General features: G+C 58.2%; 117 protein-coding genes, 4 tRNA genes and 2 rRNA genes (2 of these 123 cut by a window edge). 43 read left to right on the top strand and 80 right to left on the bottom strand.

Translation table 11 applies throughout. From position 1 onward, the window contains the following. The 4 genes from rlmH to AB3G35_RS05875 all read right to left on the bottom strand — a co-directional run. Positions 1–198: the 5' end (the start) of a 23S rRNA (pseudouridine(1915)-N(3))-methyltransferase RlmH gene (rlmH, locus tag AB3G35_RS05890; protein WP_003444191.1), read on the bottom strand. The gene continues 270 nt to the left of window position 1, outside the view; 198 of the gene's 468 nt are visible here — the first part of the coding sequence; it begins with the start codon at positions 196–198; the stop codon falls past the left edge of the window. A 9-nt stretch (positions 199–207) separates the two neighbouring features. After that, positions 208–702 carry a ribosome silencing factor gene (rsfS, locus tag AB3G35_RS05885; protein ID WP_016779261.1) on the bottom strand — a complete coding sequence of 165 codons (495 nt, stop codon included), beginning with the start codon at positions 700–702 and terminating at the stop codon, positions 208–210. A gap of 72 nt (positions 703–774) precedes the next feature. Continuing rightward, on the bottom strand, positions 775–1,497 hold the full coding sequence (gene nadD, locus AB3G35_RS05880; protein ID WP_083369754.1) for a nicotinate-nucleotide adenylyltransferase: 723 nt from the start codon (positions 1,495–1,497) through the stop codon (positions 775–777). After that, positions 1,466–2,737, bottom strand: a complete 1,272-nt coding sequence (locus tag AB3G35_RS05875) for a glutamate-5-semialdehyde dehydrogenase (protein WP_029611204.1) — start codon at positions 2,735–2,737, stop codon at positions 1,466–1,468. Before AB3G35_RS05875 ends, nadD begins: the two co-directional genes overlap by 32 nt. 176 nt (positions 2,738–2,913) lie before the next feature. Between AB3G35_RS05875 and AB3G35_RS05870 the strand changes: the two genes are divergently transcribed. Next, complete coding sequence (locus AB3G35_RS05870) at positions 2,914–3,582, top strand: DNA-3-methyladenine glycosylase (protein ID WP_106116384.1); 669 nt, start codon at positions 2,914–2,916, stop codon at positions 3,580–3,582. 160 nt (positions 3,583–3,742) lie between these two features. Beyond that, on the top strand, positions 3,743–5,059 hold the full coding sequence (locus AB3G35_RS05865; protein WP_083369753.1) for a bifunctional DedA family/phosphatase PAP2 family protein: 1,317 nt from the start codon (positions 3,743–3,745) through the stop codon (positions 5,057–5,059). A gap of 2 nt (positions 5,060–5,061) precedes the next feature. Here AB3G35_RS05865 and AB3G35_RS05860 read toward each other — a convergent pair whose 3' ends face one another. From AB3G35_RS05860 to AB3G35_RS05850, 3 genes are read right to left on the bottom strand one after another with little or no spacing between them, the layout of a single operon-like run. Further along, complete coding sequence (locus tag AB3G35_RS05860; protein WP_016779256.1) at positions 5,062–5,652, bottom strand: LON peptidase substrate-binding domain-containing protein; 591 nt, start codon at positions 5,650–5,652, stop codon at positions 5,062–5,064. A 10-nt stretch (positions 5,653–5,662) separates the two neighbouring features. Next, a complete protein-coding gene (locus tag AB3G35_RS05855; RefSeq protein ID WP_369782726.1) occupies positions 5,663–6,373 on the bottom strand; it encodes an LrgB family protein in 711 nt (236 codons plus the stop codon). A 2-nt stretch (positions 6,374–6,375) separates the two neighbouring features. Continuing rightward, entirely contained in the window at positions 6,376–6,738 is a 363-nt protein-coding gene (locus tag AB3G35_RS05850; protein ID WP_016779254.1) for a CidA/LrgA family protein, read from the bottom strand. Between the two features lie 166 nt (positions 6,739–6,904). On the opposite strand from AB3G35_RS05850, the gene AB3G35_RS05845 reads away from it, so the two are divergent. Then, positions 6,905–8,587 carry a C13 family peptidase gene (locus AB3G35_RS05845; RefSeq protein WP_169844818.1) on the top strand — a complete coding sequence of 561 codons (1,683 nt, stop codon included), beginning with the start codon at positions 6,905–6,907 and terminating at the stop codon, positions 8,585–8,587. 49 nt (positions 8,588–8,636) lie between these two features. Beyond that, on the top strand, positions 8,637–9,278 hold the full coding sequence (locus AB3G35_RS05840) for an oxidoreductase (protein WP_086795780.1): 642 nt from the start codon (positions 8,637–8,639) through the stop codon (positions 9,276–9,278). 16 nt (positions 9,279–9,294) lie between these two features. Here AB3G35_RS05840 and AB3G35_RS05835 read toward each other — a convergent pair whose 3' ends face one another. The 4 genes from AB3G35_RS05835 to AB3G35_RS05820 all read right to left on the bottom strand — a co-directional run bounded on the left by AB3G35_RS05835 (position 9,295) and on the right by AB3G35_RS05820 (position 13,631). Continuing rightward, the gene (locus tag AB3G35_RS05835; protein ID WP_029611202.1) at positions 9,295–9,582 is read right to left on the bottom strand and encodes a YceK/YidQ family lipoprotein; all 288 of its coding nucleotides are present in this window, start codon (positions 9,580–9,582) and stop codon (positions 9,295–9,297) included. Then, a complete protein-coding gene (gene ubiX, locus AB3G35_RS05830; protein WP_016779250.1) occupies positions 9,575–10,204 on the bottom strand; it encodes a flavin prenyltransferase UbiX in 630 nt (209 codons plus the stop codon). The genes AB3G35_RS05835 and ubiX overlap by 8 nt, the downstream gene beginning before the upstream one ends. Beyond that, entirely contained in the window at positions 10,201–11,550 is a 1,350-nt protein-coding gene (mpl, locus tag AB3G35_RS05825) for a UDP-N-acetylmuramate:L-alanyl-gamma-D-glutamyl-meso-diaminopimelate ligase (RefSeq protein WP_086795779.1), read from the bottom strand. The genes ubiX and mpl overlap by 4 nt, the downstream gene beginning before the upstream one ends. Before the next feature lie 194 nt (positions 11,551–11,744). Continuing rightward, positions 11,745–13,631: a sigma-54-dependent Fis family transcriptional regulator gene (locus AB3G35_RS05820; protein WP_315245495.1), complete on the bottom strand. Its 1,887-nt coding sequence runs from the start codon at positions 13,629–13,631 to the stop codon at positions 11,745–11,747. 346 nt (positions 13,632–13,977) lie between these two features. Between AB3G35_RS05820 and AB3G35_RS05815 the strand changes: the two genes are divergently transcribed. The 8 genes from AB3G35_RS05815 to AB3G35_RS05780 all read left to right on the top strand — a co-directional run bounded on the left by AB3G35_RS05815 (position 13,978) and on the right by AB3G35_RS05780 (position 22,785). Next, positions 13,978–15,498 carry an aldehyde dehydrogenase family protein gene (locus AB3G35_RS05815; RefSeq protein ID WP_016779247.1) on the top strand — a complete coding sequence of 507 codons (1,521 nt, stop codon included), beginning with the start codon at positions 13,978–13,980 and terminating at the stop codon, positions 15,496–15,498. A 223-nt stretch (positions 15,499–15,721) separates the two neighbouring features. Then, a complete protein-coding gene (eat, locus tag AB3G35_RS05810; RefSeq protein ID WP_016779246.1) occupies positions 15,722–17,167 on the top strand; it encodes an ethanolamine permease in 1,446 nt (481 codons plus the stop codon). Between the two features lie 50 nt (positions 17,168–17,217). Continuing rightward, positions 17,218–18,618 carry an ethanolamine ammonia-lyase subunit EutB gene (locus AB3G35_RS05805; RefSeq protein ID WP_095039840.1) on the top strand — a complete coding sequence of 467 codons (1,401 nt, stop codon included), beginning with the start codon at positions 17,218–17,220 and terminating at the stop codon, positions 18,616–18,618. A 2-nt stretch (positions 18,619–18,620) separates the two neighbouring features. After that, positions 18,621–19,418 carry an ethanolamine ammonia-lyase subunit EutC gene (eutC, locus tag AB3G35_RS05800; RefSeq protein WP_086795776.1) on the top strand — a complete coding sequence of 266 codons (798 nt, stop codon included), beginning with the start codon at positions 18,621–18,623 and terminating at the stop codon, positions 19,416–19,418. Between the two features lie 311 nt (positions 19,419–19,729). After that, the gene (locus tag AB3G35_RS05795) at positions 19,730–20,383 is read left to right on the top strand and encodes a DedA family protein (protein WP_016779243.1); all 654 of its coding nucleotides are present in this window, start codon (positions 19,730–19,732) and stop codon (positions 20,381–20,383) included. A 16-nt stretch (positions 20,384–20,399) separates the two neighbouring features. After that, positions 20,400–21,212 (top strand): zinc-dependent peptidase, encoded by an 813-nt coding sequence (locus AB3G35_RS05790; protein WP_169883335.1) that lies wholly within the window; start codon positions 20,400–20,402, stop codon positions 21,210–21,212. 101 nt (positions 21,213–21,313) lie between these two features. Beyond that, entirely contained in the window at positions 21,314–21,841 is a 528-nt protein-coding gene (ppa, locus tag AB3G35_RS05785; protein WP_016779241.1) for an inorganic diphosphatase, read from the top strand. Positions 21,842–22,047: 206 nt separating this feature from the next. Beyond that, the gene (locus AB3G35_RS05780) at positions 22,048–22,785 is read left to right on the top strand and encodes an XRE family transcriptional regulator (protein WP_106116340.1); all 738 of its coding nucleotides are present in this window, start codon (positions 22,048–22,050) and stop codon (positions 22,783–22,785) included. 248 nt (positions 22,786–23,033) lie between these two features. On the opposite strand, the gene AB3G35_RS05775 is transcribed toward AB3G35_RS05780, so the two are convergent. Continuing rightward, a complete protein-coding gene (locus tag AB3G35_RS05775) occupies positions 23,034–24,086 on the bottom strand; it encodes a PDDEXK nuclease domain-containing protein (RefSeq protein ID WP_340079007.1) in 1,053 nt (350 codons plus the stop codon). A 252-nt stretch (positions 24,087–24,338) separates the two neighbouring features. Further along, complete coding sequence (locus tag AB3G35_RS05770) at positions 24,339–25,118, bottom strand: acetoin reductase (RefSeq protein WP_016779238.1); 780 nt, start codon at positions 25,116–25,118, stop codon at positions 24,339–24,341. A 264-nt stretch (positions 25,119–25,382) separates the two neighbouring features. Between AB3G35_RS05770 and AB3G35_RS05765 the strand changes: the two genes are divergently transcribed. The 4 genes from AB3G35_RS05765 (at position 25,383) to AB3G35_RS05750 (ending at position 30,608) form a co-directional block, all read left to right on the top strand. Continuing rightward, positions 25,383–25,625, top strand: a complete 243-nt coding sequence (locus AB3G35_RS05765) for an exodeoxyribonuclease VII small subunit (protein WP_369782374.1) — start codon at positions 25,383–25,385, stop codon at positions 25,623–25,625. Further along, complete coding sequence (ispA, locus tag AB3G35_RS05760; protein ID WP_369782373.1) at positions 25,622–26,509, top strand: (2E,6E)-farnesyl diphosphate synthase; 888 nt, start codon at positions 25,622–25,624, stop codon at positions 26,507–26,509. Before AB3G35_RS05765 ends, ispA begins: the two co-directional genes overlap by 4 nt. A gap of 132 nt (positions 26,510–26,641) precedes the next feature. Beyond that, positions 26,642–28,540 (top strand): 1-deoxy-D-xylulose-5-phosphate synthase, encoded by a 1,899-nt coding sequence (gene dxs / locus AB3G35_RS05755; RefSeq protein ID WP_324708289.1) that lies wholly within the window; start codon positions 26,642–26,644, stop codon positions 28,538–28,540. A gap of 184 nt (positions 28,541–28,724) precedes the next feature. Further along, a complete protein-coding gene (locus tag AB3G35_RS05750) occupies positions 28,725–30,608 on the top strand; it encodes a TonB-dependent receptor domain-containing protein (RefSeq protein ID WP_369782372.1) in 1,884 nt (627 codons plus the stop codon). A 10-nt stretch (positions 30,609–30,618) separates the two neighbouring features. On the opposite strand, the gene AB3G35_RS05745 is transcribed toward AB3G35_RS05750, so the two are convergent. The 10 genes from AB3G35_RS05745 to nrdR all read right to left on the bottom strand — a co-directional run bounded on the left by AB3G35_RS05745 (position 30,619) and on the right by nrdR (position 38,122). After that, positions 30,619–31,413, bottom strand: a complete 795-nt coding sequence (locus AB3G35_RS05745; protein ID WP_369782371.1) for a cobalamin-binding protein — start codon at positions 31,411–31,413, stop codon at positions 30,619–30,621. Further along, the gene (locus AB3G35_RS05740; RefSeq protein ID WP_095039807.1) at positions 31,413–31,832 is read right to left on the bottom strand and encodes an MFS transporter; all 420 of its coding nucleotides are present in this window, start codon (positions 31,830–31,832) and stop codon (positions 31,413–31,415) included. Before AB3G35_RS05740 ends, AB3G35_RS05745 begins: the two co-directional genes overlap by 1 nt. Then, a complete protein-coding gene (gene ribA / locus AB3G35_RS05735; RefSeq protein ID WP_016779231.1) occupies positions 31,829–32,446 on the bottom strand; it encodes a GTP cyclohydrolase II in 618 nt (205 codons plus the stop codon). The genes AB3G35_RS05740 and ribA overlap by 4 nt, the downstream gene beginning before the upstream one ends. A 225-nt stretch (positions 32,447–32,671) precedes the next feature. After that, positions 32,672–33,631 carry a thiamine-phosphate kinase gene (gene thiL / locus AB3G35_RS05730; protein WP_106116871.1) on the bottom strand — a complete coding sequence of 320 codons (960 nt, stop codon included), beginning with the start codon at positions 33,629–33,631 and terminating at the stop codon, positions 32,672–32,674. A 15-nt stretch (positions 33,632–33,646) separates the two neighbouring features. Continuing rightward, positions 33,647–34,147, bottom strand: coding sequence for a transcription antitermination factor NusB (gene nusB, locus AB3G35_RS05725; RefSeq protein ID WP_016779229.1), 501 nt, complete (start codon positions 34,145–34,147; stop codon positions 33,647–33,649). Beyond that, entirely contained in the window at positions 34,144–34,620 is a 477-nt protein-coding gene (ribE, locus tag AB3G35_RS05720; RefSeq protein WP_016779228.1) for a 6,7-dimethyl-8-ribityllumazine synthase, read from the bottom strand. The genes nusB and ribE overlap by 4 nt, the downstream gene beginning before the upstream one ends. 90 nt (positions 34,621–34,710) lie before the next feature. Further along, positions 34,711–35,802, bottom strand: a complete 1,092-nt coding sequence (gene ribBA / locus AB3G35_RS05715) for a bifunctional 3,4-dihydroxy-2-butanone-4-phosphate synthase/GTP cyclohydrolase II (RefSeq protein ID WP_016779227.1) — start codon at positions 35,800–35,802, stop codon at positions 34,711–34,713. A gap of 16 nt (positions 35,803–35,818) precedes the next feature. Further along, on the bottom strand, positions 35,819–36,481 hold the full coding sequence (locus AB3G35_RS05710; protein ID WP_016779226.1) for a riboflavin synthase: 663 nt from the start codon (positions 36,479–36,481) through the stop codon (positions 35,819–35,821). Positions 36,482–36,527: 46 nt separating this feature from the next. Further along, positions 36,528–37,661 (bottom strand): bifunctional diaminohydroxyphosphoribosylaminopyrimidine deaminase/5-amino-6-(5-phosphoribosylamino)uracil reductase RibD, encoded by a 1,134-nt coding sequence (ribD, locus tag AB3G35_RS05705; RefSeq protein WP_016779225.1) that lies wholly within the window; start codon positions 37,659–37,661, stop codon positions 36,528–36,530. Continuing rightward, positions 37,658–38,122 carry a transcriptional regulator NrdR gene (gene nrdR, locus AB3G35_RS05700; RefSeq protein ID WP_029611200.1) on the bottom strand — a complete coding sequence of 155 codons (465 nt, stop codon included), beginning with the start codon at positions 38,120–38,122 and terminating at the stop codon, positions 37,658–37,660. The genes ribD and nrdR overlap by 4 nt, the downstream gene beginning before the upstream one ends. A gap of 139 nt (positions 38,123–38,261) precedes the next feature. Between nrdR and AB3G35_RS05695 the strand changes: the two genes are divergently transcribed. Genes AB3G35_RS05695 through trxA form a run of 3 tightly spaced genes read left to right on the top strand, consistent with a single transcriptional unit; the run spans position 38,262 to position 40,304 of the window. Then, the gene (locus AB3G35_RS05695) at positions 38,262–38,711 is read left to right on the top strand and encodes a hypothetical protein (protein WP_016779223.1); all 450 of its coding nucleotides are present in this window, start codon (positions 38,262–38,264) and stop codon (positions 38,709–38,711) included. Beyond that, complete coding sequence (locus tag AB3G35_RS05690) at positions 38,708–39,397, top strand: methyltransferase (protein ID WP_369782370.1); 690 nt, start codon at positions 38,708–38,710, stop codon at positions 39,395–39,397. Before AB3G35_RS05695 ends, AB3G35_RS05690 begins: the two co-directional genes overlap by 4 nt. 31 nt (positions 39,398–39,428) lie before the next feature. Continuing rightward, on the top strand, positions 39,429–40,304 hold the full coding sequence (gene trxA, locus AB3G35_RS05685; protein WP_016779221.1) for a thioredoxin: 876 nt from the start codon (positions 39,429–39,431) through the stop codon (positions 40,302–40,304). A 172-nt stretch (positions 40,305–40,476) separates the two neighbouring features. Here trxA and AB3G35_RS05680 read toward each other — a convergent pair whose 3' ends face one another. Further along, the gene (locus AB3G35_RS05680) at positions 40,477–40,824 is read right to left on the bottom strand and encodes a hypothetical protein (protein ID WP_016779220.1); all 348 of its coding nucleotides are present in this window, start codon (positions 40,822–40,824) and stop codon (positions 40,477–40,479) included. 134 nt (positions 40,825–40,958) lie between these two features. Here AB3G35_RS05680 and AB3G35_RS05675 point away from each other — a divergent pair, with 134 nt between their 5' ends. The 5 genes from AB3G35_RS05675 to AB3G35_RS05655 all read left to right on the top strand — a co-directional run bounded on the left by AB3G35_RS05675 (position 40,959) and on the right by AB3G35_RS05655 (position 45,108). Then, positions 40,959–41,516 (top strand): DUF2796 domain-containing protein, encoded by a 558-nt coding sequence (locus AB3G35_RS05675; RefSeq protein WP_106116875.1) that lies wholly within the window; start codon positions 40,959–40,961, stop codon positions 41,514–41,516. A 139-nt stretch (positions 41,517–41,655) separates the two neighbouring features. Beyond that, positions 41,656–42,366, top strand: a complete 711-nt coding sequence (locus AB3G35_RS05670; RefSeq protein WP_106116876.1) for an ABC transporter ATP-binding protein — start codon at positions 41,656–41,658, stop codon at positions 42,364–42,366. 1 nt (position 42,367) lies between these two features. Continuing rightward, a complete protein-coding gene (locus AB3G35_RS05665) occupies positions 42,368–43,633 on the top strand; it encodes an ABC transporter permease (protein ID WP_134049161.1) in 1,266 nt (421 codons plus the stop codon). Between the two features lie 25 nt (positions 43,634–43,658). Beyond that, on the top strand, positions 43,659–44,168 hold the full coding sequence (locus AB3G35_RS05660) for a DUF3299 domain-containing protein (RefSeq protein WP_169844898.1): 510 nt from the start codon (positions 43,659–43,661) through the stop codon (positions 44,166–44,168). A 241-nt stretch (positions 44,169–44,409) separates the two neighbouring features. Next, a complete protein-coding gene (locus AB3G35_RS05655) occupies positions 44,410–45,108 on the top strand; it encodes an OmpW family protein (RefSeq protein WP_016779215.1) in 699 nt (232 codons plus the stop codon). A gap of 60 nt (positions 45,109–45,168) precedes the next feature. On the opposite strand, the gene AB3G35_RS05650 is transcribed toward AB3G35_RS05655, so the two are convergent. The 3 genes from AB3G35_RS05650 to AB3G35_RS05640 form a co-directional block, all read right to left on the bottom strand. Then, positions 45,169–46,098: an NAD-dependent epimerase/dehydratase family protein gene (locus tag AB3G35_RS05650; protein WP_106116878.1), complete on the bottom strand. Its 930-nt coding sequence runs from the start codon at positions 46,096–46,098 to the stop codon at positions 45,169–45,171. After that, positions 46,091–46,975, bottom strand: coding sequence for a sugar nucleotide-binding protein (locus AB3G35_RS05645; RefSeq protein ID WP_106116879.1), 885 nt, complete (start codon positions 46,973–46,975; stop codon positions 46,091–46,093). The genes AB3G35_RS05650 and AB3G35_RS05645 overlap by 8 nt, the downstream gene beginning before the upstream one ends. 144 nt (positions 46,976–47,119) lie before the next feature. Then, positions 47,120–49,234: a mechanosensitive ion channel family protein gene (locus tag AB3G35_RS05640; RefSeq protein ID WP_169911146.1), complete on the bottom strand. Its 2,115-nt coding sequence runs from the start codon at positions 49,232–49,234 to the stop codon at positions 47,120–47,122. A 681-nt stretch (positions 49,235–49,915) separates the two neighbouring features. Between AB3G35_RS05640 and AB3G35_RS05635 the strand changes: the two genes are divergently transcribed. From AB3G35_RS05635 to AB3G35_RS05550, 18 genes are all read left to right on the top strand, one after another. Further along, a complete protein-coding gene (locus tag AB3G35_RS05635) occupies positions 49,916–51,643 on the top strand; it encodes an AMP-binding protein (protein WP_369782725.1) in 1,728 nt (575 codons plus the stop codon). Between the two features lie 229 nt (positions 51,644–51,872). After that, the gene (locus tag AB3G35_RS05630; protein WP_340079014.1) at positions 51,873–52,802 is read left to right on the top strand and encodes a hypothetical protein; all 930 of its coding nucleotides are present in this window, start codon (positions 51,873–51,875) and stop codon (positions 52,800–52,802) included. Positions 52,803–52,829: 27 nt separating this feature from the next. Next, entirely contained in the window at positions 52,830–53,081 is a 252-nt protein-coding gene (locus AB3G35_RS05625) for an acyl carrier protein (protein ID WP_016779209.1), read from the top strand. Positions 53,082–53,112: 31 nt separating this feature from the next. After that, positions 53,113–53,991 carry a hypothetical protein gene (locus tag AB3G35_RS05620; RefSeq protein ID WP_196883177.1) on the top strand — a complete coding sequence of 293 codons (879 nt, stop codon included), beginning with the start codon at positions 53,113–53,115 and terminating at the stop codon, positions 53,989–53,991. Next, a complete protein-coding gene (locus tag AB3G35_RS05615) occupies positions 53,988–54,560 on the top strand; it encodes a hypothetical protein (protein WP_369782369.1) in 573 nt (190 codons plus the stop codon). Before AB3G35_RS05620 ends, AB3G35_RS05615 begins: the two co-directional genes overlap by 4 nt. Positions 54,561–54,562: 2 nt before the next feature. Continuing rightward, positions 54,563–55,552, top strand: coding sequence for a ferritin-like domain-containing protein (locus AB3G35_RS05610; protein ID WP_086795758.1), 990 nt, complete (start codon positions 54,563–54,565; stop codon positions 55,550–55,552). Between the two features lie 13 nt (positions 55,553–55,565). Beyond that, the gene (locus AB3G35_RS05605; RefSeq protein ID WP_106116883.1) at positions 55,566–56,543 is read left to right on the top strand and encodes a 3-oxoacyl-ACP synthase; all 978 of its coding nucleotides are present in this window, start codon (positions 55,566–55,568) and stop codon (positions 56,541–56,543) included. Positions 56,544–56,550: 7 nt separating this feature from the next. Continuing rightward, a complete protein-coding gene (locus AB3G35_RS05600; protein WP_369782368.1) occupies positions 56,551–57,720 on the top strand; it encodes a PLP-dependent decarboxylase in 1,170 nt (389 codons plus the stop codon). A 10-nt stretch (positions 57,721–57,730) separates the two neighbouring features. Next, positions 57,731–59,305, top strand: a complete 1,575-nt coding sequence (locus AB3G35_RS05595) for an acyl-CoA ligase (AMP-forming), exosortase A system-associated (RefSeq protein WP_315245567.1) — start codon at positions 57,731–57,733, stop codon at positions 59,303–59,305. A 4-nt stretch (positions 59,306–59,309) separates the two neighbouring features. Next, positions 59,310–60,305 (top strand): hypothetical protein, encoded by a 996-nt coding sequence (locus AB3G35_RS05590; RefSeq protein ID WP_369782367.1) that lies wholly within the window; start codon positions 59,310–59,312, stop codon positions 60,303–60,305. 36 nt (positions 60,306–60,341) lie between these two features. After that, entirely contained in the window at positions 60,342–63,344 is a 3,003-nt protein-coding gene (locus tag AB3G35_RS05585) for a citrate/2-methylcitrate synthase (RefSeq protein ID WP_369782366.1), read from the top strand. Positions 63,345–63,419: 75 nt separating this feature from the next. Continuing rightward, positions 63,420–64,082, top strand: a complete 663-nt coding sequence (locus tag AB3G35_RS05580) for a class I SAM-dependent methyltransferase (RefSeq protein ID WP_106116887.1) — start codon at positions 63,420–63,422, stop codon at positions 64,080–64,082. 25 nt (positions 64,083–64,107) lie between these two features. Then, entirely contained in the window at positions 64,108–65,169 is a 1,062-nt protein-coding gene (locus AB3G35_RS05575) for a TauD/TfdA family dioxygenase (protein WP_086795751.1), read from the top strand. A gap of 2 nt (positions 65,170–65,171) precedes the next feature. Further along, a complete protein-coding gene (locus AB3G35_RS05570; protein WP_315245579.1) occupies positions 65,172–66,176 on the top strand; it encodes an ABC transporter ATP-binding protein in 1,005 nt (334 codons plus the stop codon). Beyond that, complete coding sequence (locus AB3G35_RS05565; protein ID WP_369782365.1) at positions 66,169–67,260, top strand: ABC transporter permease; 1,092 nt, start codon at positions 66,169–66,171, stop codon at positions 67,258–67,260. The genes AB3G35_RS05570 and AB3G35_RS05565 overlap by 8 nt, the downstream gene beginning before the upstream one ends. Positions 67,261–67,307: 47 nt before the next feature. Beyond that, positions 67,308–67,850, top strand: a complete 543-nt coding sequence (locus tag AB3G35_RS05560; protein ID WP_369782364.1) for a permease — start codon at positions 67,308–67,310, stop codon at positions 67,848–67,850. Then, entirely contained in the window at positions 67,847–69,286 is a 1,440-nt protein-coding gene (locus AB3G35_RS05555; protein WP_369782363.1) for an FAD-binding oxidoreductase, read from the top strand. The genes AB3G35_RS05560 and AB3G35_RS05555 overlap by 4 nt, the downstream gene beginning before the upstream one ends. 70 nt (positions 69,287–69,356) lie before the next feature. Further along, the gene (locus tag AB3G35_RS05550) at positions 69,357–70,934 is read left to right on the top strand and encodes an aldehyde dehydrogenase (NADP(+)) (protein WP_369782362.1); all 1,578 of its coding nucleotides are present in this window, start codon (positions 69,357–69,359) and stop codon (positions 70,932–70,934) included. Positions 70,935–71,086: 152 nt separating this feature from the next. Here AB3G35_RS05550 and AB3G35_RS05545 read toward each other — a convergent pair whose 3' ends face one another. Both AB3G35_RS05545 and AB3G35_RS05540 read right to left on the bottom strand, forming a co-directional pair. After that, on the bottom strand, positions 71,087–71,611 hold the full coding sequence (locus AB3G35_RS05545; RefSeq protein ID WP_016779190.1) for a single-stranded DNA-binding protein: 525 nt from the start codon (positions 71,609–71,611) through the stop codon (positions 71,087–71,089). Between the two features lie 9 nt (positions 71,612–71,620). Then, positions 71,621–73,012, bottom strand: a complete 1,392-nt coding sequence (locus AB3G35_RS05540; protein WP_016779189.1) for an MFS transporter — start codon at positions 73,010–73,012, stop codon at positions 71,621–71,623. A gap of 197 nt (positions 73,013–73,209) precedes the next feature. On the opposite strand from AB3G35_RS05540, the gene uvrA reads away from it, so the two are divergent. Beyond that, positions 73,210–76,044, top strand: coding sequence for an excinuclease ABC subunit UvrA (uvrA, locus tag AB3G35_RS05535; protein WP_016779188.1), 2,835 nt, complete (start codon positions 73,210–73,212; stop codon positions 76,042–76,044). 181 nt (positions 76,045–76,225) lie between these two features. On the opposite strand, the gene bfr is transcribed toward uvrA, so the two are convergent. The 51 genes from bfr to AB3G35_RS05280 all read right to left on the bottom strand — a co-directional run. Beyond that, complete coding sequence (bfr, locus tag AB3G35_RS05530; protein ID WP_106116893.1) at positions 76,226–76,690, bottom strand: bacterioferritin; 465 nt, start codon at positions 76,688–76,690, stop codon at positions 76,226–76,228. A 155-nt stretch (positions 76,691–76,845) separates the two neighbouring features. Then, positions 76,846–78,294 carry a catalase gene (locus AB3G35_RS05525; protein ID WP_086795746.1) on the bottom strand — a complete coding sequence of 483 codons (1,449 nt, stop codon included), beginning with the start codon at positions 78,292–78,294 and terminating at the stop codon, positions 76,846–76,848. Positions 78,295–78,467: 173 nt separating this feature from the next. Further along, entirely contained in the window at positions 78,468–78,854 is a 387-nt protein-coding gene (gene rplQ / locus AB3G35_RS05520; protein ID WP_016779185.1) for a 50S ribosomal protein L17, read from the bottom strand. Between the two features lie 42 nt (positions 78,855–78,896). Then, positions 78,897–79,898, bottom strand: coding sequence for a DNA-directed RNA polymerase subunit alpha (gene rpoA / locus AB3G35_RS05515; protein WP_003176403.1), 1,002 nt, complete (start codon positions 79,896–79,898; stop codon positions 78,897–78,899). Positions 79,899–79,920: 22 nt separating this feature from the next. Further along, positions 79,921–80,541, bottom strand: a complete 621-nt coding sequence (gene rpsD, locus AB3G35_RS05510; RefSeq protein WP_003444359.1) for a 30S ribosomal protein S4 — start codon at positions 80,539–80,541, stop codon at positions 79,921–79,923. Between the two features lie 17 nt (positions 80,542–80,558). Beyond that, a complete protein-coding gene (gene rpsK / locus AB3G35_RS05505) occupies positions 80,559–80,948 on the bottom strand; it encodes a 30S ribosomal protein S11 (protein WP_007924177.1) in 390 nt (129 codons plus the stop codon). A 30-nt stretch (positions 80,949–80,978) separates the two neighbouring features. Continuing rightward, entirely contained in the window at positions 80,979–81,335 is a 357-nt protein-coding gene (gene rpsM / locus AB3G35_RS05500) for a 30S ribosomal protein S13 (protein ID WP_016779184.1), read from the bottom strand. Between the two features lie 129 nt (positions 81,336–81,464). Beyond that, a complete protein-coding gene (gene rpmJ, locus AB3G35_RS05495) occupies positions 81,465–81,581 on the bottom strand; it encodes a 50S ribosomal protein L36 (RefSeq protein ID WP_002555468.1) in 117 nt (38 codons plus the stop codon). 32 nt (positions 81,582–81,613) lie between these two features. After that, positions 81,614–82,942, bottom strand: a complete 1,329-nt coding sequence (secY, locus tag AB3G35_RS05490) for a preprotein translocase subunit SecY (RefSeq protein ID WP_029611193.1) — start codon at positions 82,940–82,942, stop codon at positions 81,614–81,616. Continuing rightward, positions 82,943–83,380 (bottom strand): 50S ribosomal protein L15, encoded by a 438-nt coding sequence (rplO, locus tag AB3G35_RS05485; protein ID WP_016779182.1) that lies wholly within the window; start codon positions 83,378–83,380, stop codon positions 82,943–82,945. Positions 83,381–83,383: 3 nt separating this feature from the next. Beyond that, positions 83,384–83,560: a 50S ribosomal protein L30 gene (gene rpmD / locus AB3G35_RS05480; RefSeq protein ID WP_003186033.1), complete on the bottom strand. Its 177-nt coding sequence runs from the start codon at positions 83,558–83,560 to the stop codon at positions 83,384–83,386. Between the two features lie 2 nt (positions 83,561–83,562). Beyond that, the gene (gene rpsE / locus AB3G35_RS05475) at positions 83,563–84,063 is read right to left on the bottom strand and encodes a 30S ribosomal protein S5 (protein WP_003186035.1); all 501 of its coding nucleotides are present in this window, start codon (positions 84,061–84,063) and stop codon (positions 83,563–83,565) included. Between the two features lie 3 nt (positions 84,064–84,066). Next, positions 84,067–84,417 carry a 50S ribosomal protein L18 gene (gene rplR / locus AB3G35_RS05470; RefSeq protein ID WP_016779181.1) on the bottom strand — a complete coding sequence of 117 codons (351 nt, stop codon included), beginning with the start codon at positions 84,415–84,417 and terminating at the stop codon, positions 84,067–84,069. 10 nt (positions 84,418–84,427) lie between these two features. Beyond that, positions 84,428–84,961 carry a 50S ribosomal protein L6 gene (gene rplF, locus AB3G35_RS05465; protein ID WP_016779180.1) on the bottom strand — a complete coding sequence of 178 codons (534 nt, stop codon included), beginning with the start codon at positions 84,959–84,961 and terminating at the stop codon, positions 84,428–84,430. Between the two features lie 12 nt (positions 84,962–84,973). Beyond that, a complete protein-coding gene (gene rpsH / locus AB3G35_RS05460) occupies positions 84,974–85,366 on the bottom strand; it encodes a 30S ribosomal protein S8 (protein ID WP_003444366.1) in 393 nt (130 codons plus the stop codon). 211 nt (positions 85,367–85,577) lie between these two features. Further along, on the bottom strand, positions 85,578–85,883 hold the full coding sequence (gene rpsN, locus AB3G35_RS05455; RefSeq protein WP_003444367.1) for a 30S ribosomal protein S14: 306 nt from the start codon (positions 85,881–85,883) through the stop codon (positions 85,578–85,580). Between the two features lie 13 nt (positions 85,884–85,896). Further along, positions 85,897–86,436, bottom strand: a complete 540-nt coding sequence (gene rplE, locus AB3G35_RS05450; protein ID WP_003444368.1) for a 50S ribosomal protein L5 — start codon at positions 86,434–86,436, stop codon at positions 85,897–85,899. Between the two features lie 22 nt (positions 86,437–86,458). Beyond that, the gene (gene rplX / locus AB3G35_RS05445; RefSeq protein WP_016779179.1) at positions 86,459–86,773 is read right to left on the bottom strand and encodes a 50S ribosomal protein L24; all 315 of its coding nucleotides are present in this window, start codon (positions 86,771–86,773) and stop codon (positions 86,459–86,461) included. An 11-nt stretch (positions 86,774–86,784) separates the two neighbouring features. Next, positions 86,785–87,153 carry a 50S ribosomal protein L14 gene (gene rplN, locus AB3G35_RS05440; protein WP_002555479.1) on the bottom strand — a complete coding sequence of 123 codons (369 nt, stop codon included), beginning with the start codon at positions 87,151–87,153 and terminating at the stop codon, positions 86,785–86,787. A gap of 23 nt (positions 87,154–87,176) precedes the next feature. After that, complete coding sequence (gene rpsQ / locus AB3G35_RS05435) at positions 87,177–87,443, bottom strand: 30S ribosomal protein S17 (RefSeq protein WP_003194644.1); 267 nt, start codon at positions 87,441–87,443, stop codon at positions 87,177–87,179. A gap of 2 nt (positions 87,444–87,445) precedes the next feature. After that, on the bottom strand, positions 87,446–87,637 hold the full coding sequence (rpmC, locus tag AB3G35_RS05430) for a 50S ribosomal protein L29 (RefSeq protein ID WP_003444371.1): 192 nt from the start codon (positions 87,635–87,637) through the stop codon (positions 87,446–87,448). Next, entirely contained in the window at positions 87,637–88,050 is a 414-nt protein-coding gene (rplP, locus tag AB3G35_RS05425; protein ID WP_016779178.1) for a 50S ribosomal protein L16, read from the bottom strand. The genes rpmC and rplP overlap by 1 nt, the downstream gene beginning before the upstream one ends. 12 nt (positions 88,051–88,062) lie before the next feature. Then, the gene (gene rpsC, locus AB3G35_RS05420; protein WP_003176422.1) at positions 88,063–88,749 is read right to left on the bottom strand and encodes a 30S ribosomal protein S3; all 687 of its coding nucleotides are present in this window, start codon (positions 88,747–88,749) and stop codon (positions 88,063–88,065) included. A 13-nt stretch (positions 88,750–88,762) separates the two neighbouring features. Further along, positions 88,763–89,095 (bottom strand): 50S ribosomal protein L22, encoded by a 333-nt coding sequence (gene rplV / locus AB3G35_RS05415; RefSeq protein WP_003444373.1) that lies wholly within the window; start codon positions 89,093–89,095, stop codon positions 88,763–88,765. 13 nt (positions 89,096–89,108) lie between these two features. Continuing rightward, positions 89,109–89,384 (bottom strand): 30S ribosomal protein S19, encoded by a 276-nt coding sequence (gene rpsS, locus AB3G35_RS05410; RefSeq protein ID WP_003232420.1) that lies wholly within the window; start codon positions 89,382–89,384, stop codon positions 89,109–89,111. A gap of 16 nt (positions 89,385–89,400) precedes the next feature. Continuing rightward, positions 89,401–90,225 (bottom strand): 50S ribosomal protein L2, encoded by an 825-nt coding sequence (gene rplB / locus AB3G35_RS05405; protein WP_016779177.1) that lies wholly within the window; start codon positions 90,223–90,225, stop codon positions 89,401–89,403. A 14-nt stretch (positions 90,226–90,239) separates the two neighbouring features. Next, positions 90,240–90,539 (bottom strand): 50S ribosomal protein L23, encoded by a 300-nt coding sequence (gene rplW / locus AB3G35_RS05400; protein WP_003444375.1) that lies wholly within the window; start codon positions 90,537–90,539, stop codon positions 90,240–90,242. Then, a complete protein-coding gene (gene rplD, locus AB3G35_RS05395; protein WP_016779176.1) occupies positions 90,536–91,138 on the bottom strand; it encodes a 50S ribosomal protein L4 in 603 nt (200 codons plus the stop codon). The genes rplW and rplD overlap by 4 nt, the downstream gene beginning before the upstream one ends. 12 nt (positions 91,139–91,150) lie before the next feature. Then, positions 91,151–91,786 (bottom strand): 50S ribosomal protein L3, encoded by a 636-nt coding sequence (rplC, locus tag AB3G35_RS05390; RefSeq protein ID WP_016779175.1) that lies wholly within the window; start codon positions 91,784–91,786, stop codon positions 91,151–91,153. Positions 91,787–91,867: 81 nt separating this feature from the next. Next, the gene (gene rpsJ, locus AB3G35_RS05385; RefSeq protein WP_003186070.1) at positions 91,868–92,179 is read right to left on the bottom strand and encodes a 30S ribosomal protein S10; all 312 of its coding nucleotides are present in this window, start codon (positions 92,177–92,179) and stop codon (positions 91,868–91,870) included. A 144-nt stretch (positions 92,180–92,323) separates the two neighbouring features. Continuing rightward, positions 92,324–93,517: an elongation factor Tu gene (tuf, locus tag AB3G35_RS05380; RefSeq protein ID WP_016779174.1), complete on the bottom strand. Its 1,194-nt coding sequence runs from the start codon at positions 93,515–93,517 to the stop codon at positions 92,324–92,326. Positions 93,518–93,552: 35 nt separating this feature from the next. Beyond that, the gene (fusA, locus tag AB3G35_RS05375; RefSeq protein WP_029611192.1) at positions 93,553–95,658 is read right to left on the bottom strand and encodes an elongation factor G; all 2,106 of its coding nucleotides are present in this window, start codon (positions 95,656–95,658) and stop codon (positions 93,553–93,555) included. A 30-nt stretch (positions 95,659–95,688) separates the two neighbouring features. Beyond that, positions 95,689–96,159, bottom strand: coding sequence for a 30S ribosomal protein S7 (rpsG, locus tag AB3G35_RS05370; RefSeq protein WP_016779172.1), 471 nt, complete (start codon positions 96,157–96,159; stop codon positions 95,689–95,691). A gap of 123 nt (positions 96,160–96,282) precedes the next feature. Then, a complete protein-coding gene (gene rpsL / locus AB3G35_RS05365; protein ID WP_002555494.1) occupies positions 96,283–96,654 on the bottom strand; it encodes a 30S ribosomal protein S12 in 372 nt (123 codons plus the stop codon). A 216-nt stretch (positions 96,655–96,870) separates the two neighbouring features. Further along, positions 96,871–101,070, bottom strand: coding sequence for a DNA-directed RNA polymerase subunit beta' (gene rpoC, locus AB3G35_RS05360; protein ID WP_016779171.1), 4,200 nt, complete (start codon positions 101,068–101,070; stop codon positions 96,871–96,873). Between the two features lie 64 nt (positions 101,071–101,134). Beyond that, positions 101,135–105,208 (bottom strand): DNA-directed RNA polymerase subunit beta, encoded by a 4,074-nt coding sequence (rpoB, locus tag AB3G35_RS05355; RefSeq protein ID WP_016779170.1) that lies wholly within the window; start codon positions 105,206–105,208, stop codon positions 101,135–101,137. A gap of 219 nt (positions 105,209–105,427) precedes the next feature. Continuing rightward, positions 105,428–105,793, bottom strand: a complete 366-nt coding sequence (gene rplL / locus AB3G35_RS05350; protein ID WP_016779169.1) for a 50S ribosomal protein L7/L12 — start codon at positions 105,791–105,793, stop codon at positions 105,428–105,430. Between the two features lie 80 nt (positions 105,794–105,873). Further along, positions 105,874–106,374 carry a 50S ribosomal protein L10 gene (gene rplJ / locus AB3G35_RS05345; RefSeq protein WP_016779168.1) on the bottom strand — a complete coding sequence of 167 codons (501 nt, stop codon included), beginning with the start codon at positions 106,372–106,374 and terminating at the stop codon, positions 105,874–105,876. 197 nt (positions 106,375–106,571) lie between these two features. After that, positions 106,572–107,267 (bottom strand): 50S ribosomal protein L1, encoded by a 696-nt coding sequence (rplA, locus tag AB3G35_RS05340; protein WP_016779167.1) that lies wholly within the window; start codon positions 107,265–107,267, stop codon positions 106,572–106,574. Further along, entirely contained in the window at positions 107,267–107,698 is a 432-nt protein-coding gene (gene rplK, locus AB3G35_RS05335) for a 50S ribosomal protein L11 (protein ID WP_008008888.1), read from the bottom strand. Before rplK ends, rplA begins: the two co-directional genes overlap by 1 nt. A gap of 116 nt (positions 107,699–107,814) precedes the next feature. Then, positions 107,815–108,348: a transcription termination/antitermination protein NusG gene (gene nusG / locus AB3G35_RS05330; RefSeq protein WP_003444397.1), complete on the bottom strand. Its 534-nt coding sequence runs from the start codon at positions 108,346–108,348 to the stop codon at positions 107,815–107,817. Positions 108,349–108,357: 9 nt separating this feature from the next. After that, positions 108,358–108,726 carry a preprotein translocase subunit SecE gene (gene secE, locus AB3G35_RS05325; protein ID WP_016779165.1) on the bottom strand — a complete coding sequence of 123 codons (369 nt, stop codon included), beginning with the start codon at positions 108,724–108,726 and terminating at the stop codon, positions 108,358–108,360. Between the two features lie 46 nt (positions 108,727–108,772). Next, a tRNA-Trp gene (locus AB3G35_RS05320) sits at positions 108,773–108,848 on the bottom strand. 245 nt (positions 108,849–109,093) lie between these two features. Next, a tRNA-Thr gene (locus tag AB3G35_RS05315) sits at positions 109,094–109,169 on the bottom strand. Positions 109,170–109,195: 26 nt separating this feature from the next. Continuing rightward, positions 109,196–109,269: transfer RNA gene (locus AB3G35_RS05310), tRNA-Gly, on the bottom strand. A gap of 25 nt (positions 109,270–109,294) precedes the next feature. Continuing rightward, a tRNA-Tyr gene (locus AB3G35_RS05305) sits at positions 109,295–109,379 on the bottom strand. Positions 109,380–109,489: 110 nt separating this feature from the next. Further along, positions 109,490–109,966 (bottom strand): hypothetical protein, encoded by a 477-nt coding sequence (locus AB3G35_RS05300; protein ID WP_086795745.1) that lies wholly within the window; start codon positions 109,964–109,966, stop codon positions 109,490–109,492. Positions 109,967–109,973: 7 nt separating this feature from the next. Beyond that, on the bottom strand, positions 109,974–110,717 hold the full coding sequence (locus tag AB3G35_RS05295; RefSeq protein WP_134049137.1) for a pantothenate kinase: 744 nt from the start codon (positions 110,715–110,717) through the stop codon (positions 109,974–109,976). Continuing rightward, positions 110,707–111,654, bottom strand: a complete 948-nt coding sequence (gene birA / locus AB3G35_RS05290; RefSeq protein WP_088378837.1) for a bifunctional biotin--[acetyl-CoA-carboxylase] ligase/biotin operon repressor BirA — start codon at positions 111,652–111,654, stop codon at positions 110,707–110,709. Before birA ends, AB3G35_RS05295 begins: the two co-directional genes overlap by 11 nt. 188 nt (positions 111,655–111,842) lie before the next feature. Continuing rightward, a 5S ribosomal RNA gene (gene rrf, locus AB3G35_RS05285) occupies positions 111,843–111,958 on the bottom strand. 147 nt (positions 111,959–112,105) lie between these two features. Then, a 23S ribosomal RNA gene (locus AB3G35_RS05280) occupies positions 112,106–113,732 on the bottom strand; it runs 1,267 nt beyond the window's last position.

The following is a 113,732-nucleotide window of genomic DNA, read 5'->3' as shown; positions in this document are numbered from 1 at the left end:
CGGGCCGACCTTGGCCAGCATGGCCTCGCCTTCCTGACGGATAAAGCGAGCCACGTCGGCATTCTTGCCACGGGTATTGAGCGGAATTTCCACCAGTTCAAGGGCCAGCTCGGATGGCAGACGCTTGGCATATTCATGCCAGCCTTCTTCCACCCACTTGGGCATACGCGAACCGACAGCGATCAAACGCAGGCGCACAGCGAACCCTTACTCTTGGTCTTTGTTGAGCTTCAGGAAGTGCTCATGGGTGTTTTCCGGGCTGTGGTGAGCAGCGCTGCCTGCACGGCTTTGTTCAGCACCGGCCCACAGACGCTCCAGGTCGTAGAACTGACGGGCACTGGCAGTCATCATGTGAACGATCACGTCGTCCATGTCCAGCAGCACCCAGTCGCTGTCGCCCTTGCCTTCTTCGCCCAGCGGCTTGACGCCCAGAGCCTTCACCGCTTCGCGGATCTTGTCGAGCATCGCGCCGATCTGACGGTTCGAAGTACCGGTAGCGATGATCATGAAGTCAGTGATGCTGTGCTTGTCACGCACGTCGATGACCTGAATGTCCTGGGCCTTGACGTCTTCAAGGGCTGCAACCGCAACCTTGACCAGCTCTTCACCTTTCAAAGGCTCGGCGCTGAAGGTTTTTTCTGGCAATGGCGCGCTTTTGAAGGTGCCTTTGCGCTTTACTTTGCTTACATCTTTGTCAGTCATATAAAACTCGTTTTGCTCGTATGTTCGGGTGTTTCAATACGCGTCAATTGGCGCCTTGAAACACACCCTTTTTCAGTTCGACGCACGGTAAAGCCCGTGCGCATCGATGTAGGCCAGGACCGCGTCGGGCACCAGGTAACGTACCGACTTACCGCTGGCCAGCAGTTGACGGATCTGGGTGGCGGATACCGCGAGCGGCGTCTGCCAAACGAATGCAATCTGCCCGCTGGCCCCCTTCAGGGCCAGCGGGTCGCTTACCGAGCGCGCTGCCAGCAGGTTGCGCAAGGCATCCGGCGGTTCGCTGTCGGCATCCGGGCGCTGTAGCACCAGGATATGGCAATGCTGGAGCAACTCTTCCCAGCGATGCCATGTGGGCAGTCCGCAAAACGCGTCCCAGCCCAACAGTAAAAACAGCTGGTCATGCGCGGCCATCTCGGCCCGCATCAATTCCAGCGTATCAATCGTGTAGGACGGTTTGTCCCGTTGCAGCTCCCGGGCGTCCACTACCAGCGTAGCCACTCCTGCGACCGCGCACTCGACCATCGCCAAACGGTCGTGGGCCGACACTTGTGGCGTGTCACGGTGAGGCGGCCTGGCGTTGGGGGTCAGACGCAGCTCGTCGAGCCCCATCATCTCCGCCACTTCCAGCCCGCCACGCAGATGGCCGATATGCACCGGATCAAAGGTTCCGCCCAGTACGCCAATGCGCTGGGGTAACACGTCGATCACAGGGGCCGGCACTGACGCTTTCAGGGTGGCCAAGTCAGACCGGCTCCTGGCCGCGCAACTGGCCATCACCGACCACAATGTACTTCTCGCAGGTCAGACCTTCGAGACCCACCGGGCCGCGGGCGTGCAGCTTATCAGTAGAAATGCCAATCTCCGCACCCAATCCGTATTCAAATCCATCGGCAAAGCAGGTGGGTGTGTTGAGCATCACCGAACTGGAGTCCACTTCGGCCATAAAACGCCGGGCATCGCCCTGGTGTTCAGTGACGATCGAGTCGGTGTGATGGGAGCCATAGTGATTGATATGCTCAATCGCCTGGTCCAGCCCGTCAACGATGCGAATCGACAGGATTGCATCCAGGTACTCGGTGTTCCAGTCTTCTTCGGTAGCGGCAACCACGTCGATCAGCGCCTGGGTGCGTTCGCAACCGCGCAGTTCGACGCCTTTGTCGCGAAATTGTTCAGCCATTGCCGGCAAAAACGCTGCCGCCACGGCCTGATCCACCAGCAGGGTTTCCATCGCGCCGCAAATACCATAACGGTAGGTCTTGGCATTGAAGGCAATGCGCTGCGCCTTGGCCAGATCGGCATGGGCACTGACGTACACATGACAAATACCGTCAAGGTGCTTGATAACTGGCACCTTGGCGTCACGGCTGACCCGTTCGATGAGGCCCTTGCCGCCACGAGGCACAATCACATCAACGTACTCGGGCATGGTGATCAGCGCGCCAACGGCGGCACGATCAGTCACTTCAACCACTTGCACCACGGCCGGCGGCAAACCGGCCTCGGCCAGGCCGCGCTGGATGCACACAGCAATGGCACGGTTGGAGTGAATCGCCTCAGAACCACCGCGCAGGATGGTGGCATTGCCCGACTTCAAGCACAGGCTGGCCGCATCGATGGTCACGTTCGGACGCGATTCATAGATGATTCCGACTACACCCAGCGGCACACGCATCTTGCCTACCTGAATACCCGAGGGGCGGTAGCTCATGTCGCGGATCGCGCCGATGGGGTCTGGCAGGCTTGCCACCTGACGCAAACCGACAATCATGCTGTCGATGCGTGCAGGGGTCAGCGCCAGGCGCTCCAGCATGGCCGGCTCCAGGCCGTTGGCCCGGCCGGCGGCCAGGTCCAGTTCGTTGGCGGCAACCAGCTCCAGACGAGCGGCGTCCAGTGCAGCTGCAGCGCCGTGCAGGGCACGGTTTTTCTGCGCTGTACTGGCACGGCCGATCACGCGGGAAGCTTCGCGAGCAGCGCGACCCAGGCGGGTCATGTAGTCAAGAACGGACTCAGTCATGGTCTCAAGGGTCTTGGCAGGGAGGAAAGCGGCCGATTATAGCGGTCCAGCCGCCTTACGCACAGCGGTGGCAGGCGGATGGTCGAAATGGACGGTAAATACACTGCGTTCAGCCCCGATTAAGCATGACTTGCTATGATCTGCCCCTTTTCAGCTATCCACTGACCGTCCTGCACATGCCCACAATGCTGCCTGATGCCTTTTTCGACCGTGACGCCCAGCTTGTTGCCCGCGAACTGCTGGGTAAAGTCATTCGCCATCGAGTCAACGGCCTGTGGCTCAGCGCACGGATTATCGAGACTGAAGCCTATTACCTTGCCGACAAGGGCAGCCACGCCTCGCTGGGCTATACCGACAAACGCAAGGCGCTGTTTCTTGATGGCGGCAACATCTACATGTATTACGCCCGCGGCGGTGATTCGCTGAATTTCAGTGCCCACGGGGCCGGCAATGCCGTGCTGATCAAGTCGGCCCATCCGTGGCTGGACGAGCTGTCGGGCGCTGACAGCCTCGCGCAAATGCAACGCAACAACCCCGATGCCCAAGGCCACCCCCGCCCGCAACACAAACTTTGCGCGGGGCAGACCCTGCTGTGCAAGGCGCTGGGCCTGAAAGTGCGTGAATGGGATGCAAAATGTTTCGACCCCGAACGTTTGTGGATCGATGACGTCACACAACGACCTTCGCGAATCATCCAGACCACGCGTCTGGGCATCCCTCACGGGCGGGACGAGCATTTGATGTATCGCTTTGTGGACGCTGACTACGCTAAGTACTGCACCCGCAACCCGTTGCGCCGTGGCCAGGTTGAGGGGCGGGACTTCATCACCCTGGAACACAACTGACCCTGTGGGAGCGGGCTTGCTCGCGATGGCATCAGCGCATTTTTCCTGACAGACCGCGGGGCCTGCATCGCGAGCAAGCCCGCTCCCACAAATAGAGCCGGGCCAGCTTCAAGGCTGTAGCCCCTGCAAACACCCCAAACGCAGACAAGGAAATCGAAACATGGGCCCGTGGCTCGATAGCATCACCGGCTGGCTCACAGCCAACCCGCAGTGGCTGGGCCTCGCGGTATTTATTGTGGCCTGCGTCGAATGCCTGGCAATTGCCGGGATCATCGTCCCCGGCACCGTGTTGCTGTTCGCCATTGCCGTCATGGCTGGCAGCGGCGCCCTGTCTCTGGGCCAAACCCTGCTGCTGGGCTTTCTTGGCGGGCTGCTGGGTGACGCCGTGTCCTACGCCCTGGGCAGACGCTTCCATCAGAACATCCGCCGCCTGCCCCTGTTGCGCTCGCACCCGGAGTGGATGAACGGCGCCGAAAGCTATTTCCATCGTTATGGCATCGTCAGCCTGCTGGTCGGGCGCTTTATCGGCCCGCTACGCCCCATGCTGCCAATGGTGGCAGGGATGTGCGACATGCCGATCCCGCGTTTTATCGGCGTCAGCCTGCTGGCGGGTGCCGGCTGGTCGGTGGCGTACCTGCTGCCGGGCTGGGCGACCGGCGCGGCCATTCGCCTGCCGTTACCTGAAGGCTTTTGGCCCCAGGCTGCCATCGTAGCGGTGGGCCTCGCCGCGCTGCTGGGCTTGAGCATCAATGCCAGCATCCGCCGCCAGCCCCGGACCACGCTACTGATCGGCACACTCAGCCTCGCCCTGCTGCTGGCCGTTTTTGTCGGTTATCCGCATATGACCGCCTTCGATCAGGGCATCACCGCCCTGGTACAAGAGCATCGCAGCAGCACCCTGGACACTGCCGCCGTACTGGTGACGCAAATCGGCAACTTCCGCACACAGTTTCTGGCGGCAGCACTGGTGTGCGTCATTTTGCTGTTTACCCGGCAGTGGCGGGCCATGTGGTTCTTTGGCGGGGTCACGCTGGTTACCGCGCTGGCCAATACAACGACCAAGCACTTCTTCGCCCGGGTACGCCCCGAAGTACTGGCCGACCCGCTGACCACCTACAGCATGCCCAGCGGCCACAGTTCGGGCGCCTTTGCGTTCTTTGTCGCCCTGGCGATCCTCGCCGGGCGCAATCAGCCACAGCGCATGCGCGTCACCTGGGTATTACTGGGCTGTCTGCTGGCGATCACCGTGGCCATGTCACGGGTGTACCTCGGCGCTCACTGGCCGACCGACATCACCGCAGGCGCCCTGCTCGCCATCACCGTCAACGCGTTTGCCCTGGCCCTGAGCCAGCGCTTCATGCCCCTGGCACCGGTCCCGCAAAAAGTCTGGTGGCTGATCTTGCCGTCAGTCACCGCGCTCTACGGGTTTTTCATGCTCGCGCATTTGTCCAGGGAGCTGCTGCGCTACGCCTACTGACCTCAGTTGAGGGCCTCGCCCTGGATCTCATCGAGCAGCACCTGGATCCCGTCCAGTCGCTGCTGCGGGTCATTGACCTGCAGCAGCTCGATCTTGTCTGCCTCGGCAAAGGGCAACAGGTACGCCAGTTGATTGGACAAGGACTGCTGCCCCGCCACCTCGGTACTCATGTTCAGGGCCGCCACCATCGGGTGCTCGGCCAGGGCCTTGAGCAAGGCCAGCAGGTCCTGGTCCTCTTCCTGCAGCGGCTGCTCGGGGGCGTCATCCAGCCACTCGACTTCAGCCACCAGTAACTGGTCGCGCTGCACCTGCGTGCCCAGCACTTCAAAACGTCGCCCGCCTTCGACGCGAATGCCCAGCAGGCCGTTGTCCTGCTGCTGAAAATCGCGAATCAGGGCTTCACAACCGATCCCGGCGATACCCTGCGGCACATCGCCAACCTCCCGGCCATCGAGGATGCACACCACACCAAAGCCCGTACCCTGCTTCATGCAGCGGGCAATCATGTCCAGGTAGCGCGCTTCAAATAGCTGCAAATCCAGCACGCACCCCGGAAACAGCACGGTATTCAAAGGAAACAGCGGCAACGTCATAGCTTCACCTTTACACCACCAGGGTCACGGCCAACGGCAAAAACACCGCCGTAGCCACACCCATCAGACTCATCGCCAACGCCGCAAAGGCGCCGCACTCTTCACTTTCCTGCAGGGCCACCGACGTGCCGACTGCGTGCGCCGTCATGCCCAGCGCCATCCCCCGGGCCTCGGGGCTGCTGACCCGCAACAGATTCAGCAGAGCCGGCCCGCAAATCGCGCCGATCACACCGGTGATCAACACAAATACCGCCGCCAGCGCCGCAACACCACCGATCTGCTCGGCCACCAGCATGGCGATCGGCGAGGTGACGGATTTGGGCGCCAGGGTCATCAGCACCATGTGTTCGGCACCGAACCACCAGGCCAGGCCCACCACCAGCGCGGTGGCAAACACCCCCCCAATCACCAGCGTAGTAAAAATGGGCCAGAACAACTGCCGGATGCGCCGCAGGTTCAGGTACAAGGGCACCGCCAGCGCCACAGTCGCGGGGCCCAGCAAAATGCTCAGGATATCGGTGCTTTTACGGTACTCCGCGTAGCTCAAGCCGCAACTGAGCAACACACCGATCACCAGCAGCATCGAAGCCAGTACCGGTTGCAGGAAAATCCAGCGGGTTTTTTCGTACGCGGCGAGCACCAGCTGATAGGCGCCAAGCGTGATACCGATGCCAAACAGCGGATGGTGGATAACGGACTCCCAAGCGCCCTGCCATTGCATATTCATGGGCGCTCCTCGGTATGGCTGTGGTTCTTGAGCAGGCGCTGCATCAACACCCCGACAAACGCCATCGAGATCAACAGCGACAGCACCAGCGCCCCGACAATGGCCCAGAAGTCGGCGGCAATGTCGGCGGCATACACCATCACGCCCACCGCAGGCGGCACCAGCAACAATGGCAAATAGCGCAACAGCCCGCTGGCAGCCTGACTCAATGGCTCGCTGACTTGACCGCGCACCACCAAAAAGCCCAACAGCAGCAACAATCCGATAATAGGCCCAGGCAATACAGGGACGAACAAGTGATTGAGCGCCGTGCCGAGCAATTGAAACAGCACCAGCCAAGTCAAGCCGCGTAACAACATTTCACCTCTCCAGCGAATATTTTTGTACCGCATTATAAGCACGTCCCGCCGACCAACGGCCCAGGCTTACACCTTGGCATTGAATAACTGTTGATGTTTCATCCGGGCCTATAGACAGCCTGTATTGCTACGGCATACTCGGTGGCTTAATTATCCGGATCCCGCTATGCGCCCACTTGCCCCCCTTGCTTTGACCCTGCTGCTGACGGCCTGTGGTGACGGTGAATCACTGTCACCCCCCGACGCACGCCTGCCCGATGGCGGACGCTACCGAGGCGAAGTGGTCAACGGGTTGCTGCAAGGCCAGGGCCGTATCGACTACCCGAACGGCAATTGGTACGCAGGGGGCTTCAAAAATGGCCAGTGGCACGGCCAGGGCGAGTGGCACGCCAGCAATGGCGACAGCTATCGCGGCGATTTCGCCCAAGGCCTGTACAGCGGCCAGGGCCGCCTGACGACCCACGACAGCACCTACGAGGGCGGGTTCAAGCTGGGTAACCGCGAGGGCGAGGGCACGCTCAAGCAAGGTTCCCTGAGCTATCGCGGCGACTTCAAGGATGACCAGTTCTCGGGCGACGGCCATCTGGAGCTGGAAGACGGCAGCCAGTACCAGGGCCAGTTTGCCCACGGCAAGCCCCACGGCACCGGCCGGCGCAGCGACGCCAGCGGCAATGAGTTCGTCGGCGAATTCGTCAATGGCGAGCTGGAAGGCAACGGCGTGTTCAACAGCGCCGACGGCGACCAGTATGAGGGCGCGTTCAGGAACAACCAGCTCAACGGCAAGGGCCGCTACGAAAATGCCGACGGCGATGTATGGATCGGCGACTTCAAGGACGGCGCCTTGACCGGCCAGGGCGAGCTGATCGGCATCGACGGCAGCCACTATCGCGGCCAGTTCAACGAATGGCGCTTCAATGGCCCCGGCCATTTGAGCCTGCCTGACGGCAGCACCTATGACGGCGAATTCGCCGCAGACACCTATCAGGGCCAGGGCACCCTGACCCTGAGCGACGGCACCGTACAAAGCGGCTACTGGCTCAACGGCCAGCGGGTGCGCGATGCCAAGGGCGCGATCCTGCCCGACCCGCTGGAGCTGGGCCTGCTCAATCAGGGCACACTGCTCAACCAGGCCCTGGCCGACGTTGCCCCGTCCACCCCGGCCATCGAGCTGTACAGCCTGGTACTGGCAGGCGACGGCAAGCAGAGCGTGTTCAAGCGCGAGGCCGACTACGTCAGCGACATGCTCACCAGCCGTTTTGGCAGCCGTGGCCGGATCACCCTGGTCAACCACCGCGATCACTTGCTCGATCGCCCGATGGCCACCCGCGAAAACCTGCACCGCGCCGCAAAAACCCTAGCCGAGCGCACCGGCCCCGAAGACCTGGTGTTTATCTACCTCACCAGTCACGGCACCCAGGAGCACGAGCTGGTACTGGACCAGCCGCGCATGGAGCTGGCCGATCTGCCCGCCGACGAACTGGCGGCAGCCCTGGCGCCGCTGAAAAACCGCGACAAGATCATCGTGATTTCATCCTGCTACTCGGGTGGTTTCATCCCCGCGCTCAAGGATGAAAAAACCCTGATCATGACCGCATCCCAGGCTGATCGGGTGTCCTTTGGCTGCTCGGAAGAAGCCGACTTCACCTATTTCGGCAATGCCTTGTTTGCCCAGGCGCTGAACCAGACCGACGATCTGCAAAAAGCCTTCAAGCTGGCCAAGCAGTATGTGGCCGAGCGCGAACAGGCTGATGGCTACGAGCCATCTGAACCGCAAATATGGGCGCCAAAAGGCGTTCTGACCCACTGGCAACGCTTACGTCAGCAACAGGCAAAACAGGCTTTGCAGTAAGCAAATACCCCTGCAATGACTAAGCTGTTTGTATCAAGGGAGAAACACTATGCACTTGACGCCGTCACATATCCTGCTCGCCGGGGCCACTGGCCTTACGGGCGAACTGCTGCTCGACCGCCTGCTCAATGAGCCCACCATCACCCGCGTGCTTGCCCCTTCGCGCAAACCCCTGGCGGCGCATCCGCGCCTGGAAAACCCGGTGGGTGACCCGGTGGTGTTCCTGCCCCAGCTCAGTGGCCGGGTCGATGTGGCTTTCTGCTGCCTGGGCACCACGATCAAACAGGCCGGCTCCGAAGCCGCCTTCCGCGCCGTCGACCATGACATGGTGGTGGCTTTCGCCAAACGCGCCCGGGAAATGGGCGCACGCCATCTGGTGGTGGTCAGCGCGATTGGCGCCGACCCCAAATCCTCGGTGTTTTACAACCGGGTCAAAGGCGAGATGGAGCAATCATTACGCGCCCAGAACTGGCCGCAACTGACCATCGCACGCCCGTCGCTGCTACTGGGTGATCGCATCGAGCCCCGCCTGGCCGAACAGATCGCCGGGCCATTGTCCAAGCTGATTCCGGGCAAGTACCACGGCATTGAAGCCTGCCAACTCGCGCGTGCGCTGTGGCGACTGGCACTGGAAGAGCAGGACGGAGTGCGGGTGATCGAATCCGATGAGCTGCGCAAACTGGGCAAGTAATCACCCAGCCTGCTGGCTACAGGCCGCCGCTGGCCTGAAACCCCACACCCAGCACCGTCAGCACGGACAACGGCAACAGCACGGTATCGAGCAGCGCGCTGGCGGGCAGGTCCAGGCCGGGGTGGCGCGGTGCCTCGGCGCCAAAGCGATCCTTGGCACAACACCCGCCCTCCAGCGCATACAGGTCCAGCCGGGTTCCCGAATAGACCACAGGCGCACCGGGCTTGGCGGCATCCAGCGTGCGAACGCTGGCACATCCACACACCAGAGCCGCTACCAGCAGTGCCAGTAGCGCCTTACTCATCGCCGCCAACATGATGCTCGCCCCAGCGCGGCAGCATGTCCTGGGGAATATTGAGCAGATTGAGAATGCGCGCCACCACAAAATCCACCAGGTCATCAATGGTCTGTGGCTGGTGATAGAAGCCCGGCGATGCTGGCACGATCACCGCCCCCATATTGGACAGCTTGAGCATGTTTTCCAGGTGAATACTGGAATACGGCGCCTCACGCGGCACCAGAATCAGCTGGCGGCGCTCCTTGAGCGTCACATCGGCTGCCCGCTCGATCAGGTTGTTGCAAGCCCCGGTGGCAATCGCCGACAGGGTGCCGGTGGAACACGGCACGACCACCATCGCCGCAGGTGCTCCCGACCCCGAAGCCACCGGCGACATCCAGTCTTCCTTGCCGTATACGCGAATCTGCCCGGCGGCAGCGCCCGTGTATTCAGTCAGAAACGTCTGCATTGCCTGTGGCTTGGGCGGTAGATTGACGTCCGTTTCGGTCGCCATGACCAATTGCGCGGCCTTGGAGATCAGGAAGTGGACTTCGCGGTCTTCTCGCACCAGGCAATCGAGCAGACGCAAGGCGTAAGGCATGCCGGAAGCACCGGTAACCGCCAGGGTAATGCGCTCAGGGCCACTCATTGCAGCGCTTCCGCCAGTTTGCCATGCAGGCCGCCGAAGCCGCCGTTGCTCATGATCACCACATGGGTGCCGGGTTTAACCCGGGTTTTGACCTCGGCAATGATGGCCTCCAGCGAATCGCAGACGTTGGTCGGCACCGGGCTCGATGCAACTGTTGCTGCCAGATCCCAGCCAAGATTCGCCGGGGCGTACCAGACCACATGATCGGCCTGCACCACGCTTTGCGGCAGGCCATCACGGTGGGCACCCAGCTTCATGGAGTTGGAACGCGGCTCGATCACTGCAATCAGCGGTGCATCACCAATATGCTTGCGCAGACCATCAAGGGTGGTCGCGATCGCCGTCGGGTGGTGGGCAAAGTCGTCGTAGATGGTAATACCGTGAACTTCGGCAACCTTTTCCATGCGCCGCTTCACGCTTTTGAAAGCACTCAGCCCGTCAATGGCCATGCTCGGCACTACGCCTACATGGCGGGCAGCTGCCAGGGTCGCCAGGGCATTGGCGACGTTGTGCTGGCCGGTCATGTCCCACTCGACGGTACCTTGCAGCACGCCTTCAAACAGCACGTCAAAACGTGATCCGTCGTCGCTGAGCAACCTGGCTTGCCATTGGCCATCAACGCCCGTAGTTTGCACCGGTGTCCAGCAACCCATTTCGATCACGCGCTGCAATGCAGGCTCGGTGGTCGGGTGGATCACCAGCCCTTCACTCGGAATGGTACGCACCAGATGGTGGAATTGCCGCTCAATGGCCGGCAAATCAGGGAAGATGTCCGCATGATCGAACTCAAGATTATTCAGGATCGCCGTACGCGGGCGGTAATGAACAAACTTGGAGCGCTTGTCGAAGAAGGCACTGTCATATTCATCGGCTTCCACCACAAAAAACGGCGTGTCACCCAAACGGGCCGACACGGCAAAGTTCTGCGGAACGCCGCCGATCAGGAACCCCGGGGCCATGCCCGCGTGCTCCAGCACCCAGGCCAGCATGCTGCTGGTGGTGGTTTTACCGTGGGTACCGGCCACGGCCAGCACCCAGCGGCCCTGCAGCACATGGTCGGCCAGCCATTGCGGGCCGGACACATAAGGCAGGCCCTTGTTGAGAACGTACTCCACCGCAGGGTTGCCACGGGACAGCGCGTTACCGATGACCACCACATCAGGGGCCGGATCGAGCTGTGCAGGATCGTAGCCCTGGGTCAGCTCAATACCTTGAGCCTGCAACTGGGTGCTCATCGGCGGATAGACGTTGGCGTCAGAGCCTGTAACGTGATGGCCCAGTTCTTTGGCCAACACCGCCAGCGAGCCCATGAAAGTGCCGCAAATACCAAGAATATGAATGTGCATAGTCGACCTCGTAAATCATCGAGGAAGGGTAGCGTAGGAGGGTTGTTTTAGCACCTGATGATTCTGATCGACGCTCACACACATCGCTGTTGTGGGAGCGGGCTTGCTCGCGAAGGCATCACCGCGATTTGCCTGACAGACCGCGCTGATACCATCGCGAGCAAGCCCGCTCCCACATGCTCAAGTCACTCTGCTCAGCGTTCAATCCCATGCTTGCGCAGCTTTCTATACAGCGTATTGCGGCTCACCCCCAGTTGCAGGGCGGTATGGGTCATGTGCCAGCGGTGCAGCTCCAGTGCCAGGATCAACGCCTGTTTTTCGGCATCTTCGAGCGGGTGTTCACAGGGCTCGGGCGCCTTGACCGGCGCCAGCCGAATAATGGCCGGCAAGTCCTCAAACTGGATGACGTCGCCCTCGCACAGCGCCGCCAGGGTACGCAGCACCGTGCGCAATTGGCGCACGTTGCCCGGCCACGAGAACCCCAGCAGCGCCTCACGCGCCGCAGGTGTGATCCGCAGCCGTTGCCCGGCCGCCTCTTCAGCCAGCAAAAAGTCCAGCAACTGAGATTTGTCCGTGCGCTCGCGCAACGCCGGCAAGCCGACTTCCAGCCCGTTGAGGCGGTAAAAAAGGTCTTCGCGGAAACTGCCGTCGGCCACACGCTCCTGCAAATTGCGGTGGGTGGCACTGATGATGCGCACGTTGACTGCCAGCGGCTCGCCACCAATGGGCACCACCAGCCGGTCTTCCAGCACCCTTAACAGGCGGGTCTGCAACGCCAGCGGCATATCGCCGATTTCGTCCAGGAACAAGGTGCCGCCATCGGCCTGCTGCAACTTGCCCTGCATGCCCTCCTTGCGCGCTCCGGTAAAACTGCCGCCGCGATAGCCGAACAGCTCACTCTCGATCAGGCTTTCGGGGATCGACGCGCAATTGAGCGCCACAAAAGGCCTGCTGCTACGCAAGCTGGCCTCATGCACGGCCTTGGCGAACGCCTCCTTGCCCGAACCGGTTTCACCGTTGACCAGTAGCGGCACATCGCGTTCAAACACCCGCAATGCCCGGCGAAAATCCTCCTGCAGCGCCTCATCCCCCAGGCAGATACCGCTCGGGCGCGCACGCGTGGGCTCAGCCTGCACGACGACCGGGGCTGGCACATGTCGCGGCTGACCGCGCAGGGCCGCAAACAATCGGCGCCCGTCGCGGGTGCGCAGCGGCCAACTGGTACCGGCCTGGGGTGTGGCCCGGCTGAACAGCTCATCGCGCGGGCAATCGAACACAGTGTCGACCGACAGCCCCAGCAAGCTGTCACGCATATGGCCCAACAGGTTCAAGGCGCTTTGGTTGACTGCGCAGATCACCCCGTCGCCATCAAACGCCAGCATGCCTTCACTGAACAACCCCACAGACTCGGCCTGCAGATGAAAGCGCAGCAGCCACTGATTTTCGAAATGCCCCAGGAAGTAGCTGTTTTCGATGATTTTCGCCGACAGATTGACCAGCGCCATAGTGTGAAACTGGCTCTGGCGCGAAGCCTCATGCCGTGCCGAAGACACGTCGAGCACAGCCAGCAACTCGCCCTGCGGGTCGAACACCGGGCTGGCCGAACAGGTCAGGCCGGTGTGGCGCCCGCGAAAGTGTTCGTCCTGGTGGATGGTCAGGGCCTGGCGCTCCACCAGGCAGGTGCCGATGCCGTTGGTGCCCTCCCGCGCCTCGCTCCAGTCCGCGCCCAGCCACAACCCGGCCTGCTCGAACACCTTGCGCTCGGAGGGGGCAGTAACGCAGTTGAGGATCACGCCGCGGGCATCGGTCAGCAGTACCGCGTGCCCGGCACCGGAGAGCTGCTGGTGCAGGCTGTTCATTTCGTGACCGGCGATTTTCAGCACCTGCTGCAAACGCTCACGGCCTTCAAGGATGCGACCTTGCTCAAGCACGGTGGGGGCGATGGTTTGCGTGGGGTCAAGGTGGTAGTCCTCCAGGCAACGCTGCCAGGAGCGGACGATAGACGGGTCACACCCTTGCGGGCGGCCCTGGGTGACATCAATGACTTGCCGTGCATGACGGCGCAGATCAGTACTGTGCATTTCTTATTGTTCTCCGCTCTGTCTCGGCGGTCCCGTGCTCGTCAGAGGCAAACTTCCCTCAGCGGCAACAAGGATCCAGTCCAAACCGAACACCCAGCATCCTCCTGCTCACCGGCCATTGCAATCGCGAACTGACCCGCCGGTCATCGCTTGTGCCAGCGATGGTACAAATTGTCACAGCGACTGTGCCACAACGGTGACATCCGCCCTGCCCCAACGCCCGCCTTAAACCCGCAAAGCCACGACCTGCAAGGCTTTCGCAAATCTGGCCCAGCCCTTGCTCCTGCTTGTAACAGCGCCACAGCGCGTCCTCCCATAAGCACAATAAAGCCAGGAGACACCCACCATGCGTTACGCACAACCCGGTACTGAAGGCTCGATCGTCTCGTTCAAGAGCCGCTACGGTAACTACATCGGCGGCGAATTCGTGGCGCCCGTCAAAGGCCAGTACTTCACCAATACCTCGCCTGTAAACGGCAAAGCCATCGCCGAATTCCCGCGCTCGACCGCCGAAGACATCGACAAGGCCCTCGACGCCGCCCATGCCGCTGCTGATGCCTGGGGCGCCACCAGCGTGCAGGCGCGCTCGCTGGTGCTGCTGAAAATCGCTGACCGTATCGAGCAGAACCTTGAACTGCTGGCCGTTTCCGAAACCTGGGACAACGGCAAGGCCGTGCGCGAAACCCTGAATGCCGACGTGCCGCTGGCCGCCGACCACTTCCGCTACTACGCCGGTTGCATCCGCGCCCAGGAAGGCAGCGCCGCCGAAATTGATGGCAACACCGTGGCCTATCACATCCACGAGCCGCTGGGCGTGGTCGGGCAGATTATCCCGTGGAACTTCCCGCTGCTGATGGCCGCCTGGAAACTTGCCCCGGCACTGGCTGCCGGCAACTGCATCGTACTCAAGCCTGCCGAGCAAACCCCGCTGAGCATCACCGTGCTGATGGAGCTGATCGGCGACCTGCTGCCACCGGGCGTACTCAACGTGGTGCAAGGTTTCGGCAAGGAAGCAGGCGAAGCGCTGGCTACCAGCAAGCGCATTGCCAAGATCGCGTTCACCGGCTCCACGCCTGTGGGCTCGCACATCATGAAATGCGCGGCGGAAAACATCATTCCGTCCACCGTCGAACTGGGCGGCAAGTCGCCGAACATCTTCTTCGAAGACATCATGCAGGCCGAGCCAACCTTTATTGAAAAGGCCGCAGAAGGCCTGGTGCTGGCGTTCTTCAACCAGGGCGAAGTGTGCACCTGCCCGAGCCGTGCGCTGATCCAGGAATCGATCTACGACGAATTCATGAAAGTGGTGATGAAAAAGGTCGAGTCGATCAAGCGCGGCGACCCGCTGGACACCGACACCATGGTCGGCGCCCAGGCCTCCGAGCAGCAATTCGACAAGATCCTGTCCTACCTTGAAATCGCTAAAAAAGAAGGCGCGCAACTGCTCACCGGCGGTGCCGTGGCCAAGCTCGAAGGCGACCTGGCAACCGGCTATTACATCCAGCCGACCCTGCTTAAGGGCACCAACAAAATGCGCGTATTCCAGGAAGAAATCTTTGGCCCGGTGGTCAGCATCACCACCTTCAAGGACGAAGCCGAAGCACTGGCGATTGCCAACGACACCGAGTTCGGTCTGGGTGCCGGGCTGTGGACGCGCGACATCAACCGCGCCTACCGCATGGGCCGGGCGATCAAGGCCGGTCGCGTGTGGACCAACTGCTATCACCTGTACCCGGCCCATGCCGCGTTCGGTGGTTACAAAAAATCCGGTGTTGGCCGTGAAACCCACAAGATGATGCTCGACCACTACCAGCAAACCAAAAACCTGCTGGTGAGCTACGACATCAACCCGCTGGGTTTCTTCTAACCCCTACGCTCGCCCCGTAGCAGCTGCCGAAGGCTGCGTCCGGCGGCGAAGCCGTCGTAAATCCTGATAATGCGGTGTTTCTGTACGACCGCATTGTTTGAACTTGCGACGGCTTCGCCGCCGGACGCAGCCTGCGGCAGCTGCTACACAAGGCCCTGTGGCCCAGCTCTTGCTTATCTCCCTGTCATATTTTCTCAAACTATAAAAGAACAGGTGAATTCCCATGCCTAGCGAACCAACTGCCGCTGCGGCGGCGTCCTCTGTCGACTTCGAAAAAGTCGGCTCCGAATATTTCCAACAACGTGAACTTAAAAAAGGCGCTGCCGGCTGGGTCCTGCTGGTGGGCCTGGGTGTGGCCTATGTGATTTCCGGTGACTACGCCGGCTGGAACTTCGGCCTGGCCCAGGGCGGCTGGGGCGGGATGTTTATCGCCACACTGCTGATGGCCACCATGTACTTGTGCATGTGCTTTTCCTTGGCCGAACTGTCCTCGATGATCCCCACGGCCGGCGGCGGCTACGGCTTCGCCCGCAGCGCTTTCGGGCCCTGGGGCGGATTTCTCACCGGCACCGCGATCCTGATCGAATACGCCATCGCCCCCGCGGCCATTGCCTGTTTTATCGGCGCCTATTGCGAGTCGCTGTTCGGTATTGGCGGCTGGATGATCTACCTGGCGTTCTACATCATCTTTATCGGCATCCACATTTTCGGGGTCGGCGAAGCGCTCAAGCTGATGTTTATCATCACCGCCGTCGCTGCCATTGCCCTGGGGGTATTTCTGGTCGCGATGGTGCCGCACTTCAGCGTCGCCAACCTGCTGGATATCCCGGTTACCGAGGCCAAGGGCGCCAGCACCTTCCTGCCGTTCGGTTATGTCGGCGTATGGGCCGCCATCCCTTACGCGATCTGGTTTTTCCTCGCCGTGGAAGGCGTGCCGCTGGCCGCCGAAGAAACCAAAAACCCCAAGCGTGACCTGCCTCGCGGGCTGATCGGCGCCATGTTGGTACTGGCCACCTTTGCCCTGCTGATTCTGGTGATCGGCCCGGGCGGCGCCGGCGCGCACCACTTGATGGCATCGGGCAACCCGCTGGTTGAAGCCCTGAGCAAGGCCTACGGTGGCTCGACCTGGATGGGCGGCTTTGTGAACCTGGTGGGGCTGGCCGGTTTGATCGCCAGTTTCTTCTCGATCATTTACGCCTACTCGCGTCAGATCTTCGCCTTGTCCCGTGCGGGTTACTTGCCGCGCAAGCTGTCCGAAACCAATAAAAGCAAGGCGCCGGTGCTGGCCCTGATCATCCCCGGCATTATCGGCTTTGGCCTGTCGCTGACCGGCCAGGGCGATTTGCTGATTCTGGTGGCGGTATTTGGCGCGACCATTTCCTATGTGCTGATGATGGCTGCTCACATCACCCTGCGTATTCGTCGCCCTAAAATGGAGCGCCCGTATCGCACTCCGGGCGGGATTTTCACGTCGGGCACTGCTTTGGTGCTTGCCTGTGTGGCGGTGGTAGCCGGTTTCCTGGTTGATCCACGCGTGGTGATTGGCGCCGCGGTGATCTATGGAGTATTAATTGCCTACTTCGCTTTCTACAGTCGCCACCATTTAGTGGCCGGTACGCCGGAAGAGGAATTTGCGGCTATTCAACAAGCCGAAAAGGCCTTGCACTAACCGCTGAGAATCCGCCAGACGCTTCGCGTCTGGCGTCATGGAGCACCCAAATGGCAACTTTCTCACATGCGGTTGGCACCCAGACCTACCGTTTCGATAGCCTTAAAGACGTGATGGCCAAGGCCAGCCCGGCGCGATCCGGGGATTTCCTGGCCGGTGTGGCGGCGCAAAACGACGGTGAACGGGTCGCTGCGCAAATGGCCTTGGCTGACATCCCGCTCGCCTATTTCCTGCAAGAAATGCTGATCCCTTATGAGACCGACGAAGTCACCCGGCTGATCATCGACAGCCACGACCTGCAGGCCTTCGCCCCGGTCAGCCACCTGACGGTCGGCGGCTTTCGCGACTGGCTGCTCAGCGACGCCGCCGACGAGCACAGCCTGCGCGCCTTGGCGCCGGGCCTGACCCCGGAAATGGCCGCCGCTGTATCAAAAATCATGCGCGTGCAAGACCTGATTCTGGTGGCCCAGAAAATTCGTGTGGTCACCCAATTTCGCGGCACCATGGGCCTGCGCGGCCGCCTGTCGACCCGCCTGCAACCCAACCACCCCACCGATGATCCGGCGGGGATTGCCGCCAGCATTCTCGACGGCCTGCTCTACGGCAATGGCGACGCCATGATTGGCATCAACCCGGCCACCGACAGCATTGCCTCGATCTGCGATTTGCTGAACATGCTCGATGCGATCATCCAGCGCTATGAAATCCCTACTCAGTCCTGCGTGCTCACCCACGTCACCACCTCGATCGAAGCGATCAACCGCGGTGTGCCGCTGGACCTGGTATTTCAATCGATAGCTGGCACCGAAGCGGCCAACGCCAGTTTTGGCATTAATCTGAATATCTTGCAGGAAGGCTACGACGCCGGCTTGAGCCTCAACCGCGGCACGCTGGGCAATAACCTGATGTATTTCGAGACCGGGCAAGGCAGCGCGCTGTCGGCCAACGCCCATTTCGGCGTGGATCAACAAACCTGCGAAACCCGCGCCTACGCTGTGGCACGGCATTTCAAGCCGTTTCTGGTCAACACCGTGGTCGGTTTTATCGGCCCCGAGTACCTGTACAACGGCAAGCAGATCATCCGCGCGGGCCTTGAAGACCACTTCTGCGGCAAGCTGCTGGGCGTGCCGATGGGCTGTGACATCTGCTACACCAACCACGCCGAAGCCGACCAGGACGACATGGACACCCTGTTGACGTTGCTGGGCGTAGCCGGAATCAACTTCATCATGGGCATCCCGGGGTCGGACGACATCATGCTCAACTATCAGACCACGTCTTTCCATGACGCGTTGTACGCGCGCAAAACCCTGGGGCTCAAGCCTGCACCCGAGTTTGAACAGTGGCTGAGCAAGGTCGGAATTTTTACCCAGAGCGATGGCCGCATCGAGTTCGGCCAGCAACTGCCGCCGGCATTTCGCCAGGCACTGGCTCATTTGGGAGGGCGCTAAATATGGCCGACAACCTTAACCCGTGGCTGGAGCTGCGCCGACTGACCCCGGCGCGGATTGCCCTGGGCCGCACCGGCACCAGCCTGCCGACCCAGGCCCAGCTCGACTTCCAGTTTGCCCACGCCCAGGCACGGGATGCGGTGCATTTGCCGTTTGATCATCCGGGCCTGAGTACACAGTTGGCCGAGCGCGGCCGCGCAAGCCTGCTGTTGCACAGTGCCGCAGCTGACCGCCATAGCTATCTGCAGCGTCCGGACCTGGGGCGCAAGCTCAACGACGATTCTGCCCAGCGACTACGCGACTACGCCGCAGCCAACCCGGGCGGCATCGACGTAGCCGTGGTGGTGGCCGACGGTTTGTCAGCGCTGGCCGTGCATCGCCATACCCTGCCTTTTTTGGCGCGCATGGAGGAACATACGGCGACCGACGGCTGGACGTTGTCGCCGGTGATATTGGTGGAGCAAGGCCGTGTCGCGGTGGCCGACGAAATTGGCGAACTGCTGGGCGCCCGCATGGTGGTGATGCTGATCGGCGAACGTCCCGGCCTGAGTTCCCCCGACAGCCTGGGGCTGTATTTCACCTATGCGCCAAAAATCGGCCTGACCGATGCGTATCGCAACTGTATTTCCAATGTACGGCTTGAAGGCCTGAGCTACGGCATGGCCGCTCATCGGCTGGCGTACCTGATGCGCGAAGCCTGCCGTCGGCAATTGTCGGGGGTGAATCTGAAGGATGAAGCGCAGGTGCAGACGCTGGATATGGAAGCGCCTAGCGAAAACTTCCTGCTAAAGGGCGAGTAATTCCTGTGGGAGCCGGGCTTGCCCGCGATGGCATCAACGCGGTTGCTATCGAGACCAGGGGGCCTGCATCGCTGGCAAGCCAGGCTCCCACGCATTCACGCATTCACGCATTCACGCCGTGATTAACGGTCAATTGAGTACCCTGTCACCCTCAATACACGCTTCGCTACAAACTCAACCTGCAGAATTTGTCTCAATCCGTATAATCCGATTCTTCAAAAAAGTACGAAAAAACTACAATTGTTGTAGTTAACTACGCATCCCTACCCGCACAGACCTGCAGAGCCGGGTCATCAACACAGGTGCTTCACATGGATTTCAACCCGATCGACATTATCCTGCACCTCGATGTGTACCTCGACATGCTGGTAAACAATTACGGGCCATGGATCTACGCCATCCTGTTTCTGGTGATTTTTTGCGAAACCGGCCTGGTAGTGATGCCGTTTTTGCCAGGTGATTCGCTGCTCTTTATTGCAGGCGCCGTAGCTGCAGGTGGCGGCATGGACCCGGTACTGCTCGCAGGCTTGCTGATGCTGGCTGCGATCATGGGCGACAGTACCAACTACGTTATCGGACGAACGGCAGGCGAACGCTTGTTCAGTAACCCGAACTCGAAAATTTTCCGTCGCGACTACCTGGAAAAAACCCACGACTTCTATGAGCGTCATGGCGGCAAAACCGTAACGATGGCGCGCTTCCTGCCGATCTTCCGCACCTTTGCCCCGTTTGTTGCCGGTGTGGCACGCATGTTCTACCCGCGCTTCTTTATGTTCAGCGTGTTTGGCACGATCTTGTGGGTCGGCGGCCTGGTGACCCTGGGTTACTTCTTCGGCAACGTGCCCTTTATCAAGAAGAACCTGTCGTTGCTGGTGGTGGGCATCATCCTGCTGTCGCTGGTACCGATGATCATTGGCGTGATCCGCAGCCGCCTGGGCCGAACCCCAGTCAAAGCCAAAGCCTGATCGGGACGGCGCCACCATGTGGTCTCTAAGTGAATGGCGGCGCCAGCGAATCCTGGCGCAACACCCGGTCGCGTCTGACGTCTGGCACACCGTGCGCCAGCATCTGAGCATTCTCGACGGGCTGACTGACGAGCAGGACAAATGGCTGCGCGACAGCAGCGTATTGTTTCTGCAAGACAAGCACCTGACCCCCATGCCCGGGGTTGAACTGACTGAAGAGGGCCGGCTGTTGCTGGCCGCTCAGGCACAACTGCCGCTGCTTAACCTGGGTGCTCTGGACTGGTATCAGGGCTTTCACGAAATCGTGCTCTACCCCGACGACTTCATCAGCCCCCAGCGCCATCGCGACTCCAGCGGAGTCGAACACGAGTGGGAGGGTCATCACAGCGGCGAAGCCTGGCAGCACGGCCCCGTTGTTCTGGCGTGGCCGGGCGTGCTGGCCAGCGGCGGCTGGGAAGGCTACAACCTGGTGATCCACGAACTGGCGCACAAGCTCGACATGCTCAATGGCGCCGCCAATGGCATGCCGCCCTTGCACAGCAGCATGCAGGTCAAAGACTGGACCCAGGCCATGCAACAGGCCTACGACCACCTCAACCACTACCTGGATCACCATAACCCCGATCACGCGCCTATCGACCCCTATGCGGCCGAAAACCCGGCGGAGTTCTTTGCGGTGACCAGCGAGTATTTTTTCAGCGCGCCAGACCTGTTGAGCCATGCCTACCCGCTGGTCTATCAACAGTTGAGCCTGTTCTATCGTCAGGACACGCTTGCCCGCCTCAGGCAGCTGCAAACCGAACACCCCGAATACCGCGCGCAGCACTGATCGCCCAAGGGTGACGTCCTTATAGGAATACGCCTATAATCGCCGCCACTTTTTGGCCAAATCGGCCAACCAAACTGGCCTACTAACGGGGGCACCGCCCAATGAGCTACAGCAAGATTCCGGCTGGCAAAGACCTGCCGAATGACATCTACGTCGCTATCGAGATTCCGGCTAACCACGCGCCGATCAAATATGAAATCGACAAAGACAGCGATTGCCTGTTCGTTGACCGCTTCATGGCCACCCCGATGTTCTACCCGGCCAACTACGGTTTTATCCCTAACACCCTGGCAGACGACGGTGACCCGCTGGACGTGCTGGTAGTGACCCCTTACCCGGTAGCTCCAGGTTCGGTAATCCGTGCTCGCCCGGTTGGCATCCTGCACATGACTGACGACGGCGGCGGCGATGCCAAAGTGGTTGCAGTGCCTCACGACAAGCTGTCCCAGCTGTACGTTGACGTGAAAGAGTACACCGACCTGCCACCTCTGCTGATCCAGCAGATCCAGCACTTCTTCGAGAACTACAAAGATCTCGAAAAAGGCAAATGGGTGAAGATCGAAGGTTGGGGCGATGCTGAAGCTGCCCGTGCCGAAATCACCAAATCGGTTGCTGCCTACAAAGGCTAAGCAAACGGTCAAGAAAACCCCGGCTCGCCGGGGTTTTTTTATGCCCGCATAAACGCAATAACACAGCCTGTTTACGACACACAGATGACCAGTCAACCGATGTAGGAAATAACTCTGCAAGCCTAGGAATTTTCTAGTTTTATTCTGCTTTTATTGAACGCTTAGTTTATTTAAACGGGCTTGGCTTGCCCGTAGACTCTGTGTTCATGAATACATCCGGTGATCGCCTGAAAGCCCTCCTGCGGGAGTGCCATTTAACCGCTTCGGACTTCGCAGCCAATCGCCGCGTTACGCCGCAGCACGTCAACAACTGGTTCAAACGGGGCATCCCCATGGCTCGCCTGGACGAAATCGCCGAGCTGCTGTGCGTCAACAGCCGCTGGTTACGCACGGGTGAAGGCGTCAAGCATCCCGGCCTTGCCAGCAGCAACGACGAAACCTCGCCGGACCAGGTGCCAGGGCAACACAAACCGGCTGCTGCCGATGACATTGAGGTGCCGCTCTACAATGAGTCCTTGCACCCCGATGGCTCAGGCAAGACCCGGGTGGTGAGAATGCCCGATTGCACCGTGCGGCTCAGTTGTTCAACCTTACAGGCTCTGGACGTCAGCCCCGACCAGGCCATTTGCGCACCCATGATCGGCAATAGCATGGCCCACCGAATTCAGGACGGCTCCACGGTGGCCATCGACCGCAGCCTGACGCAAATCGTCGACGGCGAAATCTATGCCCTTGAGCAGGATGGCATGCTGCGCATCCGCTACGTTTACCGCCTGCCCGGCAATGGCCTGCGTTTGCGCTGCCACAGCAGCCGGGAGTATCCGGACGAAGTGTTCAATGCCGTGCAAGTGCAGGCCCAACAGATACGGATACTGGGTTGGGTATTCTGGTGGTCCACGCTTAACAGCAGACGACCGCGAGTGCCTTGCACGCTGGACGAATAGCCTTGGGTCTGGGAAAAGTCCGCAAACCCCAGTATGATTCGCCGCACTTGCGCATCCCCCTCGCAGCCAGCGAGCCGGAATGCAGGGCCCGGCAGCAAAAAGCCGCCCCGCCCCACACCCAGCTGCACTGCACTGGATGTCCCGATTGAAGGCGAGTACGGTTTACCAAAAATAAACCAAACCCGCCCCCGAGAAGCCGGCCACAAGCCGGCTTTTTAATGCCTGAAATAACCCTCGATCACCCACCATCATTCCTCGATAGCGATGCCATCACCTGCCAGCTCACGCTCGATTTGTTCGATGCTGGGCAAACTGGTCTGCAACTCTGCCGGCAGGGAGTCCACCAACTGGTACTCGGCTACGCCGATGGGCCTGCTGTTATCGCGCAAGGCGTACTCGGCCACCACCTTGTTCTTGCTGGAGCACAGCAACAGGCCAATGGTGGGGCTGTCCTGGGGATCCTTGACTTGCCCATCCACGGCGGCCAGATAAAAACCCAACTGCCCAAGGTGCTCCGGCTTGAATTTACCGGCCTTGAGTTCAACCACTACATAGCAGCGCAGCTTGAGGTGGTAGAACAGCAGGTCGATGAAAAACTCATCACCTCCCACATTCAAAAGCACTTGTTTGCCGACGAAGGCAAATCCTGCGCCCAGCTCCAGCAAGAAATCAGTCACATGCCTGACCAGAGCTCTTTCAATCTCTCGCTCATGGGCATCAGCGCCAAGACCAAGAAAGTCGAAGCGATAGGGATCTTTCAACGAGTCACGGGCCAGATCGGACTGGGGTTTGGGCAAAAAGATTTCAAAATTACTCACGGCCTTGCCGCTGCGCTCCAGTAAACGGTTCTGGATCTGCATGACCAGCGTATTTCGCGACCAGTTGTGTTCGATGGCCTTGGCCGCATACCAGCGACGGGTCTCGGGGCCGGGGAGTTTGTCCAGCAGCACCAGATTGTGCCCCCAAGGCAATTGTGCAACAGCCTGCTGCACTATTGCCGTGTCAGGCCATGCCTGGGCAAAGGCACGCATGTATTTGAGGTTGCGCAGCGAGAAGCCTTTCATGTCCGGGAAGGCTGCACGCAGATCCAGCGCCAGACGTTCAATCACTTTCGTGCCCCACCCTTGCTGCGTCTGGCGGGTCAAAATGTCGTAACCGATTTGCCAGTACAGCAGCACCAGCTCGCGGTTCACCGCCAAAGTGGCGCGCTGCTGGGCGCCATGAATGCGGCCTTTAAGGTCGCTCAACCAGTCACTGTAACCCTCGGGCTGCGCACTCAAACCAACAGGAATTTCACTCATGGCTTTTTCTCTCGTGGCCACGCCAGCGTGCTTGAGACATCTGCAGGGCACAGATGCAATCGCTGGCAGGGCGCACAAAATAAGCCTTCAAACTCAGCTTTTTTGTACGAAGCTTCGCTTTCACTCCAGTGAAGCGTCCGAGAATTTTCGACTCGGCCCGTAACCTGATCTGGCGTTAACACCAGGTGCAGGAGGGAACGGGCCAGCTCCAACCTCTAGCCCGCTCCTGCACAAGGAATGCAATTGCGAGGCTTAGCGGAACACCAACCCGCCATCAATCAGCGGCGCCTGACCGGTCATGTAGTCGGCATCCGGGCTGGCGAGGTAAGCCACGAACGCCGCTACGTCTTCCGGGGTTTCAGCCCGGCCCAAGGCAATGCCGCTGACGAATTTCTCGTAGGTCGCGCCAATCGGTGCGCCGGTGATTTCCGACATGCGCTTGTCGATATCCACCCACATATCGGTCCCCACCACACCCGGGCAGTAGGCGTTGACGGTGATGCCGTGTACTGCCAGTTCTTTCGCCGCCGCCTGGGTCAGGGCACGCACGGCGAATTTGGTGGAGGAATACACCCCTAGCAGGGCATAGCCTTCGTGACCGGCAATGGAGCTGGCATTGATGATTTTACCCTTGCGCTTGAGCGCCTGGAATTTCTCGGCCGCCGCCTGAATCCCCCACAAGGTGCCCTGCACGTTGATGCGGTAGATGCGCTCGACTTCTTCCTGGGTGACATCGGCCAACGGTTTGACCTGGGAGATACCCGCGTTGTTGACCATGATGTCCAGCCCGCCAAGCTGGTTATGGGCGTAATCAACTGCCGAGAACACCTGTTCGCGGTCGCCCACGTCGGCCACAAAGGTGACGGCCTTGCGCCCCAGTGCCTGCACTTCTTCGGCAACGTGGCGCAGCTTGTCCAGGTTCAGGTCAACCAGTGCAATGTCGGCGCCATCCCTGGCCAGTCGCAGTGCGATGCCGCGACCAATGCCCTGGGCCGCCCCTGTTACCAATGCAATCTTTCCTGAGAGTTTCATTCGTTGGTTTCCTTTCAACAATAGGTCAGAGTCCAGCCGGCCTTTACCATAGACCACTGAGCAAAAGACCTATTGATGCAGGGCACGATTGTTCGCCGCTCACCCGCGCCTGCCAGGGCTGCCCGCCTCCGGAAAGTTGCCGGTCGGCGCCTGGGTACCCCTTTGAAACACCTTCATCTGAATACATGGGCGCCCTGTCGATTTGCCCCAAAACCCGCCGTCTGCTAGTGTCAGCCGGTTTTAACGCCTACCGAGAATGCCGCCATGGCCCGCAAAAAAGCTTCCCTGGATTTCGAGCAGTCACTTGCTGACCTGCAAACACTGGTCGAGCGTCTGGAAAATGGCGAGCTGTCGCTGGAAGACTCTCTGACTGCCTTTGAACAAGGCATCCGCCTGACCCGTGATTGCCAGGGCGCACTGGCCCAGGCCGAACAGAAAGTGCTGATCCTGCTTGAACGCGATGGTGAACTGGCCCAAGAGCCTTTTGATGCGGAACAGTCCGAATGATTGATGCTTATCAAATCAGCAGCCAGGCCCGTGTCAACGCGGCGCTTGAACTCTTGTTTGTCGCTCCGGCACCGGAGCTGGCGCGCCTTTACGAGGCCATGCGCTACAGCGTCATGAACGGTGGCAAGCGGGTTCGCCCGCTGCTGGCCTATGCAGCCTGCCAGGCTCTGGGCCGCGCCCCCGAACAAGCCAATGGTGCGGCCTGTGCCGTGGAGCTGATCCACGCCTATTCGCTGGTGCATGATGATTTGCCCGCAATGGACGATGACGATCTGCGTCGCGGCCAGCCAACCACCCATAAAGCCTTCGACGAAGCCTGCGCCATTCTGGCGGGCGACGGCCTGCAAAGCCTGGCGTTCAGCGCCCTGCTCGACCCGCGCCTGAGCGACCTGGATGCCGATACGCGCTTGCGCATGGTGACGGCCCTGGCCCTGGCTGCAGGCCCGGCGGGCATGGTGGGCGGGCAAGCGATCGACCTGGGCTCGGTTGGCCTCAAGCTCGATCAGGCTGCCCTTGAAAACATGCACCGGCACAAAACCGGCGCCCTGATCGAAGCCAGCGTGCAACTGGGCGCCCTGGCCAGCGGCAACGCAACCGCTGCAAACCTGCAGGCATTGAATGTCTACGCACGCGCCATTGGCCTGGCATTTCAGGTGCAGGACGACATCCTCGATGTTGAAAGCGATACCGCGACCCTGGGCAAACGCCAGGGTGCCGACATCGCGCGTGACAAGCCGACCTACCCGGCGCTGATGGGTCTGGAGCAGGCCAAAGGCTATGCACTGGAACTGCGAGACCAGGCGCTCAACGCCCTGCGACATTTTGATGCAGCTGCCGAGCCGCTGCGCGAATTGGCACGATATATCGTCGAGCGCCGCCACTAAAAGCCGCTCTTCAGTAACGATTTCTGACAGGTCTAATGCCAAGGTCTTACTAACGAGTGCCAGACTGCGTGGGCAGCTTACGTTCCATAAGGTAAACTGCCGCCTCTTCTTATACCTATAACGATTCGCCTGATGCCAACGACGTTTCAAGAGATTCCCCGCAACCGTCCGACTACGCCCCTGCTTGACCGGGCGGGCACGCCTGCGGGTCTGCGCCGCCTGGCCGAAGCCGAGCTGGAAACCCTGGCCGATGAGTTGCGCCTGGAATTGCTCTATACCGTCGGCCAGACGGGCGGGCATTTTGGTGCCGGCCTGGGTGTCATTGAGCTGACCATCGCGTTGCACTACGTGTTCGACACCCCGGACGACCGGCTGGTGTGGGACGTGGGCCATCAGGCGTATCCGCACAAAATCCTCACCGGGCGTCGCGAGCAGATGGCCACCTTGCGCCAGAAAGACGGCATTGCCGCTTTCCCGCGCCGCTCCGAGAGCGAATACGACACCTTTGGCGTCGGCCACTCCAGCACCTCGATCAGCGCAGCGCTGGGCATGGCCATTGCCGCCCGCCTGCAAAAAAGCGAGCGCAAGGCAATTGCCGTTATCGGTGATGGCGCCCTGACTGCCGGCATGGCCTTCGAGGCGCTGAACCACGCGCCCGAAGTGGATGCCAACATGTTGGTTATCCTCAACGACAACGACATGTCGATCTCGCGCAATGTCGGGGGTTTGTCCAATTATCTGGCCAAGATCCTGTCGAGCCGCACTTACGCCAGCATGCGCGAAGGCAGCAAGAAGGTACTCTCGCGTCTGCCTGGCGCGTGGGAAATTGCCCGTCGTACCGAAGAATATGCCAAAGGCATGCTGGTACCCGGCACCCTGTTTGAAGAGCTGGGCTGGAACTACATCGGCCCGATCGATGGCCACGACCTGCCGACCCTGATCGCAACGCTACGCAATATGCGCGACCTCAAGGGGCCGCAGTTCCTGCATATCGTCACCAAAAAAGGCAAAGGCTTCGCCCCGGCCGAAGCGGACCCGATCGGCTATCACGCCATCACCAAGCTTGAGCCGTTGAATGCGCCGAAAGCACCGCCAAAAGCACCGGGCGGGCCGAAGTACTCAGCCGTGTTCGGCGAATGGTTGTGCGACATGGCTGCGGCCGATGAGCGCCTGGTAGGCATCACCCCGGCCATGAAAGAAGGCTCGGACCTGATCGCTTTCAGCGAGCGTTATCCAAAGCGCTACTTCGACGTGGCGATTGCCGAGCAACACGCGGTGACCTTTGCGGCCGGCATGGCATGCGAAGGTTCCAAGCCGGTAGTGGCGATCTATTCGACATTCCTGCAACGCGGCTACGACCAGTTGGTGCATGACGTAGCCGTGCAAAATCTGGACGTGCTGTTTGCCATCGACCGTGCGGGCCTGGTGGGCGAAGACGGCCCGACCCACGCTGGCAGTTACGACCTGTCGTACCTGCGTTGCATTCCGGGCATGGTCATCATGACCCCGAGCGACGAGAACGAACTGCGCAAAATGCTCACCACCGGTCACCTCTACAAAGGCCCGGCGGCCGTGCGTTACCCGCGTGGTACCGGGCCGAACGCAGCGATCGAAAAAAACCTCGAGCCGCTGGAAATCGGCAAGGGCGTGATTCGTCGCCAGGGTTCGAAAGTCGCCATGCTGGTATTCGGCGTGCAACTGGCCGAAGCGCTGCAAGTGGCTGAGAAAATCGACGCCACCGTGGTCGACATGCGCTTCGTCAAACCGATGGATGAAGAACTGGTTCGCGAAATGGCTGCCAGCCATGAGCTGCTGGTGACCATCGAAGAAAACGCCATCATGGGTGGCGCAGGCGCAGGCGTCAGCGAGTTCCTGGCCCGTGAAAACGTGCTCAAGTCGGTACTGCACCTGGGCTTGCCGGACGTATACGTCGAGCATGCCAAACCGAGCCAGATGCTGGCCGAGTGCGGCCTGGACGCTGCCGGCATCGAAGCCTCGGTGCGCCAGCGCATGGCACTGCTGGGGCTGTAAAGAGACATCACCAACTCGTAGCAGCTGCCGCAGGCTGCGTCCGGTGGCGAAGCCATCGTAAACCCTGACTCCTCGGTATGACCGATACACCGAGGCGTATGGGTTTGCGGCGGCTGCGCCACCGGACGCAGCCTACGGCAGCTGCTACGGATTTCGAGCTTGCCTCAAGTCCTGTAGATCCCCAATGAAACACCTTCGCATTGCCCTGATTCTGGGCTGCATGCCCGCCAGCCCTGTACTCGCCGACTCCCTGGAACGCGAAGAAGCGCTCAAACTCCCGCAAACCCTGATCACCGGCAACCGCCAGGTCGAGGCACGCTCGGACAGCAGCAGCGCCAGCAGCGTATTCACCCGCGATGATATCGACCGTCTGCAACCCACCAGCCTGACCGACCTGCTGGGCCGGGTGCCGGGCGTGCAAGTGGCGCGCAGCGGCGGGCGTGGCGGCCTGCCAGGGATTTACATCCGCGGCACCAAGTCGGCGCAAAGCCTGGTGCTGGTCGATGGCCAGCGCATGGCCAATGCCACCTCGGCCGACAGCAACCTGCAGTACCTGGCCATGGACCAGATCGAGCGCGTAGAAGTGCTGCGCGGCTCGCGCTCGGTGATCTATGGCAGCGATGCCATTGGCGGGGTGATTCAGATCTTCACCCGCCGCGGCGCCGATCAGGCGCCACAGCTTCGGGTTCACAGTGCGCTGAGCAGTTATGGCAGCTCGGACAACAGCCTGGGCATCTCCGGTGGCAATACGCAAACGCGCTACAACCTGAGCGCCAGCCTGGAGCAGACTGCCGGGATCAACCGCACCCACGAGTCCTTCCCCAGCGACAGCGACCACGATGCCTATCGCAACAAGTCACTAAGCCTGAACCTGAGCCACTCGCTGAGCGATGACCTTGAAGTCGGAGTGTCGGCGCTGAAGAACATCGGCAAGACCGAACTCGACAATTCGTTTGGGCGCTGGGACCCGGACACGTTTACCGTCAGTGGCCAGCAGCTTTACAGCGATTTCGATATCAGCAGCGTTGCCAGCTTTATCGACGCTCAGCTCAATGAGCACTGGAACTCACGACTGGAGTTTGGCCACAGCGAAAACCGCGAAAAAACCCGGGACAAGCTCAGCACCGATATTTACAGCTTCAATACCTATCGCGACTCGCTGAACTGGCAAAACAACCTGACGCTGGACGATCAGAACAGCCTGATCCTCGGCACCGATGCCTATGAAGACCGTGTACGCAGCAGCACCGTTTTCGAGGAAGACAGCCGCTGGAATCGCGCCGGATTTATCCAGCACCGCTTCCACGGTGAGTACTTCTCGACCGAGCTGGGCCTGCGTCACGACCAGAACCAGCAATTTGGCAGCCACAACACCTGGAGCGCCAGCCTGACTGTGCCGCTGAACGCCGACAACGACGTTTTACTGACATACAGCGAAGGGTTTCGCGCACCAACGTTCAATGACTTGTACTACCCGCAATTCGGCAATCCCGATCTCAAGCCGGAATATTCGAAAAGCTATGAGCTGCAATGGCGCAGTCAGCTAAGTGAAACCAGTCGCCTGGAAACTTCGCTGTATCGCACCGATATTCGCGACGCGATTGTGGCCGATGCCGACTTTATCCAGCAGAACATCGGCGCGGCGCAAATCACCGGTTTCGAAAGCGCCTTGCAGCAAGAGTGGTTCGGCTGGCAGAGCAGCCTGGGCCTTGCGATTATCGACCCGCGCGATCGCGACACCGGCCATACCCTGAGCCGCCGCGCACGCCGGACCTTGAGCCTGGATCTGGATCGGCAATTTGACAGGCTGGGCGTGGGAGCCAGCTGGCAAGCGGTGAGCAACAGTTTCAATGATGAAAACAACCAGCAGCCTATAGCCGGTTACGCGGTGCTGGGGTTGCGCGGCAACTGGCAGGCCAGCCCCGAAGTGCGCCTGAACGTGAAAGTCGACAACCTGCTGGACAAGACTTTCACCCGCGCGCTCTACAGCTATGACGGCAACTACTACGGCTACCGCGAAGAGCGACGCAGCTTGCAGTTGGCCATCACCTGGACCCCGACGTTCTAAACCTGTGGGATTAGGGTGACGCCAGTTGCTCACACAGCTTTGCCGTTGCTTCCAGCATCTGCCCGCTCGGGCGTTCCAGGCCCTTGTCGACCAACAGCAGCAAACGCCCATGCTTGACCGCGTCAAGCTGCGGCCAGGCCTTCCAGGCATCCAGCTGCACTTGGGTACTGGCAATGATCACCTCGGGATTACGCTGCAACACGGCCTCGATACTGACCTGCGGCGCCGGCAGCGTAAGGTCATCAAACACATTGCTGGCCCCGCACACCGCCAGCGCATCGCTGATGATTTGCCCGCCGCCGAGGGTGTACAGCGGCTGGTCCCACACCTGATAGAACGCCCGCAGTGGCGGGTCGCGCCGGTATTGCTCGCGCAATTGCGCCAGGCGTTGGCGCAGTTGCGCCGCCAGTGCCTGGCCACGCTCGGGCCGGTTCAAGGCCATCGCCAGTGCTTCAACCTGATCGGCCAGCTGGTCGAGGCTTGCCGGTTCGGCTGTGTAGGTGGGGATATTCAGACGGCGCAGTTGTTCACGCTGGGCAGCGCCCACACTGCCCGGCCAGAGCAACAGCAGGTCAGGTTGCAGGCTGACCAAGCGCTCCATGTCCAGTTGCCCGTAACGGCCCACTGAAGGCACGCTGGCAAGCTCCGGCAAGGGTTCGCCCGCCTCCAGGCGCCCCACCAGCAAATCGGCGACGCCCAGTTCAACCACCATTTCGGATAAGGCCGGAGACAGACTGACGACGCGAGAGGCCGCCAGTGAATGCATGCTGACGGTCAGCAGTAATGCCGCCAGCCAGACGCGCATCAGCCGACCTGGCGAGGAATGCGGTAGAGGTAAAACAACACCAGTGTTGACAGTACCAGCAGCAATAGCGGCACCCCTTCAAGCCCGACAAACACCGCCAGGGTAGCGATCCAGGTGGGCAGGCCCGCCGCCAGCAAGGCACGCTGACGCGCACGCGCCAGCTCATCCCAGGCTGCTGGTTCTTGCGCAGTATCGAGGGCTTTTTGCAGGTTGATCAGGCCATGTTTGTAAGGCCCGAACGTGCGCAACGTGACGAACATCGATGCAACGCCCGCGATAAACAACGGCATTGCCAGCTCAGGCAGCAGCGGCTCGGACTTGCCGAAAAACCAGGTGACCAGCACCAGCGGCAGCAGGGTCAGCAGCAGTTGCTGCCACCAGCTGAAACTCAGGCGCCGACGACGCTGGCCACGGGTCATGCCGGGTCAGCCTCGTTCTGATGCTGGTTGCCCATCATGTGCCCGAGCTTGTTGGCTTTGGTCGCCAGGTACAGCTTGTTGTGCGGGTTGTGCCCGGTGTGCAACGGCACACGCTCGGCCACGGTGATGCCCATGTCGGTCAAGGCTTTGACCTTACGCGGGTTGTTGGTCATCAGGCGCAGTGAATGCACGCCAACGTGCTCCAGCATTGGCAGGCAGATGGCGTAGTCGCGCTGGTCGGCAGCAAAGCCCAGGCGCTCGTTGGCTTCAACGGTATCGGCACCGCCGTCTTGCAGCTCGTAGGCGCGGATCTTGTTGAGCAAACCGATGCCACGGCCTTCCTGACGCAGATACAGCAAGACGCCACGGCCTTCACGGGCAATGGCCTGCAAGGCGGCTTCAAGCTGTGAGCCGCAGTCGCAACGCTGGCTGAACAGGGCATCGCCAGTCAGGCATTCGGAGTGCACCCGGCCCAGAACTGGCGCGCCATCCGCCACGTCGCCCAGACTGAGCACAACGTGTTCACGACCCGTGGCCTTCTCAAGGAAGCCATGCATGGTGAATTCGGCAAAGGGGGTGGGTAATTTGCAAGCGGCAACGAAAACGACGGGCACCGTGTGCTCCTGATCAGTTTGAGTACTGGAAATTCGCAAAGGCGACATTGTAACAGGAGGTTCCTGGAGACGCTTAGGCTGAATTACCGAGGATAAATATCTAAAAGTTTGATGACTTATGGCACACACAGGCCCCGTGGGAGCGGGCTTGCTCGCGAAACAGACGATGCGGTGTATCAGGCTTAACGCGGTGATGCCATCGCGAGCAAGCCCGCTCCCACGGGATCACGCACGAAAATGCTGATAGCCGCGAACTGCAGGGGTAATGTCCCGACCTTCGTCATCCAGCAGCGTTACGCCCTGCCCTGCAACCACGCGACCAACCACATGGATCGGCCAGCCATCGGCCTGCAGGGTCGGTAATTCAACGGCTGGCAAGGTAAACGCCAGTACATAGTCATCACCGCCGCTCAATGCAGCCTGTTGCGCCCCCGCCTCACCCAGAAATTCTTCCAGCGCCAGCGACACCGGCACCCGGTCGAGTTCAAGCACCAGGCCCACCCCGGAAGCCGTCGCGATATGTCCGCAATCGGCCAGCAGGCCATCGGAGATATCCAGCGCCGAGGTGGCCTTGCCACGCAGGGCCTGGCCCAGCGCCAGCTGCGGTTGCGGCGACCAGTAATGAGCCAGCAACGGTTCGCTGATCATGGGTTGCGCACTGCGTTGGCCCAATACCAGCGGTAACGCCCCGGCGGCATTGCCCAACTCGCCCCCCACACACAGCAGGTCACCGGGGCGTGCGCCGCTGCGGGTCAGGGCACGGCCCGCGGGAACCCGGCCAAACACGGTAAGGGTCAGGCACAACGGCCCACGCGTGGTATCACCACCAATCAGGCGCAGGCCACAGGTCTGAGCCATCAGGTTCAAACCGCGAGCATAGGCTTGCAGCCAGTCGGCGTCGAACGTCGGCAGGGTCAAGGCAAGGGTAAATGCGAGAGGGGTTGCGCCCATGGCCGCCAGATCGCTGGCCGCCACCGCCAGCGAACGCTGACCGAGCAGGAAAGGGTCGCAAGGATCTGCGAAGTGCACCCCGGCTACCAGGGTGTCGGTGGAAATCGCCAGCTGTTCCCCGAAGGGAACATCCAGCAGGGCGCAGTCGTCGCCAATACCCAGGGCAACACCCTCGCCGCCCTGCGCACAGGGCGCGGCAGCGAAGAAGTTGCGGATCAGCTCAAACTCGCCCATGGCCGACAGCGCGGTTTAGCGCTTGTAGGCCTTTACTTCAGCTTCACGCAGGCGCGGAGCCAGTTTGTCGAGCACACCGTTGACGAACTTGTGGCCGTCGGTGGAACCGAAAACCTTGGCCAGCTCGATACCTTCGTTGATCACAACGCGGTAAGGCACGTCGACACGCTTGATCAGCTCCCAGGTGGACAGGCGCAGCACCGACAGCTCAACCGGGTCGAGTTCTTCGATGGTGATGTCCAGGCACGGAACCAGGGCCGCATCGATCTCGCCTTTGTGCGCAGGCACGCCGTGCAGGATTTCACGGAAGTAGGCAGCGTCAACGTCGGTGAAGTCGTTATCGACGCGGAACTGCGCTTCGATTTCGTTCAACGATTGCTTGGCCATGTGCCACTGGTACAGGGCCTGAGTCGCGAGTTGACGCGCTTCACGGCGCTTGGCGCTCTTGGATGGCTTGCCAGCGTCCGCAGGTTTTGGATCGCGCGGGTTGAAACGATCGCTTTCGTCGGAAATCACTTGGCCTCCAACTGTGCCAACAGGCTGACCATTTCAAGGGCGGACAAGGCAGCTTCAGCGCCTTTGTTGCCGGCTTTGGTGCCGGAACGCTCGATGGCTTGCTCGATCGAATCAACCGTCAGCACGCCGAATGCAACCGGTACGCCGAACTGCATGGACACCTGGGACAGGCCCTTGGTGCACTCGCCGGCCACGTATTCGAAGTGCGGGGTACCGCCACGAATCACGGCGCCCAGGGCGATGATGGCGGCGAACTCGTTGCGCTGGGCAACTTTTTGCGCAACCAGCGGGATTTCGAACGCGCCAGGGGCACGGACGATGGTGATGTCGCTTTCGTTCACACCGTGGCGAACCAGGGCATCAACGGCACCACTCACCAGGCTTTCGACGACAAAGCTGTTGAAACGGCCAACTACGAGTGCGTAGCGACCTTTGGGGGCGATGAAGGTACCTTCGATGGTCTTCAGGGTCATTCGGTATGTCTCGTATTAAAGAGCCAGAGCGCATTTGCATGCGCTCTTTAGGATATTGGGCCACGAATTCGGACTGGACACGACCGGTCTTTATTCGGAGGGCACGTATTCTACAACTTCCAGATCGAAACCGGATATGGCATTGAACTTCATTGGTGAACTCATCAGGCGCATTTTGCGCACACCGAGGTCACGCAGGATCTGCGAACCGGCACCGACGATGCTGTAGGTGGTCGGTTTTTTCGCCGGTGCGTGGTCCGCCGTTTCGCGGATATTGGCCAGCAATACATCGCCGTCCAGCGGGTGGCCGAGCAACAGCACCACACCGCTGCCCGCCTCTGCCACCGCGCTCATGGCGGCGCGCAGGCTCCAGCGGCCGGGCTGCTTGACCATCAGCAGGTCGCGCAGCGGGTCCATGTTGTGTACACGCACCAGGGTCGGTTCTTCGGCGCAGATCTTGCCCAGGGTCAGTGCCATGTGCACATCGCCTTCGACTGAATCACGATAGGTCACCAAATTGAATTGGCCCAGTTCGCTGTCCAGTGGCTGCTCGGCAATCCGCTGAACGGTACGTTCGTGGATCATGCGGTAGTGGATCAGGTCGGCGATGGTGCCGATCTTGATGCCGTGCTCGGCGGCGAAGGTTTCCAGCTCAGGGCGACGGGCCATGGTGCCGTCGTCGTTCATCACTTCGCAGATCACGCCGCTGGGCTCGAACCCGGCCATGCGCGCCAGGTCGCAGGCAGCCTCGGTGTGGCCGGCGCGGGCCAGGGTGCCGCCCGCCTGGGCCATCAGCGGGAAGATATGGCCCGGGCTGACGATGTCTTCGGCCTTGGCATCCTTGGCAGCGGCCGCTTGCACGGTGCGGGCACGGTCGGCGGCCGAGATGCCGGTGGTGACGCCGGTGGCGGCTTCGATCGACACGGTGAACTTGGTGCCAAAGCCGGAGCCGTTGCGCGGCGCCATTAATGGCAACTTGAGCAGTTCGCAGCGCTCGCGGCTCATCGGCATGCAGATCAGGCCACGGGCGAAACGCGCCATGAAGTTGATGTGCTCGGCCTTGCAGCACTCGGCGGCCATGATCAGGTCGCCTTCGTTCTCGCGGTCTTCGTCATCCATAAGGATGACCATCTTGCCTTGGCGGATGTCTTCAACCAGTTCTTCGATGCTGTTGAGCGCCACGCGGCACCCCCTTACGTCAGGATTTGAGGAAGCCGTTGGCGGCCAGGAAGCTTTCGCTGATACCACCCGAAGTCGGCTCGGCGGCTTTGTCGCCCAGCAGCAGACGCTCCAGGTAGCGCGCCAGCAAATCAACTTCAAGGTTAACCCGGCGACCCGGGCGGTAGTCGCCCATGATGGTTTCGCTCAGGGTGTGCGGGATGATGGTCAGCGAGAACTCGGCGCCATTGACCGCGTTCACGGTCAGGCTGGTGCCGTCGACGGTGATCGAGCCTTTATGGGCGATGTACTTGGCCAGTTCCTTGGGCGCGCGGATGCGGAATTCGATCGCGCGAGCGTTCTCTTCACGGGAGATCACTTCCCCCACGCCATCGACGTGGCCGCTCACCAGATGACCGCCCAGGCGGGTGGTGGGGGTCAGGGCTTTTTCCAGGTTGACCCGGCTGCCGCTCTTGAGGTCGTTGAAGGCGGTGCAATCGAGGGTCTCGCGGCTGACGTCCGCGGCAAAGCCGTTGCCCGGCAGCTCGACGGCGGTCAGGCACACGCCGTTGATCGCGATACTGTCACCGAGTTTGACGTCGCTCAGGTCGAGCTTGCCGGTGTCGATGGAAACGCGCACATCACCGCCCTTGGGGGTCAATGCACGGATGCTGCCGATGGATTCAATAATGCCGGTAAACATGTCGTTCCCCTTGAGAACAAAGCCTGTTTGAAACGAAGGCTGAGAATTATACGCTGGCTGATGGCACAGGTATGGCTGTGACTCGCCAGTCATCGCCCACTGCGCGCATTTCCGTGATCTTGAGCAATGGCGCTTCGCTCATATGGGTCAGCGGCAGCTCCAGCAATGGCCGCGCCGTAGAGCCCAAAAACTTGGCGGCGACAAAAATCTGGTATTCGTCGACCAGCCCCTGCTCGGCAAAAGCCCCCGCCAGACGTGGCCCGGCCTCTACCAGCACTTCGTTGACGCCACGCGCAGCCAGCGCCTGCAGCAGCTTGCGCAGGTCGACCTGGCCGTTGGCGCCGTGGATCACCAGGCACTCCGGCCCGGTGCGGTATTGCTCGGCAGGTGGCACGCAGGTGGCAACCAGCGCTGGCCCGGCCTTGAAAAACGGCGCATCCAGCGGCACCCGCAGGCGCCCGTCGATCAGCACCCGCAATGGCGGACGGCTGAGCGCCAGCGCGGTCAACTCGGGGCTCAGGCCCAATTCGGGGCCGCGCACGGTCAGGCGGGCGCCATCGGCCAGCACGGTATCCGCACCGGTCAGCACCACGCTGGCCTGCGCCCGCAGACGCTGCACTGCAGAGCGCGCTTCAGGCCCTGTGATCCACTGGCTTTCGCCATTGGCCATCGCCGTGCGTCCATCAAGGCTCATGGCCATTTTCACCCGCACAAACGGCAGGCCGTGTTCCATGCGCTTGAGGAAACCCGGGTTCAACGCCCGGGCATCGGCTTCGAGCACACCACTGCGCACTTCAATACCGGCATCGGCCAGACGCTTGAGGCCGCGCCCGGCGACTTCGGGGTTGGGGTCCTGCATGGCCGCGACCACCCTTGCCACGCCTGCCGTGATCAGCCCTTCGGCGCACGGCGGGGTATGCCCGTGATGGCTGCACGGTTCGAGAGTGACATAGGCCGTGGCACCCCGGGCCAGCTCGCCCGCCGCCCGCAAGGCGTGGACTTCGGCATGGGGCTCGCCGGTACGCACATGCCAGCCTTCGCCGACGATCTGCCCGTCACGCACGATCACACAACCGACCCGCGGGTTGGGGTGGGTGGTGTACAGGCCGTTGCGCGCCAGTTCGATGGCGCGTGCCATGTAATGGGTGTCTAAAATCGATTGTTCAGTGGACTGGGTCATTCTTTGGAAGGCTCACGGGCAAGGCGGTCGATCTCTTCGCGGAACTCGTTCAGGTCCTGGAAGCGTCGATAGACCGAGGCAAAGCGGATATAGGCCACTTCGTCGAGCTTTTGCAGCTCGCCCATGACCAGTTCACCAACAACCAGCGACTTGACTTCGCGTTCGCCGGTGGCGCGCAGCTTGTGCTTGATCCGGGCCAGCGCGGCTTCAAGGCGCTCGACACTCACCGGGCGCTTTTCCAGCGCACGCTGCATGCCAGCGCGCAGTTTTTCTTCGTCAAAGGGCTGACGACTGCCGTCTTGCTTGATCAGGCGGGGTAGTACCAACTCGGCTGTTTCAAAGGTGGTGAAACGCTCACCACAGGCCAGGCATTCGCGCCGGCGACGCACCTGATCGCCCTCGGCGACCAGACGCGAGTCGATGACTTTAGTGTCGTTGGCACCGCAGAAGGGACAGTGCATGGTGGCAGCCAACAAAAATGGGGAGCGCCATGTTAGCGCATCCCACTGGCAAGACAAGCCATAGGCTTTACGGTATACAGACGGGCTACTATGTTTTAAACCATCTGATACACCGACTGACCTGCCGCTGGAGCCGTGTATGCCGCTACGAACGCTTGTTTTGCTGTGCCTTGCCAGTTTGCTGGTGGCTTGTAGCAGTGAACCGCCAAAATCGGCACAGCCCCAAGTGCTGGCGCAGCCCAAAACCGACGCCCCGGCCGACCTCGGTCCGCTGCCGTCTTATCAGCGCGAGTTGAGCGGCGTATTGACGGGCGTACCGGCAGGCGCCGAGGTGGAGTTGGCCATGCTGATCGTCGACGACCGTGGCCGCCCCCAGGGGCTGATGGCCAGCAGCAAGATTCTCGGCAACAACCAGGCCCTGCCCTTCAAGCTGCGTTTCAACCCGCAAGCCTTCCCGACCGGCATGCGCGTCGAGCTGCGCGGCCGCGCCAGCCAGTCCGGGCAATTGATCCTGCATTTGCCCTCACGCATCATCAATCAACCCACCACCCAGGCGCTGGGTACCCTGGCATTCGTCAAGGCACCATGAATACACCGCTTGGCCTGCAGCAGTCGTTGAGCGCGTTGCTGGGTGATGCGCGGCTGGTGGCCACCGACTTGCCCGGTACTGCGCTCAAACTCTGGCTGATCGATGCGCACAACATGGATCGCGCTTTCACCGCCGACGAGACCCGGCGCATTCTCTACGAGCCGCCCTACTGGGCGTTTTGCTGGGCCAGCGGGCTGGCACTCGCACGCTTTCTGGCCGAGCAGCCGCAGTGGGTCAAGGGCAAGCGCGTGCTGGACTTTGGTACCGGCTCCGGCGTTGCCGCGATTGCTGCCGCCAGGGCCGGGGCGCTGGAAGTGGTGGCCTGCGACCTTGACCCTCTGGCGTTGGCGGCCTGCCGGGCCAATGCGCAACTCAATGATGTGCAACTGGGTTATTCCAGCGACTTTTTTGCCGAAGCCGACCGGTTCGATCTGATCCTGGTGGCCGACGTGCTGTACGACCGTGAAAACCTGCCATTGCTGGATCAGTTCCCCACCCGCGGGCAACAAACCCTGGTGGCCGATTCCCGCGTGCGCGACTTTCAGCATCCACTTTATCGGCAACTGGCCATGCTCAAGGCACTGACCCTGCCCGACCTGGCCGAGCCCCACGAATTTCGCAACGTCAGCCTGTATCACGCGTGCCGTGAGCCAAGCGCTTTCAGCCGCCCGGCACAGCCTTTATAGTTGCCCTCATTTACCTGCTTCGAGACACATAATGAATCAGCCTACGCCCTCTTTCAGCTTCGACGTAACCTCCGCTGACTTCGACAAACTGGTGGTCCAGGCGTCTTTCGACCAACCCGTACTGGTGGATTTCTGGGCCGAGTGGTGCGCACCGTGCAAAGTGATGCTGCCGATCCTGGAACAGATCGCCGAGGATTATCAGGGCGAACTGCTGCTGGCCAAGGTCAACTGCGACGTTGAGCAGGACATTGTGGGCCGTATCGGCATCCAGACCTTGCCCACCGTGGTGCTGTTCAAAGACGGCAAAGTTGTCGACGGTTTCCAGGAAGCCCAGCCTGAGTCGGCCATTCGCGCCATGCTCGCGCCTCACGTGGTCATGCCCGAAGCCGCGGTTGAAGACCCGCTGGTGCAAGCCCAGGCGTTGTTTGCCGAAAGCCGCTTTGCCGATGCCGAAGCCCTGCTCAAAAACATCCTGACTGAAGACAACAGCAACGCCAAAGCGCTGATCCTGTATGGCCGCTGCCTGGCCGAGCGTGGTGAATTGACTGAAGCGCAAGCGGTGCTGGATGCGGTCAAGAGCGACGAGCACAAGGCCGAACTGGCGGGCGCCAAGGCGCAACTGACGTTCTTGCGCCAGGCCGCTGACCTGCCGGATGTAGCCGATTTGAAGACCCGCGTGGCGCAAAATCCCCAGGACGACGAAGCAGCGTATCAACTGGCAATCCAGCAACTGGCGCGCCAGCAATATGAAGGGGCACTGGACGGTCTGCTGAAGCTGTTTACCCGCAACCGCAGCTACAACGAAGGCATTACCCACAAGACCCTGCTGCAAGTGTTCGACCTGCTGGGCAATGATCACCCGCTGGTCACCACCTACCGCCGCAAGCTGTTTGCTGCGCTGTACTAAACGCCGATACATATCTGTAGCAGCTGCCGAGGGACGAGGCTGCGTCCGGCGGCGAAGCCGTCGTAAAACCATTCAGCCTTGGTGTTTCAGTTATATCGCGCTTGCCGGGTTTACGACGGCTTCGCCGCCGAACGCAGCCTCGCGTTGCTCGTCAGCTGCTACAGGTTTTTTGTTACGCCCCGTCAACCCAGCTATAGATCGGTGAGTCAGCCCCGCTGACCACTTTCACCTCGGCACAATGGCGCAGGCGCACCAACAGGCGTTTGCCTGCGCCTGTGCTGCCGGCCAGCGCTTCAAGCTGCCCCAGCAACTCAGGCCCGGTCATTTGCCCGGCCTTGCGCAGCAAGTCCTTGGTGGCTTCCCACACGGCATCATCCTGGTTCACGGGCCTGGCAGCCGGCTGGCTCACCGGTGCATCAGCCACAGGCAACTGCGCGCCCAGCTTCGCCCAATCGCTGTCATCCAGCTCCACCGTCAAATCCACCGGCCAGTCGCCTATTGTTCCGCGAATGCGCACCATCGTCGTGCTCCTCAATTTTCATCTCGCCATGCTCCCATGCGTCTTGCGTAACGCCAAGCACACGGGCAAACTCTCGGCATACTTGTTATAAGATCACATAACAAAATTTTCACATTTCTTGCCGGAGTCCTCCCATGCGCCGTTTGCTTCTTGCTTTGCCGTTTGCCTTGTTGCCGCTGGCGATGGCTCATGCCGCCGACGCTCACGACCATGAGCACGACAGCCTGCCACCCCACGAGCATGGCGTGGGCAGTTTGAATGTCGCGCTGGACGGTCAGACCCTGGAACTGGACCTGGACGGTCCGTCGATGAACCTGGTGGGTTTTGAGCATGTGGCCACTACTGAGGCAGACAAGGCCAAGGTCGAGTCGGCGCGCAAGCAACTGGAAAACCCGCTGGTGCTGTTCAGCATTCCCAAGGCCGCCGGTTGCACTGCCGAGGCCCAGGAACTGAAAAGCCCGCTGTTCGACCCGGCACCTGAAGAAGGCAGCGCCAAGGGCGAGCACCATCACAGCGATATCGAAGCCCACTATGCGTTTACCTGCAGCACGCCGGACGCTTTGAAAACGCTGGATCTGTCGCAGTTTTTCAAGACATTCCCGGGCACGCATAAATTCAAGGTGCAACTGATTGGCCCAAGTGGCCAGCAAGCGGTGGAAGTGACGGCCAAGGCACCTACGCTGAAGTTTTAAACACCTGCCTCCCCCTGTGGGAGCGGGCTTGCCCGCGATGACATCACCTCGGTGTGCATGACAGACCGCAGCGTCTGAATCGCGAGCAAGCCCGCTGCCACAGACAGTATTCCCCCACTCCCAGGCGATTCTCCCCCCCATGACCCAAGCACTTATCGAACTGAGCGACCTGAGCTTCAGCTGGCCGGGCCACCCCGTGCTGCTGGATATTCCGGCGTTTCGCCTGGAGCCGGGTGAAACCCTGTTTCTCAAAGGCCCCAGTGGCAGTGGCAAAACTACTTTGCTGGGCCTGCTGGGCGGCGTGCAAAAAGCCAACAGCGGCACCATCCGCCTGCTGGGTCAGGAGTTGGGGGAGCTGGGTTCAGGCGCCCGCGACCGCTTTCGGGTTGATCACACCGGTTACATATTTCAGCAGTTCAATCTGCTGCCGTTTTTATCGGTACGCGAGAACGTCGAACTGCCATGCCACTTCTCCAGGCTGCGTGCCAGCCGCGCCGTGCAACGCCATGGCAGTGTGGATAACGCCGCGCAAACCCTGCTCACGCATCTGGGCCTCAAAGACCCGGCGCTGCTGGAGCGTCGCGCCGATTCGCTGTCCATCGGCCAACAACAGCGCGTGGCCGCCGCCCGTGCCCTGATCGGCCAGCCCGAACTGGTGATTGCCGACGAGCCCACCTCAGCCCTCGATGCCGATGCTCGCGAAGCCTTTATCCAGTTGCTGTTTGCCGAATGCCGCGAGGCCGGCGCCAGCTTGCTGTTTGTCAGCCATGATCAAAGCCTGGCGCCTTTATTCGACCGTAACCTGTCGCTGTCTGAACTCAATCGCGCCGCCCTGTCGGTAGAGGTCTGAGATGTATCTGTTTCGTCTAGCGCTGGCCAGCCTGGCCAACCGTCGCTTTACCGCACTGCTGACCGCCTTCGCCATTGCCCTGTCGGTATGCCTGCTGCTGGCCGTCGAGCGGGTGCGCACCGAAGCCCGCGCCAGTTTTGCCAGCACCATCAGCGGCACCGACCTGATCGTCGGCGCCCGTTCGGGCTCGGTCAATCTGCTGCTGTATTCGGTGTTTCGCATCGGCAATGCCACCAACAATATTCGTTGGGACAGCTTTGAGCACTTCGCCAACAACCCCAAGGTGAAATGGGCGATCCCCATGTCCCTGGGCGACTCACATCGCGGTTATCGGGTGATGGGCACCAGTGAAGCGTATTTCGAGCACTACCAGTACGGCCACAAGCAAAACCTCAAGCTGGCCAGCGGCCGCCCTTTTGCCACTGATCCATTCGAGGTGGTGCTGGGCGCCGAAGTCGCCGAGGCCCTGCATTACAAACTGGGCGACAAGCTGGTGCTGGCTCACGGCGTGGCAGCGATCAGCCTGGTCAAGCACGACGACAAGCCGTTTACCGTGGTCGGCATTCTCGCGCGCACCGGCACCCCGGTAGATCGCACGCTGCATATCAGCCTGGGCGGCATGGAAGCGATCCACATCGACTGGCATAACGGTGTGCCAGCCCACGGTGCCGGGCGTGTCAGCGCCGACCAGGCCCGTAATATGGACCTCACGCCCCAGGCCATCACCGCGTTTATGCTGGGCCTGAACAGCAAGATTTCGACCTTTGCCCTGCAACGGGAGATCAACGATTTCCGCGGTGAGCCGATGATGGCGATTTTGCCCGGCGTGGCCCTGCAGGAGCTGTGGAGCCTGATGAGCACCGCTGAAAAAGCGCTGTTTGTGGTGTCGCTGTTTGTGGTGCTGACCGGTTTGATCGGCATGCTCACGGCCATCTTGACCAGCCTTAATGAACGTCGCCGCGAGATGGCGATTTTGCGTTCCGTGGGCGCCCGGCCCTGGCATATCGCCACCCTGCTGATTTTCGAAGCACTGGCGCTGGCATTGGCCGGGGTGATCGCGGGCGTAGGGTTACTGTATGTATGCATTGCCGTAGCCCAAGGCTATGTGCAATCCAATTACGGCCTGTATTTGCCGCTGGCATGGCCAAGTGAATATGAATGGACGTTGCTCGGCGGTATTCTGGCCGCAGCCCTGCTGATGGGCTGCGTGCCGGCATGGCGCGCCTACCGACAATCGCTGGCCGATGGTCTGTCCATTCGTTTATGAGCTTGAGTCTATGAAAAGGTCTGCAATGTCCCGCGTGCTGCTGGCGCTGTTACTGCTGGTTGCGACCCCGCTGTGGGCGGCCGAACCCAAGGAGCTGACCTGGTCGGAGATGATCCCGGCGGATGCACCGCCTGAAGCACCGGACATGACGCCGCTGCACGACCTGTCGCAAATGGGCAGCATGGAAGCCGCTCCGGCAGCCAAACAGGACTTGCCCAATGCGCCGGTGGTCCCGGCGCTGGATGGCCAGTTGATTCGTTTGCCGGGGTATATCGTGCCCCTTGAAGTCAGCGAAGACGGGCGTACCACCGACTTTTTGCTGGTGCCCTACTTCGGCGCCTGCATCCATGTGCCGCCACCGCCGTCGAATCAGATCGTGCATGTGACCAGTAAAGAGGGGGTCAAGCTCGACGAGCTGTACCAGCCGTACTGGATCGTCGGGGCACTGCAGGTCAAGCCAAGCACCAGCGAACTGGCGGATGCGGGGTATCAGATGGATGCTCAGCGGATCGTGGTGTACGAACTGCCTGAGTAAACCCAAAGGCCCCTCACCCTGGCCCTCTCCCAGAGGGAGAGGGGACTAAAAGCAAAAGCAGGTTTGCGCAACGCCCCCAATCAGCCCCCTCTCCCTCCGGGAGAGGGTTGGGGTGAGGGCGCTCTTGGCAATTAACGAATTTTTCACAACTTCACGCTTTCATTGAGCTGGGTCAACTGGACAGGCCGGGGCGCTCATTACCATTGGTTATATAAATTTTAAATATCCCAATGGAGCTCCCATGCACAAGTCTTTGCTCAGCGCAGCCGCCCTTGCGCTCGCCGTCGTCGCCCCTCTGGCCCATGCACACACGGAAGGCGACATCATCGTGCGTGCCGGTGCCATCACGGTAAACCCGAAGGCCGACAGCTCCAGCGTCAAGGTTGATCAGGGCCCGCTAGCGGGCGCCGACCTGGGTGGCAAGGCAACCATGAGCAGCGACACGCAATTGGGTCTCAACTTCGCCTACATGATCACCGACCATGTGGGTATCGAACTGCTGGCAGCCACACCGTTTGAGCATGACGTCAAACTCAAGGGCACCGGCCTGGCAGCCGCCAACGGCAAACTGGGTACCCTCAAGCACTTGCCGCCAACCCTGAGCGTTGTGTACTACCCGCTGGACTCCAAGTCGGTATTCCAGCCTTATGTCGGTGCCGGTATCAACTACACCTGGATCTACGACGAGCACGTCGGCAGCCGCGCCAGCGCCGAAGGTTTCGACAACTTCAAGGCAAAAAACTCGTGGGGCATGGCCTGGCAGCTGGGTGCTGACTATATGCTGACCGACAACATCATGATCAACGCCCAGGCACGCTATATCGATATCGATACCCGTGCCACCGTGGAAAACAACGCCGTTGCGCCGGGCACTCGTGCCAAGGTCAACGTAGACGTCGATCCGTGGGTCTACATGGTTGGCCTGGGCTACAAGTTCTAAACCCGGCAATCATAAAAAAAGGCGCCTTTGAAAGGCGCCTTTTTTGTGGGCGGGCGGTTACTAGCGGCCTAGCAGGCGCGCCAGCCCGATACTCATTGGTGTGGTTTCACCCAATGTGAAGCGCTGCAACAGACGGCTGTTGTCGGCACGCGAATGGCGAATGTCGCCAGAGCGGGCCGGGCCGTGGCTGATCGGCGGCAACTCGCCGACGACTTCGCTCAGTGCAGCAAGCATCTGGTTGAGCGTGGTCGCTTTGTTCAGGCCAACGTTCACAGCGCCTTCTTCTGCGTTCTCGGTTTCAACGGCTTGCACCAGAATCTTCACCAGATCGCCAACGTAGACGAAGTCACGCGTTTGTTCGCCATCGCCGAAAATGGTGATCGGCAAACCCTTTTCAGCGCGCTCACTGAAAATGCTGATCACGCCCGAGTATGGCGAGGAAGGATCCTGGCGTGGGCCAAAGATGTTGAAGAAGCGGAAAATGACCGGCTCCAGACCATGCTGTCGACGATAGAAATCCAGGTAGTACTCACTGGACAGCTTGTCAGCTGCATACGGTGTCAGCGGTGCTTTAGGGGTGTCTTCAACAATCGACTCACCTTCGCCGTTATTACCGTAGACCGCAGCACTGGAAGCGAAAACAACGCGCTTGATGCCTGCCTCGCGCATGGCTTCGCACACGTTCAGGGTGCCGATGAAGTTACTTTGGTGGGTACGCACCGGGTCGTCAACCGAGGCTTGCACCGAAGCAACTGCTGCCAGGTGAACCACAGCGCTGCAACCGGCCATGACTTTGGCAACCAGTGCGGCGTCAGCCACGTCGCCTTCAATCAGTTCGACCCGCGAGTTGTCCATTGGCAGGTTGCTGCGTTTGCCTGTGGACATGTCATCGAGAATTCTTACGGAGTAGCCCTTGGCCAACAAGGCGTCTACCAGATTGGAGCCAATAAAACCGGCGCCACCGGTGATTAAAACGGGAGCATCAACCATGACGATAAAACCTGTCCAGTAAAGTGGGGAGTGCCGCACGCCAGGCGCGAGGCTTGATCCCGAAGGTGTGTAGAATTTTTTTGCAGGCCAGCACCGCGTGCTGGGGTTCTTCTGCCGCATCGGGCCGTGCGGCGTGCGCCTGGGGTGTCGGCGCTTCAATTGCCAGCGGGTGCAGGTTGCGGGCCTCGGCCAGGATCGCCTGCCCCAGCGCCAGCGGCGTTGTCGCCTCATGCCCGGCGTAGTGGTAGGTGCCCCACAGTGGCGCCGCGCAATCAAGCTGCTTGAGTACCGAGATAATCACCCGCGCAGCATCATCCACCGGTGTCGGGTTGCCCCGTCGGTCATCGGCCATCAGCAACTCGCCCGGCTTCTCGGCCTGGGCCAGGAAGCGCCCCAGAGTGCCATCGGGGCTGTCATCGAGCAGCCAGCCAAAACGCAGCAGTACATGTTGCGGGCAAATGGCCCGAACACTTTGTTCAATGCGCCACAACGCCTGGCCGCGCAACCCAAGCGGGACGGGTTCGTCTTTTTCGCTGTAGGCCGTCGCCCGCGAGCCATCGAACACCCGATAGCTGGAAGGCTGCAACAAGATGATGTTGTGGTGCTGGCACAGCTCCGCCAGACGCTCGACAGCGCGCTCCTGGCTGGCAAGCCGGGCCTCGCTTACTGACTGCGCCTGAAACCAGTCGAAGTAGTACGCAAGGTTGATGACCGCATCCGGGCGGGTGTCATCGAGCAGTTGCGTGAGGCTCGCGGCGTCCCAACCGTCTTGCGGCGGGCGCGGGGCTAGGAAATTGATGTCTTCCTCGGCACCCAGACGAATCAGCGCCTGCCCGAGGGCATTTCCGCCGCCCAATAACATAAGGCGCATTCGCATAAAGTATGCAGGCTCAGTCTATTCAGAACGGTGATGTATACCAGAAAATCAGCCGTGAAAGCTGCTGACCCTAATCAAGATAGCCGCATTTTGCGGGTTTCTGGCCCACACGTCACTGACAAACTGCCTCATGCTAAAAGGCCTTCATTGGGATCCGGGCGGAATATCCGTCAGTAATACCCCAGACCGTTGCGCCAAAGCCTGCGCTGGCGGCGTTTGTTCCGTCTCGCGCACGGGCATCAGAAACCCCTGTGGATAATGTTGCGCGAAATGAACATCCGCCGATTTATCCACAAGCTTTTTCAGCCGGTCGTTGAATGCCCGGCTCACGGTGTTCTGCGCCCCGGACATGGTGCGGAACTGCGCGGTGATGGTCACGCCGTCGAGGTTCATGCTGTCGACCCCGAAAATCGTCAGCGAACCTTGCAGGCTGAGCCTGAGCAAGGGGTCATTGCTGATCTGGTTGCCGGCCTCGCGGATCAGGGCAGTGGCTTTGTCCATGTCGGTGTCATAGGTGAACTGCACTGAGAAAAAGGCATAGGCAAACTGCCGCGAATGATTGATCACCGCCTTGATCTGTCCAAACGGTACCGAGTGGACAAAGCCACGCGAATCCCTCAGGCGCAAGGTGCGAATGGTCAGCCCCTCCACTGTCCCCGCGTGGGCGGAGTCGATCACCACCCAGTCGCCGACCGAGATGGTGTCTTCAATAATGATAAACAGCCCGGTGATCACATCCTGTACCAGTTGCTGGGAGCCAAAACCGATGGCCAGGCCGATGACCCCGGCACCCGCCAGGAAAGGCGCAACGTTGACGCCCAGATTGGCCATTGTGGTGATGGTGCAGATCACCACCAGAATCACTTTGATCGCATTGCGCGCCAGCGGCAGGATGGTTTTGATCCGCGTGCTGGGCTCATGGCTGCCACGGCGGTTGGTGGCCGGTTCCAGGGCTTGTTGAATGGCCGTATCGAGCACCACCCAGGTCAGCCAGGTCACCAGCAGAATCAACAGGATATGGCCGAGTGAGTCGCTGATGACCTTGCCGGTACTGCTGTCTGACGCAAAGGCCAGCAACGAAAAACCCCAGACTTTGGCCAGCAACTCGATAAAGGTCACGGCCAGGGCAATACGCAGCAGTGCGTAGACCACGCCTATAAACCGCTCCTGGTAGGCCCCCGCACGCTGGGTTCGGGTTCGAAACGAGTGGTGCAGCACCGTGCTCAAAAAAACCGTACCGATCAGCAGGCCCGATGTCAGCAAGGCACTGCGCAAGGCGCGTTCACTGCCCTCGCCCACCCCCAGCAAATTACGCGCACTCACCAGCAACATCAGCAGCACAGGCCAATACCAGAGCACCGAAAAAATCCGCAAGGACTCCTGCAAGGCCGGCTGCCCGAGCCGCTGCGCCAGGGCCCGATTGCGAATCAGGTGGGCCACCGGGCGCCGCACCCGCACCACCAGCCAGGCAAACACACAGCACGCCAGCAGCCCGGCAAACACCGACAGGCAACTGGCGATATTGCCACCAATTTGCCGGGCGATTTGCGGGCTGCCCATCGCATCACTCAGGGCTGAAGAGAAACCGATGAAAAACAGCGGGCGCCTGGAGTACTGGCGAATGATCTGCACCGCGCGCCGCTTGTGCCCCGTATCGAACAAGGTGCTGAGGGACAGCACCAGCGCCACGCAAAACACCCCGCCGCTGCCGGCATACGTCAGGCTCAGGCCGAACGAGCGGCCCAGCGTGTCTTGCAAGAATCGGCTGGCATACAGGGTCAGCAACAAGGACAGCAGCGCGGGCACCATATACGGCGCCACATACTTGACCAACGCCTGAATGCGCGGCCTGCCAGCAATCGGCCGGGTTGTGAGCAGATAACGCGCCAGCCATCGCCCGACAAACATCAGCCCGAAAAATGCGCCAAACCAGATGACCGACAACAGGAAGAAATCGGCCAGCCCGCGCCATGACGGATGGCTGGATGCCTGCTCGACCAGTGCCCCCACTTCATCAGCCGCACGCTCGGTACGCAGCCCCCAGGTGTCCAGCAGGTGCATGCTCAGGCCCAGTTTGTCCTGAACCTCATCCATGCCAGCACCCAAAGCCCCCAGCAGGCCGCCATCAACCAGAACAGGCGGCTTCCCATCCGCCTCTTCGGCCTTGATCACGGAAGCCAGTGTGGGCGCGGCTTGGAGCAGGCCGTTGCCTGAAAACAACACGACGAACAACAAAATCAACGTTTTGAATTTGAACAAACCCGGGGGCCTCCTGAGCATCCTTGACAGGCCAGCCGAATCGAAGGGATTAGGCTCGATACGGGGCGCGCCTGCGTTTTCGATCAAGTGGAGCATAGTCAATGTCACGTCAGCTGCCGGAAATAATCGGTCGAGGCCTAACAGAAGTTACCGCCCTGGCATACACAACCAGACAAAATGTGTAATCAAAAAACCTGCCTTCAGCACCGCAATAAACGACCAGAAGAAAATCAAGCTCTCAATAAGTGACAGGCATCACTATTATTAAATTAGTTCGACCGCCTCGATAAACGAAAACTTTAAAACTCGGTTTATTCTGCCTCACCCAAGACTTAGTTAAGACCGCACGACTGACTTATAACGTCGCCACGTACTACAAAAGCAAACAACTGCTCACGCCATTTAAATACAAAACACCCAACCCAGAGCACTCAACGTTTAGAACGTTAAACAGCTGCACACCCAGTTAAAAACTAGCCAATACCGCAGATCGCAAACCAACATGAAAGATTATGAAAGTTTCACCTGACATATTTACAAACACTATTTCATCCCCTAGAGTCCGCCACACCGGGCACTACAGGTTTGTATGCTCATTCGAGTGCTGTATTGAATTTGTAACATTTAACAGTCTTACTTGACTGACTTGACTGACTTCCCGGAGTTCGGAAATTGGAAACAATGATCGATGCTGTTTTGTCTGCCCTGGATAACCCACAGCAAAGCGCACTGCGACAGATTACTGTCATAGAAGAGAACGGGGAAGAAAAGAGCATTTCCTATGCGGCATTGGCACAACAAGCATTGGCTGTTTCTTCAGCCCTGACCGAACTGGGGGTTGTTCGTAATGACTTGGTTATTCTTGCCCTGCCGGCATCCATCGATCATTTGTTGCTACTGACGGGATGCGTGTTGATTGGCGCCTTGCCTTGCACGGTCGCGCTGCCTGGAAGGCTGATGGCAGACTCGCCGCGCAACCAGATACATGTTGCCTGTCAGTTGTTTGCACCGCGCCTGTTGATCGCATCCGAAAGCAACACCCCCGCACTCCAGAGTTTGCTGGCTCGCATGCCTGTGCGTGTGGTCTCAAGCGCAGAGGTGAGGGTCGCTGCCAGCGCAGGGTTTCCAGTGCGCGTGGAACGCTGCCAACCAGACAGCGGCCATCATGTGCAACTGACGTCGGGCTCGACCGGTCGCCCCAAGGCCGCCATCCTCAGCCATCGCAATGTCATCGCCAATGTGCGCGGTATCGGCGGTGTGGTTGGCTACAGTGCCGAGCGCGGCGACGCCTCTGCTTCCTGGCTGCCGCTGCATCACGACATGGGCCTGGTGACGCTTCTGTCGAACCTGTATTACCAGGCACCCCTGCTGTTGATGCAGCCGGCCAGCTTTATTCGCAACCCGCTGGGCTGGCTCAAGCGCATGTCCAGCTTTGGCGCAACCACCACGGCGGCGCCGACGTTCGCCCTGCAGTATTGCATTCGCCGTTACCGCGAAGCGTCCATGAAAGAGGTGGATCTGCACAAGTTGCGCAATATCTTTGTCGGCGCCGAAAGGGTGGATGAAGTTTGCCTGCGGGACTTTGCACAGACATTCGCGCCGCACGGGCTTTCACGGTCTGCGCTGCAGCCTTGTTACGGCATGGCGGAATCGACGCTGGCGGTGACCATGCACAATACGAACTTCAATTACGACAAGCAGGCGCTCGCCTACGTCATTGCTGACCGTATCGATTCCGGCGCGGTGATCGACCATTGGCAGGCTCGCCGCGCGGACGAGAACACTCGCAGGGTAGAAACCGTACTGTCGATGGGCCGGCCGATTGAGGGCATGCAAGTTGCCGTCAAAGCCCTGGATCGTTCCGACGCCAAGGACCGCGAAGTGGGCGAGATATTTATACGCGGCACCTCGGTCATGTCCGGCTATTTACCCGCCGCAGGCCAGGCCGAGCCGTACCAAAGCGGCGACTGGTTTGCGACCGGGGATATAGGTTATCGAGTGGATGAACATGTGTTTGTACTCGGCCGCAAGAAAGAACTGATCATCATCCGGGGCAGTAATTATTTCCCCCATGAAATTGAAGATGTCATTGCCTCACATCCTTTATTGGCCAGCGGTGGTAATGCCATTGCGGCCTTCGGCATCTACGACGAAGCGCAGAGAACCGAAAGCCTGGCGATTATGATCGAGCTTGACGCGAAACAGGCTCAAATCGAGCTGCGCACCCAACTTCAAAACCAGTTGCGCGACAAGTTTGGATTTGGTGCCCACGCCATCACCTTTGTAGCACCCGGAAGTTTGCCACGCACCACCAGCAACAAACTTAAACGCCTGGAGTGTCGGACAATTTATCTCCAAACAGTAATGGACAATAAAGACAAAACCGATATAGCGCAGCTTGTTATTTAAAGTACCCGCCAGCCAGTGACACCGATCGTCTGACGCACTGCAACTTTTAAATACTGGATCACTCACTATGCAAACCTTGACGCAAGGTATGGATGCTCGTTCGTCACGTCATTCATTATTGAATCTTTGTGCACAACCGGTTGTTCATCGCTTATCCATATATGGCGAACTGCCTGCTCACTTGATCCAAATTATCTCGCGCGCTTGCGTGCGATTGATGGATTCAGACATGTTGATTTCGCAGACGATGCACAACTACGAGTCTGCCGAACAATTGAACCGACCCTCGGTGGCCCTGTCGCAGCCGACCCACGAGTTGGAACATATTCTGGAGCGCATTCAGCAAGACGGTCTGGCGTTGCACTACCGATCCTTCATGCAGAACTTCGCCCATTTGTTTTCGCTGTTCCTGACGCCGGATCAATATGCACGGGCCCGCGCCAGCATTGATGCCGGCAGCGCCCTGCGTTTCCTGATGAGTGATGCCGGCGGCCCAACCCTCACGAGCTGGCGCACGGTCGCCCAGCCGGAAGGTGAGGGTTTCAAGATGCATATCGACAAGGTCTGGGGCATGTACGCCAACCTCGACGGTATGGCCATCGTCGCCGCCCGCACGCCGGGCTCGTTTTTCCCGTCGGCCTTCCTGGTCTGGCCCGAGCAATACAAGACCCTCAAGCGAACGCTCTGCGGCGAGCCCTTTCTCGGCGATGTGGTGCAGTTGGGGAACGTCAAGGGCACGGTGCAGGTTTCCCAGGAGGATCGCCTGACAGTGGGCGGCCCCGCGGTACTCAAAAAATACCTGACGACGGTACGGCCTTTTCTGGTGCGCGCACTGATGGCCCATCTTGACTGGCTGGCTAGTCAGGGGCGCCTCGAACTGACGCCGGACGAACGCGCGTCCCGCGATTTCATCGCCGCCGCCGCCCGCACCAAGACGCTCTCCGACCGCTACGAGAGCGAAGACGTGCAGCGCGTACTGGCACTGAAACTCGCCTCCAATGAACTGCTTTTGCATCTGGTCAGCCGCGGCGCCGTGCCGAGTTTTCTCGACCAGCGTGACCTGTTGGCGTTTACCAAAATGGAAGGCAGCTCGTACCGCTGTTACCACGAATTGCGCGCAAGCATGCGCGTGGCCAAGCCTGAATCCGCCTCACTTTAATCCGCTGTACCCCCAGGAGAAGCACCTATGACAACGACGACTGAAACCCTCAACACCCTGGAACTTCTGAAGAAAGAAGCCGCCAAGATTCTCAATATCGAATCCGTCGATACCCACGTCGGCTTGGGTGAACTGGGTATCGATTCACTCAATGTGGTTGAGCTGATCGTCTATTGCGAACAGCTCTACGGATCCATTGACCCTGAGCAACTGAACATCACGCAGTACACCACCCTGGAGCAAATCGACACCCAGTTGCATCAGCAACAAGTCGCCTGATCGCCAGCCACCCTCATACCAGAAGCTCACCATGTCGAACTCGCCGCCCTTTGCATCAACGCCGTCACTTGGCACCGTTCCGGCTTTCACGGTCCATACGCTGGCTTACCTGCGCACAGAAACACCCTTTGTGTCGCCCCAGGTGAGCCTGGAGGATGCAGCGTTGGCGTTGGGGCAGCGGGTCGGCGATGAGGCGTACCGTTATGCAAGCGACGCAGGGCCTATCGACGATTACGTGGTGAGCTCGACCGTGCTGTCCCAGTTTTTGGCAGACGGTTCGCCCCATGCAGACTATTTCCAGGAGGCGATTGCCACCCGTTACGGGCGCCGTCCTGACTGGATAACCAACGCCTATGAATGCACGGGTTGGGGTTTCATCCTGCGCTATATCCAGGGCAAGGCGCAGTTCAACGGGCGTCGCAGGCTGTTGCTGCAGATTGTCGACACAGACATCCACAATTTTACTTACTGGCTAGGCAACAACCGTTGGGGCAAATCCGGGTTTGGCATCTGCACCTTAGTGATTGATGTAATTGCAGAGGCTCAAAACATGCTGTTCATCGGCACTGCAAGCCAGGCCAATGCGCTGCTGCAATTAGGGCGAGGCCTGCGCAGTTTCACCGAAAGCCGGCCTGGCCTGGGTATCGCCGTACCGTTTTTCCCCGAGATGTCGCGCCGCGCCCTGTTCAAGTGCTTCGATACGGCTTGCGTGCACGCCGACCATTATCAGCGATTCGGTCATTCCTTCGGCAGCGACCCCTGGCTTTCACTACTGGGCGAGCTTGGCGCAGGCTCCGCGCACCCCGGCAGCGACTGCATCGTGTCGTCGCTGGCCATGAACGGCTATTTTTCGATTGCCCAGATAACCCTCGCGCCCGATCTGCACCATGCACTGGAAGGTGAAATGTGAAGAGCGCGCAAACCTGTTCGCTGCTGTTGCAGCGCAATCCGGATCACAGCCGGCCTGTCCCTTGTTCAGCTCGCAACCTGCCACTGTTCGAAACGCAAGACTATGCACGCCGAAGTGTGTACGCACACGACAACCCCACCCCGGTGCTGGTCAACAACCAGCAGTACTACACCCTGCTGTCGACGCTGGCCCGGCACATTTGGGACCGCTGTGGTGAGCACACGCGGCTCCTGGCGCAGGTACGCATGCCGTCCATCGACCTTGCGTTGCCAAAAAACCTGCTCGATCCACGCGTAACGCTGGGCGCCCATTTATCCAATGAAGCCCTGTTCTGGGCACGCCAGCTAGAGACGCCGGTGGTCTGGATCAGCGCCGAACAGATTCGGCGCGACCTGTGGGACGGCGGCGATAACCGCCTGCATATCGCCGCCTGGAATACCGCACACACCCCAGCCATCACCGAGTGGTTCTTGCCCGACCTGGACTACTTCGTGGCGCAGGTGCACCCATCACCTGTGCATGGGCCGTTCACCACATCTCAACCGAAATGCACGCACGTACAGGGGTGATCATGCAAAAAGAGCACAAACAGACACTGGATGATGGCGAGCCGATCAAGTGGAATTTCTCGGTCGATGCGTTCATGTCGCAGACCTACGATTTCAGCAATGACAGCTTGAATGCGCTGTATCAGAAAACCAAGGCCAACCAGTGGGATGTCAATACCGACATTGATTGGAGCTACGAGCTCAACCCGGACAATCCACTGGGCATGCCGGACGGCACACTGCTGATCTACGGCACCGATGTCTGGAACAAAATGAATGAAAAAAACCGTGCCGAAATTCGCCATCACTCCCAAGGCTGGACCCTGTCACAGGTACTGCACGGTGAACAGGCGGCCCTGATTTGCGCATCGAAACTGGCGGTGGCCGAAGAAAGTCTCTCGGCCCGTCTCTGTGCCGCCGGGCAAATCATCGATGAAGCTCGTCATATCGAAGCCTTCGGTCGCCTGGTCAATAACAAACTGCCGATTAGCTACCCCATGAGCAAGGCGCTCAAAGGCCTGCTGGAAGAGACCATTACCACCAGCAAGCTCGACATGACCAACCTGGGCATGCAAGTGCTGGTGGAGGGTATTGCGCTGTCACTGTTTCAAAGCATGGTCGCCTACACCAAAGACCCTTTTATCAAAGACCTGATGACGCGCATTCAGCGCGATGAGGCGCGCCACTTTGCCATTGGCCGCATCACGCTGGGCAGTGTGTACAAGGAAATGAGCAGCACTGAACGCAAGGAACGCGAAGAGTTTGTGGTTGAAGGTGCTTACACCTTGTACGAACACCTGTGCGCCGACGACATATGGGAGCCGATGGGCCTATCCAAAAAAGAGTGCAGCCATCTGGTCAGGAGTTCGGAAGTGGCCAACTCCATGCGCCGTTCCATTTTCCGGCGGCTGGTGCCAACCATCCGCGAAATGGGTTTGCTGACGCCCCGTGTAAGCGATGCCTTTGAAAAGCTCAAAGTGCTGGATTACGCCGCCATGCCAATGCCGGCTTAACAGGAAGACAGTCATGACGCCCCCAACTATCGCGGCAACAAACAGCCCCGCCCCCTTCACGATCGGTATTGAAGCCGCCGCATACGAATTGCCCGGCGAACGCCAGGACCTCAATGACTGGGCTCAGCAACACAAGTTGCCCGCCGAGCGCTTTGAGATGATCCGCAATGCGGGTTGCCGATATTTCCATGTGGCACCGGACATCGACGAGGTCGAGCTGGCCAAGCGCGCTGTCGCCCGCCTGCAAGAGGAGCAAGGCTTCAAGGGCAGCGACATCGGTGCAGTGATCCATGTGCATACCGGGCTGTTCAGCGTACCGCCGGCGCCACGCAGCCTGCCGCTGGAAGTGGCCGCGGCATTCGGCATAAAGCCTGTCTGGGCCGGGTCGATCGCACAGCTCAATTGTTCGTCGATCAGCGTCGCCATTCAAATGGCCCAGGCCCTGATGAAGGTGCATAGCCAACTGCATTCGGTGCTGATCGTCTCGTCCGACCGTGTCTTTATCGAGCGTTACCGGGTGCTGCAGGCGAGCATATTAAGTGATGGCGCGGGGTGCCTGCTGGTGACCCGTAACAGCCGCCGTAACCGGGTTGGCGCGACGGCCGTGCGCAATTATGGCAGCTGGTACCTGGGCTCCGTGACCAATAACGCGGTGAAACAGGCCATGTTCAACCTGGAGTGGCACTACACCCGCAAAGTCATGATGGAAGCCGTGGCCGACTGCGGCATGGCGCTCAGCGATTTCACCTGCATTTTGCCTTACAACTCCAACCACTCTGGCTGGAACGCCTTCTGTGGCGCCATGGCGATTCCCGCCACCACGCTCTATAGCGACAACATCCTGAACAAGGGTCATTCCTTTGGCTCGGACCTGGCGATCAACCTGGCCGATATGGGCCTGAGCAAGGTCGATGGCGGGGCGCACCTGATGAATATAACGGAATCGGACAACGGTTCATTTTCGGCATTGACCCTTCATCCGGTGAATTGACATGACCATGACCAACGCTTCTCCGCCGGTCAGGAGCGACGACGCCAGGACCGAAGAATGGCTGCTGAATCTGAAAACGCCATGCTATGTACTGGACCCCACCGTCGTAATGGCCCGTTACGCTGACTTACGCGAGCGCTTGGGGACACCGCTGATTGTGTCGCTCAAGGCCAACCCCAATCTGGACTTGTTGATCCGCTGCGGCCACGCCTTCATCGACGGTGTGGAGCTGGCCAGCCAGGGCGAACTCGATATTGTCGCGGGTCGCATCAACGCCCCCAAATACGTGAACAATCCGTCAATGGATGAAGAGTTCATGCGTGCGGCCCTGGCCTCACGTTGCACGTTCATCATCGACAGCCTGGAGCAGGCGCAGCGACTGATTCGCGTCATCGGTAAACAGGCCGCCCCGCAAACGGTATTGCGCTTGAACGCGGGTCAATTGCTCAGCTCGGGCAAACACATGGCTGACCATTTCGGCATGAGCCGCCACGACGCCTTGCTGACGACGGTTGCATTGACCCAGGCCAACGTGCCCGTCATCGGCCTCCATACATTTGCGGGCTCCAACAGTTTTCACATAGATGACAAGGGTGCCGATGCCGCCGCCCTTGCCCATGCGCTCGCTGCCTTTGCGCCGCAAGTCGCACGACTGACCGGCCTGCCCGTTACGTTTCTTAACGTCGGCGGCGGTTTCTCCGAGCACTTGCACAACCAGGCACAGACGTTTGACGCATATCGCCAGCGTATTGCCCCACTGCACGAAGACTTCAAGGTCGTCCACGAGTCCGGACGCGGTGTCTTCGCTGGCGCAGGTACCTTCGTGACCCGCGTGCGTTCAGTCAAAACCTTGGGTGAACGCTACGTTGCCGTCTGCGACGGTGGCCTGAGCCACAACTTCCTGCTGGCCAAAACCGAATCCATGTTGAAGAACTACGCGCAACCGCGCCTGCTGCGGCGCCAGCAGGCACCGGTTGACGCGCCCCTGTTGCCGACCCAGTTCGTGGGCAGCACCTGCAGCCGCGCCGACGTGATCGGCTGGAGCCATGACGTGTCGGCCCCGCCGAGCGTGGGCGATCTGGTGATCTTCGACAACTGCGGCGCCTATAACCAGACGTATAGCGTCAGCGCTTTTCTCTCGCAAAGCCCGGCACACACCTATATCCACCAGTCCTAGGGACGTCACCATGACCGCCCACATCAGTTTGTATGACCTGTTGAAAGACAGCGCCCACCACCAAGGCGCGCGCCGTGCGTTCGCTCAAGGCGCAAAGATGGCGACGTATTCCGAGCTGCTGGAAGACGTGCGCCTGACGGCAAAGAGGCTGGCCGATAGCGGTGTGCAAGCGGGCGAACGCGTCGCTGTGTATGCGGGCAAGCAGTACGAAACCATCGTCATGTTTCTGGCGATCAATGCCCGGGGTGCGATCCTGGTGCCCATCAATCCTCAGCTCAAAGAACAACAGGTACGCCATATCCTGCTGGACAGCGGTGCTCGCTTGCTCATCAGCACGGGCCCGCGCCTCAGGCGTATCGAGGCGATGGTGCAGGACATCGGGCTCGATACCTGGCAGCTGGAAAAACTACAGGCCGATAACCTGGACACACCGACCGATGCGGCGCTTGTCACCGCAGCCAGCGCAGTCACCGACAGTGATCCTGCCGCCATTTTGTACACCTCCGGCTCAACGGGCCGGCCCAAAGGCGTGGTGCTGTCGCAACGTAACCTGGTGTCTGGCGCCTATAGCGTCGCTCACTATCTGCGCTTGCGGGCCGATGACGTCATCCTCGGAATATTGCCGCTGAGCTTCGATGCCGGGCTCAGTCAGTTGACCACAGCGCTGGTCAGCGGTGCTTGCTACGCGCCGCTGGATTTCCTGCAAGCGGGCGAAGTCCCGACGTTCTGCGAAGCCCATGGCGTCACCGTGATTACCGGTGTGCCGCCGCTATGGATGCAACTGGCCTCAGTGCAATGGCCGCAGCCTGCCGGCGCGCGCATTCGCTGCTTTGCCAACACCGGCGGGCATATGCCACCGCCCTTGCTGGAAAAACTCAAAAACGCATTCCCTGATGCGCTGCCCTATCTGATGTACGGCTTGACCGAGGCTTTCCGCTCGACCTACCTGGCCCCGGAAGCAGCCGTCACGCGGCCCGACTCCATCGGCAAGGCGGTGCCCAACGCCGATATCCGCGTGATGCGCCAGGACGGCAGCGAATGTGCCGCTGGAGAGCACGGCGAACTGGTTCACCGCGGCGCGTTTGTCACGCTCGGGTACTGGAATGACCCCGAGCTGACCGCTCAACGCTTTCGTCCCTGGCTACACCCGAGCGGGCAGATTCCGCGCGCCGAAACAGCGGTCTGGTCGGGCGATATCGTCTACCGCGACAGCGACGGCTTTCTGTATTTCGTTGCGCGCAGCGACGACATGATCAAGACCTCCGGCTACCGCGTCAGCCCCACCGAAGTCGAGGAAATCCTCTTTGCCGTGGATGAAATCACCGAAGCAGCGGCGTTTGGCGTGCCGCATCCGCAACAGGGCGAGGCCATCATCATCAGCCTGCTCGCCCACCCGCAGACACAGCTCACCGCCCAGGCACTGATCAAGCTGTGCAGGGACAAACTGCCGACCTACATGGTGCCGCTGCATGTGGCCTTCCATGACTCGCCTTTACCGCGCAACCCGAACGGCAAGATCGACCGCAAGCAGTTGAAGCAGCAGTTTTCCGAGTTTTTCTCCACCCCACTTACGGTCACGGAATAGCCTCATGCTTCGAATCCGCGCTATCGCTTCCCACGTCCCCGACACGACCCCGTTCCGGGCGGTCCAAGCCCAGGAAAAAAACATCGGCTATGGCCATCTGTTGTACAAATCCGCGGTCTTTTCCATGCCTCGCGCCAGGGGCAGGGTCGACGCCGAAGAAGCGCTTCGGCTGCTGCCCACGGCGAGCATCGCCCTGCCGGTAGCACCCCCCTTGCAAAGCGGCGCCGACCTGGCGCTGGAAGCGGTCGCGCAATTGCGCCAACAGATTCCGGCAGAAACCCTGGCACAGGTAACCCACATTGTGGTGACCAATGCCGCCCTTAACCAACGCATTAATGAATCGGTCGCCGGCCGCATCCAGCACGCACTGGGCTTGCCCAAAGCGCTGCCATTCGCCATCGGCCAAGCGGGTACTGCCGGCGTGTTCAATGCCCTGAGCATGATCGAAGCGCTGGTCAGCCTCGGCGGCAAGGTGCTGTTGGTGGCGTCCGATAAGTGGCTCTACCCCTTCTTTCGCGCCTGGGGTGATCTGGTGGTGTACGGCGACGGCGCCGCCGCCATCTTGCTCGATGGCGATAGTCAGCCTGCACCAGGCTGGGGGGCGATACGGGCCTCGGCCATGCACTATCGCACGGCCATCGACAATCCCTGGGGACTGACGCCTGCCGCCCTGGCTGAACGCCTGCATCCGCTGGCGGTGAGTGCAGCGCAAACGGCGATCGAGCGGGCGGGCCTGAAAGCCAGCGACATCGATTGGGTGCTGCCGGCAGGGTTCAGCGACAGCTTCACCCTCGGCGTCAGCCGCGAACTGGGCATTGCACAAGTCCGACATTTCGAATTCGGTGTCCGAGGCCATCAGTCGAGCGCGGCTCCCTTGCTGTCGCTTATGCGCCTGCGCGCCACCCTGCCCCCCGGTAAAACGGTCACCGCCCTGCTGTGGGATACAGCCTTGTGCGGCACCGCCGGTGCCATTGTGGCCGAGATCCAGGCTGGCGCCTGAACCCGGATGCAAACCGCTTATTAATCAGGAAAACCTATGTCTGCTTATAAAGTCAGCCTGCGTGAGCTTCGCTTTTTTTTGTGGGAATTGCATAAAACCGACCAGAATTTTCTCACTCGGGCGCCGTTCAACGACAAGAATCGCGCCTATTACGATGCCTTGCTGGAGCGCGCCAGGGCGTTCGCTGATGAGTTAGGCAAGGCCTATCAAGCCTCCGACCGCCAGGGATGCCGCTTGCTGGAAAACGGCAACGTCGAAATCCCCAAGGAGTTCCACACACTCTGGCAACGCTACAAGGATGAGTGGATTCAGGTGCTGGGCAACGACAGCGAATCCCAGCAACCGGCCTTGCCCCCCCTGATCCGGCAAGCCATCCAGGAAATGTTCATGGGTGCCAATCCGGCGTTTATGACCTACGGCGGCTTCAACTTTCCAGCCATCAAGCTGCTAAAGCTGCACGGTACTGCAGCACAAAAGGCCACTTACCTGCGCAAGCTTCAACGCTACGACTGGGACGCGTGTTTCTGCGCCACCGAGCAACAGGCCGGCAGCGACCTGACGGCGGTCACCACCCTCGCAAAACCCCTTGAAAACGGCGAATACGCCGTCAGCGGCGAAAAAGTCTACATCTCGGCCGGGATGCATACGCTGACCGAAAACACCGTTTACTTTGTCTTGGGCCGCATTAATAGCGCGACCTCGACCTCCTACTCGCTTTCCTGCCTGCTAGTGCCGCGCTTCTGGCCCAATCCAGAGACCGGCGAGCTGGAAGACAACCATGTCGAGTGCACGTCATTGCTGCACAAAATGGGCTTGAAGGGCTGCGCCAATACCCAGCTGGTGTTTGGTCGAAGCGGCACCACCCGCGCCGTCCTGCTGGGTGATCGCAAGAATGCCGGGTTGCTGCAACTTGTGCCCTTGATGAACCAGGCGCGTATGAGCACGGCGATTATCGGCCTGGGCCTGGCGTCCAGTGCCTATCTGCACTCAGTCGATTTCGCCGGTAAACGGCTCCAGGGCCGCGCCATCAGTCGCACGTCCGATGCCAGCGCACCCGCTGTGCCCATCATCGAACACGCCGACGTACAGCGCATGCTGCTGGAAATGAAGGCGCGGGTAGAGGGCTGCCGCGGGCTGCTCGGCAAATTGACCGGCGCATCGACCCAGGCGTATGCCCTGGAAGCCGAGCCGGTACTGGACGAAGCCCGGGTCGAAAAGTACCGCAAGCTGGTGCTGCTGTTCACGCCGATCTGCAAGGCGTTCGTCTCGGACCAGGCCTGGAAAATCTGCGAACTGGCGATTCAGGTGCATGGCGGCATCGGCTACACCGATGCTTACCCTGTGGAACAAAATGCCCGCGACGTGAAAATCCTGTCGATCTGGGAAGGCACCAACTATATCCAGTCCCAGGATCTGGTGCGCGACAAGCTGGGATTTGGCCGAAACTCACGCCTGATCAAATATTTGCGCGAAGAGCTGGATGCCTTTTTGAGCAGCAAAATGGGGGTCGGGATTGAGCTGCAAGCTAAATTCCCGCTGCTGGAAAACGCCATGCTCGCTGTTGAGCAGGCGCTTGCACTCATCAATGAGCACGTGCGTGCAGGTCGCACCCACGAAACCAGCCAGTTCTTTACCCGCTTCCTGGAAATGCTCGGTCTCACCGCCAGCGCCTGGGTCTTGCTGGAATCGGCCTGCCTGGCAGAGCGCCAGCTTCACCAGCAACCGAGTGCCGAAGAAGCCGCTTTTTACCGGGGCAAGGTCAAGACCGCGCAATATTTTTTCGCCAATATCCTGCCGACTGTGACGCAACACGCACAGGCCATAGAAAACCTGCTGGTCGCCCACTGCGGCATTGCGCTTGATGAACTGGTACAGGCCGACACGCCCACACCCACACCGCCGCAGAGCCTGTTTGGCGGACCGCGCAGCCTGTATCGCGGCACCAATATCGACGGTGCCACGCTTGAGCCCAATGAAGGCCTGTGGGTCAGGGGTCGTAACCTCAATGACCTGATCGGCATTGTCGACTTCCCCACGGCGCTGTGGCTGGCGTGGTTTGGCAGCCTGCCGTCCCCTGCCGAGAGCCAGGCCGTTGACGCTGTCCTGGTACACATTGCTCGCCACCTGTCGCAGGCGCCAGCCTATCGACGCGGCATCGAAGCGGTGGCCGACAGCGGTGCCGGCATGGTGCAGGCAGCCGCCTGCGGCTTTCTCGGCGATCTGGGCGCGCTGGAAAATATCGCCCTGCGCGAAGCAACCGCGCGCGGCTTGCCCACCCATCAGGACTTTATCCAGGGCCTGGTCAGCGTTGCCTCAGCGCCGCACTTTTTGCACGCGGCGCTCGGTCATCAAGCCCCCGGCGCAGCGCCGGGCCAACACGCCGAGGGGGTGTTGGCGGCAATGGGCGCGAGCAACATCGACGCATTATCCATTCGTGTCGTTGACGCCCTGCTGGTGGCCTGGCACGCCGGTTTCGGCTACATCACGCCGACGGTGCTGGTACCACGCACCGCCATCGGCACCGGCGTCAGCCTTGCGCAGGCCGTAGCGGCCGGGTTTATGGCCAGCGGCCCCAAACATGTCGGCGCAGCAGAAGAAGCCATGAGCTGGCTCAAGACCATCAGTGCACAAGCCAGCCATGCCGACATACGGCAAGCGGTCGACCACGCGCTGGATCAGCCCGGCAACCTGTTGTTTGGTTTCGGCCATCCGCTGTTTGTGCAGGATCCACGGCCGCCGCATATCAGGGCCCTGTTTGCTCAATGGGGTTTCGGGGGGCGCTACCTGGAGATTTTTGACGTCGTCTGTGCCCACGTCCTGGAGCGTAAAGGCCTGCGTCCGAATATTGATTTCATCACCGCTGCAGCCCTGCTTGATCTCGGTATAACGCAAGCCCGTTGGAGTGTCGGCCTGGGGCTCTGTGGCCGGGTGGCGGCCATCGTCGCGCATGCCATCGAGCGGCGTGATCGTCCTGCTTTCGGTGTCAGCAGCAAAGCCGCGCGCAAGTTGCTGGCCACCGTTCCAGTGGGTTGGCTGTAGGGCAGCCAGACGCAGACCGCCATTGCTATGCCAACGCTGAATCCTTGTAACGCCATTTCATACGGGAACTTATAAATGTTATTGAAAAATCTACGCCCTGCTGACGAATACGATCGCTTTGCCTCGCAAGCACTGGAGCCCTGGGACGTGATGTTCGTCACCCGCATCCGCCAGATTGCCCGCGACCTGCCGCCCGGCGCCCTGGTCGATATCGGCACGGCCACCGTCGTGGTGCCGGTGCGTCTGGCGGCCGACCCGGTATTGAAAGGCTGGCATTTCATCGGTCTGGATCTGGACGAAACCATGCTCGACGGTGGCCGACCGCGTATCGAAGCGCTCGGCCTGAGCGACACCATCGAACTCAAGGTGGGCGACGCCCTGGACCTGCCCTTCGCGGACAACAGCCTGACCATGGCGGTCAGCCGCGCCACCTTGCATCACTTGCCGGACAAGGTGAAAAGCCTGACCGAGATGTACCGCGTCCTGCAGCCGGGCGGAGTCGGCCTGGTACACGACATGCGCCGCGACGTCGCCCCCGACTTGCTGGAGAAATTCACTCAAATGCGCGCATCGGTGGGCTATCCACCGACCCATGTTGAAGAAAAGGTCACCCTGCAAGAAGCGCGCGAACTGGTCATCGAGGCGGGTCTGGAGCATTGCACGGTGGTGACCAGCCCTCGTTCGGGCATGGGCGCACTGGGTTTCGAAATCCTCATTAAAAAGCCTTTGTTGGTTTGATACGCAACTCGCCGGGGAAAAGGCTATGGATCAACGTACAGATCGGGTTGAGCACTTTCAGGCAATGCTGGGCAGCTCGCAGGTGCAGTGTGGTTTCCTGCCACACGGGCCCATGCCACTCGTTATAACACCCGTGGACCGCACGCTAAGCGATGACAGCGAAGCGTTTGCGACGTGGTATCGCCACCACCAGTCGATTTTCGACAGCATGCTGCTGGCGTTCGGTTGCCTGTTGTTCCGTGGTTTTGCATTGCGCGAAAGCGCGGACTTCCAGGCCATCGCGCAACAGTATCCTGAGCATGCATTCGGTTATATCGGCGGCGCCACGCCACGCAACAATATCGAGGGCAGAGTCTACGAATCGACCCGCATCCCGCCCACCCTGAAAATCGGCCTGCATCAGGAAAAGGCCTACATGGCCCACTATCCACAGAAACTCGCCTTCTTTTGCAAACAGCCCTCCGCTGAAGGCGGCGAAACCATCCTGTGCGACATGCGAGCCGTTACCCGTCGCCTGCCGCCGCACTTGATCGAACGCTTCAGCGCCGCGCGCATCCAGTACTTGCGCAACTTCCGTGCCCCCAGCACGCCCGGGAATGAACCGCGCAACACCCATATGCGCGAATACCACCGCCCCTGGAATGAAGCGTTCCTGACCGATGATCCGCAGCAGGTGGAACAGCTGTGCCGCGACACACACCTCGATTACCAATGGCTCGACGATGGCAGCATCACGGTGTCGCATACCGGTGACGCCATGTTGAAACATCCGCTGACGGGCGAATCCATCTGGTTCAATCAACTGTCGACCCAACACAACAATGCCCGCTCCCTCGGCAAGCCGGGTTACGCCTACATCCAGCGCGCCTATCAGGACAAACCGGCACGCCCTTACGAGGTGCGGCTAGGCGACGGTACGCCGATCCCGGAGGCTGATATCGCGCCGATTTACGACGCGCTTGAGGCGCAGGAGATCGCGTTTCCCTGGCACAGCGGTGACCTGCTGTTGATCGATAACATTGCTGTCGCCCATGGCCGCAATCCCTTCAAAGGCCAACGCGATGTCCAAGTCGCGTTGTTCGATTGAACATGAACAGTCAAATCCTGCTGACAGACGACAAACACGGGCTGTCCGAACCCGCCGTGGATCCCGGGATGCACTTGGCACCCACGCGCACTGAGGAACCCTGTGCGGCGGCGGCCAAATTGATCCGGGTCAGCGCCGGCAGTTTCCGCTTCGAGGTCCGCGATCTGCAGTTTCGCCGCGGTCGGCATACCGCCATCATCGGCCCCAATGGCGCCGGCAAGACCACCCTGGTCGAAGCCTTGCTCGGCTTCCGTCAGGCACATCTGGAAGACGCGCAGATTCTGGGGGTTGCGGCGGCGCGCTTTCTGCAAAGCACCCGCCACCGCAAGCGGCTGGGGGTGCAATTGCAACGGGTCGAATATGAAGACTCGTCGAATGTCAGGGAAATCCTCGATTTGCATCAGGCCCTGTACGGCAAGCAAGACCTGCAGGTAGCGCAGGCGCTGGACATCGAACCGTTGCGCAAACTGCCCTATCGGGCACTGTCACGCGGTCAAAAGCAGCGGCTCGATTTGTTCGTGGCACTGGCCCACCATCCGGAACTTGTCGTACTTGATGAACCGTTTACCGGGCTTGACCGCGCTTATATCGAGCGCGTCGCACACCTGCTGCGCTACGACCTGGCGGGCCTGACCATCATCATGATTTGCCACTCGGAGGAAGAGCTGGATGCTGCCAGCGATGTGGTGTGGGTGTGCAATGGCGGGGTTGAGTATCGGGGCGATAAAGAAGCACTGAAGAACCGCCTGGTCGGCACCTTCCATGCTCGTCTGCAACTGGACGACAGTGAACAGATCAACGCCATCTATCGCCAGCTGGAACGCGAAAGCGCCACGCTGCGGCTGTCGAGGCCATCCAGCAATGAAATCAGCGTCTATGGCACGCAGGCACTGGATCCGTTGATACGCGCCCTGATCGGTCATGTTGCGTTCCAGCACTTTGAATTCGGCCCCACCCACTACCGCGATATGTTGCACATCTGCGCCCAGGGAGAACAGGATGTTTAGCATACTGGCGATATTGACGCGCAACGAGCTGCTGGGTTTTTTCCGCAGCAAGTCGGCGCTGTTCTGGGCGCTGGCCTTCCCCATCCTGCTGCTGACCGTGATGCTGATGGCTTTCGGTCATCCAGGCTCACTGGGTACGGTCAATGTCGAGTTTCAGGAAGCTGGCACCCAGGCCAGTTCGGACACCCGCTGCCCGTTGGCGATTGAGCAGGCATTCGCTGGCGGCGATCCCGTAAAGGCCAATTTTTCAACCGTCAGCAGCACTGCCCCCATCGCAGCAGACACGGTGCGCATCGTCTTTGCGGCCGGCGACGAACCGATGCAGGTGCGCTATGACTTCAAGGGTCAGCTGGCGGTACGCGCCGCAGCACGCGTGATCGAGATCGCCGCGGTCAGGTGTTCAGCGGCCAAGCGCGGCATTGTGTCGACAGACCTGGTGCGTTTCGAAGATACGGCCTCCGGCGCCAAGCCCTTCGACTACGGCCAGTTTTTTACCACCGGCATTTTGGTCATCTGTTTGATGTCACTCGGCATCATGTCCACCGCCTTGTCCATTGCCAGCTTGCGTGAACACAACGCCCTCAAGATCTACGCCTGCTTTCCAGTGCCGAAGCTGGTTTTTCTGGCCTCTATCCTCTTGTCGCGCGTAGTCATGATGCTGATTTCGGTGGGTACATTGCTGCTGGTGGCGCGGTACGGGTACGGCATCGACATCTCGCTGTGGAGTGTGCAGACCTTGCGTGCGTTGCCGGTCATTGTGCTGGGCGGCGTCATGTTGCTGTGCCTCGGCACCCTGCTGGCCAGTCGCACTGCCTCGATAAAAGAAACCGAACTGCTGTGCCATCTGATCCATTACCCGGCCCTGTTCTTCGGCAACCTGACCATCCCGTTGAACGATGCGCCAGCCTGGATCAAAAGCATTCTCTCGGTGATTCCGATCAACCAGTTTGTCTCGGTACTGCGCCAAGTGATGCTCGACGGAGCGTCCCTGCCATCGCTGTGGCTGCCCTTGTTGACCCTGGCAGGCTGGACCACGTTGTTTCTCACCGCCGCGACCTTCATGTTCCGCTGGCACAAAAGTTAAGCCCGGGACCCTGGCATTTCATTGCATCTCTATTCAAGGAAACCAGCATGTCTATCAGCAAGCTAGGCCGTGCCTATTTGTCGAATGCCAGCGCATTCATTCCGGTCATCGTGTTCCTCTTGTATGGTCGTTTCGGCCCGGGTGAGGCAGGCGTGCGCTGGGAGACTGCGTATCTGCTCAGCGGTATTCTGAGCATTGCCCACATGGTCTGGCTGTTCAATTACCGTCCTGGCCACTGGATCGCACTGGCCGTCGACCTGTACCTGATGATTGGCGCCCTGCTGGCTTCGGTATCTACCGCTGCTCTGCAAGTGTGGGGGCAGGAGCTGGGTGCTGCGCCCGTGCTGGCGTGCGTATTGGTGATTGGTATGGGGGCCACCCAGCTTTCTCCACTCGGTTTCATCGGCGAAACCAGCAGCGATCATGCGTTGGTTCGAAAACTCTCGGTGATGCTGCTGATTGCGGCTGCTATCGCCGTCGCGGTGTCATTGGCTTTTCGCCATAACACGCTGCTGGGAGGCGTATTGCCAATCGTCGCGCTGGTGCTGGTACGCAGCCAATTGCTCAAACGCATGGCGGCGGCGCAATGAACGACCTGGAACATACCGTGGACCGACAAGCCTCGGGCCTCGACGCGTTTCTGGCCGAAGTCGCCGAAGTTCTGGGGCAGGCGTCGCTGCTGACCGGGGCGGACTGTGCCCCTTATGAAAGGGACGACGCACATTGCCGTGGCAAAGCAGCGGCGGTCGTCTTCCCGCGCGATGCCCACGCTGTCAGCGCACTTATGCGCATCGCGGTGCGCCATCGCATACGGCTGATCGCCCAAGGCAACCGCAGTGGATTGGTGGGGGGTGCCGTTACCGACAACTCCGGCAAGCAAGTGATCGTTTCCCTTACGCGCATGCGCCACGTGCGCGAAATGGATCCCTTGAACCGCACGGTGATTGTCGAAGCCGGCACGCTCTTGTCAGAACTGAATCGCACACTGGAAACCCATTCGCTGTACTTCCCTATTGATATCGGCAGCGACCCGGCCATAGGCGGATTAATCGGCGCCAATGCCGGCGGCAGCCGCTTGCTCAAGCATGGCGACGTGCGCCATAACCTGCTCGGTATCGAAGTGGTGCTGGCCGATGACGACGGCACCGTGGTGCAGCTACTCGCCCCCTTGCGCAAGAACAATACCGGGCTTGATCTCAAGCAGTTGTTTGTCGGCACCGGCGGCGCCTTCGGGATCATTACGGCGGCGACCCTTGAGCTCAAGCGTATCGACCAGTCGACGCAAAGCGTGTTTGTGGCCTTGCCTGACCATGGGACAGCGCTTGAGGTGTTGCAGGCTTTCGAGCATCAATTTGGCGATCTGCTGTGCGCATTCGAAGTGATCTCCGAGGCAGCGCTCGCCATTACCTTGCGCAACTTCCCCACGCTGCGCCACCCGTTCGGCCAATCGTCGGCAAGCTGCTATGCCCTGATTGAGATCGCCAGCAGCATGCCTGGCTTGCACAGCCTTTTTTCGCAACGAACCGAACAGGTGCTGGAAGCGCTGTATGAAAGCGGCCGAGTTCTCGACGCCGCCTTTGGAAATACCAGCAGCTTTTGGCCACTGCGAGACAACCTGCCGCTGGCCATCGCCAAGGAAGGTATCCCACTGTCGTTCGACGTGGCGTTTTCGCGCTCACGATTGGTCGCTTTCCGCGATCAAGCTGCACAGTGGCTAGAGCACGAACATCCGCTGCTGCAACTTTACGATTTCGGCCATTTTGCCGACGGCGGCTGCCATTTGATTGTGCTTGTGCCGCACGCCCACATCGCCCAGTACGGCATCGCCAAGGTCGTCGCTGTGCGTAGCGGCATTTATAAGCTGGTGTCCGAAAACGGCGGCTGCTTCAGTGCAGAGCATGGCGTCGGGCCCGTGAATGCAGCTTATTACAGCAAGTACACCCCCCCTGAGGTGCAGGAAATCAGCAGGGCAATGCAGCATTTAATGGACCCGCAGGCTGTGCTGGGTCGCTACCGCTACACATAGAACCAACCGCCTGCGCACTTCAATTTCAGAAAAATCGGGCCTGACGATGGCACAGCAAGCAATAGGACACATGATGATTACCGGCAAAATGCTCATCGGTCAGTCGGCAGTGCTTGGCGACAAAGGATCGCTGTCTGCAATCAATCCTGCCACCCATGAAACGCTGGGGCCTGACTTCGGTGTCGGCGGTATCGCTGACATTGACCAGGCTTGCACGCTGGCGCAGCAGGCCTGCGATCGCTACCGCGCGACCACGGCAGAGCAGCGTGCTCAGTTCCTGGAAGCGATCGCCACCGGCATCCTGGCGCTGGGAGTCACGCTAATCGGGCGCGCCTCCCTCGAAACCGGATTGCCTGCAGCGCGCCTGATCATCGAACGGGGCCGCACCGTGAGCCAGTTGCGACTCTTTGCACAGGTGGTGCGCGACGGCCACTATCTCGGCGCCACCCTGGACTGCGCCTTGCCGACGCGCATCCCTTCTCGCCCCGACCTGAGGTTGCACAAGATCGCCCTCGGCCCGGTGGCTGTATTTGGTGCAAGCAACTTTCCATTGGCGTTTTCGGTTGCCGGCGGCGATAGCGCCGCCGCCCTGGCCGCTGGCTGCCCGATAGTGGTCAAGGCGCACGAGGCTCACCTGGGTACGTCTGAACTGGTAGGCCAGGTGATTCAACAGGCAGCCGCTGCCCATCACTTGCCCGAGGGCGTGTTTTCCCTGCTTATCGGCGACGGTCACCTGTTCGGCCAGACCCTGGTCAGCCATCCCGCGATCAAGGCAGTCGCCTTCACCGGTTCGCGCCAGGGCGGCCTGGCGCTAATGCGTACAGCGGCGCAACGCAGTGAACCGATCCCGGTGTACGCCGAAATGAGCTGTATCAATCCCGTGTTCCTGTTGCCCCATGCACTGTCGATACGCGCCAGCGAAATCGGCCGTGGATTCGTTGAGGCTCTGACGATGAGTGCGGGGCAACTGTGTACCAATCCGGGCCTGGTGATTGCCTTGGAAGGTCAGCCCCTGACCCAGTTTTGCAGCACGGCCCAGGACGCCCTGCGCAAAAAGGCGGCGGCCACCATGCTGACCCCGGGGATTCATCGTGCCTACCTCGCCGGTATCGAAGAGACGGGCACTATCAACGGTGTTACAACGCTGGGGCAAGGTTGCCCTGCTCAAACGCCATGTGCAGCGCAGGCCACCTTGTTCGTAACGGATGCAGCCACTTTTCTGACGACAGCACGACTGGGCGACGAAATATTCGGCCCCGGCTCGCTGATCGTCGCCTGCAAGAATGAAGATGAAATGCTGGCGGTCGCCGAGCACCTGTCAGGGCAGCTGACGGCGACATTGCAACTGGATCACGCTGATCATGCGCTGGCCAGAAAACTGCTGCCCATCCTTGAGCGCAAGGCGGGCCGGATCCTGGCGAACGGTTATCCGAACAATGTCGAGGTGTCTCATGCGATGGTGCACGGCGGCCCGTTCCCGGCCAGCTCGGACAGTCGTAGCAGCGCCGTCGGCGCCAGTGCCATCGACCGGTTCTTGCGGCCGGTGTGTTATCAGGACCTGCCTGCGGCCTTGATGCCTGAAGCGCTACAAGATGGCAATCCGCTAGATCTGTGGCGGACGGTCAATGGTGAATGTGTGCTGGGCTGAGCCGAGTGGAGAGGAAGCGCCTTCAAGTCAGAGCCATTTTCCTGATGAAAACCACACCTCCAGGTTAAAAACTTTACAACGCAAAGCCATAAAAAAAGCCCCTATACAGGGGCTTTTCATCTGAATCTTTACCTGAATGTCACAGGTAATTATCAGAACGGGATATCGTCATCAAAGCTGTCGAAATCCGGAGCTGGCTGCGGTGCCTGCTGTTGCGGTGCAGGACGCGACTGCTGCTGTTGTTGCGGTGCAGGGCGTTGAGCCTGCTGACGCGGAGCCGACTGTTGTTGCTGGTAGTTGTTGCCACCACCCTGGTTTTGCTGGTCGCCCTGTGGACGGCCACCCAGCAGTTGCATGGTGCCTTGCATGTCGACCACGATTTCAGTGGTGTAACGCTTGATACCGTCTTTTTCCCACTCGCGGGTTTGCAGCTTGCCTTCGATGTACACCTGCGAACCCTTGCGCAGGTATTCGCCGGCAATTTCGGCCACTTTGCCGAACATCGATACACGGTGCCATTCAGTCTTTTCGACTTTCTGGCCGGTTTGCTTGTCAGTCCACTGTTCGCTGGTTGCCAGACTCAGGTTGGTCACGGCATTACCGTTAGGCAAGTAGCGAACTTCGGGATCCTGGCCGCATGTGCCGACCAATATAACTTTGTTAACCCCACGGGCCATAACGTTCTCCTAGGCTTCGCACGTCGGCGCTGGGTTAACCAACTGCTCGAGTGTCGCGCGATCCAATAGTTCGGTGTCCAATTTGATATAAATCGCGGACTCTTCAGCCACGATCACTGCATCTGTAACGCCAGTAACAGCCTTCAAACGCTCAGCCAGACCTGCTTCGCGCAGCGCCTCAGGTGATAACGGCAGGCGCAGGCTTGTTACATACGGTGGTTCGCGCATGGTAACAGCAAAGGCTAGCCAGAGTGCAGCCAGACCTGCGCATCCAAGGAACACAACCGACAAACCGCCATGCTGGAACAGCCAGCCGCCGAGGATGCCGCCCAGTGCCGAACCGAGGAATTGGCTGGTGGAATAAACCCCCATCGCCGTGCCCTTGCCGCCTGCGGGTGAAACTTTGCTGATCAGCGAAGGCAGTGAAGCCTCCAACAGGTTAAACGCGGTGAAAAACACCACGGTGCCGATCACCAACGCCCGCAAACTGTCGCCGAACTTCCAGAAGAATAGCTCAGTGAGCATCAACGTAACGACGGCGCCGAGCAAAACTCGTTTCATTTTGCGTTTCTTTTCGCCGTAGATGATGAACGGAATCATGGCGAAAAAAGATATCAGTAAGGCCGTCAGGTACACCCACCAGTGCTGCTCCTTGGGCAGGCCGGCCTTTTCGACCAGCGCCAGCGGCAAGGCAATAAAGCTCGACATCAACATGGCGTGCAACACAAAAATGCCAAGGTCCAGGCGCAACAGGTCAGGGTGACGCAAGGTCGGCAGCAAAGCCTGCTTCGCCACACCGGACTCACGATGCTGCAAGGTCCCGGTGGAACGCGGCACCATAAACATCACGATCACGATCCCGCACAGTGCCATTGCCCCCGTGGCCAGAAACAGGCCAGACAACCCGAATGCACGGGTCAGCAACGGCCCCACGACCATTGCGACAGCAAATGACAATCCGATGGTCATGCCGATCATGGCCATCGCCTTGGTGCGGTGCTGCTCACGGGTCAGGTCCGACAACAGCGCCATGACAGCTGCTGAAATCGCCCCTGCGCCTTGCAGGATACGTCCCGCAATAACGCCCCAGATCGAATCGGAATTGGCCGCCAGCACACTGCCCAGCGCAAAGACAATCAAGCCCAGGTAAATCACCGGGCGCCGTCCAATACGGTCGGAAATGATCCCGAACGGGATTTGAAAAATTGCCTGGGTCAGGCCATAAGCGCCAATTGCCAGACCTATAAGGGCAGGCGTCGCGCCAGCCAGGTCCATCCCATAGGTCGCCAGTACCGGCAACACCATAAACATGCCCAGCATACGGAAGGCGAACACAAGGGCCAGACCGCTTGCTGCCCGGGTCTCGCCGCTGCTCATGCGTTCGCTGTGGGGATCGTGCATGGAAAAACCTCATGTGAACCGGCGGCGATTCTATCAGTCCCATCGAGTAACAGCACATACACGAGAGCGCCGCGACGCTTTGTCACGCAAAAGTTATAAAGGCTGCTTGAATGACATCGGGCCATCAAGGCCTGCACAGCTTTCACACAGATCCGTATACTCATTCGTTTACGTTATGCCCGCCAAGCGAGGCCGCAGTGGACAAGATCCTGATACGTGGGGCACGAACCCACAACCTGAAGAACATCGACCTGACCCTGCCAAGGGACAAACTGATCGTCATCACCGGACTGTCTGGCTCCGGCAAATCATCCCTGGCGTTTGACACCTTGTACGCCGAGGGCCAGCGACGTTATGTCGAGTCGCTGTCAGCCTATGCGCGACAGTTCCTGTCAATGATGGAAAAGCCTGACGTCGATACCATCGAAGGTCTGTCGCCGGCGATTTCCATCGAACAGAAATCGACCTCGCACAACCCGCGCTCCACCGTCGGCACCATCACCGAGATCTACGATTACCTGCGCCTGCTGTATGCCCGCGTCGGTATCCCGCGTTGCCCGGACCACGATATTCCTCTGGAAGCGCAGACCGTCAGCCAGATGGTCGATCTGGTGTTGGCGCAGCCTGAAGGCAGCAAATTGATGCTGCTTGCACCGGTGATTCGCGAGCGCAAGGGCGAACACCTGTCGGTGTTTGAAGAGCTGCGCGCCCAGGGCTTTGTTCGCGCCCGGGTCAACGGCAAGCTCTGTGAGCTGGACGAGTTGCCCAAGCTCGACAAACAGAAAAAACACTCCATCGATGTGGTGGTCGACCGCTTTAAAGTGCGCGCCGACTTGCAACAGCGCCTGGCCGAGTCGTTCGAGACCGCGCTGAAGCTGGCCGATGGCATTGCCTTGGTCGCGCCGATGGACGATGAGCCCGGCGAAGAGATGATCTTCTCCGCACGCTTTGCCTGCCCGATTTGCGGCCACGCGATCAGCGAGCTGGAGCCCAAGCTGTTCTCCTTCAACAACCCGGCAGGTGCCTGCCCGACCTGCGATGGTTTGGGGGTCAAGCAGTTCTTCGATATCAAGCGTCTGGTCAATGGCGAGCTGACCCTGGCCGAAGGCGCGATACGCGGCTGGGACAGGCGTAACGTGTATTACTTCCAGATGCTCGGGGCGCTGGCCAAGCATTACGACTTCAGCCTTGAAGTACCTTTCAGCGAACTGCCGGCTGACAAGCAAAAGGTCATCCTGTATGGCAGCGGCACGCAGAACGTGGATTTCCGCTATCTGAACGATCGCGGCGATATCGTCAAACGCGCGCACCCGTTCGAAGGCATCGTGCCGAACCTCGAACGCCGCTACCGCGAAACCGAGTCGGCCACCGTGCGCGAAGAACTGGCCAAGTTCCTCAGCACCCAGTCCTGCCCGGATTGCCGCGGTACCCGACTGCGTCGTGAAGCCCGTCATGTATGGGTCGGCGAAAAAACCCTGCCAGCGGTCACCAGCCTGCCTATCGGTGATGCTACCGAATACTTCAGCACATTGAGCCTGACCGGGCGTCGTGGCGAAATCGCCGACAAGATCCTTAAGGAAATTCGCGAGCGCCTGCAGTTTTTGGTGAATGTGGGGCTCGACTATCTGTCCCTGGACCGTAGTGCCGATACGCTGTCGGGCGGTGAAGCCCAGCGTATTCGTCTGGCTAGCCAGATTGGCGCTGGCCTGGTCGGGGTGCTGTATATCCTCGACGAGCCCTCTATCGGCCTGCATCAGCGCGATAACGATCGCTTGCTGGGCACCCTCAAGCATCTGCGTGATATCGGCAACACCGTGATTGTGGTGGAGCACGACGAAGACGCCATTCGCTTGGCGGACTATGTGGTGGATATCGGCCCGGGTGCAGGTGTGCATGGCGGCCATATCGTCGCGCAAGGCACGCCGGCCGAGGTCATGGCCCACCCTGACTCCCTGACGGGCAAATACCTGTCGGGCCGGGTGAAGATTGCCGTACCTGCCAAGCGCACGCCGCGCAACAAGAAGCTGACACTGTCGCTCAAGGGCGCTCGTGGTAATAACCTGCGCAATGTGGATCTGGAAATCCCCATCGGCCTGTTGACCTGTGTCACCGGGGTGTCCGGCTCAGGCAAATCGACCCTGATCAACAACACGCTCTATCCGCTCAGCGCCACGGCCCTCAATGGCGCGACCACGCTGGAAGCTGCGGCGCACGACAGCATCAAGGGGCTGGAGCATCTGGACAAGGTCGTCGACATCGACCAAAGCCCGATTGGCCGCACCCCGCGCTCCAACCCGGCGACCTACACCGGGTTGTTCACGCCAATCCGTGAACTGTTTTCGGGCGTGCCTGAATCGCGCTCCCGCGGTTACGGCCCCGGGCGTTTCTCCTTCAACGTGAAGGGCGGACGCTGCGAGGCCTGTCAGGGTGATGGCTTGATCAAGGTAGAAATGCACTTTCTGCCGGACATCTATGTGCCGTGCGATGTGTGCAAGAGCAAACGCTATAACCGTGAAACCCTTGAGATCAAATACAAGGGCAAGAACATTCACGAAGTGTTGGAGATGACCATCGAGGAAGCGCGGGAGTTCTTCGACGCAGTGCCTGCACTGGCGCGTAAGCTGCAAACACTGATGGATGTAGGCTTGTCCTATATCAAGCTCGGACAATCCGCCACCACGCTGTCAGGCGGTGAGGCGCAGCGGGTCAAGTTGTCCCGCGAGCTGTCCAAGCGTGATACCGGCAAGACCCTGTATATCCTCGATGAGCCTACAACCGGTTTGCACTTTGCCGATATCCAGCAATTGCTGGATGTGCTGCATCGTCTTCGTGACCACGGCAACACCGTGGTGGTGATCGAGCACAACCTGGACGTGATCAAGACAGCTGACTGGCTGGTGGATCTTGGGCCGGAGGGGGGTTCCAAGGGTGGGCAGATTATTGCTACCGGTACACCGGAAGAAGTAGCCGAGATGAAGCAATCACACACGGGCTTCTACCTGAAGCCACTGCTGATTCGCGACAAGGCTTAAATCGCGATACGAAAAAGCCCCTGCCATCGTGAGATGGCAGGGGCTTTTTACTGAGCGCAAATCAATCTCTTGTGGGAGCGGGCTTGCTCGCGATGGCAGCGATGCGGCGCATCAGAAAGACTGCGTTGCCTGCATCGCGGGCAAGCCACGCGCCCACCAAAAGAATCTCAGCTTCCCTGGATCAGAACTGCGATTGCAGGTAGTTCTGCAGACCAATCGACTTGATCAGGCCCAGCTGTTTTTCCAGCCAGTAGGTGTGATCTTCTTCAGTATCTGCCAGCTGAATACGCAGCATGTCGCGGCTCACATAGTCCTTGTGCAGCTCGCACAGGGCGATGCCCTTGCACAGCGCGGCACGGACCTTGTATTCAAGGCGCAGGTCGGCAGCGAACATCTCAGGCACCGTGGTGCCCACATCCAGGTCATCCGGGCGCATGCGCGGCGTGCCTTCGAGCATCAGAATCCGGCGCATCAACGCATCAGCGTGTTGTGCCTCTTCTTCCATTTCGTGGTTGATGCGCTCGTACAGCTTGGTAAAGCCCCAATCCTCGTACATACGGGAATGGACGAAATATTGGTCACGCGCAGCCAATTCGCCGGTCAGCAACGTGTTGAGATAATCGATTACATCCGGGTGGCCTTGCATCGCCTTACATCTCCCTGCTTGAAAGACTGTAGTTTGAACCAAGCCGACTGAGAGGTCACTGCTAAATCGCAATAAAACCCCTGTTTTGAAGAGAAAACAGGGTTAAAAAACGCAAAAACCGCCCAATTGAGGGCGGTTCTGCTTCTCACTTAGAGTTAGTTACGCTGTACACCCAGCGCCTTGGCAACACCATCACCGTAAGCCTGATCAGCATTGTAGAAATGCTGCAGCTGGCGCTCGACGACATCCGCCGTTACACCGGCCATAGCCCCTGCAATATTGTCGATCAGCAGGGCTTTCTGCTCGTCGTTCATCAGACGGAACAGGGCACCGGCGTGGCTGTAGTAATCGCTGTCCACGCGATGATCGTAGCGATCTGCGGCACCACTCAGGGCCAACGGCGGTTCAGCGTATTGAGGCGCTTGTTTCGGCGCGTCGCCATAGCTGTTTGGCTCATAGTTCGGTGCAGCGCCGCCATTGTTGCCGAAGGCCATAGAGCCATCGCGCTGATAGTTATGCACAGGTACCCGTGGCGAGTTGATAGGCAGGTGCTGGTGGTTGGTGCCTACACGGTAGCGATGGGCATCGGCATACGCGAACACACGGCCTTGCAGCATACGGTCAGGCGACAGGCCTACGCCGGGGATCATGTTGCTCGGGCCAAACGCAGCCTGCTCCACTTCTGCAAAGTAGTTGAGCGGGTTGCGGTTCAACTCCAGCTCACCGATTTCGATCAGCGGGAACTCTTTCTGCGACCAGGTCTTGGTCACGTCAAACGGGTTCTCGTAGTGAGCCGCCGCCTGGGCTTCGGTCATGACCTGCATGCACACGCGCCATTTCGGGAAATCACCACGTTCGATGGCACCAAACAGATCGCGCTGCGCGTAGTCCGGATCCGTTCCGGCAAGGCGTGCAGCCTCTGCAGGCGGCAAGTTCTTGATGCCCTGCTTGGTTTTGTAGTGCCATTTGACCCAGTGACGCTCACCCGCAGCATTGATCAGGCTGTACGTATGGCTGCCGAAGCCATGCATATGACGGTAACCATCAGGAATCCCGCGATCGGAAAACAGGATGGTGACCTGGTGCAACGACTCAGGGGAGTGCGACCAGAAGTCCCACATCATCTGTGCACTTTTCAGGTTGCTTTGCGGCAGGCGTTTTTGGGTGTGGATAAAATCGGGAAACTTCAAAGGGTCGCGGATAAAGAACACCGGGGTGTTGTTACCAACAATGTCCCAGTTGCCTTCCTCGGTGTAAAACTTAAGGGCGAAACCACGAGGGTCACGCTCTGTATCTGCCGAGCCGCGTTCACCGCCTACGGTGGAGAAACGCAGAAAGGTCGGGGTTTGCTTGCCGATGGTGTCAAACAGCTTGGCGCTGCTGTACTGAGCCATGTCCCGGGTCAGGGTGAAGGTACCGTGGGCACCCGATCCCTTGGCGTGTACGCGACGCTCAGGAATGTTTTCACGGTTGAAGTGCGCGAGCTTTTCAATCAGGTGAAAGTCATCGAGAAGCAGAGGGCCACGAGGGCCGGCAGAACGAGAATTCTGGTTATCAGCAACTGGAGCGCCGCTGGCGGTTGTAAGCGTTTTGGTCTGGCTCATGTGTGTGCTTCCTCAGTCAGTCTTTGTACTGCCGGCTAATCGGCTGACGAGGAGTATTGACCATGAACTAAACATGGGCAAATGCATTAAATGATCAGAATCAATAGATAATGATAATCGAACGCGCACAAAAAACCGGGCACTAGGCCCGGTTCTTTGTAGAGACTGACGTCTTACTCAGCGGATACAGCTTCACCGCCAACTGGACGATCAACCAACTCGACGTACGCCATAGGCGCGTTGTCGCCAGCGCGGAAACCGCACTTGAGGATGCGCAGGTAGCCACCCTCACGAGTTGCATAACGCTTGCCCAGATCGTTGAACAGCTTACCAACCATGGCTTTCGAACGAGTACGGTCGAAGGCCAGACGGCGGTTAGCAACAGAATCAATCTTGGCCAGAGTAATCAGCGGCTCAGCAACGCGACGCAATTCTTTGGCTTTCGGCAGAGTCGTTTTGATCAGCTCGTGCTCGAACAACGACACTGCCATGTTTTGAAACATAGCCTTGCGGTGCGAGCTAGTGCGGCTCAGGTGACGACCACTTTTACGATGACGCATGGTTCATTCCTTACCAAACACAACGTTCGGTGATTACGACGATCAGGCAGTCGCCTTGTCGTCCTTCTTAAGACTTGCAGGCGGCCAGTTGTCGAGGCGCATGCCGAGGGACAGACCACGGGAGGCCAGAACGTCCTTGATTTCAGTCAAGGATTTCTTGCCCAGGTTCGGAGTCTTCAACAGTTCTACTTCGGTGCGCTGAATAAGGTCACCGATGTAGTAAATGTTCTCCGCCTTAAGGCAGTTGGCCGAACGCACGGTCAGTTCCAGATCGTCAACAGGACGAAGCAGGATCGGATCGATCTCGTCTTCCTGCTCGATTACCACTGGCTCGCTGTCACCTTTGAGGTCGACGAATGCAGCCAACTGCTGTTGCAGGATGGTTGCAGCACGACGAATGGCCTCTTCAGGATCCAGTGTACCGTTGGTTTCCAGATCAATAACCAGCTTGTCCAGGTTAGTACGCTGCTCGACACGGGCGTTTTCCACCACGTATGCGATACGGCGAACCGGGCTGAACGAAGAATCCAGCTGCAAGCGACCAATGCTGCGGCTTTCGTCTTCATCGCTCTGACGCGAGTCTGCTGGTTCATAACCACGACCACGAGCTACGGTGAGCTTCATGTTCAAGGCGCCGTTAGACGCCAGGTTGGCGATTACGTGATCGGGATTAACGATCTCGACATCATGATCCAGCTGAATATCGGCAGCGGTAACCACCCCCGAACCCTTCTTCGACAAGGTCAGCGTAACTTCGTCACGGCCGTGCAGCTTGATAGCCAGACCTTTAAGGTTCAACAGGATTTCAATTACGTCTTCCTGTACACCTTCGATGGCGCTGTACTCGTGGAGCACACCGTCAATCTCGGCCTCGACTACTGCACAGCCTGGCATTGAGGACAACAGGATGCGGCGCAGCGCGTTGCCCAGGGTGTGGCCAAAACCACGCTCGAGAGGCTCGAGAGTGATTTTAGCGCGGGTTGGACTGACAACTTGCACATCAATATGGCGAGGTGTCAGGAACTCATTTACCGAAATCTGCATGGATGCACCTATTTTCTAGCCCTTACTTGGAGTAGAGCTCGACAATCAGGCTTTCGTTGATGTCGGCGGACAGATCACTGCGAGCAGGAACGTTCTTGAAAACGCCCGACTTCTTCTCAGTGTCTACTTCTACCCATTCTACGCGGCCACGTTGGGCACACAGATCGAGAGCTTGGACAATGCGAAGCTGGTTCTTTGCTTTCTCGCGGATAGCGACCACGTCACCAGCACGAACCTGGTAGGACGGAACGTTTACGGTCTGACCGTTAACGCTGATCGACTTGTGCGATACCAACTGACGAGATTCGGCACGAGTAGAACCGAAACCCATACGGTATACGACGTTATCCAGGCGGCATTCGAGCAGTTGCAGCAGGTTTTCACCGGTTGCACCTTTTTTGCCAGCAGCTTGTTTGTAGTAGCCGCTGAACTGACGCTCGAGAACGCCGTAGATACGACGGACCTTCTGCTTTTCACGCAGTTGGGTACCGTAGTCGGATTGGCGACCGCGGCGTTGGCCGTGGATGCCTGGAGCAGCTTCAATATTGCACTTCGATTCGATAGCGCGCACACCACTCTTCAGGAAGAGATCAGTGCCTTCACGACGTGCCAGTTTGCATTTTGGACCAATGTAACGAGCCATTCTTTACAGTCTCCTGATTACACGCGGCGCTTCTTCGGCGGACGGCACCCGTTGTGCGGGATTGGCGTCACGTCGGTGATGCTGGCGATCTTATAGCCACAGCCGTTCAAAGCACGGACAGCGGACTCACGACCTGGACCTGGGCCCTTGACGTTAACGTCAAGGTTTTTCAGGCCATATTCCAGCGCAGCTTGACCAGCACGTTCAGCAGCTACTTGAGCAGCGAACGGGGTGGACTTGCGTGAACCGCGGAAACCCGAACCACCAGAGGTAGCCCAAGAAAGCGCGTTACCCTGACGATCCGTGATGGTCACGATGGTGTTGTTGAAAGACGCGTGGATGTGGGCGATGCCATCAACCACTGTCTTTTTAATTTTTTTACGAGGACGAGCAGCAGGTTTTGCCATGACTAAATTCCTGTCGATTCGCTGGTGCGATTACTTGCGGATCGGCTTACGCGGACCTTTGCGAGTACGCGCGTTGGTCTTGGTACGCTGACCGCGCACTGGAAGACCACGACGATGGCGCAGACCGCGGTAGCAGCCCAGGTCCATCAAGCGTTTGATTTTCATGTTGACTTCACGACGCAGGTCACCTTCAGTGGTGAACTTCGCCACTTCGCCACGCAGCAACTCAATCTGCTCGTCGCTCAGATCCTTGATCTTAGCGGCTGGGTTTACACCAGCATCCGCACAGATTTTCTGTGAGGTAGTGCGACCAACACCATAGATGTAGGTCAGCGAGATAACAGTGTGCTTGTTATCTGGAATGTTAACGCCTGCAATACGGGCCATTCAGTGGGACTCCAATTGACAGCTACCTACGCCCCGGAAGCCAAGAAATAGGGCGCGAGATAATATCGCTGTAATAACAAATAATCAACCCAGCAGCGCACTAGCTGCTGGGCTTCAAACAGATCACACTCAGCCTTGGCGCTGTTTGTGACGTGGTTCCGCGCTGCAAATTACCCGAACAACACCTTCGCGGCGAATAATCTTGCAGTTACGGCACAGCTTTTTCACCGATGCACGAACTTTCATCACCAACTCCTCTCACCTTACGGGGTAGTACTTCAGCGGAGCATGCCGCTGCCGTAGCCCTTCAGGTTGGCTTTCTTCATCAGGGATTCGTACTGGTGCGAAACGAGGTGCGATTGTACTTGGGACATGAAGTCCATAACAACCACAACAACGATCAGCAACGAGGTCCCGCCAAGGTAGAACGGAACGTTTGCCGCAACCACCAGGAACTGGGGCAACAGGCACACGGCCGTCATATAAAGAGCACCGAACAGAGTCAAACGAGTCAAAACGCCATCAATATAGCGTGCCGACTGCTCACCTGGACGGATACCCGGAATAAAGGCACCGGACTTCTTCAGGTTTTCCGCTACGTCTTTCGGATTGAACATCAACGCCGTATAGAAGAAGCAGAAGAAAATAATCCCTGCACTAAACAGCAGAATATTCAACGGCTGACCAGGAGCGATCGACTGCGAGATGTCCTGCAACCAGCCCATACCTTCAGACTGACCGAACCAGGCACCCAGCGAAGCCGGGAACAGCAAAATGCTGCTCGCAAAAATAGCCGGGATAACGCCGGCCATATTCACTTTCAGCGGTAGGTGGCTAGTCTGCGCAGCAAACACCTTGCGGCCCTGCTGACGCTTGGCGTAGTGAACAGCAATACGACGCTGGCCACGCTCAATGAACACCACAAAACCGATAATCGCTACTGCCAGCAAACCGATAGCAACCAGGGCGAAGATATTGATATCGCCCTGACGTGCAGACTCGAAAGACTGCCCGATTGCTCTCGGAAGACCGGCGACGATACCCGAAAAAATCAACATCGAGATACCGTTGCCAACACCACGCTCAGTAATCTGCTCACCCAGCCACATCATGAACATTGCACCCGCCACAAACGTGGTTACTGCAACGAAATGGAAGCCCAGGTCACCAGTGAACGCTACGCCCTGCCCTGCCAGACCAATGGACATGCCAATAGCCTGGACAAGAGCAAGAACGACAGTGAGGTAGCGGGTGTACTGGCTAATCTTGCGACGGCCAGCTTCACCTTCCTTCTTCAACTGCTCCAGTTGCGGGCTGACAGCGGACATAAGCTGCATGATGATCGATGCCGAAATGTACGGCATGATCCCCAGCGCAAAAATACTCATCCGCTCCAGCGCGCCGCCGGAAAACATGTTGAACAAGCTAAGTATGGTCCCCTCATTCTGTCGAAACAGGTCCGCCAGCCGGTCCGGGTTAATACCTGGAACTGGGATGTGTGCGCCTATCCGGTAGACGATAATCGCCAGGAATAGAAAACGCAGTCGAGCCCAGAGCTCGGATAACCCGCCTTTGCTGAGCGCTGAGAGAGCACCTTGCTTAGCCATTTATTCCTCGAACTTGCCGCCAGCTGCTTCGATAGCCGAACGCGCACCTTTGGTGGCGCCGATTCCCTTGCCGATTGTGACAGCGCGAGTCACTTCACCGGACAGCATGATTTTCACACGCAGTACGTTGACGTTGATCACGTTGGCATCTTTCAGGGTCTGCACAGTTACGATGTCGCCTTCCACTTTAGCCAGCTCGGACAAACGCACTTCTGCGCGATCCATGGCTTTCAGGGATACGAAACCGAACTTAGGCAGACGGCGATGCAGTGGCTGTTGGCCGCCTTCAAAGCCTGGAGCGATGGTGCCACCGGAGCGGGAAGTCTGACCTTTGTGACCACGGCCACCAGTCTTACCCAAACCACTACCGATACCACGGCCCGGACGATGCTTTTCGCGACGGGAACCCGGCGCTGGACTCAGATCATTGAGTTTCATCGATTAACCCTCTACACGCAGCATGTAGTAAGCCTTGTTGATCATCCCGCGATTCTCGGGAGTATCAAGTACTTCTACAGTGTGACCGATGCGACGCAGACCCAGACCCTTAACGCACAGTTTGTGGTTAGGGATGCGGCCGGTCATGCTTTTGATCAGCGTTACTTTAACGGTAGCCATGATCAGAAGATCTCCTTGACGCTTTTGCCACGCTTGGCGGCAATAGATTCTGGAGACTGCATAGCTTTCAAACCTTTAAAAGTGGCGTGAACCACGTTTACCGGGTTAGTCGAGCCGTAGCACTTAGCCAGTACGTTCTGAACGCCAGCAACTTCGAGGACAGCACGCATAGCGCCGCCAGCGATGATACCGGTACCTTCAGAAGCAGGCTGCATGTAAACCTTGGAAGCGCCGTGGGCGGATTTCATGGCGTACTGCAGAGTGGTGCCGTTCAGGTCCACTTGGATCATGTTGCGGCGAGCAGCTTCCATTGCCTTCTGGATCGCAGCAGGCACTTCACGTGACTTGCCACGGCCGAAGCCAACGCGCCCTTTACCATCACCAACCACGGTCAACGCGGTGAAAGTGAAGATACGGCCGCCTTTAACGGTTTTGGCTACGCGGTTAACTTGAACCAGCTTCTCGATGTAGCCTTCGTCGCGCTTTTGGTCGTTATTTGACATAACTTAGAACTCCAGCCCAGCTTCACGAGCAGCCTCAGCCAGCGCTTTCACGCGGCCGTGGTACTTGAAGCCAGAGCGGTCGAAAGCCACCTGCGAGACGCCAGCGGCTTTTGCACGCGTAGCGACCAGCTGGCCAACCTTTGTGGCCGCGTCGATGTTGCCAGTGGCACCATCACGCAGTTCTTTGTCCAAAGTCGAGGCGCTTGCCAGGACTTTGCTGCCGTCGGCCGAGATGACCTGGGCGTATATGTGCTGTGCCGAGCGGAACACGCAGAGACGCACGACTTCTAGTTCGTGCATTTTCAGACGTGCTTTGCGAGCGCGGCGCAGGCGAGTAACTTTTTTGTCGGTCATTTGCTATGCCCTACTTCTTCTTGGCTTCTTTACGACGGACGACTTCGTCCGCGTAACGTACACCCTTGCCTTTATAAGGCTCTGGCGGACGGAAACCGCGGATCTCAGCGGCCACCTGACCTACCAGCTGCTTATCAATACCCTTGATCAGGATATCGGTTTGGCTAGGAGTCTCAGCGGTGATGCCTTCCGGCAACTCGTAATCCACTGGGTGCGAGAAGCCAAGAGCCAGGTTCAGCACTGTGCCTTTTGCTTGCGCTTTGTAACCAACACCGACCAGCTGGAGCTTGCGCTCGAAGCCTTGGCTTACGCCTTGGACCATGTTGTTTACCAACGCACGAGTGGTACCAGCCATTGCGCGAGTTTGTTGATCGCCATTGCGAGCAGCGAAACGCAGCTCACCAGCTTCTTCAACAATCTCAACGGACGAATGGATGTTCAGTTCTAGAGTACCCTTGGCACCCTTCACCGAAAGCTGTTGGCCGGCGAATTTTACTTCGACACCAGCTGGCAGCTTAACGGGGTTCTTAGCGACGCGTGACATGCTTATCCCCCCTTAGAACACAGTGCAAAGAACTTCGCCGCCGACACCGGCAGCGCGCGCAGCACGATCCGTCATCACACCTTTGCTGGTGGAGACGATAGACACACCCAGACCGCCACGAACTTTCGGCAGATCTTCGGAGGACTTGTACTGACGCAGGCCTGGACGGCTAACGCGCTTAACTTCTTCGATAACCGAACGGCCTTCGAAGTACTTCAGCTCGATAGACAGCAGTGGCTTGATTTCGCTGCTGATCTGATAATCCGCGATGTAACCTTCGTCTTTGAGAACTTTGGCTACAGCTACCTTCAACGTGGAAGATGGCATGCTTACGACGGACTTTTCAGCCATCTGGGCATTACGGATTCGAGTTAGCATGTCCGCTAACGGGTCCTGCATACTCATGGGCTAGACGCTCCTGATACAAAAAGAATTAGCCTTGCGGCTACAACTGTCGCCGAGTACTCAATGCTTAAAAAGCACGGGCTCAGGCGAGCCGGTCATTCTAGACACACGCCAGAAATGAATCAAGCCCCAATAGGGGCTTGATTCATATTCAAGGTCACCGGCTGTCAGGATCTTGCAACCCTGACAGGGGTGACTTTGCCTGTACGCCTTACCAGCTGGCTTTAACCAGACCTGGTACGTCGCCACGCATTGCTGCTTCACGCAATTTGTTACGGCCAAGGCCGAACTTGCGGTAAACACCATGCGGACGGCCAGTCAGGCGGCAGCGGTTACGCATGCGCGCAGCGCTTGCGTCACGTGGCTGCTTCTGCAGAGCAACTTGAGCTTCCCAACGTGCTTCTGGACTTGCGTTCAGATCCACGATGATAGCTTTCAGTGCTGCACGCTTCTTGGCGAACTTGGCAACCGTGAGCTGACGTTTCAGCTCGCGGTTTTTCATGCTCATCTTAGCCATGGTCCTACTCCAATCAGTTGCGGAACGGGAATTTGAAAGCACGCAGCAAGGCGCGACCTTCATCATCCGTCCGAGCAGTGGTGGTCAGGGTAATGTCCAGACCGCGGAGAGCATCGATTTTGTCGTAGTCGATTTCCGGGAAGATGATCTGCTCTTTAACGCCCATGCTGTAGTTACCACGACCATCGAAGGACTTGGCATTCAGGCCGCGGAAGTCGCGTACCCGAGGCAGGGAGATCGACAGCAGACGATCCAGGAATTCGTACATACGCTCACGGCGCAGAGTAACCTTAACGCCGATCGGCCAGCCTTCGCGAACTTTGAAGCCTGCGATGGACTTGCGAGCGTAGGTCACTACACATTTTTGACCCGTGATTTTTTCCAAATCAGCTACAGCGTGCTCGATGATTTTCTTATCACCGATCGCTTCGCCCAAACCCATGTTCAGGGTGATTTTGGTAACGCGCGGAACTTCCATCACGTTCGAAAGCTTAAGTTCTTCCTTAAGTTTCGGAGCGATTTCCTTCCGGTAAATCTCTTTTAGTCGTGCCATGGTCTCATCTACCTAGCAGTGTTCAAGCATCAACCGCTTTTTGGGTCGACTTGAAGACACGAATTTTTTTGCCTTCTTCTACTTTGAAACCAACGCGATCTGCTTTGCTGGTTTCGCTGTTGAAGATGGCCACGTTAGAAGCGTCCAGTGGAGCTTCTTTCTCGACGATACCGCCTTGTACGCCCGACATCGGGTTAGGCTTGGTATGACGCTTAACCAGGTTCAGACCGCCAATAACCAGACGGTTGTTAGCGAGAACCTTAAGCACCTTACCGCGCTTACCTTTGTCTTTGCCGGCGATCACGATGATCTCGTCGTCACGACGAATCTTTTGCATGTCGGATCTCCTTACAGCACTTCTGGGGCGAGCGAGACGATCTTCATGAACTTCTCAGTACGAAGTTCACGGGTCACTGGCCCAAAGATACGGGTGCCGATCGGCTCTTGCTTGTTGTTCAGAAGAACAGCAGCGTTGCCATCAAAGCGGATAATGGAGCCATCAGCACGACGTACGCCGTGACGAGTGCGGACTACAACAGCAGTCATCACTTGGCCTTTTTTCACTTTACCGCGAGGAATTGCTTCCTTCACGGTAACTTTGATGATGTCACCGATACCAGCGTAACGACGATGGGAGCCACCCAGCACCTTGATGCACATAACGCGGCGTGCGCCGCTGTTATCGGCCACATCGAGCATGGATTGAGTCTGAATCATATAATTTCTCCGACCCCTAGTCCTTAGACTTCCACAGCGCGTTCGAGAACATCAACCAGGGCCCAAGACTTGGTCTTGGCCATCGGACGAGTTTCACGAATAGTGACTTTGTCGCCGATGTGGCACTGATTGGTTTCGTCGTGCGCGTGCAGCTTAGTCGAACGCTTAACGTATTTACCGTAGATCGGGTGCTTAACGCGACGCTCGATCAGTACGGTGATGGTTTTGTCCATCTTGTCGCTGACAACACGGCCAGTCAGCGTACGGACAGTCTTTTCGGCTTCAGCCATGATTACTTACCTGCCTGCTGTTTGAGCACAGTCTTCACGCGAGCGATGTCACGCTTAACTTGCGAGAGCAGATGCGACTGCCCCAACTGGCCAGTTGCTTTCTGCATACGCAGATTGAACTGGTCGCGCAGCAAGCCGAGCAGTTGCTCGTTCAGCTGCTGTGCGGATTTTTCACGAAGTTCATTCGCTTTCATCACATCACCGTCCGTTTAACAAAGGAGGTGGCGAGCGGCAGCTTTGCAGCAGCCAGGGCGAAAGCCTCACGCGCCAGCTCTTCAGTAACACCCTCGATTTCATACAGGACTTTGCCTGGCTGAATCTGGGCAACCCAATATTCCACGTTACCCTTACCTTTACCCATACGAACTTCTAGGGGCTTCTTGGAAATAGGCTTGTCCGGGAATACACGGATCCAGATCTTGCCGCCACGCTTAACGTGACGGGTCAGTGCACGACGCGCTGATTCGATCTGACGAGCGGTGAGACGACCACGAGCAACAGACTTCAGCGCGTATTCGCCGAAGCTGACTTTGCTACCGCGCAATGCCAAGCCACGGTTGTGGCCAGTCATTTGCTTGCGGAACTTCGTACGCTTAGGTTGTAACATTTGGCGTACCCCTTACTTAGCAGCTTTTTTACGAGGCGCTGGTGCTTGTGGCTTCAGTTCTTCTTGGCGACCACCAATTACTTCGCCTTTGAAGATCCAAACCTTTACACCGATCACACCGTAAGTGGTGTGAGCTTCGTAGTTGGCATAGTCGATGTCGGCACGCAGGGTGTGCAATGGCACACGACCTTCGCGATACCATTCAGTACGTGCGATTTCAGCACCGCCGAGACGACCGCTCACTTGGATTTTGATGCCTTTGGCACCAATGCGCATAGCGTTCTGTACAGCGCGTTTCATCGCGCGACGGAACATTACACGACGCTCCAGCTGCTGAGCTACGCTCTGCGCAACCAGCATACCGTCGAGTTCCGGCTTGCGGATCTCTTCGATATTGATGTGCACAGGCACACCCATTTGCTTGGTCAGGTCCTGACGCAGTTTCTCAACATCTTCACCTTTCTTCCCGATAACGATACCTGGACGAGCGGTGTGGATGGTGATACGTGCAGTTTGGGCCGGACGATGGATATCGATACGGCTTACGGACGCGCTTTTTAGTTTGTCTTGGAGGTATTCACGCACCTTCAGATCAGCGAACAAGTAGTCCGCATAAGTCCGGCCGTCTGCGTACCAGACGGAGGTGTGCTCCTTGACGATTCCCAGGCGAATGCCAATGGGATGTACTTTCTGACCCATCTCTTCGACTCCGTTACTTGTCAGCAACCTTGACAGTGATATGGCAAGACCGCTTGACGATGCGATCAGCGCGGCCTTTGGCACGCGGCATGATGCGCTTCAGCGAACGCCCTTCGTTGACGAAAACGGTGGCGACTTTCAAGTCGTCAACGTCTGCGCCTTCGTTATGCTCGGCGTTGGCTACGGCCGACTCCAGCACTTTCTTGATGATCTCGGCGGCTTTCTTGTTGCTGAAAGCCAACAGGTTGAGCGCTTCGCCCACCTTCTTCCCGCGGATCTGGTCGGCGACCAAGCGGGCTTTCTGGGCGGAGATTCGAGCGCCCGACAACTTAGCGGCTACTTCCATCGTTCCTTACCCCTTAACGCTTGGCTTTCTTGTCTGCCACGTGCCCACGATAAGTGCGGGTACCGGCAAACTCGCCTAGTTTATGGCCAACCATGTCTTCGTTCACGAGAACTGGGACATGAAGACGACCGTTATGCACAGCGATGGTCAGACCGACCATTTGTGGCAGGATCATCGAACGACGCGACCAGGTTTTCACCGGTTTGCGATCGTTCTTTTCCGCCGCCACTTCGATCTTCTTCAGTAGGTGAAGATCAATAAAAGGACCTTTTTTCAGAGAACGTGGCACTGTCGTATCCCTCTATTTACTTGCGACGACGGACGATCATTTTGTCGGTACGCTTATTACCACGAGTCTTCGCGCCCTTAGTCGGGAAGCCCCATGGCGATACCGGATGACGACCACCAGAGGTACGACCTTCACCACCACCATGTGGGTGGTCAACCGGGTTCATGGCAACACCACGAACGGTTGGGCGAACGCCACGCCAGCGTTTGGCACCAGCTTTACCCAGCGAACGCAGGCTGTGCTCGGAGTTCGAGACTTCACCCAGGGTCGCACGGCATTCAGCCAGGACTTTACGCATTTCACCAGAGCGCAGACGCAGGGTCACATAGACACCATCACGAGCGACCAGCTGAGCCGAAGCACCAGCGGAACGTGCGATTTGCGCGCCTTTACCCGGCTTCAATTCGATGCCGTGTACGGTGCTACCAACTGGAATGCTGCGCAGTTGCAACGAGTTACCCGGCTTGATTGGGGCCAAAGCACCCGAAATCAGCTGGTCGCCAGCACTCACGCCTTTAGGGGCGATGATGTAGCGGCGCTCGCCGTCTGCGTACAGCATCAGAGCGATGTGAGCAGTACGGTTTGGATCGTATTCGATACGCTCAACAGTGGCTGGAATGCCATCTTTGTCGTTGCGACGGAAGTCGACCATACGGTAATGCTGCTTATGACCACCACCGATGTGACGAGTGGTAATACGGCCATTGTTGTTACGACCACCAGACTTCGATTTCTTCTCGAGCAGCGGTGCGTGAGGAGCGCCTTTATGCAGCTCCTGGTTGACCACCTTGACCACATGACGGCGGCCAGGGGAAGTCGGTTTGCATTTAACGATTGCCATGATGCACCCCTTCCTTACTCAGCACTGCTGCTGAAATCGAGATCTTGGCCTGGCTGAAGGGAGATTACTGCCTTCTTCCAGTCATTACGCTTGCCCACGCCGCGAGCGGTGCGCTTGCTCTTACCCAGAACGTTCAGGGTAGTAACACGCTCAACTTTCACGCTGAACAGGCTTTCGACGGCCTTCTTGATTTCCAGCTTGGTTGCATCAGTAGCAACCTTGAAAACGAACTGGCCTTTCTTGTCTGCCAGAACCGTAGCCTTCTCGGAAACGTGCGGGCCAAGCAGAACTTTAAATACGCGTTCCTGGTTCATCCCAGCAGCTCCTCGAATTTCTTCACGGCCGACACGGTGATCAACACCTTGTCGTATGCGATCAGACTAACTGGATCGGAACCTTGCACGTCACGTACATCAACGTGTGGCAGGTTACGAGCAGCCAGGTACAGGTTCTGATCAACACCTTCAGACACGATCAGGACATCAGTCAGACCCATGCCATTCAGCTTGTTGAGCAGATCTTTGGTTTTCGGTGCTTCAACAGCGAAGTCCTGAACCACGACCAGACGATCAGTACGCACCAGCTCAGCAAGGATGGAACGCATTGCTGCGCGATACATCTTCTTGTTCAGCTTCTGAGAGTGATCCTGTGGACGAGCTGCGAAAGTGGTACCGCCGCCACGCCAGATTGGGCTACGGATAGTACCGGCACGAGCACGGCCAGTACCTTTCTGACGCCAAGGGCGCTTACCGCCACCACGAACGTCGGAACGGGTCTTTTGCTGCTTGCTACCTTGACGGCCGCCGGCCATGTAGGCCACGACTGCTTGGTGAACCAGCGTCTCGTTGAATTCGCCGCCGAAAGTCAGTTCGGAAACTTCGATCGCTTGAGCGTCATTTACATTTAATTGCATGTCAGCTTCCCCTTAACCGCGAGCCTTGGCCGCTGGACGTACAACCAGGTTGCCGCCAGTAGCGCCAGGAACAGCACCCTTGACCAACAACAGATTGCGTTCAGCGTCGACGCGCACTACTTCCAGGGACTGCACGGTCACGCGCTCAGCGCCCATATGACCGGACATTTTTTTGCCCTTGAATACACGACCAGGAGTCTGGCACTGGCCAATAGAGCCCGGGACGCGGTGGGAAACGGAGTTACCGTGAGTGTTGTCTTGGCCACGGAAATTCCAACGCTTGATCGTACCCTGGAAGCCTTTACCTTTGGACTGACCGGTTACATCAACCAGTTGGCCAGCGGTGAAGATTTCAGTGTTGATCAGATCGCCAGCCTGGTACTCGCCTTCTTCAAGGCGGAATTCCATTACGGTACGACCGGCGGCAACGTTTGCTTTAGCGAAGTGACCCGCTTGAGCAGCTGTTACACGCGAAGCGCGACGCTCGCCGACAGTGACTTGCACTGCACGATAGCCATCGGTTTCTTCAGTTTTGAACTGGGTGACGCGATTCGGCTCGATCTCAATGACCGTGACCGGAATGGAGACACCTTCTTCGGTGAAAATACGGGTCATACCGCATTTACGACCGACTACACCAATAGTCATGTTGTAAACCTCATGAGTGTACGGGGCTTTCACCCGCTATGGCCGCCCATTTCAGAGCGTTACACGACTAAGACCCAAGTCTTAGCCGAGGCTGATCTGCACTTCCACACCGGCCGCAAGATCAAGCTTCATAAGTGCATCAACGGTTTTATCCGTTGGCTGGACGATGTCCAGTACGCGCTTATGAGTACGGATCTCGTACTGGTCACGCGCGTCTTTGTTGACGTGCGGGGAGACCAGAACGGTGAACCGCTCTTTACGGGTAGGCAGTGGAATTGGACCACGCACTTGAGCACCAGTACGTTTCGCGGTTTCCACGATTTCCTGGGTTGATTGGTCGATCAGGCGATGGTCAAAAGCCTTCAACCTGATACGGATTTGCTGATTTTGCATTGGATTTCAGACTCCAGATTGCTGTTCCCACCGAGCGCAATACGCCCGTTAAAAGGAGGCGCAATTCTATAGACGACCCCAGTAGGTGTCAACTCAATAAAAAAAGCCCCCGCTGAGCGGGGGCTTTTTTCAGGCAAACATCACTTACGCGATGATTTTGGCTACAACGCCAGCGCCAACGGTACGACCGCCTTCACGGATTGCGAAACGCAGACCGTCTTCCATTGCGATGGTTTTGATCAGGGTAACAACCATTTTGATGTTGTCGCCCGGCATTACCATCTCAACGCCTTCCGGCAGTTCGCAGTTACCAGTTACGTCAGTAGTACGGAAGTAGAACTGAGGACGGTAGCCTTTGAAGAACGGAGTGTGACGACCGCCTTCTTCTTTGCTCAACACGTACACTTCAGCTTCGAAGGTAGTGTGTGGCTTAACCGAGCCTGGCTTAACCAGAACCTGGCCACGCTCTACGTCGTCACGCTTGGTGCCGCGCAGCAGCACGCCGCAGTTCTCGCCCGCACGACCTTCGTCGAGCAGCTTACGGAACATTTCAACGCCGGTGCAGGTGGTAACAGTAGTGTCACGCAGACCAACGATTTCCAGCGGATCTTGAACGCGAACGATACCGCGCTCGATACGACCGGTAACAACAGTACCACGACCCGAAATCGAGAATACGTCTTCGATTGGCATCAGGAATGGCTTGTCGATTACGCGAACTGGATCTGGAATGTAGGTATCCAGAGTTTCAACCAGTTTACGAACGGCAGTGGTGCCCATTTCGTTGTCGTCTTTGCCTTCCAGCGCCATACGAGCCGAACCGATGATGATCGGAGTGTCGTCGCCTGGGAAGTCGTAAGTCGACAGCAGGTCACGAACTTCCATCTCAACCAGTTCCAGCAGCTCAGCGTCGTCTACCAGGTCAGCCTTGTTCAGGAAAACCACGATGTACGGAACGCCAACCTGACGGGACAGCAGGATGTGCTCACGGGTTTGTGGCATCGGACCATCAGCGGCCGAACAAACCAGGATCGCGCCGTCCATCTGGGCAGCACCGGTGATCATGTTCTTCACATAGTCAGCGTGACCTGGGCAGTCAACGTGAGCGTAGTGACGAATGTGCGAGTTGTATTCAACGTGCGCAGTGTTGATCGTGATACCACGAGCTTTTTCTTCTGGCGCGCTGTCGATTTTATCGAAGTCAACGATTGCCGAACCGAAAACTTCGGAGCAAACACGGGTCAGAGCTGCAGTCAGCGTGGTTTTACCATGGTCAACGTGACCGATAGTGCCAACGTTGACGTGCGGTAGGGAACGATCAAATTTTTCTTTAGCCACGACAATTAACTCCTTGCCTAAAGGACTGAACTAAATCAGCCTTGTTTTTTAGTAACAGTTTCGACGATGTGCGCCGGAGCTGTATCGTATTTTTTGAATTCCATAGAGTAGCTTGCGCGACCCTGGGACATGGAACGAACGTCGGTCGCATAACCGAACATTTCACCCAACGGTACTTCAGCACGAATTACTTTGCCGGAGACCGTATCTTCCATACCCTGGATCATGCCGCGACGACGGTTCAAGTCGCCCATCACGTCACCCATATAGTCTTCAGGTGTAACAACCTCTACCGCCATGATCGGCTCAAGCAGCTCACCGCCACCTTTGGTAGCCAGTTGCTTGGTCGCCATGGAAGCAGCCACCTTAAACGCCATCTCGTTGGAGTCGACGTCGTGGTAAGAACCATCAAACACGGTAGCCTTCAGGCCGATCAGCGGATAGCCGGCAACAACACCGTTCTTCATCTGCTCTTCGATACCCTTCTGGATAGCCGGGATGTATTCCTTAGGAACCACACCACCTACCACTTCGTTCACGAACTGCAGACCTTCCTGACCTTCGTCAGCAGGTGCAAAACGAATCCAGCAGTGGCCGAACTGACCACGACCGCCGGACTGACGAACGAACTTGCCTTCGATCTCACAGTTCTTCGTGATGCGCTCACGATACGAAACCTGAGGCTTACCGATGTTGGCTTCGACGTTGAACTCACGGCGCATCCGGTCAACCAGGATGTCCAGGTGCAGCTCGCCCATGCCAGAGATGATCGTTTGACCAGTCTCTTCATCAGTTTTAACGCGGAAAGATGGATCTTCCTGAGCAAGCTTGCCCAGTGCAACACCCATTTTTTCCTGGTCATCCTTGGTCTTAGGCTCTACGGCAACCGAAATAACCGGCTCCGGGAAGTCCATGCGAACCAGGATGATTGGCTTGTCAGCGTTGCACAGAGTCTCACCAGTGGTGACGTCCTTCATGCCGATCAAGGCCGCGATGTCACCAGCGCGTACTTCCTTGATCTCTTCACGGGCGTTTGCGTGCATTTGCACCATACGACCCACGCGCTCTTTCTTGCCTTTAACCGAGTTGATCACGCCGTCGCCGGAGTTCAACACGCCCGAGTAAACTCGAACGAAGGTCAAGGTACCCACGAATGGGTCGGTAGCGATCTTGAACGCCAGAGCCGAGAACGGCTCGTTGTCGTCTGCATGACGCTCCAGCTCGATGCTCTCGTCATCCGGGTCAGTACCCTTGATGGCAGGAATATCGGTAGGTGCAGGCAGGAAGTCGATAACGGCGTCGAGAACCAGGGGAACACCCTTGTTCTTGAAGGAAGAACCGCAAACAGCCAGGACGATCTCACCAGCGATAGTACGCTGACGCAGAGCCGCCTTGATTTCCGCGATGGTGAATTCTTCACCTTCGAGGTACTTGTTCATCAGCTCTTCGTTGGCTTCGGCAGCAGCCTGAACCATGTTGTCGCGCCACTCGTCAGCAAGATCTTTCAGCTCAGCTGGAATCTCTTTGCGAACAGGAACCATACCTTTGTCAGCATCGTTCCAGTACACAGCTTCCATGTTGATCAGATCGATCTGACCCTGGAAGTTGTCTTCGGAACCGATAGCCAACTGGATTGGAACTGGAGTGTGGCCCAGACGCTTCTTGATCTGCTCGATAACGCGCAGGAAGTTGGCGCCAGCACGGTCCATCTTGTTTACGTAAACAAGACGTGGAACGCCGTATTTGTTGGCTTGACGCCATACGGTTTCCGACTGAGGCTCAACGCCCGAGGTACCACAGAACACAACAACCGCGCCGTCGAGTACACGCAGGGAACGTTCAACTTCAATGGTGAAGTCAACGTGGCCCGGGGTATCGATTACGTTGAAGCGGTGCTCGTCTTTGTACTGCTTGGCAGAACCTTTCCAGAAGGCGGTAATGGCAGCAGAAGTAATGGTAATACCACGCTCCTGCTCCTGAACCATCCAGTCTGTGGTCGCGGCGCCATCATGCACCTCGCCCATTTTGTGACTTTTGCCAGTGTAAAACAGTACGCGCTCGGTGGTGGTGGTTTTACCAGCATCCACGTGAGCGACGATACCGATGTTACGGTAGCGACTAATCGGAGTAGTACGAGCCATAAAGCCCTCGCAAAATTAGTGAAGCTGAAATTAGAAGCGGTAGTGCGAGAAAGCTTTGTTAGCTTCGGCCATACGGTGCACGTCTTCACGCTTCTTAACAGCAGCACCTTTACCTTCGGCAGCGTCCAACAGTTCGCCAGCCAAACGCAGAGCCATAGACTTCTCGCCGCGCTTGCGGGCGAAGTCTACCAACCAGCGCATTGCCAGGGCGTTACGACGGGACGGACGAACTTCGACCGGAACCTGGTAAGTAGCACCGCCTACACGGCGCGACTTCACTTCGACCAGCGGAGCGATGGCGTCGAGAGCTTTCTCGAAGAGTTCCAGGGGATCGCTGTTCTTGCGTTCTTTAACCTTTTCCAGCGCGCCATAAACGATACGCTCGGCAACGGCTTTCTTGCCGCTTTCCATCACGTGGTTCATGAACTTGGCCAGAATTTGGCTTCCGTATTTTGGATCGTCAAGCACTTCGCGCTTGGCTGCTACGCGTCTTCTTGGCATGGATAAGCCCTCAAACGGTCTTCAGGTTAGCTCGGAACCATTACATCTGAAAGATGCAGGTCCGACCTTACTCTTATCGACTCAGAAAAAAAGAAATCTGCATTATTTACCGGAAACCGAAGACTACTTCGGCTTCTTGGTACCGTACTTCGAACGACCTTGGTTACGACCTTTAACGCCGGAAGTATCCAAAGAGCCGCGAACGGTGTGATAACGAACACCTGGCAAGTCTTTTACACGACCGCCACGAATCAGTACCACGCTGTGTTCTTGCAGGTTGTGACCTTCACCACCGATGTACGAGGAAACCTCGAAACCGTTGGTCAGGCGCACACGGCATACTTTACGCAGTGCCGAGTTAGGTTTTTTCGGCGTAGTTGTATACACACGGGTGCATACGCCACGACGTTGCGGGCAGTTTTGCAGCGCAGGTACGTCGGATTTCTCGACGATACGCTTACGCGGCTGACGTACCAGCTGGTTGATAGTTGCCATCTACTAGCTCCACTGTTGTCTTGCGACGCTATTGTCTTGCAAGAAAAGCAAAATGGCAGGAACGAATTCCCGCCAAATTTAGGGGTACAAGAGTCTAAAGAGGATCTTGTCCCCAGTCAAGGCAAGGCCCCGACCTTCCTGCCCATCAAACCCAGACAAAATGTCTCGATTCGATGAACGGAACTGCCGGGGCCTACCCTTCATCTACCGCAGAACTCAGTTACCGCTCGAGTTCAGCGCTTCGGTCAGTGCAGCTTCCACTTCACTGGCGCTTACGCGCAACGGCTTGTCAGCCTCACGGCGGCGCTTGCGCTCGCTGTGGTATGCCAAACCGGTACCTGCCGGGATCAGACGACCCACGACAACGTTTTCTTTCAGGCCGCGCAGGTAATCGCGCTTGCCGGTTACCGCTGCTTCGGTCAGTACGCGGGTGGTCTCTTGGAAAGAGGCCGCGGAGATGAACGATTCAGTCGACAACGACGCCTTGGTGATACCCAGCAGGACGCGAGTGAACTTGGACACGAACTTGTCTTCGTTGCCCAGACGCTCGTTCTCGGTCAGTACCTGCGTCAACTCCATCTGGTCGCCCTTGATGAAGGTGGAATCGCCAGACTCGGCAATTTCAACTTTACGCAACATCTGACGCAAGATGGTCTCGATGTGCTTGTCGTTGATTTTTACGCCTTGCAGACGGTAAACGTCCTGGATCTCGTTAACGATGTACTTGGCCAGCGCACTCACACCCAGCAGACGCAGGATGTCGTGTGGATCGCTAGGACCGTCGGAGATAACTTCGCCGCGGTTCACTTGCTCGCCTTCGAAGACGTTCAGGTGACGCCACTTTGGAATCAGCTCTTCGTACGGATCAGTACCGTCGTTCGGGGTAATAACCAGACGGCGCTTGCCTTTGGTTTCTTTACCGAACGCGATGGTGCCGCTGACTTCAGCCAGAATCGAGGCCTCTTTCGGACGACGCGCTTCGAACAAGTCAGCAACCCGTGGCAGACCACCGGTGATGTCTCGAGTTTTCGAAGTTTCTTGCGGAATACGAGCGATAACGTCACCGATCGCGATTTCCGCACCATCCGCTACACCGACCAGGGCGTTGGCTGGCAGGAAGTACTGAGCAGGTACGTCGGTACCCGGCAACAGCAGATCCTTGCCGTCCACACCTACCATCTTGACGGCTGGACGGATGTCCTTGCCGGCAGCTGGACGGTCTTTGGCGTCAAGTACTTCAATGTTGGTCATACCGGTCAATTCGTCAGTCTGACGCTTGATCGTGATGCCTTCTTCCATGCCCACGTAGGTCACGGTACCTTTCATTTCGGTAACGATTGGGTGAGTGTGCGGATCCCACTTGGCTACGATCGAGCCAGCGTCAACCTTGTCACCTTCTTTAACCGAAATCACGGCGCCGTACGGCAGCTTGTAACGCTCACGCTCACGACCGAAGTCATCAGCGATGGCCAGCTCACCGGAACGCGATACTGCTACCAGGCAGCCATCCACTCGCTCAACGTGCTTCAGGTTGTGCAGACGGACAGTACCGCCATTCTTCACCTGAACGCTGTCAGCAGCGGAGGTCCGGCTTGCCGCACCACCGATGTGGAACGTACGCATGGTCAGCTGTGTACCCGGTTCACCGATCGACTGGGCAGCGATAACGCCGACAGCTTCACCGATGTTCACCTGGTGACCACGAGCCAGATCACGGCCGTAGCACTTGGCGCAGATACCGAAACGGGTTTCGCAGCTGATTGGCGAGCGTACGATTACTTCGTCGATGCTGTTCAGCTCGATGAATTCAACCCACTTCTCGTCAACCAGAGTACCGGCAGGAACGATAACTTCCTCGGTGCCTGGCTTGAATACGTCACGGGCGATCACTCGACCCAGTACGCGCTCACCCAACGGCTCAACTACGTCGCCGCCTTCGATGTGCGGAGTCATCAGCAGACCGTGTTCGGTGCCGCAGTCGACTTCAGTCACAACCAGGTCTTGCGCAACGTCTACCAGACGACGAGTCAGATAACCGGAGTTAGCTGTCTTCAAGGCGGTATCCGCCAGACCCTTACGAGCACCGTGAGTCGAGATGAAGTACTGAAGTACGCTCAAACCTTCACGGAAGTTCGCAGTAATCGGCGTTTCGATGATGGAACCGTCCGGCTTGGCCATCAGACCACGCATACCGGCCAGCTGACGGATCTGCGCAGCAGAACCCCGTGCGCCGGAGTCGGCCATCATGTACATCGAGTTGAACGACTCTTGCTCAACCTCAACGCCGTGACGGTCGATAACCTTCTCTTTCGAGAGGTTGGACATCATCGCCTTGGACACTTCATCGTTAGCTTTCGACCAAAGGTCGATTACTTTGTTGTACTTCTCGCCCTGGGTTACCAGGCCGGAGGCGTACTGGCTTTCGATTTCTTTCACTTCATCGGTTGCAGCCGCGATGATGCGAGCTTTTTCATCCGGGATAACGAAGTCGTTAACACCGATGGAAACGCCGGAAATAGTCGAGTAAGCAAAACCGGTGTACATCAACTGGTCAGCGAAGATAACGGTCTCTTTCAAACCAACCACGCGGTAGCACTGGTTGATCAGCTTGGAGATCGCCTTTTTCTTCATTGGCAGGTTGACGACGTCGTACGACAGGCCTTTTGGCACAACCTGGAACAACAGCGCACGGCCGACAGTGGTGTCGACGATACGGGTGTTGGTCACGCTGCCGCCGTCACGGTCGTTAACGGTTTCGTTGATACGAACCTTGACCTTGGCGTGCAGAGCGGCTTCGCCGGCACGGAATACGCGGTCTACTTCCTGCAAGTCAGCGAATACACGACCTTCGCCCTTGGCGTTGATCGCTTCACGCGTCATGTAGTACAGACCCAATACAACGTCCTGCGACGGAACGATGATTGGCTCACCGTTGGCTGGCGACAGAATGTTGTTGGTCGACATCATCAACGCACGCGCTTCCAGCTGGGCTTCCAGCGTCAGCGGTACGTGCACGGCCATTTGGTCGCCGTCGAAGTCGGCGTTGTACGCAGCACAGACCAGAGGGTGCAGCTGGATAGCCTTACCTTCGATCAGTACCGGTTCAAACGCCTGGATACCCAGACGGTGAAGGGTCGGTGCACGGTTGAGAAGCACTGGGTGTTCGCGGATAACTTCAGCGAGAACGTCCCACACTTCCGGCAGCTCGCGCTCAACCATCTTCTTGGCAGCTTTGATGGTGGTAGCGAGACCACGCATTTCCAGCTTGCCGAAAATGAACGGCTTGAACAGCTCGAGAGCCATTTTCTTCGGCAGACCGCACTGGTGCAGACGCAGGGTCGGACCTACGGTAATTACCGAACGACCCGAGTAGTCAACACGCTTACCGAGCAAGTTCTGACGGAAACGACCCTGCTTACCCTTGATCATGTCAGCCAGGGATTTCAGAGGACGCTTGTTGGAACCGGTGATAGCGCGACCACGACGGCCGTTGTCGAGCAAGGCGTCGACCGCTTCTTGCAACATACGCTTTTCGTTGCGCACGATGATGTCCGGAGCGGACAGATCAAGCAGGCGCTTCAAGCGGTTGTTACGGTTGATCACTCGACGGTACAGGTCGTTGAGGTCGGAAGTCGCGAAACGACCGCCATCCAACGGTACCAGAGGACGCAGATCTGGCGGCAGAACCGGCAGAACGGTCAGTACCATCCACTCAGGGAGGTTGCCGGAGCCCAGGAAGGCTTCCATCAACTTCAGGCGCTTGGACAGTTTTTTGATCTTGGTTTCGGAGTTGGTTTGCGGAATTTCTTCGCGCAGACGACCAATCTCGTGTTCCAGGTCGATAGCGTGCAGCAGTTCACGGACAGCTTCAGCACCCATGCGGGCATCAAAGTCGTCGCCGAACTCTTCCAGCGCTTCGAAGTACTGCTCATCGTTCAGCAGCTGACCTTTTTCCAGAGTGGTCATGCCCGGATCGATAACGACATAGCTCTCGAAGTAGAGAACGCGTTCGATATCACGCAGGGTCATGTCCATCAGCAAGCCGATACGGGACGGCAGCGATTTCAGGAACCAGATGTGAGCAACCGGCGATGCCAGTTCAATGTGAGCCATACGCTCGCGACGGACCTTGGCCAGTGCGACTTCAACGCCACACTTCTCACAGATCACACCGCGGTGCTTCAAGCGCTTGTACTTACCGCACAGGCACTCGTAATCCTTTACCGGGCCAAAGATTTTGGCGCAGAACAGGCCGTCACGCTCAGGCTTGAACGTACGGTAGTTGATGGTTTCCGGTTTTTTAACTTCACCGAACGACCACGAACGGATCATCTCAGGCGATGCCAATCCAATACGGATGGCGTCGAACTCTTCGACTTGACCCTGGTTTTTCAGCAAATTCAGTAGGTCTTTCAAGGCCTTTCCTCCTGGCGGAGCAGAGAGCGGGCCATACAGCCCCGCTCTCGATTCGCGTCACGTGTTATTCGGTTTCCAGATCGATATCGATGCCGAGGGAACGAATTTCTTTGATCAACACGTTGAAGGACTCGGGCATGCCCGGCTCCATACGGTGATCGCCGTCCACGATGTTTTTGTACATCTTGGTACGACCGTTCACATCGTCCGACTTCACTGTGAGCATTTCTTGCAGAGTGTATGCCGCGCCGTAGGCTTCCAGCGCCCAGACCTCCATCTCCCCGAAACGCTGACCACCGAACTGTGCCTTACCACCCAGCGGCTGCTGGGTAACCAGGCTGTAAGAACCGGTAGAACGAGCGTGCATCTTGTCGTCTACCAAGTGGTTCAGCTTCAGCATGTACATGTAGCCAACGGTAACCGGACGCTCGAACTTGTTGCCGGTACGGCCATCAGTCAGCACCATCTGGCCGCTGTCTGGCAGGTCTGCCAAACGAAGCATTGCCTTGATTTCGCTTTCCTTGGCACCGTCGAACACCGGGGTAGCCATTGGCACACCGCCGCGAAGGTTCTTCGCCAGATCCAGGATTTCCTGATCGGAGAAGTCATCCAGGCTTTCTTGACGACCGCCAATTTCGTTGTAGATCTCATGCAGGAACTTGCGCAGGTCAGCGACCTTGCGTTGTTCTTCAATCATGAGGTTGATCTTCTCGCCCAGACCTTTGGCTGCGAGGCCCAGGTGAGTTTCGAGAATCTGACCAACGTTCATACGCGAAGGTACGCCCAACGGGTTGAGGACCACATCCACCGGGGTGCCATTGGCATCGTACGGCATGTCTTCAACCGGCATGATCACGGAGACCACACCTTTGTTACCGTGACGACCAGCCATCTTGTCACCCGGCTGGATGCGACGGCGGATTGCCAGGTAAACCTTGACGATTTTCAGCACGCCTGGAGCCAGGTCATCGCCCTGCTGCAGTTTGCGCTTCTTGTCTTCGAACTTGTCGTCCAGCAGACGACGGCGATCGATGATGTAGGCCTGAGCTTTTTCAAGCTGCTCGTTCAGAGCATCTTCAGCCATACGCAGCTTGAACCACTGACCATGCTCAAGACCGTCCAGGATTTCATTGGTGATTTCCTGACCTTTCTTCAGACCGGCACCGCCTTCGGCAATGCGGCCAACCAGAGCAGAGCGCAGACGTTCGAAGGTAGCGCCTTCAACGATACGGAACTCTTCGTTCAGATCCTTGCGGATCTCGTCCAGCTGGGTCTTCTCGATCGACAGTGCACGAGCATCACGCTCAACGCCGTCACGGGTGAAGACCTGCACGTCGATAACAGTACCTTTGGTACCGGTAGGTACACGCAGGGAAGTGTCTTTAACGTCGCTGGCTTTTTCACCGAAGATTGCACGCAACAGCTTCTCTTCCGGAGTCAGCTGGGTCTCGCCTTTCGGAGTGACCTTACCGACCAGAATGTCGCCAGCGCCAACTTCAGCACCTACGTAAACGATACCGGCTTCGTCCAGTTTGTTCAGTGCAGCTTCACCCACGTTCGGGATGTCTGCAGTGATCTCTTCAGGCCCAAGCTTGGTGTCACGTGCCACACAGGTCAGTTCCTGGATGTGGATCGTGGTAAAGCGATCTTCTTGAACAACTCGTTCCGACAGGCAGATGGAGTCTTCGAAGTTGTAACCGTTCCAGGCCATGAACGCGATGCGCATGTTCTGACCCAACGCCAGTTCACCCATATCGGTGGACGGGCCGTCAGCCATGATGTCGCTGCGCTGTACACGGTCACCCTTGCGAACCAGCGGACGCTGGTTGATGCAAGTGTTCTGGTTGGAGCGGGTGTATTTGGTCAGGTTGTAGATGTCGACACCGGCTTCGCCAGTTTCAACTTCATCATCAGCAACGCGAACAACGATACGGCTGGCATCAACAGAGTCGATCACGCCGCCACGACGAGCCACGACGCAAACGCCGGAGTCACGAGCTACGTTACGCTCCATGCCGGTACCTACCAGCGGCTTGTCAGCGCGCAGGGTCGGTACAGCTTGACGCTGCATGTTGGAACCCATCAACGCACGGTTGGCGTCATCGTGTTCCAGGAACGGGATCAGCGACGCTGCAACCGAAACAACCTGCTTCGGCGAAACGTCCATCAAGGTGACGTCTTCCGGCGCCTTAACGGTGAATTCGTTCAAGTGACGAACAGCTACCAGCTCGTCGATCAGCACTTTCTTGTCGTTCATCGTGGCCGAAGCCTGAGCGATCACGTGATCAGCTTCTTCGATGGCGGACAGGAAAACGATCTCGTCGGTCACCAGTGCGTCTTTCACCACACGGTACGGGCTCTCGAGGAAGCCGTACTGGTTGGTGCGCGCATAGGCAGCCAGGGAGTTGATCAGACCAATGTTCGGACCTTCCGGTGTCTCAATCGGGCATACACGGCCGTAGTGAGTCGGGTGTACGTCACGAACTTCAAAGCCGGCACGCTCACGCGTCAGACCGCCCGGGCCCAGTGCAGAAACACGGCGCTTGTGGGTGATCTCGGACAGCGGGTTGTTCTGGTCCATGAACTGGGACAGCTGGCTCGAACCGAAGAACTCTTTCACCGCCGCAGCCACTGGCTTGGCGTTGATCAGGTCTTGCGGCATCAGGCCTTCGCTTTCAGCCATCGACAGACGCTCTTTGACCGCACGCTCAACACGTACCAGGCCAACGCGGAACTGGTTTTCAGCCATTTCGCCTACGCAGCGAACACGACGGTTACCCAGGTGGTCGATGTCATCGACGATGCCTTTACCGTTACGGATGTCGACCAGGGTCTTCAGCACGGCAACGATGTCTTCTTTGCACAACACGCCCGAACCTTCGATCTCGGTACGACCGATACGACGGTTGAACTTCATCCGGCCGACCGCAGACAGGTCATAGCGCTCAGGGCTGAAGAACAGGTTGTTGAACAGAGTCTCGGCAGCGTCTTTGGTTGGCGGCTCGCCTGGACGCATCATGCGATAGATTTCGACCAGCGCTTCCAGTTGGTTGCTGGTGGAATCGATCTTCAGCGTGTCGGAGACGAACGGACCGCAGTCGATATCGTTGGTGTACAACGTCTCGATACGGACAACCTGACCCTTGGCAACTTTTGCCAGGATTTCAGTGGTCAGCTCGGTGTTGCACTCAGCAATGATTTCGCCGGTAGCCGGATGCACGATAGCCTTGGCCGTTGTGCGACCCAGGACATAGTCCAGAGGCATAACGAGCTCTTTGACACCGGCTTTTTCCAGCTGGTTGATATGACGAGCAGTGATACGACGACCCTGCTCAACAATCACCTTGCCTTTGTCATCGGTAATGTCGATGGCCGCGATTTCACCGCGCAGACGCTGTGGAACCAGCTCCAGGCTGATGCTTTCACCTTGAACGTGGAACACGTTGGTGGTGTAGAACGCGTCCAGCACTTGCTCAGTGGTATAACCCAGCGCGCGCAGCAATACCGATGCAGGCAGCTTGCGACGACGGTCAATACGCACGAACACGCAGTCTTTCGGGTCGAACTCGAAGTCCAACCACGAACCACGGTAAGGAATGATACGCGCGGAATAAAGCAGCTTACCGGAGCTGTGCGTCTTGCCGCGGTCGTGGTCAAAGAACACGCCCGGGGAACGGTGCAGCTGGGAAACAATTACACGCTCGGTACCGTTGATTACGAAGGTACCGTTTTCAGTCATCAGGGGGATTTCACCCATGTAGACTTCTTGCTCTTTGATGTCCTTGATCGCTTTGTTCGACGATTCTTTGTCGAAAATGATCAAACGAACTTTTACCCGCAAAGGTACGGCGTACGTTACGCCACGCAACACGCATTCTTTGACATCAAATGCCGGCTCGCCCAAGCGATAACCGACGTACTCCAGCGCAGCATTGCCGGAGTAGCTGATGATCGGGAAAACGGATTTGAAGGCCGCATGCAGGCCCACGTCGCGGAACTGATCTTTAGTCGCTCCCGCCTGCAAGAATTCACGATACGAATCCAGCTGGATTGCCAGAAGGTACGGCACATCCATGACGTCCGGCAACTTGCTAAAGTCCTTGCGGATACGTTTTTTCTCAGTATATGAGTAAGCCATCAGCGTTCCCCAGCTTGGTCACCTGCTTGTTTGGCCTCTCCCGACGGGAGCAGCCAGAAAATCGTGCAAACCCCTTGGTTTGCTCCACCGCACAGGGTGGTTACAGCACGTTAAAGGCACCAACCTAGTCGGCTGCCAATAACGGAAAAAGGCCGGTGGCAAGAGCCACCAGCCATCAGCCTCAGCTTAACGCTTGGGCTGGAGACGCAAGGTCGATGCTTACTTCAGCTCGACTTTAGCGCCTGCTTCTTCCAAGGTAGCCTTGGCTTTGTCAGCTGCTTCTTTAGCAACAGCTTCCAGGACCATAGCTGGAGCGCCGTCAACTACTGCCTTGGCTTCTTTCAAGCCCAGACCAGTCAGTTCACGAACAGCCTTGATCACGTTAACTTTCTTCTCGCCAGCTTCCAGCAGCATAACGTTGAATTCAGTTTGCTCTTCAACAACAGCAGCGGCAGCAGCAGGACCAGCAGAAGCAGCAGCAGCAGAAACGCCGAACTTCTCTTCCATTGCTTTGATCAGTTCAACGATTTCCAGAACGGATTTTTCGCCGATTGCTTCGATGATTTGGTCGTTAGTCAGAGACATGACTATAAATTCCTGTATTGGGGTGACAGCCTACGCGGCCATCGAAATAAACAATAAACGCTGAAAGGAGTAGCCGAGCCTTAGGCTGCAGCAGCTTCTTTCTGGTCGCGAAGTGCCGCCAGAGTACGAGCCAATTTGCTGGTAGCGCCTTGAATCACGCTCATCAGCTGAGAAATTGCTTCGTCACGGGTCGGCAGACTTGCCAGTACGTCGATCTGATTAGCTGCGAGGAACTTGCCCTCGAACGCAGCTGCCTTGATCTCGAACTTATCCTGACCTTTTGCGAACTCTTTGAAGATACGAGCAGCAGCGCCCGGATGTTCTTGCGAGAAAGCAATCAAGGTCGGGCCAGTGAACACGTCGTTGAGAACACTGTATTCAGTGTCAGCAACAGCGCGCTTGAGCAGGGTGTTACGTACAACACGTACGTAAACGCCAGCTTCACGAGCCTCTTTACGGAGTCCGGTCATAGCGCCTACTGTCACACCGCGGGCATCAGCCACAACAGCGGACAGGGCAACTTTGGCAGCCTCGTTGACTTCAGCGACGATGGCCTTCTTGTCTTCGAGTTTAATTGCCACGGGTTTAACTCCTGCTTGTTACCGTTTCATCTGGCCGAGGCCCGATGTCGTTTTGGTGTCTGATTCGGTAAGGAACCGGGAGCACCATCTGCGTAGGCTTGAGGTTTAAGACTTGCGTCGCCTACGGTCTTGGATAGCCCCCGCCAGGCAGGGACCCCAATCTTTCAATTGGCGCATTTGACTGCGCCAATGTTGTCTTACGCGTCCAGGGAACCCTGGTCGATGACCAGGCCCGGGCCCATAGTGGTGCTCAGGGTTACGCGCTTAACATAAATACCTTTCGAAGAAGCTGGCTTGATACGCTTCAGATCAGCGATCAGGGCTTCAACGTTTTCCTTCAGCTGAACGGCGTCGAAGCCGATCTTGCCAACGGAAGTGTGGATGATACCGTTTTTGTCGGTGCGATAACGAACCTGACCAGCCTTCGCGTTCTTAACAGCGGTGGCTACGTCTGGAGTTACAGTACCAACCTTAGGGTTAGGCATCAGGCCGCGTGGGCCCAGGATCTGACCCAACTGACCAACAACACGCATTGCGTCCGGGGATGCAATAACTACGTCGTAGTTCAGGTCGCCGCCTTTCATTTCGGCAGCCAGGTCGTCCATACCAACGCGATCAGCGCCGGCAGCCAGAGCAGCTTCAGCAGCTGGACCCTGAGTGAACACAGCTACACGTACAGTCTTGCCAGTGCCGTGTGGCAGCACAGTAGCGCTACGAACAACCTGGTCAGATTTACGTGGGTCTACGCCCAGGTTAACGGCGATGTCAAACGACTCGCTGAATTTTACAGTCGACAGCTCAGCCAGCAAAGCAGCAGCGTCTACAAAATTGTAAGACTTGCCAGCTTCGATTTTACCGGCGATTGCCTTTTGACGCTTGGTCAGCTTAGCCATTACACACCCTCCACGTTAAGGCCCATGCTACGAGCAGAACCGGCGATAGTACGCACGGCTGCTTCCATATCAGCTGCAGTCAGATCCGCGTTTTTGGTTTTCGCGATTTCTTCCAGCTGAGCACGAGTTACAGTGCCAACCTTAACGGTGTTTGGACGAGCGGAACCGCTAGTCAGACCAGCAGCCTTCTTCAGCAGAACCGAAGCAGGGGTCGACTTGGTTTCGAACGTGAAGCTACGGTCGCTGTATACAGTGATGATCACTGGAGTCGGCAGGCCTGGCTCAATACCCTGAGTACGGGCGTTGAAAGCTTTGCAGAATTCCATGATGTTCACGCCGTGCTGACCCAGAGCCGGGCCAACAGGTGGGCTTGGGTTGGCCTGAGCGGCCTTCACTTGCAGCTTGATGTAAGCGGTAATCTTCTTAGCCATGAGGCACTCCAATTACGGGTTCAATCGCCTAAAGAGGCTCCCCGGTTACTTGCGCGTTTATCCCAGTGACGACAAAACCCCACAGCCGAAGCCATGGGGTTGGGATTCGTGTTTAACTAGACCTTTTCGACCTGGCTAAACTCTAGCTCTACCGGAGTAGAGCGACCGAAAATGAGCACCGCCACTTGAATGCGGCTCTTTTCGTAGTTAACTTCTTCAACCGTGCCGTTAAAGTCGGCAAACGGACCGTCGGTAACACGGACAACTTCGCCCGGCTCGAACAGTGTTTTCGGCTTGGGCTTGTCGCTGCCATCGGCTACGCGACGCAGAATTGCTTCTGCTTCTTTATCAGTGATCGGTGCCGGTTTATCAGCAGTACCACCAATGAAGCCCATGACGCGCGGAGTGTCCTTGACCAAGTGCCAAGTCCCTTCGCTCATGTCCATTTGAACCAGCACATAACCAGGGAAGAATTTGCGTTCGCTTTTGCGTTTCTGGCCATTACGCATTTCAACCACTTCTTCAGTGGGAACCAGAATTTCGCCGAAGCCTTCTTCCATGCCTGCCAGCTTAATACGCTCTATCAGAGAGCGCATAACATGCTTTTCGTAACCCGAATAAGCATGCACTACGTACCAACGCTTAGCCACGGGACACCCTTAGCCAACAATCAAGGAAACGAGCCAGCCGAGCAGGGAATCTAAACCCCACAACAGCAACGCCATAACAAGAACAACAGCCACCACGATCAACGTGGTCTGCGTAGTTTCTTGGCGAGTTGGCCATACGACTTTACGAATCTCAGTACGAGCTTCCTTTACCAGGACAGCGAACGACTTGCCTTTTGCCGTCTGCAAGCCCACATAGGCAGCAACAGCAGCAATCACAAGAAGTGCAATGACGCGATACAGGATCGGCGAACCAGAATAATACTGATTCCCAACAACGCCAACCACCACAAGAGCAACCACTACAAGCCACTTGAGGAGATCGAAGCGAGAGCCTTGAACTTCAGCCTTGGGAGTCATCTAAGAGGATCCTGTGAAAAGAAAGCCAGACGCAGTGAGGCGAATCTGGCAGGTCAGGAGGGAATCGAACCCCCAACCTACGGTTTTGGAGACCGTCGCTCTGCCAATTGAGCTACTGACCTAAAACATTATCGAGCCGCCGATTATGCCGACCCGAGAGAGACTTTTCAACCATCAATGCAATTACTTTTGCCGACAACCCAAAAACAGATCAATCAACACTGCAGGAAGCTGTATGCAAGCGACCCACGACAGCAATTACGAACCGGAGCAGCAGCACCAGAATCGGCACCACCAGCAAACACCCCAGACAAGCTATTAAGCCTGTTAAAACAAAGGCAGATATTTTCATATCTGCCTTGTTATATGGAGCTCTTGAGCGGATTTGAACCGCTGACCTCACCCTTACCAAGGGTGTGCTCTACCAACTGAGCTACAAGAGCAAAACACGTTGCGAAAACAGCTAGACTGGAGCGGGTGGCGGGAATCGAACCCGCATCATTAGCTTGGAAGGCTAAGGTTCTACCACTAAACTACACCCGCAAATCTTGCTGCTCTAGCTTGAATATGGTGGAGGGGGAAGGATTCGAACCTTCGAAGTCGTAGACGTCAGATTTACAGTCTGATCCCTTTGGCCGCTCGGGAACCCCTCCTGAGCTGGCTAGAATTCTACATCATTCTAACCTGATGTCAACCACTTTCTTCAATTAAATCAGGAAGTTAGCAACTTGACTCGCTTCACACCTAGTAGCCTGTTTGGCGTTCACTGTGGAGCGGGCGCCATTCTATGCAAACTATCGGGTACCTGCAAGCCCTCACAGCGCATTTTTTTGTATTTTAAGCCATTGAATTCATTAACAAGGTTCTGCAAAAGCATTTCACTCGCCGCAGGAGTGGCTTGCGGGCCAATCCTGAGGGCGTAGCCCGGCATTTCAGGCTGCTGCGCTTCAACTTGCACAGACTGCACCCCCATATCAGATAACCTGCGCTGCAGGCTGTGCAGCTGTTCTTCAGTCGGTAAATTGGCGAGCAACAGGCATTGCGCACCCTGCTCCTGAACAACAGGGGCTGTAACCTCACCAGCAGCAGGTCGCGCCTCGCTAAGCAGGCGTATACCCTGGTGACTGCCCTTGTACAAAGACAAGGAAACCACTTCTTTGGCCCTCAGCGGCGCCTCTTGCTGATGCCATATGTAATAAAAGACATTCAGAACAACCAGCAGCAGAAACAGCCAACGCATAGAAACCTCAAGGAAGGGGACACACTACCGCCAAACCGACAAATACCAGGTCTTGCACCACGCGAGCGTCTGGAACCATATCCCTCACCAGGCTTGCGTCACCTCCGGTCAGGAAAACCTCAAAATCCTCCCCCCAGTACTCGCGCGCCAATTCCAGCTGGGTCAGCACAAAGCCCCGCATCATCAGCAAGCAGCCGCGCTCCACCGCCTCGACTGTCGTTCGCCCAGGTTTACGCTGGAGCAACGCCTGCTCGGCAGACAGGTCGTCATACCTGATACGCCGGGTATGGGTACGCAACTGATCGCGCATCAAGGGCATGCCCGGGCAAATAAACCCGCCCAGGTGCTGACCATCAGCCGCAACGAAATCCGCCGTTACCGCCGTGCCGAAATCCAGCACCAGGCACGCATTCTTCGCCAGTTCAAAAGCGCCAACGACTGCGAGCCAACGATCGAGCCCCAAACGGGCAAATTCTTCATAACCGTTGCTGACACCTGCCACACTTCTTGCAGGTTGTGCGCACTGCGCGACAACCCCGAAGGTCGTGATGATGGAGGCGACCAGGCTCGATGTCTCATCATCGCTGCGCACACTCACCAAACGGCAGTGGGTTATGTTCAACTCCGGAATAGCCAATACCGCGGCCAGCAGTGCGGCATCAGAGTCGACCACACCCCCACCTACAGCCACTCCAGCCTCAAGGGCGCGCCACTTTATAAAACTGTTGCCACAGTCCATCTCAAGAATCATGGCGCAACCTCAAGCTAAGCTCACCACCGCTATACACTTTTTCTTCACCATTGACTCTCATGCGCAGTGCGCCCTGCTGATCAATCCCCAGGACAGTGCCATCTACCTGATGCACGCCAGCTATCAGGGATACTTCACGCCCCTGCCACAAATGATTTTGCTCCCACTGCGCCTGTATCGCCGAGAAACCCTCGGTAGCATGGCGTTTGAGATACTCAAGCAGGCTATCGTTGAGCCTGGCAATCAGTGCATTGCGGTTTACCAGATGACCTGACTCAAGATATACCGAGGTCCAGGCCTGATCGACCTCGCTGGCCAGGCGCATATTGACGTTAATGCCGATACCCAGCACCACATGGCATACATCCGCCGGGTCCCCGACCAGCTCAAGCAAGATGCCGGCAATTTTCTTGTTGCCCACCAGCACGTCATTCGGCCATTTGAGGCCTGCATCGGTGATACCGACACCCCGAAGCGCGCTCAACACTGCCAGGCCAACCACAAGGCTAAGCCCCTCAAGCTGACGCATCCCCCCGTCCATGCGCAGGACCAGGCTGTAGTAGATATTTTCTGCGAATGGGCTGACCCATTTGCGGCCTCTGCGTCCACGACCGGCCGTTTGCCGCTCCGCCGTGACCACAAACGGCGCCGCAGCCCCACGGTCAATCGCGCGCAATGCCTCGGCATTGGTGGAATCGAGTGAATGATGAATCAAGACAGGCCAGGGACTGGAGTCCAACTGCTCCTGCTCAAGAAGCTCAAGCGGTGTAGCCAACTGATAGCCACGACCACGAACTTTATGAATCGACAGGTTCAGATCCGCTTCCAGGTGCTGCAGCTGCTTCCACACAGCACTGCGACTAACGCCAAGTGCTGCGCCAAGCGCTTGCCCTGAATGGAATCGACCATCTTTGAGGAGTTTCAACAACGTCAGCATGCAAGTATCGCCTCACAATGAGGCACGCATAATAGCCATGAGCGGAGCCATTGCATAGAAACCCCGAGTCACCACAAGCCAGAACGCGCACTCAATGACGTTAACAAGAAAGGGCCGCTGCCCCAAATTTTCTACGCACAAAAACAAACCCCCTGTCTGCGTTAGCAGACAGGGGGTTTGGAATTTAATCTTGACGATGACCTACTCTCACATGGGGAAACCCCACACTACCATCGGCGATGCATCGTTTCACTACTGAGTTCGGGATGGGATCAGGTGGTTCCAATGCTCTATGGTCGTCAAGAAATTCGGTAGCCAGGTCGTTTGCCTTACGGCGCACGCTCCAGCGAATGGGTATGTAATAGATTTGGTGTTTTGTGAACCGCAAACTTTCGGTTTGTATCGTCTTCACACACCGCAATTCGCTCTAAGCAAATTGCTTGGGTGTTATATGGTCAAGCCTCACGGGCAATTAGTATTGGTTAGCTCAACGCCTCACAGCGCTTACACACCCAACCTATCAACGTCGTAGTCTTCGACGGCCCTTTAGGGAACTCAAGGTTCCAGTGAGATCTCATCTTGAGGCAAGTTTCCCGCTTAGATGCTTTCAGCGGTTATCTTTCCCGAACATAGCTACCCGGCAATGCCACTGGCGTGACAACCGGAACACCAGAGGTTCGTCCACTCCGGTCCTCTCGTACTAGGAGCAGCCCCTCTCAAATCTCAAACGTCCACGGCAGATAGGGACCGAACTGTCTCACGACGTTCTAAACCCAGCTCGCGTACCACTTTAAATGGCGAACAGCCATACCCTTGGGACCGGCTTCAGCCCCAGGATGTGATGAGCCGACATCGAGGTGCCAAACACCGCCGTCGATATGAACTCTTGGGCGGTATCAGCCTGTTATCCCCGGAGTACCTTTTATCCGTTGAGCGATGGCCCTTCCATACAGAACCACCGGATCACTAAGACCTACTTTCGTACCTGCTCGACGTGTCTGTCTCGCAGTCAAGCGCGCTTTTGCCTTTATACTCTACGACCGATTTCCGACCGGTCTGAGCGCACCTTCGTACTCCTCCGTTACTCTTTAGGAGGAGACCGCCCCAGTCAAACTACCCACCATACACTGTCCTCGATCCGGATAACGGACCTGAGTTAGAACCTCAAAGTTGCCAGGGTGGTATTTCAAGGTTGGCTCCACGCAAACTGGCGTTCACGCTTCAAAGCCTCCCACCTATCCTACACAAGCAAATTCAAAGTCCAGTGCAAAGCTATAGTAAAGGTTCACGGGGTCTTTCCGTCTAGCCGCGGATACACTGCATCTTCACAGCGATTTCAATTTCACTGAGTCTCGGGTGGAGACAGCGCCGCCATCGTTACGCCATTCGTGCAGGTCGGAACTTACCCGACAAGGAATTTCGCTACCTTAGGACCGTTATAGTTACGGCCGCCGTTTACCGGGGCTTCGATCAAGAGCTTCGCGTTAGCTAACCCCATCAATTAACCTTCCGGCACCGGGCAGGCGTCACACCCTATACGTCCACTTTCGTGTTTGCAGAGTGCTGTGTTTTTAATAAACAGTCGCAGCGGCCTGGTATCTTCGACCGGCAGGGGCTTACGCAGTAAATGCTTCACCTCCACCGGCGCACCTTCTCCCGAAGTTACGGTGCCATTTTGCCTAGTTCCTTCACCCGAGTTCTCTCAAGCGCCTTGGTATTCTCTACCCAACCACCTGTGTCGGTTTGGGGTACGGTTCCTGGTTACCTGAAGCTTAGAAGCTTTTCTTGGAAGCATGGCATCAACCACTTCGTGTTCTAAAAGAACACTCGTCATCAGCTCTCGGCCTTAGAATCCCGGATTTACCTAAGATTCCAGCCTACCACCTTAAACTTGGACAACCAACGCCAAGCTGGCCTAGCCTTCTCCGTCCCTCCATCGCAATAACCAGAAGTACAGGAATATTAACCTGTTTTCCATCGACTACGCTTTTCAGCCTCGCCTTAGGGACCGACTAACCCTGCGTCGATTAACGTTGCGCAGGAAACCTTGGTCTTTCGGCGTGGGTGTTTTTCACACC

The sequence above is a fragment of the Pseudomonas sp. WC2401 genome, from assembly GCF_041200115.1.
GTDB lineage: Bacteria > Pseudomonadota > Gammaproteobacteria > Pseudomonadales > Pseudomonadaceae > Aquipseudomonas > Aquipseudomonas fragi.
Note: the sequence above shows the minus strand (reverse complement) of the source record. Positions and strands in the feature narration are given on the sequence as shown.

Coding starts and splice junctions, on each gene's coding strand:
- AB3G35_RS05780 (WP_106116340.1), top strand. CDS start 22,048: ATGAATACATCCGGTGATCGCCTGAAAGCCCTCCTGCGGGAGTGCCAT.
- AB3G35_RS05525 (WP_086795746.1), bottom strand. CDS start 78,294: ATGAGCCAGACCAAAACGCTTACAACCGCCAGCGGCGCTCCAGTTGCT.
- AB3G35_RS05860 (WP_016779256.1), bottom strand. CDS start 5,652: ATGACGTTGCCGCTGTTTCCTTTGAATACCGTGCTGTTTCCGGGGTGC.
- AB3G35_RS05680 (WP_016779220.1), bottom strand. CDS start 40,824: ATGGTGCGCATTCGCGGAACAATAGGCGACTGGCCGGTGGATTTGACG.
- rplX (WP_016779179.1), bottom strand. CDS start 86,773: ATGCAAAAGATTCGTCGTGACGACGAGATCATCGTGATCGCCGGCAAA.
- rplL (WP_016779169.1), bottom strand. CDS start 105,793: ATGTCTCTGACTAACGACCAAATCATCGAAGCAATCGGCGAAAAATCC.
- rplD (WP_016779176.1), bottom strand. CDS start 91,138: ATGCAATTAAATGTAAATGACGCTCAAGCGATCGAAGTTTCCGAACTG.
- AB3G35_RS05835 (WP_029611202.1), bottom strand. CDS start 9,582: ATGAGTAAGGCGCTACTGGCACTGCTGGTAGCGGCTCTGGTGTGTGGA.
- rpmJ (WP_002555468.1), bottom strand. CDS start 81,581: ATGAAAGTTCGTGCATCGGTGAAAAAGCTGTGCCGTAACTGCAAGATT.
- rplR (WP_016779181.1), bottom strand. CDS start 84,417: ATGACCGACAAAAAAGTTACTCGCCTGCGCCGCGCTCGCAAAGCACGT.
- AB3G35_RS05555 (WP_369782363.1), top strand. CDS start 67,847: ATGAACGACCTGGAACATACCGTGGACCGACAAGCCTCGGGCCTCGAC.
- rplK (WP_008008888.1), bottom strand. CDS start 107,698: ATGGCTAAGAAGATTACCGCTTACATCAAGCTGCAAGTGAAGGCCGCT.
- AB3G35_RS05295 (WP_134049137.1), bottom strand. CDS start 110,717: ATGATTCTTGAGATGGACTGTGGCAACAGTTTTATAAAGTGGCGCGCC.
- rpsQ (WP_003194644.1), bottom strand. CDS start 87,443: ATGGCTGAAGCCGAAAAGACTGTCCGTACGCTGACTGGCCGTGTTGTC.
- AB3G35_RS05655 (WP_016779215.1), top strand. CDS start 44,410: ATGCACAAGTCTTTGCTCAGCGCAGCCGCCCTTGCGCTCGCCGTCGTC.
- rplN (WP_002555479.1), bottom strand. CDS start 87,153: ATGATTCAGACTCAATCCATGCTCGATGTGGCCGATAACAGCGGCGCA.
- AB3G35_RS05545 (WP_016779190.1), bottom strand. CDS start 71,611: ATGGCCCGTGGGGTTAACAAAGTTATATTGGTCGGCACATGCGGCCAG.
- AB3G35_RS05740 (WP_095039807.1), bottom strand. CDS start 31,832: ATGACCCGTGGCCAGCGTCGTCGGCGCCTGAGTTTCAGCTGGTGGCAG.
- AB3G35_RS05575 (WP_086795751.1), top strand. CDS start 64,108: ATGGATCAACGTACAGATCGGGTTGAGCACTTTCAGGCAATGCTGGGC.
- AB3G35_RS05540 (WP_016779189.1), bottom strand. CDS start 73,012: ATGCACGATCCCCACAGCGAACGCATGAGCAGCGGCGAGACCCGGGCA.
- AB3G35_RS05585 (WP_369782366.1), top strand. CDS start 60,342: ATGTCTGCTTATAAAGTCAGCCTGCGTGAGCTTCGCTTTTTTTTGTGG.
- AB3G35_RS05790 (WP_169883335.1), top strand. CDS start 20,400: ATGTGGTCTCTAAGTGAATGGCGGCGCCAGCGAATCCTGGCGCAACAC.
- AB3G35_RS05675 (WP_106116875.1), top strand. CDS start 40,959: ATGCGCCGTTTGCTTCTTGCTTTGCCGTTTGCCTTGTTGCCGCTGGCG.
- rplP (WP_016779178.1), bottom strand. CDS start 88,050: ATGTTACAACCTAAGCGTACGAAGTTCCGCAAGCAAATGACTGGCCAC.
- rpmC (WP_003444371.1), bottom strand. CDS start 87,637: ATGAAAGCGAATGAACTTCGTGAAAAATCCGCACAGCAGCTGAACGAG.
- rpsD (WP_003444359.1), bottom strand. CDS start 80,541: ATGGCTCGTTACATTGGTCCAAAATGCAAACTGGCACGTCGTGAAGGC.
- nrdR (WP_029611200.1), bottom strand. CDS start 38,122: ATGCACTGTCCCTTCTGCGGTGCCAACGACACTAAAGTCATCGACTCG.
- AB3G35_RS05550 (WP_369782362.1), top strand. CDS start 69,357: ATGATGATTACCGGCAAAATGCTCATCGGTCAGTCGGCAGTGCTTGGC.
- rplQ (WP_016779185.1), bottom strand. CDS start 78,854: ATGCGTCATCGTAAAAGTGGTCGTCACCTGAGCCGCACTAGCTCGCAC.
- AB3G35_RS05630 (WP_340079014.1), top strand. CDS start 51,873: ATGTTGATTTCGCAGACGATGCACAACTACGAGTCTGCCGAACAATTG.
- rpsG (WP_016779172.1), bottom strand. CDS start 96,159: ATGCCAAGAAGACGCGTAGCAGCCAAGCGCGAAGTGCTTGACGATCCA.
- rpmD (WP_003186033.1), bottom strand. CDS start 83,560: ATGGCTACCGTTAAAGTAACGCTGATCAAAAGCATGACCGGCCGCATC.
- secE (WP_016779165.1), bottom strand. CDS start 108,726: ATGACTCCCAAGGCTGAAGTTCAAGGCTCTCGCTTCGATCTCCTCAAG.
- AB3G35_RS05635 (WP_369782725.1), top strand. CDS start 49,916: ATGATCGATGCTGTTTTGTCTGCCCTGGATAACCCACAGCAAAGCGCA.
- AB3G35_RS05850 (WP_016779254.1), bottom strand. CDS start 6,738: ATGTTGTTACGCGGCTTGACTTGGCTGGTGCTGTTTCAATTGCTCGGC.
- rplA (WP_016779167.1), bottom strand. CDS start 107,267: ATGGCTAAGCTGACCAAGCGTCAAAAGGCAATCGCCGGTAAAATCGAA.
- AB3G35_RS05690 (WP_369782370.1), top strand. CDS start 38,708: ATGAATACACCGCTTGGCCTGCAGCAGTCGTTGAGCGCGTTGCTGGGT.
- rplW (WP_003444375.1), bottom strand. CDS start 90,539: ATGAACCAGGAACGCGTATTTAAAGTTCTGCTTGGCCCGCACGTTTCC.
- rplE (WP_003444368.1), bottom strand. CDS start 86,436: ATGGCACGACTAAAAGAGATTTACCGGAAGGAAATCGCTCCGAAACTT.
- rsfS (WP_016779261.1), bottom strand. CDS start 702: ATGACTGACAAAGATGTAAGCAAAGTAAAGCGCAAAGGCACCTTCAAA.
- AB3G35_RS05660 (WP_169844898.1), top strand. CDS start 43,659: ATGTCCCGCGTGCTGCTGGCGCTGTTACTGCTGGTTGCGACCCCGCTG.
- rplF (WP_016779180.1), bottom strand. CDS start 84,961: ATGTCACGCGTCGCTAAGAACCCCGTTAAGCTGCCAGCTGGTGTCGAA.
- ubiX (WP_016779250.1), bottom strand. CDS start 10,204: ATGAGTGGCCCTGAGCGCATTACCCTGGCGGTTACCGGTGCTTCCGGC.
- AB3G35_RS05645 (WP_106116879.1), bottom strand. CDS start 46,975: ATGCGAATGCGCCTTATGTTATTGGGCGGCGGAAATGCCCTCGGGCAG.
- AB3G35_RS05560 (WP_369782364.1), top strand. CDS start 67,308: ATGTCTATCAGCAAGCTAGGCCGTGCCTATTTGTCGAATGCCAGCGCA.
- rpsC (WP_003176422.1), bottom strand. CDS start 88,749: ATGGGTCAGAAAGTACATCCCATTGGCATTCGCCTGGGAATCGTCAAG.
- AB3G35_RS05795 (WP_016779243.1), top strand. CDS start 19,730: ATGGATTTCAACCCGATCGACATTATCCTGCACCTCGATGTGTACCTC.
- AB3G35_RS05670 (WP_106116876.1), top strand. CDS start 41,656: ATGACCCAAGCACTTATCGAACTGAGCGACCTGAGCTTCAGCTGGCCG.
- AB3G35_RS05805 (WP_095039840.1), top strand. CDS start 17,218: ATGGCAACTTTCTCACATGCGGTTGGCACCCAGACCTACCGTTTCGAT.
- thiL (WP_106116871.1), bottom strand. CDS start 33,631: ATGGGCGAGTTTGAGCTGATCCGCAACTTCTTCGCTGCCGCGCCCTGT.
- ispA (WP_369782373.1), top strand. CDS start 25,622: ATGATTGATGCTTATCAAATCAGCAGCCAGGCCCGTGTCAACGCGGCG.
- AB3G35_RS05870 (WP_106116384.1), top strand. CDS start 2,914: ATGCCCACAATGCTGCCTGATGCCTTTTTCGACCGTGACGCCCAGCTT.
- rplB (WP_016779177.1), bottom strand. CDS start 90,225: ATGGCAATCGTTAAATGCAAACCGACTTCCCCTGGCCGCCGTCATGTG.
- rpsN (WP_003444367.1), bottom strand. CDS start 85,883: ATGGCTAAGATGAGCATGAAAAACCGCGAGCTGAAACGTCAGCTCACG.
- ppa (WP_016779241.1), top strand. CDS start 21,314: ATGAGCTACAGCAAGATTCCGGCTGGCAAAGACCTGCCGAATGACATC.
- rpsE (WP_003186035.1), bottom strand. CDS start 84,063: ATGTCAAATAACGACCAAAAGCGCGACGAAGGCTACATCGAGAAGCTG.
- AB3G35_RS05600 (WP_369782368.1), top strand. CDS start 56,551: ATGACCAACGCTTCTCCGCCGGTCAGGAGCGACGACGCCAGGACCGAA.
- AB3G35_RS05855 (WP_369782726.1), bottom strand. CDS start 6,373: ATGCAATGGCAGGGCGCTTGGGAGTCCGTTATCCACCATCCGCTGTTT.
- rplO (WP_016779182.1), bottom strand. CDS start 83,380: ATGAAACTCAATGATCTGAGTCCAGCGCCGGGTTCCCGTCGCGAAAAG.
- AB3G35_RS05650 (WP_106116878.1), bottom strand. CDS start 46,098: ATGGTTGATGCTCCCGTTTTAATCACCGGTGGCGCCGGTTTTATTGGC.
- rpoA (WP_003176403.1), bottom strand. CDS start 79,898: ATGCAGATTTCGGTAAATGAGTTCCTGACACCTCGCCATATTGATGTG.
- AB3G35_RS05300 (WP_086795745.1), bottom strand. CDS start 109,966: ATGCGTTGGCTGTTTCTGCTGCTGGTTGTTCTGAATGTCTTTTATTAC.
- AB3G35_RS05580 (WP_106116887.1), top strand. CDS start 63,420: ATGTTATTGAAAAATCTACGCCCTGCTGACGAATACGATCGCTTTGCC.
- AB3G35_RS05775 (WP_340079007.1), bottom strand. CDS start 24,086: ATGAGTGAAATTCCTGTTGGTTTGAGTGCGCAGCCCGAGGGTTACAGT.
- AB3G35_RS05745 (WP_369782371.1), bottom strand. CDS start 31,413: ATGCGCGTCTGGCTGGCGGCATTACTGCTGACCGTCAGCATGCATTCA.
- AB3G35_RS05845 (WP_169844818.1), top strand. CDS start 6,905: ATGCGCCCACTTGCCCCCCTTGCTTTGACCCTGCTGCTGACGGCCTGT.
- rpoB (WP_016779170.1), bottom strand. CDS start 105,208: ATGGCTTACTCATATACTGAGAAAAAACGTATCCGCAAGGACTTTAGC.
- bfr (WP_106116893.1), bottom strand. CDS start 76,690: ATGCAAGGCCACCCGGATGTAATCGATTATCTCAACACGTTGCTGACC.
- rpsL (WP_002555494.1), bottom strand. CDS start 96,654: ATGGCAACTATCAACCAGCTGGTACGTCAGCCGCGTAAGCGTATCGTC.
- AB3G35_RS05565 (WP_369782365.1), top strand. CDS start 66,169: ATGTTTAGCATACTGGCGATATTGACGCGCAACGAGCTGCTGGGTTTT.
- eat (WP_016779246.1), top strand. CDS start 15,722: ATGCCTAGCGAACCAACTGCCGCTGCGGCGGCGTCCTCTGTCGACTTC.
- rpsM (WP_016779184.1), bottom strand. CDS start 81,335: ATGGCCCGTATTGCAGGCGTTAACATTCCAGATAACAAGCACACTGTT.
- AB3G35_RS05590 (WP_369782367.1), top strand. CDS start 59,310: ATGCTTCGAATCCGCGCTATCGCTTCCCACGTCCCCGACACGACCCCG.
- rpsJ (WP_003186070.1), bottom strand. CDS start 92,179: ATGCAAAATCAGCAAATCCGTATCAGGTTGAAGGCTTTTGACCATCGC.
- mpl (WP_086795779.1), bottom strand. CDS start 11,550: ATGCACATTCATATTCTTGGTATTTGCGGCACTTTCATGGGCTCGCTG.
- eutC (WP_086795776.1), top strand. CDS start 18,621: ATGGCCGACAACCTTAACCCGTGGCTGGAGCTGCGCCGACTGACCCCG.
- AB3G35_RS05820 (WP_315245495.1), bottom strand. CDS start 13,631: ATGCACAGTACTGATCTGCGCCGTCATGCACGGCAAGTCATTGATGTC.
- AB3G35_RS05605 (WP_106116883.1), top strand. CDS start 55,566: ATGACGCCCCCAACTATCGCGGCAACAAACAGCCCCGCCCCCTTCACG.
- birA (WP_088378837.1), bottom strand. CDS start 111,654: ATGCTGACGTTGTTGAAACTCCTCAAAGATGGTCGATTCCATTCAGGG.
- AB3G35_RS05875 (WP_029611204.1), bottom strand. CDS start 2,737: ATGACTGAGTCCGTTCTTGACTACATGACCCGCCTGGGTCGCGCTGCT.
- AB3G35_RS05625 (WP_016779209.1), top strand. CDS start 52,830: ATGACAACGACGACTGAAACCCTCAACACCCTGGAACTTCTGAAGAAA.
- AB3G35_RS05750 (WP_369782372.1), top strand. CDS start 28,725: ATGAAACACCTTCGCATTGCCCTGATTCTGGGCTGCATGCCCGCCAGC.
- AB3G35_RS05815 (WP_016779247.1), top strand. CDS start 13,978: ATGCGTTACGCACAACCCGGTACTGAAGGCTCGATCGTCTCGTTCAAG.
- ribE (WP_016779228.1), bottom strand. CDS start 34,620: ATGACCCTGAAGACCATCGAAGGTACCTTCATCGCCCCCAAAGGTCGC.
- rplV (WP_003444373.1), bottom strand. CDS start 89,095: ATGGAAGTAGCCGCTAAGTTGTCGGGCGCTCGAATCTCCGCCCAGAAA.
- rpsK (WP_007924177.1), bottom strand. CDS start 80,948: ATGGCAAAACCTGCTGCTCGTCCTCGTAAAAAAATTAAAAAGACAGTG.
- AB3G35_RS05610 (WP_086795758.1), top strand. CDS start 54,563: ATGCAAAAAGAGCACAAACAGACACTGGATGATGGCGAGCCGATCAAG.
- AB3G35_RS05765 (WP_369782374.1), top strand. CDS start 25,383: ATGGCCCGCAAAAAAGCTTCCCTGGATTTCGAGCAGTCACTTGCTGAC.
- AB3G35_RS05665 (WP_134049161.1), top strand. CDS start 42,368: ATGTATCTGTTTCGTCTAGCGCTGGCCAGCCTGGCCAACCGTCGCTTT.
- rpsH (WP_003444366.1), bottom strand. CDS start 85,366: ATGAGTATGCAGGACCCGTTAGCGGACATGCTAACTCGAATCCGTAAT.
- AB3G35_RS05695 (WP_016779223.1), top strand. CDS start 38,262: ATGCCGCTACGAACGCTTGTTTTGCTGTGCCTTGCCAGTTTGCTGGTG.
- AB3G35_RS05595 (WP_315245567.1), top strand. CDS start 57,731: ATGACCGCCCACATCAGTTTGTATGACCTGTTGAAAGACAGCGCCCAC.
- fusA (WP_029611192.1), bottom strand. CDS start 95,658: ATGGCTCGTACTACTCCGATTAGTCGCTACCGTAACATCGGTATCGTC.
- dxs (WP_324708289.1), top strand. CDS start 26,642: ATGCCAACGACGTTTCAAGAGATTCCCCGCAACCGTCCGACTACGCCC.
- secY (WP_029611193.1), bottom strand. CDS start 82,942: ATGGCTAAGCAAGGTGCTCTCTCAGCGCTCAGCAAAGGCGGGTTATCC.
- trxA (WP_016779221.1), top strand. CDS start 39,429: ATGAATCAGCCTACGCCCTCTTTCAGCTTCGACGTAACCTCCGCTGAC.
- AB3G35_RS05620 (WP_196883177.1), top strand. CDS start 53,113: ATGTCGAACTCGCCGCCCTTTGCATCAACGCCGTCACTTGGCACCGTT.
- AB3G35_RS05770 (WP_016779238.1), bottom strand. CDS start 25,118: ATGAAACTCTCAGGAAAGATTGCATTGGTAACAGGGGCGGCCCAGGGC.
- ribD (WP_016779225.1), bottom strand. CDS start 37,661: ATGACCCAGTCCACTGAACAATCGATTTTAGACACCCATTACATGGCA.
- AB3G35_RS05570 (WP_315245579.1), top strand. CDS start 65,172: ATGAACAGTCAAATCCTGCTGACAGACGACAAACACGGGCTGTCCGAA.
- AB3G35_RS05865 (WP_083369753.1), top strand. CDS start 3,743: ATGGGCCCGTGGCTCGATAGCATCACCGGCTGGCTCACAGCCAACCCG.
- rplC (WP_016779175.1), bottom strand. CDS start 91,786: ATGACTATTGGTGTAGTCGGTCGTAAATGCGGTATGACCCGTATTTTC.
- nadD (WP_083369754.1), bottom strand. CDS start 1,497: ATGGCCAGTTGCGCGGCCAGGAGCCGGTCTGACTTGGCCACCCTGAAA.
- AB3G35_RS05710 (WP_016779226.1), bottom strand. CDS start 36,481: ATGTTTACCGGCATTATTGAATCCATCGGCAGCATCCGTGCATTGACC.
- AB3G35_RS05840 (WP_086795780.1), top strand. CDS start 8,637: ATGCACTTGACGCCGTCACATATCCTGCTCGCCGGGGCCACTGGCCTT.